Below are 114,171 nucleotides of genomic sequence, written 5' to 3'. Positions count from 1 at the left end.
ATGTACTTGGCGATATCAGCCAGATCGTAGCCGTCGAAAACCTTGGTACCGAGGAAGCTCGGCTTGGTCGGCTTGTAGGCCGCCCAATCGACCTGCTGCGCGTTGTCACGGGCGCGGGCGAGCGGCAGACGCACCTTCTCGGCCTCGCTGCGGGCATGCGCTGCAGCGACCTTGGCGTATTCGGCACGGATATCGGCCACATAGCCGTCACGCGCTTCCGGCGACAGCAGCGAAGAGACGACGCCGACCGCGCGGCTCGCATCCGTCACATAAACCGCCTGGCCCTTTTCGTAGCCCGGATGGATCTTGACCGCAGTGTGGACACGGCTCGTCGTCGCTCCACCGATCAGCAACGGCAGGTCCAGTCCCTGGCGTTCCATCTCAGCAGCAACGTGCACCATCTCATCGAGCGACGGCGTGATCAGGCCGGAAAGACCGATGATATCGACCTTCTCGGCAACGGCGGTCTCGAGAATCTTCGTCGCCGGCACCATGACGCCGAGGTCGATGATCTCGTAGTTGTTGCAGGCGAGCACGACGCCGACGATGTTCTTGCCGATATCGTGGACGTCGCCCTTGACGGTCGCCATCAGGATCTTGCCAGCCGACTTGCGCTCGTCGCCGCCGTTCTGGCGCTTCTCTTCCTCCATGTAGGGAAGAAGCACGGCAACCGCCTGCTTCATCACGCGCGCCGACTTGACGACCTGCGGCAGGAACATCTTGCCCGAGCCGAACAGGTCGCCAACCACGTTCATGCCGGCCATCAGCGGGCCTTCGATGACGTGCAACGGACGCTCGGCCTGCTGGCGGGCTTCCTCGGTGTCGGCGTCGATATACTCGGTAATACCGTTGACCAGCGCATGCTCGAGACGCTTCTCGACGGACCATTCGCGCCAGGAAAGATCCTGCACCCGGCCCTCGCGCGCCGCTCCACCCCGGAACTTCTCGGCCACTTCGAGCAGCCGCTCGGTCGCATCGGCGCGGCGGTTCAGCACCACGTCCTCGCAGGCCTCGCGCAGTTCCGCGTCGATCTGGTCATAGACGGCAAGCTGGCCGGCATTGACGATACCCATGTCCATGCCCGCCTGGATGGCGTGGTAAAGGAACACGGCATGCATCGCCTCGCGCACCGGCTCATTGCCGCGGAACGAGAACGACAGGTTCGAGACCCCACCGGAGATATGCACCAGCGGCATCGTCTTGCGGATCGTCCGCGTTGCCTCGATGAAGTCGACGCCGTAATTGTTGTGCTCCTCGATGCCGGTCGCAACCGCGAAGACGTTCGGATCGAAGATGATGTCCTCGGGCGGGAAGCCCGCCTTTTCTGTCAGCAGCTTGTAGGCTCGCGTGCAGATCTCGACCTTGCGCTCGTAACTGTCGGCCTGCCCGGTCTCATCGAACGCCATGACGACGACAGCCGCGCCATAGGCATGCAGCAGCTTCGCCTGCGCCAGGAAGTTCTCTTCGCCTTCCTTCAGCGAGATCGAGTTGACGATCGGCTTGCCCTGCACCCGCTTCAGGCCGGACTCGATGATCGAGAACTTCGAACTGTCGATCATCACAGGCACGCGGGCGATATCCGGCTCGGCGGCGATCAGGTTCAGGAACTCGACCATCGCCTTTTCGGAATCGATCAGGCCCTCGTCCATGTTGATGTCGATGATCTGTGCGCCGTTTTCCACCTGGTCGCGCGCGACATCGAGCGCCGCTGTGTAATCGGCATTGGTGATCAGCTTGCGGAATTTGGCGGAGCCAGTGACGTTGGTGCGCTCACCGACGTTGACGAAGGGAATGTCCTTGGTCAGTTCGAAGGGCTCGAGACCCGACAGCGACATGAACGGCCGGTGCTCGGGGATCGGGCGCGGCTTGTACTTCGCCACCACCTCGGCAATCGCCTTGATGTGTTCAGGAGTCGAACCGCAGCAGCCGCCAACGATGTTGACGAGGCCCTCGCGGGCAAACTCGTTGATCTGCGCCGCCATCAGTTCCGGCGTCTCGTCATACTGGCCGAATTCGTTCGGCAGGCCGGCATTCGGATAGGCGCAGATGAAGGTGTCGGAAACACCCGACAGTTCCTGCAGGTGCGGACGCATGGCGTTGGCGCCGAGCGCGCAGTTCAGGCCGATCGTGAACGGGTTGGCGTGACGCACCGAGTTCCAGAAGGCGGTCGGCGTCTGGCCGGAGAGCGTGCGGCCGGAAAGATCGGTGATCGTGCCCGAAATCATGACCGGCAGACGAATGCCCTTCGCCTCGAAACGTTCTTCGCAGGCAAAGATCGCGGCCTTCGCGTTCAGCGTATCGAAGATCGTCTCGATCAGGATGATATCGGCGCCGCCATCGATCAGGCCGTCGATCTGCTCCGCATAAGCTGCCCGCAGGTCATCGAAGGTGACGGCGCGGAAGCCCGGATTGTTGACGTCAGGCGAGATCGAGGCCGTGCGGTTCGTCGGGCCGATGGCGCCGGCGACGAAGCGACGCTTGCCGTCCTCGCGCTCGGCGCGGATGCAAGCGCGGCGCACGATCTCGGCGCCTTCCTTGTTCAGCGCGTAAACCTCGCCTTCCATCGCATAATCGGCCTGCGCGATGCGGGTCGACGAGAAGGTGTTGGTCTCGAGAATATCGGCGCCGGCCTTGGCGTATTTGTAATGGATCTCTTCGATCGCATCCGGCTGCGACAGGATCAGAAGGTCGTTGTTGCCCTTCTGATGGCAGGCACAGCCGATGAAGCGATCGCCGCGGAAATGGTCTTCATCGAAGCCCAGACCCTGGATCTGCGTGCCCATGGCGCCATCAAGGACGAGGATGCGTTCGCTGGCGGCTTTCTTGAGCGCAGCAAACACTTCACTACCGTCGCGCTTTGCCCCTTCGGAACCAAACAGAGTATCAAACACGGGCGGACTCCTTGACGTCGTTGCAGACCAAATGGTTCAATCACATAAAGATATCTTTATGTCAATATATCCATCTCATGTGGCGCCTTTGCGGCGCTGGGCAGATGACAGACTCGAGCGGCCCCTATATAGGCGGTTGCGAAGGCTTTGTGCACGAAATCGGAGGAGTATCATGGCACCTGCAAACGGCGACGCCGCGCTCGGAAACTGGACCACCCGCAGCTATCACCGCAACTGGCTTCTTGCACAGGCAAACGGGCTCTTCGATTTCTTCCAGCACGACTCCATCAACCCCAAGGGGGGCTTCGTCGATCTCGATGACACCGGCAAACCGCTCAATGCCGCCGGCCAGGTGCGTCCGATCCATATCGCGTCGCGCGCCGTTCACTGCTTCTCGATCGGCACCCTCCTCGGCCGCCCCGGCGCCGCCGACGTTGTCGATCACGGCATGCAGTACATCTGGAACCATCACCGTGACACCAAGAATGGCGGCTACTTCTGGTCGCTCGATGACAACGGCCCTGTCGATTCAAACAAGCAGGGATACGGCCACGCCTTCGTCCTGCTCGCCGCCTCGTCCGCCAAGACGGTCGGCCATCCGCTGGCCGACGGCATGCTTGCCGACATCACCGAAGTCCTGAACACGAAGTTTTGGGAAACCAAGCACGGCGCCATCGCCGAGGAATTTACCGCCGACTGGCAAGCCCTCGACGGCGGCAACTACCGCGGCCAGAATTCCAACATGCACCTCACCGAAGCGCTGATGGCCGCCTTCGAGGCAACGGGTGACCGCGATTATCTCGCCAAGGCCGAGAGCATCGCCGACCTCATCATCCGCCGCGCGGCCGGTTCCGTCGGCTGGCGCGTCGGCGAACATTTCACCACCGATTGGAGCCTCGACAAGGACTACTACCACCCCAACGAAATGTTCCGTCCCGCAGGCACGACGCCCGGCCACTGGCTGGAATGGGCGCGTCTCCTTCTGCAGCTCTGGGTGCTCGGCGGCAAGAAGCAGGAATGGATGCCGGATGCGGCCAAGAGCCTGTTCTCGCAGTCGATCGCGCTTGGTTGGGACGACGACAAGGGCGGCTTCTTCTATACGCTCGACTGGGACGACAAGCCCGCCAAGCGCAACAAGCTGTGGTGGCCGGCCTGCGAAGGCGCCGGCGCGGCGCACTTCCTCAACGAGCACCTGCCGAGCGACTACCACGAGGAGCACTACCGCCGGATCTGGAACGTCATCGAGCGCTCCTTCATCGATCACAAGAACGGCGGTTGGCATGAGGAACTGACGGAGGATCTCGTTCCCTCGCACAGCCTGTTCCCCGGCAAGGGCGACATCTATCACGCCCTGCAGGCCTGCCTGATCCCCCTCTTCCCGGCAAACGGCAGCCTGACCAAGGTCATCGCCGAAGCCGGCGGCAAGATCTGAGACTACGGGAGCGGCGTCATCAATGGCGCCGCTTTTCTTATGCCTTACGACGACGGTATGCGCGGGTCCTGCACAAGATAGAACTCCGGCACCGGCGTTACGTCGGTGACGAAAAAGCCGAAATTCGTACGCCCCAGGGGATCGACGTAACCATCCTCGAAGCTCAACCGATCATAACTCTCGAAGCGGTTTACAAAACGCGCAAACCGGTCTGACGAAATGAAATCGGGATTGGGATTTGTCTGGCCAAACGACAGACCATCATCAAAGTCGCTCGGCTTGCCCCGGATTTCCTGGAGTTCGAACCCGAAACCGATCCAGGCCAACCCGCTCTGGTTCACGACGGTAACGCGCAGATGAAATGAGCTTTGTTCCGCTGACTGTAGTGGCGACGGCTTTGCCGCCCTGATGACAAGCGTGACCGGCGGAGTTGCCTGATCCATCTCCTCGCTGATTTCGAACGGATCGTCTCGCGTGCCCATGCCTGACACGGACAAGATGCGGAAGCCGCCAAGCTCGTCCGAGAAGGAATAGGCTCCGGCATACCAGCGCCCGTCGTCGGCCGGTCCGGCACTGATGAGTGCCGGTGACAGCAGGACCGCCAGAATTCGCCAACGACGCGTCATCGCTCTCGCTCCTGCCAGCGAGTATCGCAGGCATCGGGGGAATTTCAACAGGCCACCCGCCGGCGCGGTGCCGCGCAAATCCACAACCTGCGACCGATTGGCCCGATGGCCGAAAGCCGTGCATTTATCTGCGCCCGAAAACGACATCGATGATATGGTGACCGCCAATCGTCCCAACGAAACGTGTCAATGCAAAGTAGGAGGGTAAGATGACGACATTGTTCGTGAGGCATCAGGTGTCGGACTACGCAGCCTGGCGCAAGATTTACGACGGGTTCAGGTCCGTCCAGAAGGCGAATGGGGTTCTAGCCGAGGCGGTCTTTCAGGCTGTCGACAATCCCAACGACGTCACCGTCACGCACGAGTTCGCCACGCCGGAAGCGGCACAGGCATTCGGCAAGCTGGAAGAGCTAAGGGCGGCGATGCGCACGGGCGGTGTGTTGGGCGCCCCCACCGTCTGGCTCACCACCAAAGCCTGACAATACGACAGAGCGGCAAAGAGGCTGTGGAAGCTTCGCTGCGGCGGACGACGTGCGCAGCGAAGCTGATAGTTGTCTCGGGCAAGCTCCCCCAGAATGCCCCATCCTGCGGGGAGCACGATGCGATTTGCCATCTCAGGCGAGACGCAGCGCGTCCAGATCCTTCGCCAGCATCAATGCCAGCGCTTCGACGACGAGATTGTGGTCGTCGCGCTGCGGCAATCCCGACACCGTCACGGCCCCGATGCAGCCGGTGCCTTTCACGTTGATCGGGAAGCTGCCGCCGTGCGGCGCGTAGTCGGCATCGGAAAGGCCGTTATCCGCGACCGTCTTGCCCTTCTCCTTGAGATCGACACCGATCGCATAGCTGCTCCTGAAGTAGCGCAGCACCAGATTACGCTTGCGCCGGACCCATTGAACATTGTCGGGCGTCACGCCGGGAAGTGCGGCATAAAAGACGGGCATCGAATGCAGTGTGATGTCGATGGCAATGCCAAGGCTGCGTTCGCTGCCGAGTTCCTGCAGCAGCTTGCCCAGCTGCCAGGCCGTGCCCAGATCGAAAGCGTCGAAGCTCAGCGCCTTTTCCTGCTCCGCGATCCGCTTGAGGTCGTCTTCGCCCGTCACCATGTCTGCTTCCTCTCCTGCAATGCTTTTGACCGAACAATCGCCAGCAGAATGGAAAAGTAAAGCAAAATCGTGATGATACGGATGATGTCAGAACGTCGGCGCCGGGGGAAAATACCTTCAGCTCGCCGCCCGTATCGGTGCAAACTGGCTCATGGCCCCGACAAAGGGCTTGGGTAGCGGTGACGCATAGGAGCCGCGCTTGCTGGTGGACAACCCTAGCGACACCAGCGTCTCGGCCTGCTTGACGGCTGCGGCAACGCCATCGACCACGGGGACGCCATAAATCTCCTGCAGCTCCCGCGCCAGATCGGTCATCCCCGCGCAGCCGAGCACGATCGCCTCCGCGCCATCTTCCGACAGCGCCCGCTCGATCTCCGCGCGAAGTTTGCCGATCGCGCCCGCTGCCTCATCTTCCAGCTCCAGCACCGGGATGTCCGATGCCCTCACCTTCGCCCGGTCGCCCATGCCATAGCGGCGCACGAGGTTGTCGATCAGCACCCGCGAGCGCTCCAGCGTCGTCACCACGGTAAAGCGCTGCGCCAAGAAGCCGGCGGTGGCGACGGCGGATTCGCAAAGCCCGAGCACCGGCACATCGGCGAAACTGCGCGCCGCCTCCAGCCCCGTGTCATCAAAGCAGGCAATAACCGCGGCGTCGTAGGTCCCTGCCCGCTCCTTCAGTTCCGTCAGCAGGCCGGGAATGGCGAGCGCCCCGTCATAATGCCCCTCGATCGACACCGGCCCCATTCTCGAGGTGGCAGCGATGATCTCGGTGCCGGTTGCAGCGACCAGCCGTGCGGCGATAGCCGCCTTCTCGGTCATGCTGGCGGTCGTGTTCGGATTGACGATCAGGATGCGCATGAGATCAGTTTGTCTTTGCCTGGCGCCCGCGCAGCATCATCATGATGCCGAGCGCGACGAGAATGATGGTGAAGGAGAACAGCGTCGTCACCGTACCAAGCGCATAAAGCACCGGCGTCGTCACGTTGGTCGTCATCCCGTAGATCTCGAGCGGCAGCGTGTTGTAGCTGCCTGACGTCATCAGCGTGCGGGCGAACTCGTCATAGGAGAGCGTGAAGCCGAACAGGCCGACGCCGATCAGGCTGGGCGCGATCATCGGCAGCACGACATGCAAGAAGGTCTGCCACGACGTCGCCCCGAGATCGCGCGCCGCCTCTTCATAGGCCGGCGAGAAACGGTTGAACACGGCGAACATGATCAGCACGCCGAAGGGCAGCGTCCATGTCAGATGCGCGCCGAAGGCCGACGAATACCATGCCGGCTTCAGCCCGCCCTGCTGGAACACCACGCCGATGCCGAGGGAGATGATGATGGACGGCACGACGAGGCTGGCGACCGTCGCATAGAACAGCAAGGTGGCGCCACGGAAGCGGCGGCGGAACGCAAGGCCCGCCAGCAGCGACACGACGACGGTGACGACCATGACCATCAGGCCGAGCGAGAAGGAACGGCGGAACGAGGCCCCGAAATCGCCCACCGCCTGCTTCTCGAACAGGTTGAAGAACCAGTGGACGGAAACGCCGTTGAGCGGGAATGTAAGGCCGCCATCGGGCCCCTGGAAGGAGAGGATCAGGATCGCCGACAGCGGGCCGTAGAGGAACAGCACAAACAGGATGAAGAAGGCGGCGAGAACATAGAATTCAAGCGTTCGCTTTTCGTGGTTCATCTCAAAGCTCCTTGCGGATATCGACGACGCGCAGGATGGCCGCGACCATCATCAGGACGACGATCAGAAGCACCACTGCGTTGGCGGCGGCGGCCGGATATTGCAGCAGCGACATCTGGTTCTTCATCATCAGCGCGACCGAGGCGCTCTGCCCGCCGGACATGACCTGCACCGTCGAAAAATCGGCCATGACGAGCGTGACGACGAAGATCGATCCGATGGCGATTCCGGGCTTGGCGAGCGGGATGACGACGTTCCAGAGGATCTGCCAGCCGCTGGCGCCAGCATCGCGCGCCGCCTCGAACAGCGAGCGGTCGATGCGCATCAGCGTGTTGAAGATCGGCGTCACCATGAACAGCGTGTAGAGGTGCACCATGGCAAGCACCACGGCGAAATCGGAATAGAGCAGCCATTCGATCGGCTGCGGGATGATGCCCATCTCGATCAGTGCCGAATTGACCAGTCCATTGCGGCCGAGCACCGGGATCCAGGAGATCATGCGGATGATGTTCGAGGTCATGAACGGCACGGTGCAGACCAGAAACAGGATCATCTGCGTCGACGTGCGGCGGATGTGGAAGGCGAGGAAATAGGCGACCCAGAAACCGATGAAGACGGTGAGCGCCCAGACGATGACGGTGAATTTCAGCGTGTTGAGGTAGGTCTTCCACGTCACCCACGAGCCGAGCGTCTCGGTGTAGTTCATTGTCAGGAAATCGGGATAGAGGCCGGCGAAGTCGTAATCCCAGAAGCTGACCACCGCGATCATCAAAATCGGCAGGATGAAGAAGAAGCCAAGGATCAGGATCAGCGGCGTCGCCTGGAGATAGGAGGCGGCCCACGGCGCCAGCCGAAAGCCCGGGCTGCGCACCCGCTCAGTCGTCTCGTTTGTCTCTGCTGAAGCGATCGTCGCCATCTGCCATCCTCTCGGATTTGCCTTGATATGGAAAGCGGGAGGGATCGGAAGACCCCTCCCCAACCCTCCCCACAAGGGGGAGGGAGTTTTTCTGCCGCCACGTTCCCCGTGAGGAACCGGATCCGTGCCGCAACGCCCACGCTCCCTCCCCCTTGTGGGGAGGGTTTGGGGAGGGGAAAGCGGCACCCGCTACGTCGGGCGATGGCCGCCTTAAGCCGCGATGAACTCGTTCCAGCGGCGAACCATGTAGCGGTCCTCGTCCATGACGGAGTTCCAGCACGCGACATGGCCCATGCGCTCTTCGAACGAGCCGCCGTCGCGAACCGCACCGGCCTTCTCCATGACCTTGCCCTCCGGCGAGAGGATATCGCCCTTGGCGGCCTTGCCTTCGATCCAGTAGCCCCATTCGTCCTCGGTCATGAAGCCCTTGGCGGTGTCCATGCAGGCCGAGTAGTAGCCCTGGCGGTTGAGGTAGCCGCCGACCCAGCCTGATGTGTACCAGTTGATGTATTCATAGGCCGCGTCGAGCTCGGCACCCTTCAGGTGCGAGGCAAGGCCGAGACCGCCGCCCCACGAGCGGTAGCCTTCCTTGAGCGGCTGATACTTGCAGGCGATGCCCTTGGAGCGGACGGCGGCGACAGCCGGCGACCACATGGACTGGATCACGACTTCGCCCGATGCCATCAGGTTGACCGACTCGTCGAACGACTTCCAGAAGGCGCGGAACTGGCCGTCCTGCTTGGCCTTGATCAGGAACTCGATCGTCTTGTCGATCTCTTCCTTGGTCATGTTGCCCTTGTCGGCGTACTTGATGTTGCCGAGCGCTTCCATGATCATCGCGGCATCCATGATGCCGATCGACGGGATGTTGAGGATCGAGGTCTTACCCTTGAACTTCGGGTCCATGATATCGGCCCAGGTCGAGATCTCGCGACCGACGAGGTCGGGGCGGATGCCGAGCGTATCGGCATTGTAGATCGTCGGCATCATGGTGAAGAGCTCGGTCTCGCCCTTTGCGAAGGTCTTGGCGTCCGCGCTCTCGACATAGCCGACCGTGTGCGGCGCCGTGCCCTGCGCAATCACGCTATCCGGCTTCAGCTTGCCGTTCTTGAAGAGCGGAACGACCTTGTCGTAGTACTTCAGCTTCTTCACATCCATCGGCTGGATGACGCCGGTCGGATAGACCTTCTTCAGGATCCAGTATTCGATGTCGGCGATATCGTAGCTGTCAGGCTGCGTGACGGCGCGTTGCGCGGCGGCGTCGGAATCGGTCGCCGTCATCTCGAGCGTGATGCCGAGGTCCTTTTTGCACTGCTCGGCAATCGCGTTGATGTTGGAAACGCCGGTGCCGAACTGGCGAAGCGTGATGTTCGACTGCGCCCAGATCGTCGGGAAGCCGGTGATCAGGCCGGAGCCGGCGGCCGCACCAAGGGCGGCAGCACCCGTCTTCAGCAGGCTGCGGCGGGAAATCCCCGCTGCCGTCTTGGTCGTCTTCTTTTCAGTTGTCATGTCAGTTCCCCTTCTTTTTGGCTGGTGAGGTTCATGCACGGCCGAGGAGGACCGCATCCTCCAGGGCCCAACTCAGAGACACCGCATCGCCGACCGATACGGGTTTGGCGAAGTAATCGCCGTCACTCGCGATGACCGTGAAGTCGTCACTGCCCGCGCCGGCCACGGTGAGTTTCACCGAGGCGCCGCGATATTCGATGTTGGAGACGACGCCGTTGAAACCGAGCGTCTTGTCGGAAGCGGTATCGAGGCGCACCCGATCGGTGCGGATGCCGATATCAACGGGCTCGCCGGCAAGCCTGCCCTCGCCGCGCACCGAAAACGCCTGGCCGCCCGGTGCCTCGAGCGTCAGAACGCCATCGCCGACCGATGCGACACGGCCTGACAGGACATTGTGGTCGCCCATGAAGCGCGCCACGAAGGCGGTCGCCGGCTCCTCGAACACCTTGCGCGGTGTCGCCGCCTGCTCGATCTTGCCGTCGTTCATGATGACGATGATATCGGCAAGCGCCATCGCCTCTTCCTGGCTGTGCGTGACGTGAACGAAGGTGATGCCGAGCGTCTTCTGAAGCTTCTTGAGCTCCGCCCGCATGCGGATCTTCAGGAACGGATCGAGCGCCGACAGCGGCTCGTCGAGCAACAGCGCCTCGGGATCGGTGATCAGCGCGCGGGCGAGAGCGACGCGCTGCTGCTGGCCGCCGGAAAGCTGCGCCGGACGCCTGTTGGCATAGGCCTCCATCTGCATGAGCTTCAGCATATCTAGCGCCTTGGCGCGCCGCTCCTCCTTCTCCACGCCCTTCATCTTCAGGCTGAAGGCGACGTTGTCGATCAGGTCGAGATGCGGAAACAGCGCATAGGACTGGAACATCATCGCCGTGCCGCGCTTGGCCGGCGGAAAATCGGTGACAACGGTATTGCCGAGCCGGATATCGCCCGAGGAGATGCTCTCGTGCCCGGCGATCATCCGAAGCGTCGAGGTCTTGCCGCAGCCCGACGGCCCCAGAAAGCAGCAATAGGAGCCAGCCGGTATCTTCAGGCTGATCGCGTGCACGGCCGTGGTGGCCCCGTACACCTTCGAAACGGATGCAATATCGATCTCTGCCGCTTTCGACATCATGTCTTCCCCTGTTCGAGAAAGACGATGCATCTGCCGTGCCAGTTTCTATTGCGGCGCAACAACCCGTTACAAAAGCTCGAATTTCTGCCGGATCAACAACTGCGCAAAACTTGAGCCGCCCAGCGACGTGCACACGAAATAGGCTTTTGTCCGCAATTAAAGCAAAGGATCGTATACAATTTAGCCGCAACTTTGATCACAAAATCCGGTTAACTTTTCAACCAAAGGCGGATATCATTTGCCGGTCAAAGGGTACCAGATTTCATGAATACCGCTACCAATGCCATCCAAGCGACCGATGATTCAGCCGAATCCGGCGCCCAGCAGATCCGCGATGCCATTCGCGACGCAATCGTGGAACGCCGCCTGACGCCAGGAACGAAGCTGTCGGAAAGCGATGTCGGCAACCTCTTCAATGTCAGCCGGACATTGGCGCGCGCCGCATTGCAGGCGCTATCCTATGAAGGCTTGGTCAGCGTCGAAAAGAACCGCGGCGCCTTCGTTGCCTACCCCTCGCCGGAGGAAGCCCGCCAGATCTTTGCGGCCCGGCGACTGATCGAGCCCGGCATCCTGCGCGAGGCGGCTGCCAAGATAACCCCCTCAGAAATCCAGCATCTGAAGCAGCTCCTGCTCGAAGAGACGCGGCTGATGGGCGAGCGCGGCCAGACCGCGCGGCGCGCCGAAATCAAGGCATCGGGCGATTTTCACCTGACGATCGCAGCCATTTCCGGCAATGCGATCATGCAGAGGTTCATGGATGAACTGGTCGCCAGGTCTTCCCTGGTGATCGCGCTCTACGGACAGTCAACGATTTCAAGCTGCGGCCATTCCGAGCATGGCGACATTGTCGCCGCCATCGAGCGTAACGACTTGGACCAGGCCTGCCATCTCATGGTACATCACATCGCTCACATCGAGGCCGATCTCGACCTGCGCGAGCGAAAGAGCCAGGGACTGAAGGAAGCTTTCGACGTCTAGGGCCCCGACCGCGTTTTCCGCTTGAGGCGATCGCGGCACCGAACAGGTCGCCGCGATGCTTAGAATCAACCGCGCGAGCGACGCTCGGCGGGCGCGCCGGCAACCGCGACGATATCGGGCGTTCCGGTGGCATGAAGGCGTTTACGCACGAGAACGGCCATGACGCGAGCGGCCGTGGAGAAGCTCATCTGGTCGAGCGGTCCCTCGCCTTCCCATGGTTTCGTCAGCCGCTCGGTGACGGCGCCGACGATGTTCATGGGCACGATGTCGTCGCATTCGCGCATCGCTTCGAAGACGCGACTGATGGGAACGACCCGCCCGTCAAATGTCACGATCGGTTCAGTGAGTTCCGTATCCCATTCTTCGAACGCATAAAGCGCATCGCGAAAGAGTTCCTGAAGGGTGAACGGGGCGTGTCCGTTGTGAAGTGGCGGCAAGGCATTCGTCATGTCTGTCTCCTCTTGTAGGGATAGTGCCAATTCCTCCTCATCGGTCGGGATCACCTTGGAGGCAGAACTCTGGCCTCCTTCCGAACCGAATAACACGATCAATGTTATAGTGTAATATCTGCGTGATAAAGCCTTTTATCCGCCCCAGCCTCGCAGCGGCGCCGATAAAGACAGTTATGCCATTGATATTATGGACAATACCAATGGCATATTTCAGATCAACTTAAGGTGCGAAACGCCGCAACTGCCCTTACCGGGCGATCGAGAACGACATGTTGACGGTGATGTTGTAGCTCGTCTCGCCGCCTTGAACCGGCACGGCCGAATCGGCACCCGCCTTCATCATCGCCGCGCGAAACACAGGAACAGGCTGCGGCCGCGGCCCGTCTTCCCTGATCTCGATGACGTTGCCGAGCTTGACGCCGGCAGCCTCGGCGAGCGTTCTCGCCTTTCTCATCGCATCGGCGACGGCATCTTTTCGCGCCGCTTCCATGGCGCTCTCAGGCTTGTCATTGGTAAACTGGATATCCCCGCCCTGGTTGACGCCGAGCGTTACAGACTGGTCGATGATGGCCCCGAGCTTCGAGAGATCGCGAACCCGCACGGTCAGCGAATTGGAAACCTGGTAACCCAGCAGTTCGGGCGGCTGCGGCTGCCCGTCACTGCCCTGCGGAAAACGAAACTGCGGCTGAACCGAGAAACCGGATGTCTGCAGGTCGCGTTCGGCCACGCCGGCCTTTTTCAAGGCATCGAGAACGTCGCTCATCGCCTTGTTGTTTCCGTCAAGCGCCTCGCGAGCGGTCTTTTCCACCTTGACGACGGACAGGTTGAGCACCGCCATATCAGGTGCGATAGACGAGCTGCCTTCACCGGCAACAGAAATAACGGATGGCGGCGAATCGGCGGCCAGCGCAGGCACGCTGGCGGCAGCCGCAATCGGCAAGCCGAGCAGAAGACCGAAGGCAATCGTTTTGTTTTGCAGCAATGGCATGTTTTCACTCCCCGATTGTGATTTACGCCTTCCGTCTTGCCGTTTGATTGTGAAGCTATTGCGGCAGTCCCTTGTGACGATTGAAGAATTGCGTTAGAGCGAAACCGCACCGGCGAACCATTGCGCCGAGCGCACGACGACACCCTCGTCGCGGGCCTGTAGCTCAATGGTTAGAGCCGGCGGCTCATAACCGCTTGGTTGGGGGTTCGAGTCCCTCCGGGCCCACCATTTCCTACTGTGAATTATTGTTTTTCCTCCCATCGCCTAAGACTGAGACCGCTCGTGCCCCTTTGTAACGAAGAAATTCGCGGCGACGAACAACTCATTGCCCTAACGCGGGACCGGCATGATGCCGCGGATTTGATTTTCAACGACTATCGAGGCTCAGTAGCTGCAGGTCCAGTTGTTAGTTGGCCTGAATCCAGCGTCGCAAGCCGGATTCACCGACGTCCGCGGGTTGTACTGATAATCCGGCGGACTGGGATTGGGGTGTGTCGTGCAAGCTATGTTAAGCACAGCTAAACCTGCCATCAATCCGACTGCAACAAATGTTCGAATAGCGCCCATGGAACACTCCTAACCGCGCTCGCTATAAGCGAAAATGCCGCACGAGCCGCGAGATGCAAGGGTATGCACGCCGACTGATCGCTTTTTGTCCGATAGCATCACTTCGTTGCAAGGAAAAACCTCAGGTATGGCCGGTATCCCACCGCTGCGTATCGCGCGGCCGGCAGCATCGTTCGTATCAGGCGGAAAAGGCACCCTTTCGTCGAAAGCGCAGAGATCCTCGCTCAAGCGACCGAAGCTCTTTGTGATGGCGCCTCTGACACTTTGGAGTGTATGCTCATGCTGCATTACCTCCAAAGAATGTGTGGATTGCTGCAATTGGGAAATTTCCGAATCTCCTGCAGCGGTTACGATGTTTGCGGATGATTACTTTGCCTAGTCATCAAGAGGTCACTGCAAAACGAACATTGTCTGTTTTGCGGTGACCTCGCCAGAATCGGATCATTTGCGGCCGATGCCACGCGCTGACGACGGAAACGAAGACGCGTGTGCACCGAGAACGAGGGGATCTCCGATGAGCCTTGCCGCGCTAGGCTTTTTCATCGCGGCCATGCTGCTTGCGGCGCCGGTGGTGTCCCTGTCTTCAGCTCTTGCCCAACCATGCGAACCGCAGACCTTTGAGGAGACCCGCTTCATCGTCTGTACGTGGGAACCGGGAAAGGCCGAGCTGCGATTGTTTTGGAAGAATGGCGAGGATGAGCCCTACCGCTATTTTTCAAATGTTGCCGATGCCGTTCGCGCAGAAGGGCGGACACTGACCTTTGCGGTCAATGCCGGCATGTACCTTTCCGACTTCTCGCCGCTGGGTCTCTACATCGAAAATGGCCATGAGCTGCGACCCGCCAATACGGCACAAATGATGGGCTCCGTCGTGCCGAACTTCTACAAGAAGCCCAACGGCGTGTTCTTTGTTCAGGAGCAAGGTGCTGGGATACTCCCTACCGATGATTATCTGAAGCGTGGGCTCGATGTGCGTTTCGCCACCCAGTCCGGCCCGCTTCTTGTCATCGAGAACAGGTTAAACCCGATCTTTATCCCAGGCTCATCAGACAGAACCCGCCGCAGCGGCGTAGGTGAGTGCGGGGGCACGGTTCGCTTCGCAATCAGCGAAGACGCTGTGAATTTTCATGATTTCGCGCGACTGTTTCGCGACCAGCTGAAATGTACCAATGCCCTGTTTCTCGACGGCGGCGGCGGCGTGGGCATTTACGCTCCTGCATTGGAGCGCAACGACATGTCCCTGCATGGCGGTTTCGGCCCTATCTTGGGCCTCGTGGAGCGATGAGCCTATCCGTGGGATTGCGAGATGCGCTCGTCTGCTTGATGCCGCGGGCGCCCTGCTCTCGTCTCAATTCGAGATCAGATGATTGCCGCGCCGACGCGATTGCTGCAAAGACGTGCCTGATAGCGTCGCCGAAAGGGAAGAGAGACGATGAGCTACGATTTTCACGTTGGCCAGAAGGTCGTTTGTATCGACGATACGTTCAAGCACGTCAGCATCGACCAGGGCATTCGCAAGGGCGAGATCTATACGCTGCGCTGGGTCGGCGAGTACACACATTACATCGACGGCACCTTCTTCGGTGTGAAGCTGGAAGAGCTGCATCGCGGCAACGATGACGGGCCGGAAGGATATGGCGCCGCCGACATGCCGTTTCGCGCCACACGTTTCCGGCCGCTCGTCAAAGACAAGATCTCGTCTCTGCGCAAGCTGCTGAACCCCACGCCTGATGCTCCTGTCGAACCCAAGGTGAAGGTCAAGAAGACGGAAAAGGTCTGAGCGCGGTCGACACAGACCTTGATTGATGGCCGCGTTGCTGTAGACACCACGCTAGGACGCGACTGCCATGAACTTTAGCATGGGGTCGGGCGACGGATTGACGTCAAGTTGCTGCCACGAGATCACGTGACCGTCCTTTGATCATCTCGATCCCCCTCGCCTATCTCAACGAACGACCGACGCTCGCACCATTTGTGTGAGAAAATCGGCTTGCTCCTTCATGATCGCCGCAATTGAATGACGTAGCATTTTGGCGCTATATAGGACGATCGCAAAAATCTCAGAGAGACGCGCCGGTGCTGCAGGAAATCACGAACGAGACCATTGCCGAGAGCGGCTACCGACGGATTCGGGCCGATATCATATTCGGCAGGCTGGCTCCCGGGCAGAAGCTGAAGCTGGAAAGCCTGAAAGAATCCTACGAGACGAGCATCAGCACCCTGCGCGAAATCCTCAACCGTCTGTCTTCGGAAGGCCTCGTCGTTGCCGAAGGTCAGCGCGGTTTCGAGGTTTCTCCGATGTCGGTCGCCGATCTCAAGGAGATCGCGGCACTTCGTCTGCTTCTGGAAACCCATGCGCTCGAGCAATCATTCGCCTATGGCGAGGTCGAATGGGAAGCGCGCCTCGTGTCGGCGCACTACAAGCTGGCCCGCATGGAGAAGGTGATGGCGTCGGGCGACGCCACCAAGGCCGAGGACTGGAAGCGCTATGACTGGGAGTTTCACCAGGCATTGATTTCGGCGTGCGGATCGAAACTCTTGATGGAGACCCACTCCGCCGTCTTCGACAAGTATCTGCGATACCAGATGGTAGCCCTCTCCTATCGCGGCGATGTCGCCGCCAACGAGCATCAGCAACTGCTGGACGCGGCCTTGAAGCGCGATGGCGATACGGCCAAGCGGGTTCTCGCCTTGCATATTCAAGGCGGCGTCGAACACGCCTTGGCAAAGGGCTCGCTTTCGTAGCGCATGACCTGACGCCGGTGACGAAATCATCATATCAAGTGCATCCTGTTGTACATTTTCGGCTCCTCCGTTGTATTGTGGAGCGAACCAGGAGGGGCCATGCTCAAGCGTGTAGTGGAATCGACCGAGACGGTCGGTGACGTCGTTTTCCGGCAGATCCGGCAGGACATCATCTCGGGCGCGTTGCCGCCGGGCGCCAAGATAAAGCTTGAGCAGGCGAAGGAGCGCTATTCCATCAGCGTCTCGTCCCTGCGCGAAATCCTCTGTCGCCTGACGAACGAAAATCTGGTGATTGCGGAAGGCCAGCGCGGCTTCGAGGTCAGCCCGGCCTCACGGAAAGAACTGATCGAGCTTGCCGACCTCAGGATCGTGCTGGAAACGCATGCGATCGGCCTTGCCTTTGCTGCCGGCAATCTCGAGTGGGAAGGCCAGATCGTGGCCGCCCATCACAAGCTCGCGGCAGCGGAAAAGAACCTGCTGGCTGGCGATGCCTCCCGGACCATCGATTGGGTCCGATACGACTGGGAGTTCCACCAGGCCATCGTCTCCGCCTGCAACTCGGCAACGCTGATGACGACGCTATCGTCCGTCTTCGACCGCTTTCTCCGCTATCACATGCTCGCCCAGAGCTTCCGAGGCAAGGCTGTCGTCGACGATCACAAGCTCCTGTTCGAACTCGCCATCAAACGGGATGTTGAAGGCGCAAGAGAGGTCGTGCGGCGACACGTGCAAAGCGGCGTGGAACACGTGCTGAAAAGCGGCCGCATCCCCTGATACCCACCCGGCGCTCGTCCTCCTAGGTAGCGTCTTTCGGTACGCCTTCCGGCCGCATCTGCTTTTTCAGAGCGGCGATCCGGAAGATCGCATTCGGCGCACCATATCCGCGATAGCCGCGGCGCTCGACGATCTCGAAGAAGAAGCCCTCCCCGTAGGTTCCGCTGTAGAGCTGGAAATACTCGCCGTGTTCGTCACGATCGTAGAGGATATTTTCGGCCTTCAATCGCTCCGTGAGCTCCGGATCAAGGCCGAACCGAGCCTCGATATCGTCGTAGTAGTTGGGAGAGATGTGCAGCGGCTTGAAGCCATGCCGCCGAAGGGCCTCTGCGGTGACAAAGATATCATCCGTTGAGAAGGCCAGGTGCTGGATGCCCGATCCGAACTTCTCGGCAATGAAATGCCCGGCCAGGGTTCGGCGGTTCTCGGCACCGTTCATCGTAATCCGCAGTGCGCCAGTCGTGTTCTCGACGACCTGACTACGCACCACGCCGCTCGGATCGATGATATCGACCATCGGCGTCTTGGTCGCCTCGAAGATCGACGTATAGAAAAGCAGCCAAGTGAGCATCTCGTCATAGGCGACCGTCTGGGCAATGTGATCAACGCGGATGAGCCCGGCGGTCCGCGCTTCACCGTCGTCGGCAACCGGCTCGAAATCGATCTCGGAGAAGCGGCCAAGCGCGCTCTTGTCGTCGATCAGATAGATAAGACCGCCGCCGACGCCCCGGATCGCCGGAAGCTCAAGCTCGCCGTCAGCCACGGGCTGGCGAAATGGCTCTGCATCGAGCGCCAGCGCGCGCTCGTAGGCCTTCGCTGCATCGTCGACCACAAGTGCAAGCGCGTAAGCAAATGTTCCATGGACAGCATAGGCAGCGTTGGCAAACCCGGCCTGATCGACGTTGATCAGTATCCGTATCTCGCCCTGCTCGAAGAGCGTGACCTTCTTGGTCTTGTGGACAGCGCTTTTCCGAAAGCCAAGCGCTTCCAGCAGGCCAACCAATCCGACGGCCTCATCCTCATCGGTCGCGAATTCGACGAAGCCGATCCCTTTGACCTTGGCTCGTTCCGGCATGGCAGCGCCGACGGGGCTGCTTTCGCCCAAGCTGCGCCGCACCTGATCGCCGAGGTAGACCAGTGAGCGATGGCCGTCGGCTGCGATGGCGCGGGTGGAACCTCCGCGAAACTGGTCGTTGAAAATCTCCAGCGAGAAGTAGCCATCATATCCGGTTGAGGCGACCGCTTCGGCGAAGGCCGTAACCGGCAGGTCGCCCTCACCAGGCATATTGCGGAAGTGGCGGCTCCAATAAAGCAGATCCATATCGATCAGCGGAGCATCGGCGAGCTGGACGATGAAGATCTTCTCCTTGGGGATCGATCGGATGGAGTTGATGTCGATCTTGCGCGACAGAGAATGAAAGCTGTCGAGAATGAGCCCGACATTCGGGTGGTCCGCGCGCCGCACGATCTCCCAGGCATCCCGGTGATCGTTGATATGGCGACCCCAGGCAAGCGCCTCGTAGCCGACCCTCAGCCCGCGTTTGGCGGCCCGCTCGCCCAGTTCGCGGAAGTCTGCGGCAGCGCGGTCGATGCCGCCAATAGAGGCTGGCGAAACGTTGGAGCAGACGAGCACCAGATCGGTGCCGAGCTCCTGCATCACATCGAACTTGCGCTCGGCGCGATCGAAGGTTCGGCTTCGCAGCGGCTCCGGCATACCCTCGAAATCCCGGAAAGGCTGGAACAGCGTGATCTCGAGCCCCTGGTCCCTCGCCATCTTGCCGACATCGGCCGGGCTGCCATCGAACGCCAGAAAATCGTTCTCGAAAATCTCGACGCCCTTGAATCCGGCACGCGCGATCGCCTCAAGCTTCTCCGGCAGTTCGCCGCTAATGGTTACGGTCGCAATGGAGGTCTTCATGGCCACAGCCCTTCCCCGTTTCAGCGTGATGAGGAGAAGCCGGAGGCACGATTGGGTGCCTCCGCCAAAATCCTCCTGCAGTCATTATGACGAATGTCGTGAATATTTCAATTCGGTTGGTGAAAATTGGATTCTCATATGATTTCGAAAAACTATGTTGATTTATCGGTCCCGGTCTGCCAATTATTAACAACAGTCAATTTGGTGAGGGATGGCTGTCCGGTCGAAGGACCGTCAAACGGAGGAGGAATAAATGTTCAAATCAATGCTGACGCGCCGAAATGCCATGCTTGGCGCTGCCGCGGTCGTCGCCGCTGTCGCCATGGCTCAGCCGGCGAGCGCAATCACGCCCGACGAGATCAAGGCCAAAGGCAAGCTCGTGGTCGGGATCCAGGGCGACAACCCGCCGTGGGGTTTCGTGACCAGCGCAGGCAAGCAGGATGGCCTTGATGCCGACATCGCAACGCTGTTCGGCAAAGAGCTCGGCGTTCCGGTCGAATTCGTCCCGCTTGAAGTGAACAACCGCATTCCGGCGCTGACGACGGGCCGCGTTGACGTTCTCTTCGCAACCATGGCCATGCTTCCGGATCGCGCAAAGGCCGTCCAGTTCAGCAAGCCTTATGTGGCCAACGCGATCGTGCTGATCGGACCGAAGTCGGCCGAGATCAAGACGAACGCCGACATGGCCAAATTCACGGTCGGCGTTGCCAAGGGCGCCGCCCAGGATACGCAGGTCACCAAGAACGCGCCTGCGAACACGACGATCCGCCGCTACGACGGTGATGCCGCCAGCGTGCAGGCACTTGCCTCCGGCCAGGTCGATACGCTCGGTGGCAACATCTTCTACATGGATCGCGTCGAAAAGGCCCGCCCGGGCGAGTTCGAAAACAAGCTCGAGTTCCAGAAACTCTACAACGGCGCCTGCACGCGCCTGGGTGAAAAGGAAATCAACGCGGCGCTCAACACCTTCATCGACAAGATCAAGGCAAACGGCGAGCTGAAGAAGGTCTACGACAAGTGGATGAAGGTTCCGGTTCCTGAGTTCCCCGCGACCCTGGACGGCATTCCGTTCACCGTGAACTGAGCCTTTCTACCCTGACACTACGGACCGCCGAGGTGGGCATCAACGATGCCCGCCAACGCCGACACCATGCCGCCGGACGAGCCTCGGCTTGCGGCGAGGAGCGTGATGATGAGCAAGACAATCTTTGTACTCAACGGCCCGAACCTCAACCTGCTCGGTCAACGCGAGCCGGCGATCTACGGCACCACGACGCTTCATGACATTCGCGAGCGATGCATCGCCAAGGCTCGGTCACTTGGCTTCGACGTCGACTTCCGACAGACGAACTTCGAAGGCGAACTGGTCGAAAGCGTTCATCAGGCGCGCAACGAGGCGTGCGGCATCGTCATCAATCCCGCTGCCTACACCTTCACATCCATTGCGCTGCTGGATGCGCTGAAGACATTCGACCCGCCGAAGATCGAGCTGCATATCTCGAACGTGCATGCCCGCGAGAGCATCTACCACAACTCGCTGATCTCACGCATCGCAACCTCGATCATGATCGGCTTCGGTGCCGACGGATACGAATTGGCGATCCAGGCCATGGCCGGGATGGTCACGCGCGCGGCGCATTGAAGACGAACTTGAGCCGGAGAAATCCGCATGGACTATAAATTGGACTTCACGCCTGTCATCGACGGTCTGCCGACCCTGCTGATGGGCTGTCTCGGCACCTTCCTGCTGGCGATCTCGGGAATGCTGCTCGCGATCATCATCGGCATCGGCGGCGTTGCCCTGCGCGACTCCCACATAAAGTGGATGCGCTGGCTGGTCATCGGATTTGTCGAACTGATCCGCAACACGCCGTTTCTGGTGCAGATCTTTTTCATCTACTTCGCCCTGCCCCTCGCCGGCATCAGGTTGGATCCGACGCCGACGGCAATCATCGCGCTCGGCATCAATGGCGGCGCCTATGCCATCGAGATCATTCGTGGCGGCGTTCAGTCCATCCCGAAGGGACAGATGGAGGCCGGCCTGGCGCTCGGTTTGCATAAGGCGCAGGTCTTCCGGCTGATTATCCTGAAACCGGCATTGCGGGCGATCTACCCCTCGCTGACGAGCCAGTTCGTCCTTCTGACACTCTCGACGAGCATCGCCTCGGCAATTTCTGCCTACGAGCTGACATCGGTTGCCCAGCGCATTGAATCCGACAGCTTCCGAAGCTTCGAAGTCTATTTCACCGTCACGATCTTCTACCTCGTGATCTCCTGGCTGATGATGCGCCTCTTTTCGTTCTTTTCGGCGCGTTACTTCACCTACCCCGTCAAGTAGGGAGCGATTTCCATGGGCAATGAAGAACTCGTTTTCCTGCTGATTGGTTTGAAATGGACGGTCGTCCTGTCGGCAATCGGCTTCGTCTGCGGATGCATCGCCGGCTTGGGCGTAGCACTTGCCCGGACATCGGGTAGCCCGCTGCTGGAGCGCATCACGTCCGGGTACATTGCCGTCTTCCAGGGAACGCCCCTGCTGATGCAGCTGTTCGTGGTCTATTACGGACTTGCGCTGATCGGCCTGAAGCTCGATGCCTGGCTCGCCGTCGCCATCGGCCTCACTCTTCACGCCAGCGCCTATCTCGGCGAGATCTGGCGCGGATCGATCGAGGCAGTCCCGCGAGGACAGACGGAAGCCGCCAAAGCGCTCAGCCTCAAGTACATCTCGCGGATGAAGGATATCATTCTTCCACAGGCGCTCCGCATCTCGCTGCCGGCCACGATCGGCTTCCTGGTTCAGTTGATCAAGGGCACGTCGCTCGCATCGATCGTCGGTTTCACCGAGCTAACGCGCGCCGGCAACATCATCTCCAACCAGATCTTTCAACCCTTGACCGTCTTCGGTGTGGTCGGCGCGCTTTACTTCCTGATGTGCTGCCCGCTGACGATCCTCGGCGCACGCCTTGAACGACGGTTTGCCGCGTCGGCGCGCTAATCGCCTCCGATCCCGCTCGACCCTGACACAAGCACCTGGAGACTACCGATGACCAATGCTGCCCAGTCCCAAGCCGCAGAAACCATTATCACCATGGAACGGGTCGAAAAGTGGTACGGCGCGTTTCAAGCCCTACATGATATCAACCTGTCCGTCCGCAAGGGCGAAAGGATCGTGCTGTGTGGTCCTTCCGGCAGCGGCAAGTCGACCCTGATCCGGTGCATCAACCATCTCGAAGCCTATGAGAAGGGTGAAATCCGCGTCGGTGGCATTCTGCTCGGAAACCAGGCGAAGGCGATCGACGCGGTTCGCCGCGAAGTGGGCATGGTGTTTCAGCAGTTCAACCTGTTTCCGCACCTGACCGTGCTGCAGAACTGCATGCTGGCGCCGATGCGCGCGCTTGGCGTCAGCAAGGCGGAAGCCGAAGAACGCGCACGCACCCTTCTTGACCGCGTCAAGATCCTCGAGCAGGCCGAGAAATATCCGCTGCAACTCTCGGGAGGCCAGCAGCAGCGGGTCGCCATTGCCCGCGCGCTCTGTATGCGGCCGAAGGTGATGCTCTTCGACGAACCGACTTCGGCCCTCGATCCGGAGATGGTCAAGGAAGTGCTCGACACGATGATCGGGCTCGCCGACGAAGGCATGACGATGATCTGCGTGACCCATGAAATGGGCTTCGCCCGTCAGGTCGCCGATCGGGTGATCTTCATGGCGAGCGGTGCGGTGGTCGAGGAAGCGCCGCCATCGGAGTTCTTCACCAATCCCCGGCATGAGCGAACCCGAAAATTCCTCGGCGAAATTCTGCGCAACTGATGACCGCTCAACGTCGCAACGCAGGGAGCCACTGATGAAGCGGTTGAAGATCGCGGTAATGGGCGCCGGGCTGATCGGCAAACGCCACGCACAACATGTCCTGGCGCAACCCGATGCCATCCTAACATCGATCATCGACCCGTCGAGCGACGGACGGGCTTTCGCGAATGAGATCGGCGCGGGCTGGTCCCCGAGCTTCGCAGAGATAGCGCGGGACGATCGCCCCGATGGTGTCATCGTCGCCACGCCGAACCGGCTTCACGTCGAGAATGCGCTGGAAGTCATCGAAGCGCGTATCCCCGTGCTCGTCGAAAAGCCTATCGCGGACGATGTCGATGAAGCGGCAGCACTCGTTGCCGCGGGCGAACGAGCTCGGTTGCCGATCCTGGTTGGTCATCACCGCCGCTACAACCCGATGATCCAGAAGGCCAGAGAGATCCTCGAAAGCGGCAGGCTGGGTCGGATCATCGCGGTACACGGGACCTTCTGGGTCGCAAAGCCTGACGACTATTTCGACGTCGCCTGGCGGCGCGAACCGGGTGCGGGCCCGATCTTCGTCAACCTTATCCACGACGTCGATCTCTTCCGCTATCTCTTTGGCGAGGTCGACGCCGTCCACGCCATGCAGTCGAGCGCGGTCCGAGGCCATGCGGTCGAAGACACGGCCGTCGTCTCGATGCGCTTTGCGAACGGCATCCTGGCGACCCTGAGCGCAAGCGATGCCGTCGCCTCCCCCTGGAGCTGGGAGATGACAACAGGCGAGAACCCTTCCTTTCCTCAGCAGGACCAATTTTGCTACCAGATCGGCGGCACGCACGGTTCGCTGAGCATTCCACATCTTGATCTATGGACGAATGCCACCCGACCGGACTGGCTGGAGCCCCTCGCCCGCGAACGCGTCTCCTTCGTCCCGGACGATCCGCTCAAAGCCCAACTCAGCCACTTCTGCGACGTCATACGGGGCGACGCCGAACCGATCGTCAGCGGACGGGAGGGACTGGCGACCCTCAGGGTCATCGAGGCAATCCGAACCTCTGCTCTTTCCGGGCAGATGGTCGGGCTGGACACCATCACGACACCAAGGGTCCAATAGAATGATTACCGGGACCACCAAACTCATCGCGCACCTCGGCTATCCGACCGAGTCCTTCAAGGCGCCGCTGATCTACAATCCCTATTTCGACGCAAACGGGATCGATGCCGTCGTCGTGCCCATGGGCTGCAAGCCGCAGGACTACCCATCGTTTCTCAAACTGGTCTTTCGCCTCTCCAATATTCACGGCGCCCTCATTACGATGCCGCACAAGATCGCGACGATGAGCCTGCTCGACGAGGCATCGACCAGCGCGAAGGTGGCGGGCTCCTGCAACGCCGTCCGCCTCGATCAAAACGGTCGCCTGATCGGCGACATGTTCGATGGCGAGGGATTTGTGCGCGGCGTTCTGCGCAAGGGACGAGAGGTCGCCGGCACGAGCGTCCTGATCGTCGGTGCCGGTGGCGTCGGTTCGGCGATTGCTGCCTCGTTGGCAAAGGCAGGCGTCCGACGCCTTGCGATCTTCGATCCCGATCAAGCAACCATGACCGGCCTGCGGGATCGCTTGCGGCAATACTACCCGAACGTCGAAATAGCCGTCGGCTCCGCCGATCCGTCCGGTCAGGACATCGTGGTGAATGCGACGCCACTCGGCATGAAAAAGGGCGACCCCTTGCCGATGGACGTCTCCCTCATCGCGCCGTCGACCTTTGTCGGCGAAGTGGTGATGAAGGAAGAGATCACACCCTTCCTTCAGGCCGCCCGCGCAAGGGGCTGTGCATTCCAGGTCGGCACGGACATGCTGTTCGAACAGATACCGGCCTACCTGGAATTCTTCGACTTCCCGACGACGACCGCCGAGAACCTGCGGAAAATCGCGAAACTCACCTGACTAGGCGCCCGTAAGACGATGGACGGCAATTGAGAGACATCATCAACTGCGCCACTGGAAGCGCAGTTGATGAGCGTCCAGAACTAGGCTCCCGCCGAGCCGAAGACGACGTCTTCAAGCCACAAGTTCGAAAACTTCCGTTCCGGATCCATGCCATTGCGGATGCGCGCGAAATCGGCAAGGCGTTCATAGCTGGCGCCGATGTGGCTGCGGGTAAACACCTTGCCCCAGTGCGGCAACGCCTGAAGGGGTGCGAGCACATCTTCGATATGGCGGACCGCCGCGTTGACCGCATCCTGATCGCGAACCCAGGTGAAATGGAACGATACGGTGTCGCGTTGATATTGCGGGCTGAGCCACAGCTGATCGGCGGCGACAGTCCTTATTTCACCTGCCTGGACCAGATGCGCAAACCTGTTGCGGACCGATAGCAGAGCCTCGACCGCGGCGGCACCGTACTCCTTGGGAACGTGATATTCCGATTGTATCTCTTCGCCGCTGCTCGGGAGAAAGCCCATCTTGAAGTGAGGCAGCCTGTCGGACCACCGGCCGTATTCGCCAAGCTGGTCGGTCGCGTTCTGCGCATCCAATCCACTGATCGGATGTCTCTTGACCTGCGCCCGGACCGCGCCATGAATGGCCGTCGGCCAATCGTCGCCTGCCCCGGCCCGCTTCAGCCAGATCGAACCTGCCTGATCCCCCCATTGCGTGAACACGCTCACGCTGTAGGCGGCACCCGTGATTTCATCGAGGTTCTCGACCAGCTTGTCCCAGTCGAGACCGTCATAGACGCACTGCGCGACCTGAAACTCTGGCTGAACATCGAGCGTCACACGCGTGACGATGCCGAGCGCGCCGAGATGCACGACCATTCCGGCAAAATCCGCATCGCCGCGCTTCACCGTCACGAGGCTACCGTCACCTGCCACGAACTCCAGTCCTGAAACCGCCGTCGCCAGATTTCCATTGAGATTACCGGACCCATGGGTCGCGGTGGCGATGGCGCCGGCGATCGAGATGTGAGGCAGCGATGCCAGATTGTGAACGGCGAGACGGTGATCGTGCAGGAAAAGCGCAAGCTCGCCATAGGTGCAGTGACCGCCAACGGAGACCTGCGTTCCGTCTCGTTCGATCACGGGCTTTGTCGGCATTTCGGCCAGCGACATGGCGACTTGCCCATCGGCGATGGCGTTGAACGAGTGTCGCGATCCCAGCGCCTTTATCGTCTGAGAGCGCGCCACGATATCGCAAACGTCCTCGACCGAAGACGGATAGACGCAGTCGCGAAAGCTGTAGTGAAAACTCTCTGCCCAGTTGGCAGCAGGAACCTGTCTCATGAACGATACCTTCTCGAATCCGGCGGATTGAATTTATTTATCCGAAGCGGCGACGAAAGAAGACATATATTGGTCACCAAGGCACGCGCCGATTGTCGCAATCTTACTGGCAGTTGTAACCCGTACACGAACAGCACCCGGCGTATTAAATTTCTTCACCAATCTATGAGACCCATCGGTATCTCGGCTCGATTGAGGAGGATGCGGCAATGGTGGTTGCAAGGGCATTCGGGAAGTCTACCGCGGACACGAAAAAGCGGGAAATGGAGCGCCTGGCAGCCCTTGAGCAGCTGGATCTCCTCGACACGCCCCGAGACGATGGCTTCGATCGCATCGTGCGACTGATCAAGGAGATCTTCACGATCGATATCGGGCTTGTCACCCTCATCGATGCGCACCGCCAATGGTACAAGGCCTGCTCGGGCCTTTCGGCCGATGAGGTTCCGCGCGAAGACACGTTCTGCCGATACGTCGTAGACTACGAAGAACCAGTCATTGTCCAGGACGCCACCAGAGATCCTCGTTTTGCCCAACATCCCGCCGTGACCGGCGACAGCCACATCCGCTTTTATGCGGGCGTTCCGTTGCGCACCAGGGAAGGTCATATCATTGGCACCGTCTGCGCGATCGACCGAAAGCCGAGATCGTTCGGCGCCAAGGACCTCGCGATTCTGCAGGAACTGGCCGGGGCAGCGATGGACCGGATAGAACTGCTGCAGTCGGCGGCAACCGACAGCCTGACTGAAACATTGACGCGCCGCGCTTTCAAGCAGGAGACTGACCAGCTCATTTCGCTGGCCCTGCGCCACCAGCACAATCTCTCCTGCGTCATGCTGGACGTCGACCATTTCAAGAGCGTCAACGACACTTATGGTCATGCAGCAGGCGACGACGTTCTCCGGGCCGTCGCGGCAACCTGCAGGGCAAACCTCAGAGCCGGCGACCTCCTTGGTCGTCTCGGCGGCGAAGAATTCTGCATCGTGCTCCCGCACATCGACCGCGAAGGCGCGATTGCCGTTGCCGAGAAAGTCAGGGCCGCGATTTCGTCTCAGCCCATCCAGGGGGACTTCGGTTCACTGAGCGTCACCGCGAGCTTTGGCGTCTCGTCGCTCTCCATCGTCACCAAGGACATCGACACGCTCCTGGCGCAAGCGGATGCCGCGATGTATCACGCCAAGCACAGCGGCCGAAATCGATGCATTTCATGGGCATCGATCGGCGCAGAGCGTGCCATGGGCTCCCGCCGGCGTGTCCTGAAGGCCGGTGCCATCCTGTTCAATGATCGGCGTTCGACGATCGATTGCACCATCAAGACCCTCGGCATCGATAGCGCAGGCCTGTCGGTTTCCAGCTCGGCGGGCATTCCTCCCGAGTTTGTTCTGGCCATCAAGGGTGAAGGCTTCGAAACGCTGTGCCAGGTGATCGCGCAGGACCGGCAGAGCGTGGAAGTAGCCTTCAAGATCTGAAGGCCCCGCGCGCTGCAAGGCCGTATCAGTGCCCGTCGGGCGGGACGTCTGCCTTCGGGGTCTCCCCGACCAGATTCTTCCGATGGAAGATGAAAAGTCCGGCAAGCACGATCACGGCGGATCCCACCAGGATCTGGCTATCCGGCAGGTCGCCGAAGAACAGATAGCCCAGGACAATCGCCCATATCAGTAGGCTGTACTGCAGTGGTGCCAGAAGCGACGCCGGAGCCAGTTTCAGCGCTCGTGTGATCATCATGTGCGCACTGCCGGCAACGATGCCGAGCGCCAGCATGGCGGCGACATCGACCGCCGTCATCGGACCCCAGTTCCCGATGCTCAGGAACAGGCCGGCGACGAAGGCCGCAATGGTCTGCCAGGTCACCAGTGTCACATCGCTCGTCTGCCGCAGGCGACGGCTGAGTACAAGCGTCAACGCAAAAGACAGGCTGCCGACAAGGCCGAAGATCGATGGCCAGGACAGCATGGCGGACGACGGCCGCAGCGCGATGACAACCCCGATGAAACCGATGACGACGGCGAGCCAGCGGCGCCAGCCGATCGTCTCGCCCAGGAAGAAATGCGAGAACGCCGCCACGTAGATGGGACCGGCCATGTAGAATGTCATGACATCGGCAAGCGGGAGATAGGCAACAGCTGCATAAAAGAGCGCGACATCACCCGTTGCCAGCACCATGCGGAGGATATGCAGAGACGGGCGTTCCAGCTGGACCAGCGCAGCAGGTCCCTGCCGGACAATCATCGGCGCCAGCATGGCGAAGGAGCCGAGCGAGCGCAGCACCAGCACCTGGCCGACGGAAAAGCTCGCAACCAGCCACTTGCCCATCGCATCATTCAACGAGAACAGCACATCGCCAAGGAGCATCAGGAGCACCCCGGCAAGCACGGCATTGCCCACGGCGCTGCTCGCGCGAACGTTCATGGTGCTTCCTTCCAATCAAGCCGTTTTCTCGGCCTTTATCTTCATTTGACCGTAGTTCTAGGCGGCCGACTTTTTCGTCTCAGGCGCGACCCGGCTCGGCCAGAACAATATTGTGACCGCCAATATAAGAACCCGCCTCGAGGTTCACTGCGAGGCGGGTTGCCTGACTACGCAAGCTGTGACTGGATCAGACGGCTATCGAATGCGTCCAGCCGTGTTGATCGTTCGAGGCGCCCTGCTGCAGGCCGACCAGTTGCTTTCGCAACTCGGCGGTCAGCGCACCGGTCTGTCCGTCACCGATCTTGAACTCGCCACCGGCGTGACGCACGAGCCCGATACCGGCCAACACGGCGGCAGTGCCGCAGGCGAACGCTTCCTTGAGCTTGCCGCTGGTAGCATCGGCCTTCCACTCGTCGAACGAGTAGAGGCGCTGCTCGACGCGGATGCCCCGCTCTTCGGCAAGCGCGATCACCGATGCGCGGGTGATGCCCGGCAGAATGGTGCCGCCGAGCGGAGGCGTGACCATCGAGCCGTCCTGCATGACGAAGAATACGTTCATACCGCCGAGTTCTTCGACCCAACGATGCTCGGCCGCGTCAAGAAACACGACCTGGTCGCATTCACGCTTTGCGGCTTCCGACTGAGCAACAAGGCTGGCAGCATAATTTCCGCCGCACTTTGCAGCGCCTGTTCCGCCGCTGGCCGCGCGGGTGAATTCCGTTTCGACCCAGACGGAGACTGCCTTGCTGCCGCCCTTGAAGTAAGAACCGGCAGGGGATGCGATGATGCAGAACACGTATTCCTGCGCCGGCCGCACGCCGAGGAACGCCTCGTTCGCAAACATGAATGGGCGGAGGTAGAGGCTGGCATCACCCGACGGGATCCAGGCCTTGTCAACGCGCACCAGCGCTTCGACCGCCTTGATGAAGAGCTCTTCCGGAACCGGCGGCATTGCCATGCGCAGCGCCGACTGTGCAAACCGCCGCGCATTCTCTTCCGGCCGGAACAGCAGGACGCGCCCATCCGCCGTCTTATAGGCCTTCATGCCTTCGAAGATTTCCTGCGCATAGTGGAGCACCGCGCTCGCCGGATCGATCGACAGCGGCCGCCGCGGCGTCACCTTCGCATCGTGCCAGCCCTTGTCGGGCGTCCAGCGTGCGAGCACCATATGGTCGGTGAAAATCTTGCCGAAGCCGGGCGTCTCAAGGGCTTGAGCTCTATCTGCGTCGGAAACGGGTGAGGTGTGGAAATCGATCTGGATCTCCGGCAGTTCTGGATTCGTAGTCATGGAAACAGCCTTGGACATGGCGCGCTATCCGCGCGTGACTCCGTCAACATAAAGGAAAACAACGAAACGAGCAGTAGCCCTTTCGTGTCCCGGTTTCAAGCAATCGCTCGAACGCGCCGAAGGCCGCCTGAGCGGCTGGTGGAACCGCAGGCAGGGATTGCAGAAATCAGGGCACCATCGCCCTAAATCGCTATCTCGACCCTTCCGGGCGCACTGACCCGGCATATCGGTACAGACAGATGGAGAATGCCTCCTGCCCGCCACGACAGGTTGAGTTGATTGTCGCGGCGAACTCTTTGGCGCTGTCGCCGCGGCCATTGTTTCCATTGTACATTTTTTCCTAATACTCGATCACAGGCACGATGATTTCGGCCACCATTACGTGTGACAACAGACCCCTTTCAACGACGCCGCTAACCCTCGCTTAAAAAGCATCCAAATCGGGCGGCGCCCGAAAGTTCGGGGTGCGAATATTAACTTTAGGTTAACCATAAACATCGTTTACCATCGGTGACGACCTTGAGAGTCGTTGATTCGAAAGTCCTACGCGAGATTTGCGAACGGATGAGAGGAAAGACGATTACTGCGGCCAGACACATGCGTTTGCTGAGAGTGGTATCGCTGACGGCGTTAGCCGGGCTTGCTGCCGGCTGCACCTCCACCGGAGGCGTAAGACAACCAAACATTGCGGAAACCGTGGCAAGCGAAAAAGCGCTTGCCCTGCCACCTCCCGGTGGCCCTTCCATCGTGAGTGTCGTAGAGCGCAAGCATGGCAACGGCACCGAGCAGACGATCTCGCTTTTCACCTCGTCGTCCGTACCCGGCCAGAACTTTCTCAAGGTGCAATTCATCGGCGCAAACGGCGTCAACCAGGGAACCGGCAACGCATCCCACAGGACAATCTCAGGGAGCCAGGTTTCTCGCGAGGCTTTTGCGGCGGCGCCCGGCGTGCCGATGGTGACCTCGCTGACCTTCCTGCAGAACAGTTATGGCCCGTTCGGCTACGCATCCGGCCAAAGCCGGTCAGGCGACACCTGCGTCTACGCCTGGCAACAGATCAGCTCCAGCCGCAACGCGATGACGCAGGCCCGCAACTTCGGGATGATCCAGGTGCGGCTTCGCCTCTGCGACGCGCGCGCAACCGAACGGCAGCTGCTCGGCATCGTCTATGGCTACACCATCGTTGGCTCGTTCGACGGTGAGATCTGGAATCCCTACGGCGCCCCCCGGGGTGCCGATCCGACGATCGGAGGCACCGGCAGTCCGATTTATCCTGATGCGGGCGGTTACCGCGGTGCGCCGATGTCATTTGGATACGAGCCTGCGCCGGAGCCCACTCGCCCAGCCGTCACGCGACGCGCCGCTGCCACAACTCCGCCCCCCGCCGCACTCCCCGCCGCGGTCGGGCCGCGCGTGCCGCTTCCTGACATGCCGGGCGGCGCACCGCAGGCGAGCATAGAGGCGCCGGTCGCACCGGTCGCCACACAGACAGAACAACAGACGGTGACGGCGAGCGGTGTGACCGTGCCGTCGCCGGATTGCATAGGCGACGCGGCCATGACGGCCGCTTGCCGGAGATAGTTTGATTCAACCGGTGCGCCATGCGCCCGATTTGTTGCTTTCGAAGGGACGCCGATGCATAAAGCCCTAAGCATCATCATATGGGCCGTGGTTTCGCTCTGCGTGATCGTACTGATCACCTTGCCGGTCAACCTGCAGACGCAGCTGATCGCGAGCATAACCGTCGTCGCGGTGATGGCGATCATCAAGGGATTGAAGGCTGAAGGCACATGGCGGCTCGTCGCGCTGGCCTTCGGCACTGCCATCGTCTTGCGCTATGTCTATTGGCGCACGACGAACACCCTGCCCCCGGTCAACCAGCCGGAAAACTTCATTCCCGGCCTGCTGCTCTACCTCGCGGAAATGTACAGCGTCGCCATGCTGGCGCTCAGCCTGTTCATCGTCGCGACACCCCTGCCGTCCCGCCCCTCGCGAGCGGCCAGCGAAGATCGTTTTCCGCATGTCGACGTCTTCGTTCCGTCCTATAACGAGGACTCCCATCTGCTCGCCAACACCCTGGCTGCGGCAAAGGCAATGGATTACCCCGCCGAAAAGCTTCACGTCTGGCTTCTCGATGACGGCGGCACGCTCCAGAAGCGCAATTCCAACAAGCTCCTGGAGGCCCAGGCCGCCGTCGCCCGTCACAACGAACTCAAGAAGCTGTGCGAAGATCTCGACGTCAAATATCTGACGCGTGACCGCAACGAGCATGCCAAGGCCGGCAATCTCAACAACGGCATGCAGCACTCCTCCGGTGAGCTCATTGCCGTCTTCGATGCCGACCATGCGCCGGCCCGGGACTTCCTGCTCGAAACGGTCGGCTATTTCGATGACGATCCGAAGCTTTTCCTCGTCCAGACGCCGCACTTCTTCATCAATCCCGACCCGCTGGAACGAAACCTCCGCACGTTCGACAACATGCCGAGCGAGAACGAGATGTTCTACGGGATCATCCAGCGCGGTCTCGACAAGTGGAATGCGGCCTTCTTCTGCGGCTCGGCCGCCGTGCTCAGCCGCCGGGCGCTGGAATCGCAGAACGGCTTCAGCGGCATCAGCATCACCGAGGACTGTGAGACGGCCCTTGCCCTGCATGGCAGCGGCTGGAACAGCATCTATGTTGACAAGCCGCTGATCGCCGGCCTGCAGCCCGCGACCTTCGCCAGCTTCATCGGCCAGCGTAGCCGCTGGGCCCAGGGCATGATGCAGATCCTGCGCTTCCGCTTCCCGCTTCTGAAGCGCGGTCTGACCATCCCGCAGCGCCTCTGCTACATGTCGTCCACGCTCTTCTGGCTCTTCCCGTTCCCGCGCACGATCTTTCTGTTTGCGCCGCTCTTCTATCTCTTCTTCGATCTGGAAATCTTCACGGCCTCCGGCGGCGAGTTCCTGGCCTACACGCTCGCCTACATGCTCGTGAACCTGATGATGCAGAACTACCTGTACGGTTCCTTCCGTTGGCCTTGGATTTCGGAGCTCTACGAGTATGTGCAGACGGTGCATCTCCTGCCTGCTGTCGTCTCGGTCATGCTCAATCCGCGAAAGCCGACCTTCAAGGTGACTGCCAAGGACGAGTCGATCGCCGTCAGCCGTTTGTCGGAAATCAGCCGGCCGTTCTTCGTCATCTTCGCCGTCCAGCTGGTGGCGCTCGCAGTGACGATCTTCCGCATCTATGCCGAACCCTACAAGGCCGACGTTACCCTCGTCGTGGGCGGCTGGAACGTGATCAACCTGATCATGGCCGGCTGTGCGCTCGGCGTCGTCTCCGAGCGCGGCGAACGCGCCTCGTCGCGCCGCGTCCGAGTCAACCGCCGGTGCGAGTTTGGCGTCAACGGCAAGTGGTACACCGCCTCCATCGAGGACGTTTCGGTTCACGGTGCCCGCTTGCACGTCTTCAACAAGATGCTTGATCCGATGGTCATCGGTGCCGAGGGCGAAATCCGCTTCCAGCCCTACAGCGGCGCAGAGATGGAAACGCTGCCGCTGATCGTCCGCAATATCCAGCCGTCGGGCGAAATCCTCGCGGTGGGTTGCCAGTACATTCCCAAGAGCGCGCTCGATCACCGACTGATCGCCGACCTGATGTTTGCCAACTCCAACCAATGGACGCAATTCCAGCAGGGACGTCGCCGCAACCCCGGCCTTATCCGCGGAACGATCTGGTTCCTGGGGCTGTCGCTTTATCAGACGAGCCGCGGGCTGGTCTATTTCTTCCGCAGCATGCGGCCGGAGCGTGACCGGCAACAGCAGCAGCAGGCGGCAAAGGCGAACGGCTGATGAAGAAGGTTCTCTACGCTTCGTTCCTTCTCGTCGGCGCTTCGGCAATCGCCTACGCCCAGACGGCGCCGTTCGACATGTCGGGCGAACGCTCGCAAGGCGGCCAGCAGGTCGTGCCACGGCTGACCCTGCCAGCCACACCAACGACACCCCAGGCTCAGCCTGCACCGCAGACGCCACCTGCGTCACAGCCATCACCGCCTGTAGCAGCGCCGGTACCGCCGCTCTCGCTGCAGCCGGCCGCGACCGCGGAACCGGCAGCACCCGCACCGGTGCAAGCACCGCCTGTTGTCCTTCTGCCTGCGAACCCTATCGTCACGACACCCGCTGCCCCCATCCCAACAGCACCCGCCGCTGCGCCCCCGCCGCCGGCGACAACGCGTCAGGCAGTCACCCAACCCGCCTCCGGCGATATTCGCCGCTATGTCGTACCCTTCGCAAAGTTCGGCCTCGACGGTGAATATGATCGCAAGTCTTGGTCGCTCTATCTGACACCAGAGCAGGCCGCCTCGCCCGCCAAGTTCCATTTTTCCTATCAGAACGCCGTCGTCGTTGCCCCCGAAGCCTCGCAGCTGACAATTCTGATCAACAACAGAATGATCGGCCAGCAGCAGATCGGCTCGTCGGAAGGCGCAACGCAAGTCTCTTTCGACGTCCCCCCGGGGCTGCTGCAGCCCGGCGCCAACCTACTGACATTCGAAGCAAGCCATCGCCACCGCACCGACTGCACCGTTCAATCGACCTACGAGCTCTGGTCCGATATCGATCCCGAACAGACCTTCCTTGAGTTTTCGGGAAAAGACGCGGCCAAAGTCTCCAGCACCGACGCCATCCGCGCGATCGGCGTCGACGGTGCCGGCAAGACGCAATTCAATTTCGTCGTCCCAGCGCTGGAACAGCCGGGCACCACGAAGCCGCTTCTAAGGCTTGCACAGGGGCTCGCCGTTCTGAGCGGTATGCCTAACGAAACATTTTCGTTCTCGGCCGACTCGCTGCCGCCATCCGGCCCTGGCAAGATGGCTGTCATCGTCGGCACGCCGGCGGAACTGCAACCGGTCTTTGCAGCCCCTTCTGCGGCACAAACAGCTCCCCTGGCAGCCTTCGTCAGCGATCCGCGCTCCGGGTCGCCCGTGCTTCTGGTAAGCGGCCCTTCGTGGCCCGCGATTTCCTCGGCGATCGACACGATCGTTTCCACGACGGACCGCGATCCCAACGTCCGGCGCGATACGCTCGCGACGCAGCGTTGGGTAGCGCCCGACGCACCGCTGCTCTTCGGAGACAGCAGGCTTTCCCTCTCGCAGCTCGGCGTGAAGACGACTGAGTTCTCGGGTCGCCGCTTCCGAACGAACTTCAATGTCGCGGTACCGGCGGACTTCTATGCCGATGCCTACGGTGAGGCGATGGTGTTGCTCGACGCCGCCTACACGCAGGATGTGCTGCCCGGCAGCCATGTCGACATCTACGTCAACGGCAATATTGCTTCCACCGTGCCGATCACGTCGACCGGCGGCGGCATCTTCCGCCACCTGCCGATCCGCGTCACGATGCGGCACTTCAAGCCGGGCCTGAATACGCTTTCGCTCGAAGTGATCATGATGACCAAGGAGGACGAGATCTGCGTGCCCGGGACGACGGCAGGAGCCGGCCCCCGTTTCGCACTCTTCGATACCAGCGAATTCCATATGCCGGATTTTGCCCGTGTCGGGCAGCGCCCCAACCTCGGCGCGCTTGCGGGCACCGGCTACCCCTTTGGTCGCAGCGCCGACCCGATCCCGTTGTTCCTGGACCGCGTCGATCCCGATACGCTGTCGGCAACGGCAACCGTCCTCGGCCAGATGGCCGTCGTCGCGGGGCGCCCGCTTCCGGTTGAGCCGGCCGCATCGCCGGCCGCCGTCGGTGCGCGTGACGCGATCTTCGTCGGCTCTATCTCCCAGATGCCTCCCGCCGTCCTTTCGCAGTTGAACATCTCGACAGCCAGCCAGGCATCGTGGCGGACGGCAACGGCCGCGCAGGCCAGCCAACCGGAATCGTCTGTGACCTTCGACGAATGGCGCTCCAAGGTAAGCGGCGGTGTATGGCGCGGACAGATCACATCGTTCCAGGAATGGCTGCGGCGCAACTTCGACATCTCATTGAGCTCGCTGCAGTTCGTCCCCGGTGCCGAAGAGATCTTCACGCCCTCAAACGTCGACAGCTTCATGATCGCGCAGGGGACGAGTGCTGCGGGCGACGCGTCGTGGACGGTCGTCACCGCGCCTTCCTCCAAGGATCTTCGCGAGGGCGCGGAAGCCCTTACCGCGCAGGAGAACTGGCCGCAGATCACTGGCCACATCACCACCTACTCCAGCAAGACCGGCAAGATCGAAACGGTGCCCGTCAGCCGTTTTGACTTCGTGTCCTCGCAACCTTGGTCGATCTCCAACTACCGCCTGATCGCCGCGAACTGGCTCTCGACCAACATTCTCTCCTATGCGGTCTTGTTGGTGGTGCTCGCGCTGCTGATCGGCGTCACGACCTCGGCCATGCTCGCAAGACTCGGCAGGCGCGAATGAGACATTGGCGCAAACTCCTTCTGGCCGGTGGCTTTGCGCTACTTGCGGCGTGCCAACCGGCGGCGGCGCAGCGTGCAGCTGTTCCGTCCGAAGCCTGGAGCGCCTACAAGGCGAAGTTCCTGGATGCCAACGGCCGCATCATCGATAACGGCAACGGCGGCATCAGTCACAGCGAGGGGCAAGGCTACGGACTCCTGCTGGCCTATCTGGCCAACAACCCCGCCGATTTCGAGCAGATCTGGTACTTCACCCGAACCGAATTGCTACTGCGAAACGATGGCCTCGCGGTCTGGAAATGGGACCCCGCCGTCACCCCTCACGTTACCGATACCAACAATGCGTCCGATGGCGATCTGCTGATCGCTTACGCGCTGGCTCTGGCAGGTTCAGCCTGGAACAAGAGCGACTATGTCGAGTCCGCGGCGGCCATCGCTCAAGCCCTGTTGTCGCACGCAATCATAAGCTCCGGCGGCCGTACGATTCTCTTGCCTGGTGTGGATGGCTTCAACGCGCCGGAGAGGAAAGACGGGCCCGTTATCAACCCGTCCTACTGGATCTATGAAGCGCTGCCGGTCATGGAACTGCTGGCCCCTTCCAAGGCGTGGCAGAAGCTGTCTCAGGATGGCCTTTCTCTGCTTCACTCCATGCAGTTCGGACCGCGCAAGCTTCCCGCCGATTGGGTCAGCCTGAACCGGCAGCCACGGCCGGCCGACGGTTTCGATGCCGAGTTCGGCTACAACGCCATCCGCATTCCGCTTTATCTTGCCCGCGCGGGAGTTTCGGACAAGGCACTGCTGCTACGGTTTCGAACAGGAATGACCGCCGACGGCAATACGCCGGCCACGATCGACTTGACGACTGGAAAGCCGAAGCACGAGCTTCCCGATCCCGGTTATCAAATTGTTAACGATGTTGTGGCCTGTGTGACTGACGGAACGAAGCTTCCCGCGTCGTCCCGACAGTTCGCGCCGTTATTCTACTATCCGTCCACCCTGCAACTGCTTGGGTTGGCCTTCGTCGGGGAGAAACATCCGGAGTGTCTGTGAAATCCTCGCTCGTTGCAGTCTCAGTTGCAGTCGTGGTGGCAGGCGTTGTCGCCGCGATCAAGGATCGCGCGGCTCTCCAGGAAGCGCTGGGTCTCGCTGCGTCCAACCGACCGATCCCCCAATTGATGCTCATGGGCCGCATCAGCGGACCCGATGGACCTGCCGAGAAACCTCGGATCGACGTCCAGTCCGTCTCCGACCGCATCCAGGCCGCCGCCCCGGCATCACTGTTGCCGGAAACGCAGACCCCACCCGCGCAGGAAGCCTCTCCGGCTCCTGTTGTCGCTCAGGCGCAGCAACCGGCGCCCACGCCGCAGGCTTCTCAGGCGGCGCAGCAACAGCAGCAAAAGGTCGATGAAAGCGCGCTGCGCTACTTCGCAAGCCGCGACGACAAGGCGCGACTGCAGGCAGAAATATCACGACTGCAGGCGCTCTATCCGAACTGGGTCCCACCGGTGGATCCCCTTGCGATCCCACAGGGCGGAGACAAACAGCTGGAAGCCATGTGGCAGCTCTATTCCGAGGGGCGCTACGCGGAACTGCGAAAGCAGATCGCGGACCGGCAGGCCTCCGGCTGGCAGCCTCCCGCGGATCTGCTTGATCGCCTCGACGTCGCCGAAGCGCGTGCCCGGCTCGTCAACGCCTCGGACCTCAAGCAATACGCCACCGTCGTCCAGGTCGGCGCCGACACACCCAGCTTGCTGACCTGCAGCGATATCGACGTGCTCTGGCGTGTCGCGGAAGCCTTCGTCAAGACCGATCACACCCAGCGGGGGCAGGACGCCTACGCTTACATCCTGAAGAACTGCACCAATCCGCAGGAACGCCTGGCGACGATACAGAAGGCATCGGGCCTGCTCGCCTACGCGCCGATGCAGGAACTGCTGGCGCTCGAACGGCCGGACGGAAACGGCGGCCGCGAGTTCGACAGCATCCGCAACGATCTTGCCCGCCGCTTCATCGCCGCTGGCAATGATGACGCAAACCTCGCGGTTGCGCCCGACTATCTCTCCCAGGTCCAGCGTCTCGCGGAAACGCAGGGGCTCGCATCGGATAGTCTGCTTCTCGGCTGGTATCAGCTCCGCCGCGAAAACTACGCGGAAGCGGATAAATGGTTCCGCGCAGCCCGCGCTAAGGAGGATTCCGCGAGCGCCTCGCAGGGACTGGCGCTGACGCTGGTTGCGGAGAAGAAGTTTCCGGAAGCGGAAGACGTCATGTACAAATGGCGCAATACCTCTGCGGATGCGACAGCCACCTACCTCGCGGCAACTGCCAACCTGATGGCCATGCAGCCGCCTGCCAATATCGGCGAAGACGTCCTCGCACGCGTGGCCGCAGAGACCATCGCGCAGAAATACGTGCCGACGGCCCAGCAGTTCGGCTGGTATGCCCGCTCTCTCAACCAGCCGCAGACCGCTGCACGCTGGTTCGAAACGGCACTGCGCTGGAAGCCGGACGACGAACCATCCGCCTATGGCCTGGCAATCACGCGCGAACAGCTGAACGACCGCAAGGGCGTTGCCGAGGTGCAGCGTCTCTGGGCAGGTCGTTCTGCCCGGATCGCCACCATGGGCGAGACCGCCGCACTCAGGGCAACGGCGGCATCCCCGCTTCCCGCCCCCGGCGCGCTCGTGCCCCAACAACCAGCGGCATCGTCTCCGGCAGCCGGTTCCGCACCTGTCAAAACGCTGGAAACCTCTGCCCCGGCACGCGCTCAAGCGACCATCGATGATCGACGTGCACCGTCAGCACAAGTCGCGACAGCTCCGCGCACCGCGCGCCAGACACGCGGTTGCTCGACAACGATCAACGCGCAGCTCCTCAACCCGACGGATGCGCTGACGCGCGGCTGGTGCCTGATGGACCTCAACCGGCCCATGGAGGCAGTCGAGGCCTTCGAAGCGGCGCTGAACAGTCCGACACGCAAGGTCCGGGAAGATGCCGCCTACGGGCAGAGTCTCGCCTACCTTCGCGCCGGCCTTTCCAACAACGCCGCGGTAGCAGCGACAAGGGCGCCGCAGCCCCGCCAGCGCGCCGCCGAGTTGCAGGTCGCGATATTGGCCGATCGCGCGCTCGCCGCTTTCGACGCCAAGCGCTACCGGGAAACCCTTGTTTACCTCGATCAGCGGGCTCAGTTGCAGCAGGAGCGCACCGACCTGCTGGTCCTGCGCGGGTATTGCTACCTCAAGCTCGAGATGTTCAGCGATGCGGACCGGGTCTTCACCGCTGCGGCCGCCACCGGCGACAAGGGCGGCTATCGAGGCCTGGCGGATCTGAAGGCCGCCACCCAACCCGACACCCCCTGATCGCTCGCGCCGATGGAAAAACGTGAGAAATGGAGCTAGGCGATACACGCCGCTCCAGTATCGGCGTGCCGCTAGCTCCAGCCGTCCAATAGCCGATTGTCGCCCAGATACGCCTTTTGGGGGTTGTCATCCCGGTCCAGACACGCAATGATCCCCTCGGGAAGCATGAAGTGACGGGAACCACACATGCCTAAGACTGGACGAGTAGCAGTATACGGAACGGCCCTTTCGGGGACCTGCATATTCACTGAGGAAGAAGGCGGCGGGAAAATTCGCGGCTGTCCGCGCTTCCTTGCCCTGGTTGCCGGCAAGTCGCGCCTGCGGCTTTCGGATGCCGCGAGCGGCAGGTCCGCATCCATCGAACTGCAGCAGGTCGATAAGCGCGGCAACGCATCATTCCGCTGGCTTTAGACACGCATATGAGGGCTTTCAGGTTCATGGCCGCGCTGCGACCAAGCCTATAAACTGCGACTAGGTCAACGCGCCAGCCAGCCGCCATCCACCGGCAGAACCGTCCCATGAACATAGTCTGATGCATGGGATGCCAGGAAAACGGCGGCACCACCAAGTTCCGAGGGCTTTCCCCATCGCCCGGCTGGAATGCGCGCGAGAATACCGGCGCTTCGTTCGGGATCCTCGCGCAGGGCAGCCGTGTTGTTGGTGACAAAATAGCCCGGCGCGATAGCGTTGACGTTGACCCCCTTGCCGGCCCACTCGCAAGCCAGAAGCCGAGTCAGTCCGGCAAGTCCGCTCTTCGACGCGGTATAGGACGGGATGCGGATACCGCCCTGAAACGAGAGAAGCGACGCGATGTTGATGATCTTGCCGCTGCCGCGCGTGAGCATGTGCCGGGCGGCCGCCTGCGACAGGAAGAACGCCGTCTTCAGGTTGACATCCATCACGGCATCCCAATCGGCTTCGGTAAAGTCGATCGCGTCAGCACGGCGGATGATCCCGGCATTGTTGACCAGGATATCGAGCGCGCCGAACATCGCGATTGTCTCCGCGACGATGGCTTTGACAGGTTCGATCGTGCCGAGATCAGCCTTGATGACATGAAAGCCCGCGCCCGCCGCGCGAACAGCCGACTGCGTCTCCTCCATCGAGGAGCGCCCGACAGCGACGATCGAGGCGCCGGCCGTCGCCAACGCGATCGCAATCGCCTGGCCGATGCCGGTATTGGCTCCCGTGACGACGGCAACGCGGCCGGAAAGATCGAAGAGGGTCATTTGTGGCTCACCTCAGGAATTCGGCCCGATGCGGCGTGAACGTGTCGATCAGCCTGCCCTTTTCCAGCGCCTTGACACCATGAACAAGGTCCGGCGGCACGATGAAGCTTCCGCCCTGCTCCAGCGTTTCCGTCCTGCCGTCGATTGTCACCTCGAAACGTCCCTCGGCAACATAGCTTGCCTGGATATGCGGGTGCGAATGCGGAGCACCGATGGCGCCCTTTTCGAAGACGACGTCGACCATCATCATCTCGGGCAGATAAGTCATGATGCGACGGGTTACGCCTGGCTCGGGGCTGGTCCACCCTGCGGCATTGGCAGAGACGAAAAGATCGCTTGATGGCATGTCGTTTATCCTCACTTCAAATCTTCAATCGCGACGAGATCGACGTCGGTATAGTCGACATTGTCGCCGGCCATCGCCCAGATGAACGTATAGCTGGACGTGCCGGCGCCGGAGTGAATCGACCATCCCGGTGAGAGGATGGCTTCCTCATTCTTGACGATGAGATGCCGCGTCTCGTTCGGCTCGCCCATCAGGTGGATGACGCGCGCGTTCTCCGGCAGGTCGAAATAGAGATAGGCCTCCATTCGCCGGTCGTGAACATGGCAAGGCATCGTGTTCCAGACGGAGCCCTCCGCGAGCGTCGTCATGCCGACGACGAGCTGGCAGGTCCTTGCGCCATCCGGGTGAATGAACTGGAATATGGAGCGCTCGTTGCTGGTGGCCTGCGATCCCACGTCAAGACGCCGGGCATCGTTGATGCCGATATGCTTTGCCGGGTAGCGCGAATGCGCAGGCGCGCTCAACAAATAGAACTTCGCTGGCTGCTCGGAAGAGACCGACTCGAACGTCACGGACGAGCCGAGCCCGGCATAGACCATGTCACGCGTCCCGGCCGAAAACCGCTCGCCGTCGACGGCGACGATGCCGGCACCGCCGATATTCACCGCGATCAGTTCGCGCCGCCCCAGCAGCGTGTCTGTTCCCGCGGGCTTGATCGTTTCCAACGCCAGCGGGCTGGATGTCGGCATGGCGCCACCGACGATCATGCGGTCATAGTTCGTATAATGAAGCTGGATGCGCCCCGGCACGAACAGCGGCGGCAGCAGAAAATTGTCGCGAAGCTCCTGCGTGCCGAAACGAGCGGCGGTTTTCGGATCGATCGCGAAGCGATTGGTGTAATCGGTGTGGCTCATGACACCTCCCATAATTTGTTATTGAACTCATCATACATATCGATGCATGTTAGACAACATATCGCCCGAACGTTTTCCACAAGGCGCCCGAAAGCGCCGACATATATCAGATCAAGTTATTATATTTAAACACTTTTTCTCTTTCCCCTTGAGAGAGAACGCACCTTTGGAATAAAGATGAGATTTGTATATTTATTGACAGAATAGCCCACCATCCATTACCCATATCGAGACAACTGCGCGAGCGGATGCTCTCATAATCAGCAACCAAGAAGGAAGTGACGCCCTGAACACCGTGCCTCCAGCACCCGATCTCAATACGTCCCGACGACAAAAGCTGTCGGAGCGAATTGGCATGTCGCTGCGGCAGGATTTCCTTTCCGGGCAAGTCTCGATCGGCAAGAAGCTGCCGACCGAAACGCAACTCGCCGAAACCTTCGACGTCAGCCGCACCGTCATTCGCGAAGCCGTTGCAGCATTGGTCTCGGACGGGCTGGTGGAAACGCGTCAGGGCGCAGGCATCTTCGTGATAGAGCACCTGCAGCGGGCGGCGGCAGCGCCCCCGCTGATCAAGCAGGACACCTCGAGCAACATCTCTCACGCACTGAACGTGCTGGAAGTGCGCATTGCCCTTGAGATGGAGAGTGCCGCCCTCGCCGCGGCCCGTCGAAGCTCATCGCAGGAAGCGCGGATCCAGGAGAGCTTCTTCGAGTTCGATCGCCTCCTGAAACTTGGCCAGCCGACCGGAACGGCGGACTTTTCGTTCCACCGGTCGATCGCGGAGGCGACGAATAATCCCTTCTACGTCGAGGTTCTGGATGCGCTCGGCACACGCACGATCCCCTGCGACGTCACCTCTCCCCATTCCACCGAAGAGGTGCTTTCCTTCAGCTATCAGGCAGGGCTGCAGAAGGAGCATCTCGCGATCCTGAACGCGATCTCCGCCGGCGACCCGGAGGCGGCGCGCGATGCCATGCGCACCCACCTGTCTTTGAGTCAGGAACGATATCGTGAACGGCTACGCGAGCGGCGTGCGCGCTATCAGAGCGACACGGGCGAGACCTAGGGCGTCAACGGTCGCCCATTTCCGCCTTCTTGCAGCCCTTCGGGAACCAATTCGCGTGCAGCGTCGTTAATGCGAAATCGCCGGACTACGGCTTGGGAGATGGCGCGCAAGGCGCCAGGGCGCAAATGGCACGTCAGACTTACTGGAAAGGATACCTCAAGCTCTCGCTGGTCACCGCCTCGGTGTCGCTGACACCGGCGACCACCGACAGCAACCAGTTGCGCTTCCATGTTCTGAACAGGAAGACGAACAACCGCGTTGAGAGCCGGTATGTGGATAGCGTCACTCATAAGCCGATCTCCGACAAGGACCAGGTCAAAGGATACCCGCGCGGCGAGGACGACTATGTCATTCTCGAAGACGCCGAGATCAACGAAGTCGGCCTGGAAAGCACGCGCACGATCGATATCGACACGTTCGTTCCGCGCGGTTCGATCGACTGGATCTGGCACGACAAGCCGCATTTTCTCGTGCCCGAGGACAAGGTCGGGACGGAAGCGTTCTGCGTGATCCGCGAAGCGATGCAGGCAAATGGCGTCGTCGGCATCGCCCGCCTCGTTCTCTATCGGCGCGAGCGCGCGGTCCTGCTCGAACCACAGGGCAAGGGAATTATCCTCTGGACACTTCACTTCGGCGACGAGGTGCGAGCGCCCATCGCTCCCCTGGCCAGCGAAGAGAAGGTCGACGGCACCGTGCTTTCCCTCATGAACAAGCTCGTCCAAGACAGGACCGAGGACTGGAAGCCTTCGATGGTGCAGGACCCGGTGCAAAAGCGCCTGAAAGCAATGATCCGCGCCAAGCAGAAGTCGCTGGTCAAGACGGCCGCGGGTTCAAAGCGGCCGACCGTGAAACCGACCGGCAACATCGTCAACATGATGGACGCGCTGAAAAAAAGCCTCGCCAAGGAAACAAGCCGGCCAAAGCATTGACCGGCCAAGCTGCTATTTTCGCTTCGCCAGCGGCACTGCCGCCGCGAAGAAATCCGCCCAGGGATCGTGACGCAAGGCATCGAGACGGATCGGCGCATTGTCGATCGTGAAGTAGGCAGGACCAATCTCTTCAGTCAGCTCGTCCCAGCCAAGCGGCATCGATACCGCGGCGCCAGGACGCGCACGCGTCGAATAGGCTGCCACCGCCGTATTGCCACGTCCGTTTCGCAAATAGTCGATGAAGATCTTGCCGTCGCGTTTCGCCTTGGTTGCGGTCGCCAGATATTTGTCCGGCTGATCGCTCGACATTCCGTCAGCCAGCGCCTTGGCAAACGCTTTCACTTCGCCCCAGCCAGCCTTGGGCTTCAATGGTGTCACCACATGGAGACCCTTGCCTCCAGAGGTCTTGACGAAAGCCGCAAGACCCATCGCTTCGATACGGTCTTTAAGCTCCCTCGCCGCCACCATCACCTCCTGCCACGAGACGTCATCGGCAGGGTCGAGATCCATGGTGACCATGTCCGGCTTTTCCCAGCTTCCCGTCGTCGCGCCCCACGGATGCACCTCCAGCACGGCCGATTGTACGAGCGCGATCATGCCGTCGAAGTCGCTGATGCGGAGTAGTTTGTCGCCACCCTTGTCCTTCGGGTCGGCAACCTGCTCGATATGGGGGTTCATCCCCTTCCAGGCGTGTTTCTGGAAGAACCGCTGATGGCCCGCGACGCCGTCGGGGCACCGCAAGAGAGACAGGGGACGATTGACCACGAAGGGCTGGATAAACCGCCAGACCCTGGCATAGTAATCGGCAAGTCCCTGCTTGGTGACACCTTGTTCCGGCCAATAGATGCGGTCTGGATGGGTCAGCGTGACACCTGAATGCGGCAGGTCCACCGTGATCGTCTTTCCTGTTTCCTTCATCACATCCTCGGCGGGTTTGTCCTCGCGCAAACCGCGAAACGCCGCATGGCGCAGGTTTTCGTCGCGTGACCATGCCTGGAATTCGACCTCGGCGACAAGCCGTGGTTCAACATAGACCAGATTGCGCCGCTCTTCCGCCGTCAGCGGCTCGCCGAAGGGACTGTCGTTGCGCTCCAGGGCCGACAGTTGTTCATAGAGCGATTGTGCGACGGTCACGGTGTAACCGGTCCCCACCCTGCCGGCATATTTGAACACCCCGTTCTTGTAGTGCCCCATGGCCAGCGACCCGATGGCATGCTTCATCGCCGTCGACGGCACATAGCCACCAATGACGAACTCCTGCCGTTTCGAGCATTTTGACTTGACCCAATCGCCGCTGCGGCCAGACGTATATTCGCTGTCTCCCAGTTTGGAGATTATGCCCTCCAGCCCGAGCAGGCGGGCGTGCTCCAGCACGAGCCCGCCCTTCTCGGTGAAATGGACACTGAAGCGAAGTCGCGGGTCTGCGTCCGAGAGGATGGTCTCGAGCAGCGCCTTGCGGTCGGTGAGCTTCGACTTTCTGAGATCGTAGCCGTCGAGGTAGAGAAGATCGAACGCATAGAACGCGAAGCGATCCTGTCTCCCCTCGCTAAGGTCGCTCTGGAGTGCTGAAAAATCGGAAGCGCCAGTCTCGCGTTCGACGACGATCTCACCATCGATCACCGCCGAACGGATAGGAAGTCCTTCAAAAACCGTGGCTATTTCCTGGCCGAAACGCTCCGTCCAGTCCAAGCCGGTTCGCGTCAGCAACGCAACCTTGCCGCCTTCGATCCGAACCTGCAGCCGGTATCCATCGAACTTGATCTCGTGGATCCACTCGTCGCCGGCGGGCGGTTTGGGTTTCAGTTTGGCGAGCTGTGGTTCGATGAACACCGGCATCGCCGCCTTCTCGGCACCCTTCGGCCACGCATGACGCACCGGCCGGGTAGATCGCTGAGCCTTGAGCGTTTCAGCCTTGGCATTCCCGCGTGGCCGCGAGTTCCAGGTCGCATCCGGATGCCGCGCCACATCCTCGATCTTTCGACCGGTCTTTGCAGATTCCGGGCGCTGCTTGAGAATGTCACCCTTCTGCCGCGCCTCCTCGTCTTCCGCCTTGATCAGCAGCCAGTTCTCCTGCTTTTCACCCGGCTTCCCGTGCATCCGAACAAGGTGCCAGCGCCCCTTCAGCTTCTCGCCGTCGAGGTCGAATTCCATGTGCCCCTTCTTGTAGGCCTTATGCGCATCGCCATGCGGGCTCCACGTGCCACGATCCCAAACGATCACCGTGCCGCCACCATATTGACCCTTCGGGATAATTCCCTCGAAGTCCCCATAGGCAAGCGGATGATCCTCGACATGCACCGCAAGCCGCTTTTCGTCAGGATTGAGGCTCGGCCCGCGCGTGACGGCCCAGCTTTTCAGCACACCGTCGAGCTCGAGGCGAAAATCATAGTGCAGCCGTGTCGCATCATGTTTCTGAATGACGAAACTCAGCGCATTGCTGCCGGCTGTCCTTGCAGGGCGCTTGTCGCCGCGGGGCTCGGAGGTGACCTTGAAGTTGCGCTTGGCCTGGTAGGTCTCGAGCCCCATCGTCAGCTTGCCTTTGGCTGATCGCTAGCAGCGTTCTTGCGTGCCTTGCCGGCGGCCGGCTTGGCGCTGACCTTTGCACTCTGGCGCAGGGCTTCCATGAGATTGATGACCTTGCCTTCCGGCTTGGGCTGCTTCTGCGGCAGCGGCCGCCCCTCGACCTTCGCCTTGACGAGTTCCGACAACGCCACCTCGTATCGATCCTCGTACTCCTGCGGATTGAAGGCGCCTTTCTTCGTTCCGATGATATGGCCCGCGAGTTCGAGCATTTCCTTGTCGAACTTCATCTCGGGGATGTCCTTGAACACAGTTTCCGCGTTCCGGACTTCATAGTCGTAGTTCAACATCGTCGCGATCACATGGTCGTCTTGCGGCCGGATCAGCACGGTCCGGTTCTTGCGAAAAAGCACCGCCTCCCCGATCGCAGCGACTTTCCGATCGCGCATTGCCCGTGCAATCAAGGCCAGCGCGTCCTCGTCGTCGTCGCTGACAGGCGCAAGATGGTAGGATTTGTCGAAGTAGAGCTTGTTGATCCCGTCAAAGGGAACAAAGCTCTGGACGTTCATCAACTTGTCGCTCTCTGGCGCAAGGCCAGCAAGTTCGTCACCTTCGATGGTGATGTAGTCGCCGCTGTCGAGGCGGTAGCCCTTGACCTGATCCTCGCGCTCAACCGGTTTGCCGGTCTCGCTGTCGACGAATTGTCGCTCCACGCGATGACCGGTCTTGCGGTTGACGATGTTGAAGGAGATACGATCGGAAGAAGAGACGGCGGTGTAAAGTCCCACAGCACAGGTGAGATCCGCGACCTTCAGATGGCCTTTCCAGATTGCCCGTGCTGCCATGGCATCCCTCCACCGTCGCCCCGATGACAGGAGCCAGCCGAATCAACTGATCAGATCGGAAAAAGTTCCGCGAGATCACCATCATGGCGCTGGTTTTGCGGCGAGATGCAAAAAGGCCAGGGCGATAGGCGGAAGCGAAAGATGTGAAGCTACACTCCCCCGGTGTCGCAATTCTGCGACAGTTCCCGGACGACAAGGAGATATCCGTCTGGCAGTACGCTGTTGCAACGAATTGCAATAGCCCGTCCTTTACGTCAGACTGACCTAATATTTGGTGGGAGGAACCAATGCACGAACACTCTGCTCATGCGGAGCATGTCTACACGTGCACACAGCGGGATTCGGCTGCCGCGAGTTCTTCGATCGTTGCATCGTGGCGCCGTTGCATTGCCATGCACCAGCTCGCGCCCGAAGACGCGCGCGAACCACTTCGCCTGACCGAAAGCGAATTCAGGACCGCCAGGGCGGAATCCGAACAACTGATCGTCAACGCCTCCGACGAACTCGACCGACTGTTCACCACCGTCGGCAAGACGGGCTGCTGCCTGCTGCTCACCGACCGCAACGGCATCGCGCTCGAACGGCGCGGCGCAGCAGGCGACGACAAGCACTTCCACGAACTCGGACTGTGGACCGGCTCGATCTGGACCGAAGCGAGCATCGGCACCAACGGCATCGGCACCGCGATCGCGGACGAACGCGCCCTCTCGATTTTCCGCGATCAGCATTTCTTCTCTTCGAACATCAGCCTGAGCTGCACGACGGCACCGATCCGCGACCATCGCGGCCAGCTGGCGGCGGCGCTCGACATCTCGACCTGCCGCGACGACGTCAACGAAATGACACTGGCGATGCTGACCCAGATGGTCAGGGATGCCGCCATGCGCATCGAGATCAATCTCTTCCGCAGCGCCTTTGCCGGAGCACGTTTCCTGATGGTGCCGCAGGGTGGCCCGAACCCTGCTGCGGCCCTTCTCGCTGTCGATCGGCACGATCTGGTCCTGGGTGCCACAAGGGCAGCGCGCCTGGCACTGAAGCTTGATGACCGGCGCATTGCCGCCGGAATTCCCGCAGCCGACGCACTGCACGAGACCCGCCTTTCCGACGACGAGGATCTGATCGACGCCGAGCGCGCGGCTTTGCTTCGCGCCCTTTCGCGCGCTGGCGGCAACGTCTCTCAGGCCGCGGCTGCGCTCGGCATAAGCCGCGCAACGCTTCATCGGAAGATGAAACGCCTCAATCTTCACTGATGCCCGGATGGGCCGCGGCCTGTCGCAGACATGCGACAGTGTGCGGTGCGGTATGGGGCGGCGGGCCTGTTTCTCCGGGCAAGAGACGCGCAGATTTCCTCTCACGGGTTCACGTCCGAACCTGGCTCATCTCAAGGGAGGATGACATGCTGCATCAGAAAATCGTCGAGTCTCCGTTCAAGCTGAAATACGGAAACTTCATCGGTGGCGAATGGCGCGAGCCGATCGAAGGCAAGTACTTCGACAACATCACCCCGGTCACCGGCGGCAAGCTCTGCGAGATCCCCCGCTCCACCGAAAAGGACATCAACGCCGCACTTGATGCCGCCCATGCCGCCAAGGACAAGTGGGGCCGGACATCGGCCGCCGAGCGCTCCAACATCCTGATGAAGATCGCCCAGCGGATGGAAGACAAGCTCGAACTGCTGGCTCAGGCCGAGACCTGGGACAACGGCAAGCCGATCCGCGAAACCATGGCGGCCGATATTCCGCTCGCGATCGATCACTTCCGCTACTTCGCCTCTTGCATACGCGCTCAGGAAGGTTCGATCGGCGAGATCGATCACGACACCGTCGCCTATCACTTCCATGAACCGCTTGGCGTCGTCGGCCAGATCATCCCGTGGAACTTCCCGATCCTCATGGCCGCCTGGAAGCTTGCACCGGCGCTCGCAGCCGGCAACTGCGTCGTCATCAAGCCGGCCGAGCAGACCCCCGCCTCGCTGCTTGTCTGGGCAGAGCTCATCGGCGACCTGCTGCCGCCCGGCGTGCTCAACATCGTCAACGGCTTTGGCCTCGAAGCCGGCAAGCCGCTCGCCACCAGCCCGCGGATCGCCAAGATTGCCTTTACCGGTGAAACGACAACAGGACGGCTGATCATGCAGTATGCCAGCCAGAACCTGATCCCGGTAACGCTGGAACTCGGTGGCAAGTCGCCGAACATCTTCTTCGCCGACGTCATGGCCGAAGACGACGATTTCCTCGACAAGGCACTCGAAGGCTTTGCGATGTTCGCGCTGAACCAGGGCGAAGTCTGCACATGCCCCAGCCGCGCGCTCGTTCAGGAATCGATCTACGAGCGTTTCATGGAAAAGGCCATCAAACGCGTCGAAGCCATCAAGCAGGGCAATCCGCTGGACAGCGCGACGATGATCGGCGCCCAGGCTTCCAATGAACAGCTCGAAAAGATCCTCGCCTACCTCAACATCGGCAAGCAGGAAGGCGCCGAGGTGCTGGCCGGCGGTTCGCGCAACGATCTGGGCGGCGAGCTCGCGGGCGGCTACTACGTCAAGCCGACGATCTTCAAGGGTCACAACAAGATGCGCATCTTCCAGGAGGAAATCTTCGGGCCGGTGGTCTCGGTGACGACCTTCAAGGACGAGAAGGAAGCGCTCGAAATCGCCAACGATACGCTCTACGGCCTTGGCGCCGGCGTATGGAGCCGCGATGCCAACCGTTGCTATCGCTTCGGCCGCGAAATCCAGGCCGGACGCGTCTGGACCAATTGCTACCACGCCTACCCCGCGCATGCGGCCTTCGGCGGCTACAAGCAATCGGGCATCGGCCGCGAGACGCACAAGATGATGCTCGACCATTACCAGCAGACCAAGAACATGCTGGTGAGCTACAGCCCGAAGGCGCTCGGCTTTTTCTGAGAGCCAAGCATCTAGGTCTTAAAACCGTCCCGCTCTCTCATCGGGAGAGCGGGCTACGCCTGGGAGGAGCGAAACATGGAGCAACTGGTCAACGGTGAACCGCGCGTGCTGGCAACGAACGCTGCGATCGACCTGATCGACGAAATCCGGCGCGACCACCCCGACATTCTGTTCCACCAGTCAGGCGGCTGTTGCGACGGCTCGTCGCCCATGTGCTACCCCGCCGACGACTTCATGGTCGGCGACAATGACGTAAAGCTCGGCGAGATCGCCGGCGTTCCCGTTTATATCAGCGCCAGTCAGTTCGAAGCGTGGAAACATACCCAACTCATCATCGATGTGGTCCCCGGCCGCGGCGGCATGTTCTCGCTCGACAACGGCCGTGAGAAGCGCTTTCTCACGCGCTCGCGCATGTTCGGCGGCGATGAGGCCTGCCCCATCCCCGCAACGGTGCGCTCGACGACTTGAAGTCCGATCAGTGCTTGCGCACCTTCCCCGTTGGAATCGCTGACGAGGTCACCGACACCGGATCGCTGGCAGGAAAGGAGTCTTCCAGTCCCTGGTCCAGCTGCTCTTCCATTTCCTCGACATCGCCCGACATCCGAGCGCTCAACAGCGGCTCTGCCGGCTTGTCGGTTGCCTTCGTCTCATCGAACGAAGCGAGTTCGCCCATCAGCGTCTTTGCGCGCTCGATTGCGTTATGGGAGGTCAGCGTTCTGTCGGAATCGTTGCGCAACTGCACCGACACGACTTCACCGCCCTGACCGACGAATTCGACGGTGAAACCCCGCTTTCCACCTTGTTCCGGAATGACTTGCGTACCGACGACATGCATTGGAATTCTCCTTTGGAACATCAGTCTCAAAACGACCGCGCGCCAACAAAGTTCCTGTCGCGCTGTTCCTCTGCACGGGCAAAAAAATAGCCACCGCTGTTGACGGTGGCTGAAGTCATGAAGGTCAAAACCTCCAGAGGGGAACAGTTGCATCATCGGCCGGGAGGACTAGCCGACTGCATGAGCAACTGTCTGTAATATGAAGGTCGCAGCCTCTTGCTTCAACCAACTGATGGCTGAATTGCCGACCACATCGAAATCTAATTTCCACGACCTGCCGGAAACGCGCGATATTCTACCGCCGTACGGCCATCGCCGAGCACCGGTCTCAAATCTGGGGCTGACGCACCGGTCCTGTCGATTCCCGCAGGATAAGCTCGACTGGCCACAGCTCATGGATCTCCAGCGGCGATCGTCCCGAGATGAGCTGTAGAACCAGATCCGCACATCGCGTTCCCGCCGCACGCATCGACGACCGGGTGGCCGAAAGCGAAGGCACCATGTTGTCGGCGGTCAGATAGGGAAAAACGTCGTCATGCGCGATCAGGGAAACATCCCGCCCGACCTGCAGCCCGAGCGAACGCACGGCACGATAAACCCCGAGCGCCGTCATCATCGAGCCGGCAACGAAGGCGGTCGGCGGATTCGGTTGCTCGAGAAACGAGCGGGCAAAGCGAAAACCGAGCTCGTCGGTAAAGTTACCGTTGGCCATCAGCTGCGGATCCGGCTCGATGCCATGGCTCTGGAGAGCACGGCGATAGCCGTTGTCGCGATGCAGCGCATAGGTCGCGCCCTGTCGCCCGTTGATCATGGCGATCCTGCGATGGCCGAGGTCGATCAGATGCGAGGTCGCCCGTCGCACGGCGCCTTCATTGTCGATGTCGAGCCAGGCATGGGGAACGTCGATATCCGACCGACCGTGCACGAGGAACGGCATTCCAAGTTTGTGCAGCAGCGCGATGCGCTCGTCGTTCGGTCGCGGCGAGTGCACGATGATCGCATCGACTCGCTGGCTTTCCACCAGTCGCCGATAGAGCTGCATCTCGTCATTGTGGTCGGGATCGGCCATCGGAATGACCAGAATGTCGGTATCTTCGGTCACAAGCCGTTCGGCCATACCGGCCATGAATTCGGCAAAGTGAAACTCGCCGGCCCGCCCCATCACCACGCCGATGGCGCCTGCCCGCCCCGTTTTCAGCCGAACCGCGTTCACGTTCGGGCGATAGCCGAGCCGCACGGCCTCTTCCGCAACGCGGGCACGAGTGACCTCGCTTACTTCAGGATAGCCGCTCAGGGCACGGCTGACCGTCGTCGGAGACAGTCCCAATTGCTTTGCGAACTCTTTAAGCTTCATGCTCCGACACGTTCTTTCATCACCAGCTTTTTCAAGCATCTATACATCGAAACCGCTGATTTCCTTATGTCTTAACTCACCGCGACTGGAAACAGCCAAATCGATTTCAATTGCAAATATTCCCGAAATGGAGCGTCCGATTAAATCTCCACAGACGGAAATCAACACATCTATTTGTTTTCAATAAACAATGATCGATTTTATGCAGCGCAGCATTCTCGCTAAAACTCGCCGCTTGACACGATATCACCCTTCTGACAATTTTTCGCAACCAAACCGTTTTCAATTTTAGATCGTTTGGTTCTTTTTGGGAGGAAGATTATGAAGTTTCGTCTTACGGCGGCCGTCATCGCGGCCGCACTCATTGGCACGGCATTGCCCTCGCTCGCCGCTAATATCAGCATTTCGGCAAGCTCGACCGGCAAGAACCTCGATCTGCTCCGCAAGCAGCTCGACGAATTCGAGAAGGCAACGGGTAACAAGGTCAGCATCGTGACCATGCCGTCCTCGTCGACCGAGCAGTTTTCGCAGTACCGCCTGTGGCTCGCCGCCGGCAACAAGGACGTCGACGTCTATCAGACGGACGTTATTTGGGCGCCGCAGCTCGCCGAGCAGTTCGTCGACCTGAAGGACGCTGCCAAGGATGTCGTCGGCGACTTTTTCCCGTCGATTATCGCATCGCAGACCGTGAACGGTCGCCTCGTCGCGTTGCCACTCTATACCGACGCTCCGGCGCTGTTCTACCGCAAGGACCTGCTCGACAAGTACGGCAAGCAGCCGCCGAAGACCTGGGATGAAATGGCGGCAACCGCCAAGGAGATCCAGGACAAGGAGCGCGCAGCCGGCCAAAAGGACCTCTGGGGCTACGTCTTCCAGGGCAATGCCTACGAAGGCTTGACCTGCAATGCGCTGGAATGGGTCAAGTCATCAGGCGGTGGCCAGATCATCGAGACGGATGGCTCGATCTCCATCAACAACGAGAAGGCCGCAGCAGCGCTTGATCGTGCCAAGGCCTGGGTCGGCAGCATCTCGCCGAGCGGTGTCCTGGCCTATCAGGAAGAAGAATCCCGCGGCGTCTGGCAGACAGGCAACGCCGTCTTCATGCGCAACTGGCCCTACGCATATGCACTCGGCAACGGTGCCGACAGCGCCGTCAAGGGCAAGTTCGACGTGACGACGCTTCCGGTTGCCAAGGAAGGCGACACGCCATCGTCCACGCTCGGCGGCTGGAACCTCGCCGTTTCCAAGTACTCGCAGAACCCCGACGCCGCGATCGCACTCGCCAAGTTCCTGACCTCCAAGGAGAGCCAGAAGCAGCGCGCGATCGAGCTCTCCAACCTGCCGACGCTTGTTGCGCTCTACGACGACAAGGACGTTGCTGCCGCCCAGCCGTTCATGCCGAACTGGAAGCCGATCTTCCAGAACGCGGTTCCGCGTCCGTCGGCTTCGGCCAAGGTCAAGTACAACGAGGTCTCCTCGAAGTTCTGGACCGCCGTTCACAACACGCTCTCCGGCAGCGGCACTGCCGCAGAAAACCTCGAGCTTCTCGAAGCCGACCTGACCTCGCTCAAGGGCGACAACTGGTGATCGATCGAACAGGTAGCGGCGGGTTCTCCGCCGCTACCGTCCCCGAACGAGCCATCGTCAATCGTCTCAAGAAGCGGGTCGCTGATTCATGAGTGAAGTTGCAGTTTCTCAAAACGTGAGGTCCGGCGCACGCGCCAAGGGCGCCTCGTCGGATTTGCGCTCCGAGCGCGTCCGTTCCGCCTGGATGTTTCTGGCGCCAACCCTGTTCATCCTCGCCGTCGTTGCAGGATGGCCCCTGTTCAGGACCATCTATTTCAGCTTCACCAATGCATCCCTGACGAGCCTCGGCGACGCGCAGTTCGTCGGGTTCAGCAATTACCTGTCCTGGATCACCCTGAAGAGCGGCCGCACGGTCTACAAGGGACTTCTCGCCGACCCCGCCTGGTGGGGCGCCGTATGGAATACGATGAAGTTCACCGTACTGTCCGTGCTGATCGAAACAGCCCTCGGCCTTATCGTCGCCCTGGTCCTCAACGCACAGTTCGTCGGCCGCGGTATCGTGCGCGCCGCCATTCTCATTCCGTGGGCGATCCCCACGATCGTCTCTGCCAAGATGTGGGCCTGGATGCTCAACGACCAGTTCGGCATCCTCAATGATATCCTGCTCGGCGCGGGCTTGATCACGCAGAAGATCGCCTGGACCGCAAATCCCGACACGGCGATGATCGCGGTGCTGATCGTCGACGTCTGGAAGACAACGCCCTTCATGGCGCTGCTCATCCTCGCCGGCCTGCAGATGGTTCCGGCCGATATCTACGAAGCCGCCAAGATCGACGGCATCAACCCGATCAAGGTCTTCTGGCGCCTGACCCTGCCGCTGGTACGACCCGCAATCATGGTCGCCGTGATCTTCCGCATGCTCGACGCCATGCGCATCTTCGACCTGATCTACGTGCTCACGCCGAACAATGCGCAGACCAAGACCATGTCGGTCATGGCGCGCGAAAACCTCTTCGACTTCGACAAGTTCGCCTATGGAGCAACAGCCTCGACGGTGCTCTTCCTGATCATCGCGACGATTACCGTGCTCTACATGTGGCTCGGTCGGGTCAAGCTTGGCGGGAGTGAACGCTGATGCTGCTTACCGCCACGAAGAACACGCTCTTCTACCTGCTCGTCGCCGTCATCGTCATCATCGCGGTATTCCCGTTCTACTATGCGATCCTGACGAGCTTCAAAGCCGGCACAGCCCTTTTCGAGGTCAACTATTGGCCGACCTCGATCTCGCTCACCAACTACACCAACGTCCTGACCACAGGCAGCTTCATCCGCAGCCTCGGCAACTCCCTGCTCGTCGCCCTCCTCGTGGTCGCGGCCTCGCTGCTGCTTGCCGTCACCGCATCCTATGCGCTTGCCCGCGTCAATTTCCGCGGTCGCGCGCTGCTGATGCTGACCATCCTGTCGGTCTCGATGTTCCCGCAGATCGCCGTCCTCGCCGGCCTGTTCGAGCTGATCCGCTGGATCGGCATCTTCAACACGCCCTTCGCGCTGATCTTCTCCTACATGATCTTTACCCTACCCTTCACGGTCTGGGTTCTGACCACCTTCATGCGCGATCTGCCCATTGAAATCGAGGAAGCGGCGATCGTTGACGGCGCCTCTCCGTGGGTCATCATCACCCAGGTTTTCATGCCGCTGATGTGGCCGGCTCTGGTCACGACCGGCCTGCTTGCCTTCATTACGGCCTGGAACGAATTCCTCTTCGCCCTAACATTTACCTCATCGGACGCTCAGCGAACGGTGCCGGTTGCCATCGCCCTGCTTTCGGGCGGCAGCCAGTTCGAAATCCCGTGGGGCAACATCATGGCAGCATCCGTCATCGTTACGGTCCCTGTCGTTGTCCTGGTCCTGATATTCCAGCGGCGCATCATTTCCGGCCTGACAGCCGGCGGCGTCAAAGGTTGAAGAAAGCACGATATGGCACAGATTCGACTCGACAATGTAAGAAAGAGCTTCGGTGCGCTTGAAGTCATTAAGGGCGTCTCGCTCGATATCCGCAAGGGCGAGTTCATGGTCTTCGTCGGCCCGTCCGGCTGCGGCAAGTCCACGCTGCTGCGGCTGATCTCCGGGCTGGAGGACATCACCTCGGGCACGCTGTCCTTCGATGGCGAGGCAGTGAACCGCTACGCGCCGTCGAAGCGCGGCATCGCCATGGTGTTCCAATCCTATGCGCTCTATCCGCATATGACCGTGTTCGAGAACATGGCCTTCGGGATGAAACTGTCAGGACACACGAAGGAAGAATGCAAGGCCCGCGTCGAGCAGGCCGCCGGCATGCTGCAGCTTTCGCCCTATCTCGAACGCCTGCCCCGCCAGCTTTCCGGCGGCCAGCGCCAGCGTGTCGCGATCGGCCGCGCCATCGTCCGCGATCCCAAAGTGTTCCTGTTCGACGAGCCGCTGTCGAACCTCGATGCGGCGTTGCGCGTCGCAACGCGCCTGGAGATCGCCAAGCTTCACCGCAGCATGCACGGCACGACAATGATCTACGTCACCCACGACCAGGTCGAGGCGATGACGCTCGCCGACCGCATCTGCGTGCTGCGGGATGGCGTCGTCGAGCAGGTCGGCACCCCTCTCGAACTCTACGAGACGCCGAATTCCGTATTCGTCGCCGGCTTCATCGGGTCGCCGAAAATGAACTTCCTGACCGGCGAGTTCTCGGCGCCCTACAATGCCCACACCATCGGCGTTCGCGCCGAGCACATGGAGATCGTCCAGCAGGCACCCGCCTGGACAGGCACCGTCATTCATTCCGAAATCCTCGGCTCGGACAGTTTCGTCTACCTCGACATCGGCACTTCGGAGCCGCTGGTCGTTCGCGAGACCGGCGTATCGAGCCATCAACCCGGCCAGAAACTGGGCGTCGCCCCGGTTCAGGGCTCAGTTCACCGTTTCGACCAATCCGGACGCGCGCTCGAAAGGGTTCCCCTGAAGGGCGCGGCCTGACACCACCCAAAACCGCAGGATCTGGCCGCTTCCCATCGGTTCCGGTCCACCATTTGCATGAAGGAGCAATCACTTGGCTATTCGCACCATTGTCTGGGGTGAAAACATCCACGAAACCACCAATGCCATCGTTCGGGGCATCTATCCCGAAGGCATGCACACCACCATCGCCAACGCGCTGAACACCGATCCGGCGATCCAGGCGACGACGGCGACGCTGCAGGAGCCCGAGCACGGCCTGACGGAAGCCCGCCTTGCCGAAACCGACGTCCTCACCTGGTGGGGCCACAAGGACCACGGCGCGGTCTCCGACGTCGTCGTCGAGCGCGTCGCCAAGCGCGTCTGGGAAGGCATGGGCCTGCTCGTCCTGCACTCGGGCCACTTCTCGAAGATCTTCAAGCGCCTGATGGGCACCCCCTGCGCGCTGAAGTGGCGCGAAGCCGGTGAGCGCGAGCGTCTGTGGACGATCAACCCGCGTCACCCGATCGCCGCTGGTCTCGACGAGAACTTCGTTCTCGAAAACGAGGAAATGTACGGCGAGCAGTTCTCCGTGCCGGAACCGCTGGAAACCGTGTTCATCTCCTGGTTCCAGGGTGGCGAAGTCTTCCGTTCGGGCCTCACCTGGCGCCGCGGCGCCGGTAACATTTTCTACTTCCGCCCTGGCCACGAAACCTATCCGACCTATCATGATGCCAACGTCCAGAAGGTCCTCATCAACGGCGTGAAATGGGCCTATAACCCGCAGGGCGATCTGAAGAGCATCACCGATGCCCCGAATGTGCCGGTCGAAAAGGCTCTCGAGCCGATCGTCGAACGCGGCCCACGACTGCATCAGGCCGGCGAAGCCGGTTACCGCTGAGGAGCACAATATGCGACTACTCGTTCTTGGCACTGGCTCGATGGCCAGAAACCAGGTTGCCAACTTCCTCGCCATCGATGGCGTGGAGGTTGTCGGCGCGGTCGATACCGACCCGGCGCGCCTGGCCGAATTTGCCGATCACTTCCACATCGAGAAGCGCTTCCTCACACTTGAGGAAGCAATCGCATGGGGTGACTTCGACGCGGCCACCAACGTCACGCCCGATCGTATCCACCACGCGACCAGCCTTGCGCTGATCGCAGCCGGCAAGCACGTCTTCTGCGAAAAGCCGCTGGCCGAGCATTACGACCACGCGCTGGAGATGACGGAAGCAGCTGAAGCTGCCGGCGTCATCAACATGGTCAACCTCACCTATCGCAACGTCGCGCCTCTGCAGCGCGCCCGCGAGATGGTGTTGGCTGGCGAACTCGGCACCATCAGGCACGTCGAGGCCTCCTACCTGCAAAGCTGGCTGGTCTCGCGCGCCTGGGGCGACTGGCGCACGGAATCGCGCTGGCTGTGGCGCCTGTCGACCGGTCACGGTTCGAACGGCGTGCTCGGCGACGTCGGCATCCACATCCTCGACTTCGCCGCCTATGGCGCAGCGACCGATATCGACCACGTCTTTGCCCGCCTGAAGACCTTCAACAAGGCCCCGGGCGGCCAGATCGGCGAATATCTGCTGGATGCCAACGACAGCTTCACGATGTCGGTCGATTTCACCAATGGTGCGCTCGGCGTCATCCATGCGACCCGTTGGGCGACCGGCCATCTCAACGAGCTGAAGCTCCGCATCTATGGCGAAAAAGGCAGCCTCGAGGTCATCCATCGCCCTGACGGTTCCGAACTGCGCGGCTGCTTTGGCGAGGACATCGAGACCGCCACTTGGCGCGACATCGAGGTTCCGGCCGTGTTGACGAACTACCAGCGTTTCGCGGAAGCCGTCAGAACCGGAAAGCAGGACGACCCCACCTTCCGCCACGCCGCAAACCTGCAGAAGGTCCTCGACCTCGCGATCGTGTCGGAGAAGGAGCGGCGTGAACTCAACCTGCTCGCCGCCGAGGAGCAGGAAAGCAGCGCTCCAGACAAGCGCATCCCACCGCTGACAGTGGTCGTCTGATCGTCACTACCCCACAAAATACCAAAGGCCCGCTCGCGCGGGCCTTTATCTTTACTGCGGAATGTCAGGCGAGCCGATCGGCCAGCAAGCCGATGGAAGCCGCATCGGCGTTTGCAAACGCGAGCCGGAGAAAGCGCTCCTGCCCTTCCCCGAAATAGCTCCCGGGCAGGCAGACCACACCGGCCTCCTTCGCCAGCCGCTCGGCAACAGCCGCCGAAGTCAGCCCTTCAAACGGATGCCGGATGAAAGCGAAGTAGGCGCCGAGCGCGCCGATTTCCCAGCCCGGCAGTTGTGCCATCACCGCTCGCAGGGCATCCGCACGCCGCGCGATCTCCAGGCGGTTGCCGGCGCGCCAGTCAGCAAGGATCGGCATTGCCGCGGCAACAGCGACCTGCGCCGCCCGTGGTGCGCAGATCTGCATGTTATCCATCACCTTGGTGATCTCGGCGATGACGCCGACGCCAGCTGTAATCGCGCCGAGGCGGTGGCCGGGAATGCAGAACGACTTCGAGAAACTGTAGAGCAGAACGAGCGTGTCTTCCCAGCCGGGGATCGTCAGCAACGGATGCGGCGCGCCATATCCCTCCGGTAGAAAATCCCGATAGGTTTCATCGACGATGAGCCATGCGCCGTATTTGCGGCAGAGGGTGAACAGCTCATGCAGCAGTGCCGGCGGATAGATCGCTCCCGTCGGGTTGTTCGGCGTCACGATCGCGAGGACCTTCGCGCCGCCCGCCAAGGCGCGCTCGGCCGACGAAACCTTCGGCAGGAAGCCGTTTTCAGGATCGCATTCCACCAGCAGCCGCTTGATGCCCAGCATCGAAAGCGTTGTCTCCTGGTTGAAATAGAAGGGATTGGTCAGAGCCACCGTGTCGCCCGCCCCGGCAAGCGCAATCGCAGCGGCCATGAAGGCCTGATTGCAGCCTGCCGTGATGTGAACATGCCCGGCAGACACAGGAGCGCCGTAAACCGCCGACATGTTTTGCGCATAGGCCTCGCGCAAGACGCCCTCGCCCTCGATCGGTCCGTAGCCGGTCGTCGTGGGTGACGCCGCTGCTTCACCAAGCAGCCGAAGCATTTCCGGATGTGCGGGATAGCCGGGCACCGCCTGCGAGAGGTCGACCAGCGGCCCCCTGCCGCCCTTGTACTCACGCGCCCAGGCCAGAACCGAAGGGATCGGCGGCGGCGACAGTCGGGAAACGAGCGGATTGGCTTCGGCAGGATGCATGAATGCTCTCTTGTGGATGCTGGATAATGCAGCCAGCAGTCCTGCACAAAATCGCAGGCGACGGCAACACGCATTCGCGCCATGCCCCGGCGCGTTCGGTCAGGAACCGCAGCAGGCCTTGAGCTTGGAGAGCTTCGGCACTTCGATATGCCTGTTGGCGGCAATGGAGATCACGCCGTCGGCCTTGAGCTTCGACATTTGCCGCGACACCGTCTCGATCGTCAGGCCCAGAAAGTCCGCAATATCGGCGCGCGACAGCGGAAGGTCGAACCTGCGGCCCTCTCCCTTGGCCTCAGGGTCGAGGTGCGTGGCGATCAGCAGCAGGAAGCTGGCAACCTTCTCGGCAGCCGTCTTGCGGCCGAGCGTCACCATCCAGTCCCGCGCCTCGTCCAGTTCGCGCAAGGTTTGCGCCATCAACCGGTCGGCGAGCGATGGATTGGTCTTGACCATGCGCTCAAGCGTCGCCTTCGGAATGCGACAGAGATTGACGTCGGACGCAGCCTCCACCGAAACCGCGTTCTCATCGGCATTCAGCCGTCCGAGAAAATCAGGCGCAAACTGCAGGCCCACGATCTGCTGGCGACCGTCCTCGAGGGTTTTCGTCAGCTTCACGACGCCGCGGATCACCGTGGCGTAGGACTCGGCCGGCATCTTCTCGCCAGCCAGCTCTTCACCGGCATCGTAGTTGGTCAACCGCGTATGCGCCGACAGCGACACCAGCTCGCTTTCGCTGAGCGCGCCGCACATGCCCTTATGGCGAACCTCACAACTGAGACAACGTACTGGTATGTTTGAATTATGTATGTCTTTGCGCATCAAATCAGCTCCGCGCAGAGCATAGACTGCGACCATGCCTTGAGAACAGCTTTTTCTTGATCGAGATCAAAGTAGATATGACGGCGCCCGGCTATTCCTTCCCCAAAAGGAATTGCCATGAACGCCGACATCATCGCCCGCTACGCCGCCCCCGTTCCCCGTTACACCAGCTATCCGACAGCGCCGCACTTCCACGAAGGCATCGGTGAGGCCACCTACCGTCAATGGCTCGGCGAGCCCGCGCCCGGTCCCTTGTCCCTCTATTTTCATATCCCGTTCTGCGATCGCCTCTGTTTCTATTGTGGCTGCCATACCAAGCAGGTTCGCCGCTATGAACCGATCGCGGCTTACATGGATGCCTTGAACAAGGAGGTCGCGCTCGTCGCGGCCTGCCTGCCCGACCGTAGAAAGGTGGCAGCCATCCACTTCGGCGGCGGCTCGCCGACGATCGTGAGCCCGGGCGATCTTCAACAGATGCGGGACACTCTGGACCAGTATTTCGATATCCTGCCGGACTGCGAGATCAGCGTCGAAATTGACCCAACACACGTCGATGCCGAACGACTGAATGCATGGAAGTCATTCGGCATGACCCGTGCAAGTGTCGGCGTTCAGGATTTTGCCCCAGTTGTCCAGACCGCGATCAATCGCCCGCAGAGCTACGAGCAGACCAAGGCCGTCGTCGACACGCTGCGCGAACTCGGTGTCGGTTCGATCAATCTCGACATCGTCTACGGACTACCGCACCAGAATTGTCAGATGCTGCTGCAAACCATCGATCTCGCTTTATCCATGTCTCCTGACCGATTGGCGATGTTCGGCTATGCGCATGTGCCCTGGGCAAAGAAGCACCAGCAGATGATCGACACGGCCACGCTTGCGTCGCCGGTCGAGCGCTTTGAAATGGCCAGCATAGGCGCACGAGCGATCCTTGATGCGGGCTACACGCCCGTCGGTATCGATCACTTCGCCAAGCCGGACGACAGCATGGCGCAGAAGCTTTCCAGCGGCGCCCTGAGGCGGAACTTTCAAGGCTACACGACCGATGACGCGCAAACCCTGATCGGCTTCGGGGCATCCTCGATCGGCCGGCTTCAACAGGGCTACGTTCAGAATATTGTCGCAACCGGACAATACTGCCGTGCCGTCTCCGAAGGCGAGCTTCCCGTTGCGCGCGGCATCGCCCTGTCGGCAAACGACCGGGCGGCAGGGGCGGCGATCGAGAGCCTGATGTGCAGCTACGACGTTTCTCTGGCGGAGCTACGCAGCCGCTACGGGCGGGCAGCGGACGATGTCTGCAGCGACGCTGTGCGCGCGCATCTCCTCGACGAAGACGGCTTCACCAGCTTCGACGGTGACACCTTTACGGTCACGCCGGAAGGACGCCCGTTCGTTCGCGTAATTGCCTCGAAATTCGATCGATATCTGACACTTGGGCGCGCCAAACATTCACTGGCCGTTTGATCCAAATCAAGTAACGCGTCCTAAAATCTCCCTATCACTCATCGCGACACCAAATTGCCGCAGCGTCCCCTTTGCCGTTGCCGCGACCACCCACGCAGTTATAGTGATTTCAGAAATTTCTGAAATCACAGACATAACGGAAACCGAACATGAATCTTCCGCCGCTCGTTCAATCCTTTGTTCTGCACTTCGGGGAAATGGGGTCGCGGTGGGGCATCAACCGCACCGTCGGCCAGATATATGCACTGCTCTACGTATCGCCCTCGCCGCTTTGCGCCGAGGAGATTGCGGATGCCCTGGGCATCTCGCGGTCGAATGTCTCGATGAGCCTGAGGGAACTGCAGACGTGGAACCTCGTGCTGCTCAAGCACAAGCCGGACGACCGGCGCGATTTCTTCACCACGCCTGATGACGTGTGGCTGATCCTGCGTACGCTCGCCGAAGAGCGCAAGAAGCGCGAAGTCGATCCAACGCTGTCCGTACTCCGTGAAATCCTGATGCAAAGACCAGCCAGTGACGCCGAGCGACACGCACAGGAGCGCATGGGCGAAATGCACGCCCTCATCGAGCAACTAACGCATTGGTATGAAGACGTAAAACAACTTGAAACAGAGCGGCTTGCAACGTTACTCTCCCTGGGTGCGAAAGTGACGAAGCTGTTGGAGGCCAAGGACCGAGTCGTTTCGCTCGGCCGCAGCCGCCGGCCCAATCCTGCGAATAAGAGTTAGCGCCATGGGGAGTGCTTACTTCAACGCAAGTGAAAAGCAGGCTTCGGGCGGGCCGGGAAAATCCGTGCCGAGGCATCCGGGCCTCAAGAAGGCCGCCGTGATCCAGACGGTTGCGGCACTGTTGTGGATTCCGCAGGCGGCAGCCCTTTCCACCGCCATAGGCCATATTGCAAACGGCGCAGGCGTCCATGACGCTCTCTGGCCAGCCGCCATCATTGCCGTTCTCGGCATCTTGAAAAGCTGTCTCGACGCGGCTGGCGGCCGCCTCGCCTTCCGCGCCGCACGTGCCGAGTTGACGGCGCGGCGTGAGCGCGCGGTTGCCGCGCTCGCACGGCGCTCGCCGATCGACGGTACACGGCAGAGCTCCGGCGAAGCCGCAAGCATCATAGGTGAACAGGCCGAGCTGATCGTCCCTTACCTCTCGCGCTATCTGCCTGCTCGCTTCAAGGCAAGCGCAGTGCCCCTGGTCATACTCGCCTTCGTTTTCCCTCAGTCGTGGATCGCCGCCCTCGTGCTGTTGGTCGCCATGCCGCTTATCCCGGTCTTCATGGCGCTGATCGGCTGGCGCGCGCAGGCAGCGAGCGAGAAACAGCTCGCAGCAACCGGCGGCCTCAACGGCTTTCTGCTCGACCGGCTGCGCGGCCTGGCCACCATCCGTTCGTTGAATGCCGTCGACGTGACCGCGCTGAAGCTGCGAGCGGACGCCGAGTCCTTGAAAGACCGGACCATAGCCGTTCTGAAGATCGCATTCCTGTCGTCGGCGGTTCTCGAACTGTTTGCGGCACTCGGCGTGGCGATGGTCGCAGTCTATGTCGGCTTCTCCTTGCTCGGGCAAATCGGTTTTGGCGGATGGACACATGGCCTCGACCTCACCTCGGGCCTTTTCGTATTGCTGCTTGCACCCGCCTTTTTCGAACCAATGCGCGAGCTTTCGGCCGTGTGGCACGATCGCGCCTCGGGCGAAGCGGCAATCCGGGCACTGGAAAGCCTGGACGGCGACGGCCTGACCTTGGCGGAAACGCCCGACGTCTCGGCCCCATTCGAGACGCGCACCGGCGATATCCGACTGGAAACCGTGAGCTTTCGCTACGGCCCCGATGCTGAGAGGAGCATCGACGACATCGACCTGCACATCAGGGCCGGCGAGCATGTTGCTCTCCTCGGCGCCAGCGGTTCGGGCAAGTCGACCCTGCTCAGCCTGATCGCCGGTCTGGCGCCTTGTGAGGCTGGCCGAGTCCTCATCGACGTCCAGGATACCGGTCCCACCGCCCAGGAGACCATCGCCTGGATAGGCCAGAAGCCGCATATATTTGCCGGCACCATCACGCAGAACGTCTCGCTCGGAAGGCCAGGCGTGTCGCCCCGGCAGGCTGCCGAAGCGCTCGATTTTGCCAAGCTCGGCAAGCTCGCTGCCGCTTATCGGCGTCGGCAGCTGGGCGATGGCGGTGGCGGCCTCTCCGGCGGAGAGGCGTTGCGGCTTGCCATCGCGCGGGCTGCGAGCAAGCCCGATGCGCGCATCCTGCTGGCCGATGAACCGACCGCTCACCTGGACACCGAAACCGCCAACGATGTCATCGAAAGCCTGCTGGCGCTCGCCAAGGGCCGAACGCTCGTCGTCGCAACCCATGACCCGCGCCTGGCCGCGCGCATGGGCCGCACGATCATCATCGATGCCGAGCCTGCGCGGGAGGCCGCCGAATGAACGCCTCGCTTTCCAATCTCAAGCCCATCCTCGCACTGTTCTTCGCAGAGCGGCGGCGCAGCCTGCTTGTGGGTGCGGCCCTTTCCGCCACGACGGTGACCGCCGGCATCGCACTGCTGGGACTATCGGGCTGGTTCATCACAGCGACGGCGATCGCCGGGCTTTCGACCACAACCGCCGTCGTCTTCGATGTCTTCGCCCCATCGGCCGGGATCCGGCTGCTCGCGATCGGGCGTACGGCATCGCGCTACGGCGAGCGCCTGACCACGCACGACGCGACGCTCGGCGTACTGGCAGCACTTCGCGAACGACTGTTCCGTGGCTGGTCCGAGGCCCGCGCAGCGCAGGATCTGGTGCGTCGTCCGGCCCGCCTGCTCTTCCGGCTCACCGGCGACATCGACGCTTTGGATTCGCTTTACCTGCGCGTGCTGGTCCCCGCGGGTGTCGCGATCATCGCAGGCGTGGTGGCCAGTATCGCGCTCGGGCTGATGCATCCGCTTTTCGGATTGCTGGCAGGTCTGCTGCTGCTCACCGCCGGTCTCGGCCTTCCGCTTGCCGCCGGACGTCGGGCCGCGCGCCATGCGCGCCGCCGCGCCTACGGCATCGAGGCGATGCGTGTTCGCACGATCGATCTTGTCGCCGGCCAGACCGATCTGCTCATGGCCGGACGGCTTGATGCGCAGTGCGCCGCCGTTGCCGAGGCTGACCGATATGCCGCCAACGCCGACGAACGGCTCAACCGTATCGATGCCGGCGTCGTCTTCGGCTTCGGCCTGACCTCGACGATACTCCTGAGCGGCTCCCTTCTGGCCGTGGCGGCTCTAGCCGGCGCTGGTTCGATCACCGCCCCGACTGCGGCACTCGGCGTGCTGATCGCCTTTGCCGCCGTCGAGCCGTTTGGAGCGCTTCGCCGCGGCGCGATGGAGCTAGGCCGCACACTCCTTGCCGCCCGTCGCATTGCTCCCCGCCTTTCGACAACCGAGGCAACGCAGCGAAACAACCCGCCTGCCGGAGGACTGGCGTTCAGCATCTCCGCTGCCAGTGCAGGCTATGATACCGAAGCAACCGCGCTCGATACCGTCACGCTGGATTTGAAAGCTGGCGAAAAGCTCGCGCTGATCGGGACAAGTGGAGCTGGAAAATCGACGCGGCTTGCGCTTCTCGCAGCGGAAATGCAGGCCGATCGCGGAACCGTAGCAAGCCTCGAGGCAACGCTCCTGACGCAGCGAACCGAGCTTTTCCGCGACACCCTGCGTGGCAATCTCCAACTCGCCAAGCCCGATGCCGGGGATGACGAACTTCGCGAGGTACTCACCGCGGCCGGCCTGCTTGCCGATGTTTCGGCCCTTCCGCAAGGGTTGGACACACCACTCGGAGAAGGCGGAATCGGGCTTTCTGGCGGCCAATCACGCCGTCTGGCGCTTGCACGTCTGTTCCTGCGCGACACGCCCCTCTGGCTGCTGGACGAACCGACGGAGGGGCTGGATGGCCCGACCGCCCGCGACGTCATGCGTCGACTGGTGGAACGGGTTGGCGACCGCTCGCTGGTCATCGCAACTCACATCCGCCGCGAGGCCGAGATCGCCGACGCGATCGCCCTCGTCGATCATGGGCGCATCACAGAAGTTTCACGCCGTGGAGAGGCGGCGTTCGAAAAGGCTTTGAACCGGCTGAGGCCGGACTGAGCCAAACCGCATGACCGCCTGGCAATCCGGCCCGGCGGAAACTCTTCGTACCCTGTGGGGTCGTGGGAGAAAGATAATGGAACTAGACATAGTCGCGCTATCGCGCTTCCAATTTGCGCTCACTGCGCTCTATCACTTTTTGTTCGTGCCATTGACGCTTGGGCTATCCGTGCTGCTGGCGATCATGGAAACGGTCTACGTCATGACCGGTCGCCAGATCTGGCGACAGATGACGAAGTTCTGGGGCGTATTGTTCGGCATCAACTTTGCCATCGGCGTTGCCACCGGCATCGTCATGGAATTCCAGTTCGGCATGAACTGGAGCTACTACAGCTACTATGTCGGCGACATCTTCGGCGCGCCGCTGGCGATCGAGGGGCTGATGGCCTTCTTCCTCGAGGCGACGTTCGTGGGGCTGTTCTTCTTCGGATGGGACAAGCTCTCGAAGGTCGGTCACCTGGTGGCGACATGGTGCGTAGCACTGGGCTCCAACTTCTCGGCACTCTGGATCCTCATCGCCAACGGCTGGATGCAGAACCCCGTGGGCTCGGCGCTGAACCCACAGACGATGCGCATGGAGGTCACAAGCTTCTTCGACGTGGTCTTTAATCCTGTTGCCCAGGCGAAGTTCGTCCATACCGTTTCGGCCGGCTACGTCTGTGCCTCGATCTTCGTGCTCGGCGTTTCGGCCTGGTACCTCCTGAAGGGACGCCACATCGAGCTCGCCAAGCGGTCGATGACGGTTGCGGCGTCGTTCGGCCTTGCCTCGGCGCTTTCGGTCGTCGTCCTCGGTGACGAGAGCGGCTATCTCGCGACCGAAAACCAGAAGATGAAGCTCGCCGCCATCGAGGCCATGTGGAAGACGGAACCGGCGCCCGCAGCCTTCACCGCCTTCGGCTTCCCGGATCAGGAAGCGCGCGAAACCCACTTTGCCGTCCATATCCCGTGGGTCATGGGTCTGATCGGCACGCGCTCGCTGACGACGGAGATCCCCGGCATCGATAAGCTCGAACAGCAGGCCGAAGCCCGTATCCGCGACGGTATCAAGGCCTACGATGCGCTGATGCAGATCCGCGCAGCCGCAACGCCGGACGCGATCGCGCCTCAGCTCCGCAGCTCCTTCGAGGAACTGGGACATGAGCTTGGCTATGCCCTTCTCCTGAAGCGCTACGTCGATGATCCGCGCCAGGCGACCGACGCACAGATCACGCAGGCCGCGCGCGACACCATCCCGCACGTGCCAACGCTGTTCTGGTCGTTCCGCATCATGGTCGGGCTTGGCATGTTCTTCATCGTCCTGACGGCCACGTTCTTCTGGCTCTCGGCACGCCGGCACCTCGATAAATACCCGCTGCTGCTGACGATTGCCGTCTTCGCCATCCCGCTTCCCTGGATTGCCATCGAAGCAGGCTGGATCGTGGCAGAAATCGGCCGCCAGCCATGGGTGATCGAAGGTGTCCTGCCGACGGCAATGGCGGTGTCGAGCCTCGGTGCAAGCACCGTCCTGCTGACCATCATCGGCTTTGCTGCCCTCTACACGGCGCTGATCGTTGTCGAGATGACCTTGATGATCCGCGCCATTCAGAAGGGACCGGAACCGGACGACGAGCCGGAAGCCGAGCTCATTTCCGAAACCCTCGTTCCCGCTGCGGAGTGATCCACCATGATCCTGCACGAACTCATAGACTACGACATCCTGCGCATGATCTGGTGGCTGCTTCTCGGCGTCCTCCTGATCGCCTTTGCCGCCAGTGATGGCTTCGACCTTGGCGTCGGTACGCTGCTGCCTTTCGTCGCCAAGACGGATACCGAGCGGCGCATCGCCATCAATACGATCGGCCCGGTCTGGGAAGGAAACCAAGTCTGGCTGATCCTCGGCGGCGGCGCCATCTTCGCCGCATGGCCACCCCTCTACGCTGTGTCGTTCTCGGGCTTCTATCTGGCGATGTTCGCGATCCTGCTCGCCCTCATCTTGCGTCCGGTCGGCTTCAAGTACCGCTCCAAGCGCGAGAGCCCACGCTGGCGCAACAACTGGGACTGGGCCTTGTTCATCGGTGGTTTCGTACCGTCGCTGATCTTCGGCGTGGCAGTCGGCAACGTGCTGCAGGGCGTGCCGTTCCGGTTTGATCCGGCCGATATGCGCATCTTCTACGAAGGATCGTTCTTTGCCCTGCTGAACCCCTACGCCCTGCTCTGCGGGCTGTTGTCGGTGGCCATGCTCACCTTGCACGGCGCCGCCTGGCTGATCCTCAAGGCAACGGGTCCGGTTGCCGAACGGGCGAGAAGCTATGGCAGCCTGGCTGCGCTGGTCGTGCTTGCCCTCTTCGCGCTTGGCGGGGTCTTCCTGGCGATTGGGGTGCATGGGTACAGCATCACCAGCGAGATCAACCCGATCGGCCCGTCGAACCCGCTTCTGAAGACGGCCACCCACGACGGCTCGTGGCTCGCCAACTACAGTGCGCACCCGTGGATGCTGATTGCGCCAATCCTCGGCTTCGCCGGCGCGGCGGCAGCCTTCATAGCTCTGCGGGCGAGATGGGAAGTCGTGGCCCTGCTTTTCAGCAAGGTGTCGATCTTCGGCATCATTTCCACCGTCGGCCTCTCGATGTTCCCGTTCATCCTGCCGTCGTCGCTCGATCCGAAGTCGAGCCTGACGGTATGGGATGCATCATCGAGCCACTCGACCCTGTTCACCATGCTCGTGGTCGCGGTGATCTTCCTACCGATCATCTTCGCCTATACCGCCTGGGTCTACAAAGTGCTCTGGGGCAAGGTCGACGAACGAACTGTCAACGACAAGAGCGGCCACGCTTACTGAAGGAGAAAGACGATGTGGTATTTCGCATGGATCCTTGGCTTGCCGCTCGCGGCCGCCTTCGCCGTCCTCAACGCCATGTGGTACGAACTGATGGACGATGAGGCCAAGAAGAAGAAGCAGTAGCACTGCGTTCTTTCCGTCGAGACATCGGATGCGCCCACACAGGGCGCATCCTTTTTTCTGCGTCCGACGAGAATATTCGCCTGTAGTATTCCCTTAGTACCCGCGCATTCTCCGGCTTTGCTACTCTTCCCGCGTTGGTTTCGGGAGGAAACAAATGCCAACTTCTAAAATTCTGATGATCACCGGTGATTTCACCGAGGACTATGAAACGATGGTGCCGTTCCAGACGCTGCTCGCCTGCGGCTATACGGTGCACGCCGTGTGCCCGGGCAAGAATGCCGGGGAAACCGTCGCAACGGCCATTCACGATTTCGAAGGCGACCAGACATACTCCGAAAAGCGCGGTCATAACTTCGCGTTGAATGCCACCTTCTCCAGCATTCGCGCTGAAGACTACGACGCTCTGGTCATCCCAGGCGGTCGCGCCCCGGAATACCTGCGTCTCAATCCTGAAGTCATCAAGGCCGTGCAGCACTTCTTCGAGGCAGGAAAGCCGGTGGCTGCAATCTGCCATGGCGCGCAGTTGCTCGCGGCGGCGGGCGTTCTCAAGGGACGCACCTGCTCGGCCTATCCTGCCTGCCGGCCCGAAGTCGAACTCGCGGGTGGCACCTACGCCGACATCGCGATCAGCGATGCCGTATCCGACGGCAACCTCGTCACGGCACCGGCCTGGCCGGCGCACCCCTCGTGGCTGCGACAGTTCATGGCTGTGCTAGACGCTGCAGCCCTGCTACAAACGAATGCCGCCTGAGGAGCGTGGCGACAGGAGGACGGGATGTGCGAACTGTTCATCAAGGCGGACGCCAGGCTCTGGGAGAGCACGACGCGTTCGCTTCGCATCGATGGCATGGTGACGAGCGTTCGTCTGGAGAATTTCTTCTGGTCAAAGCTTGAGGAAATTGCCCGGCGCGACCGCATGAATGTCACGCAGCTGATCACGCGCCTGCACCACGAGTCGATCGATGCAGGCCACGATCTCGGAAACTTCACTTCGTTTCTCAGAGTATGCTGCGCACGCTATCTCGATCTGCAGCTGACGGGGGATATCCCCACCGATGCCACCCAACCGATCGCCGGCCTCAACGCACCGGCGATCCTCGGTCGCGAACGGCAGAAATATCACTGAACCGGATGGCGCCTAGTAGCTGGCCTGGACGAAAATCCTGGCCAGCGCTTCCACTCCCGCCTGATCATCCGTATCGAAACGCGAGGCGGTCGGGCTATCGAGATCGATGACCCCGAGGATCTTGCCCTCGTGATGGAGCGGTACCACCAGCTCCGACCGCGAGGCCGCGTCGCAGGCGATGTGGCCGGGAAATTCGTGAACGTCTTCGACCAGGATCGAAACGCCCTTTTCGACGGCGGTTCCGCAGACACCGCGACCGACGGCAATGCGCACGCACGCGGTTCGGCCCTGGAATGGTCCGAGTACCAGTTCATCCCGCGATTTCAGAAAGTAGAAGCCTGCCCAGTTCAGATCCGGCATCGCCTCGAACATCAAGGCCGAGGTGTTCGCCGCATTGGCGATCACATCACTTTCTCCATGCAAAAGGCCCTGAAGCTGTTGGCTCAGTTCCCGATAGAACGCAATTTTGTCGCTGTGATCGATCTTTGCCGCCTGGAACATGTCAGTCATCGCTCGTCTTGTTTCGGGATGGCTTCCATATAGTGATCCACGCATCCCTTGCCAATCGGAAGAGCCGCATTCTGGCGCCGCTTCACTTGCGCTAAATTCACCGTGATTACGACCGCAACGACCTTGCCGGACGGCAATCCCACCATATCTATTTCTGGCGCGGTCACGAATTCCGAGGGCCGCTGCAAGCGGCCATGGAGCCTATAACTCCGGCTTGGCCTGGTAGGGCTGGCGACGGCAAAGGAAGTGCCCCTTCGGCGACGCCTGAGTGATTTTAAATGACGTCAAAGCACCGAACCGACAGGCGCGGCAACCATTGTTGCGCCCTGGGCGTGGTGACCGTCAAATATGACCATTCATTTTCAGATCGAGGCAAGGACAATGACACCGGAAGACAGACAGGCGGTTTTCAGCCACCGCCAGATCGCGGCCATCATCAAGGGGATCACACTCGAGGATGGTACGGATGCACCGATCACGGGAAAATCGCTCGGTGAGGCGATCCTCTTCGTCTCGGAGGAGGCCGCAACCAATGCGTCGAGCGCTCATGTGATCTATGGCGCCAACGAGTCGCTGAGCTATACCGACTGCCTGAGCGTCTATCGTGACTACGGAGCAGCACTGCGCCGCGGCACAAACTGACCGAACGACCGAGGACACAGTGACAAAGCGAAGTGCCGGTTTGCTGATCTGCCGCCAGCACGAGGATCGCCGCGAGGTATTGCTCGTTCACCCCGGCGGCCCCTACTGGGCGAAGAAGGACGAGGGATGCTGGTCCATTCCCAAGGGCCTCGTGAACGAGGGTGAGGACGACCTTGCGGCTGCAAGACGTGAGACCAAAGAGGAGATCGGCGTCGATATCGATGGTTCGTTCACCGATCTCGGCTGTTTCAAACAACCGGGCGGTAAGATGGTGATCGCCTGGGCGGTTAGGGCGGACCTCGACGCGTCCTCAATCAGGAGCAACACCTTCTCCATGGAATGGCCGCCTCGCTCGGGAGCCATGCGAGAGTTTCCGGAGGTCGATCGGGCGGCATGGTTTACTCTGCCGGAAGCGGACGTGAAGCTTCTACCCGGCCAGCGCCCTATCCTGCTCGCATTCGCAGAGCGTTTCCCGGCATCATCGGCGGGCGGCTGAGGGCTCAATTTCCCGAGTGGCTTGCGATTGTGCATGGCAGCTATTCCCATTCAGCGCTCGCTTTGCGGAACAGACCGCGCCACGGTGATTCTGGCTCCCCTCAAAATGATTCTGGCCTCATGACAGCTATATCTTCGCCGGTGCGCGGTGTTCTCATTGCGTTTGCCGCCTACGCCGTGTTTGCGTTCAGCGACGCGTCGATCAAGATCCTGCACGGCAGCGTGCCCGCCTACGAGATCGCCTTCATCGGCGCCGTGTTCGGCATCGCGGCACTCCCCTTCATCAAGGCCAAGGGTGATTCCTGGTTCGATGTCGTGAGAACGACGAACCGCCCGCTCTGGCTGCTGCGCTTTGTCTGCGGTGCTGTCGGCGCCATTGCCTCGATCATCACCTTTACCAAGCTGCCGATGGCCGAAGCCTTCTGCCTGCTGTTCCTGCTCCCCTCCTTCGTCACCATCCTGTCGGTCATCTTCCTGAAGGAAGATGTTCGCTGGCAGCGCTGGGCGGCGGTCGCCGTCGGTTTCGCCGGTGTTCTCGTGGTGTTGCGCCCCGGCTTTCGCGAACTGTCGATCGGCCATCTCGCGGCGGCCATCGGTGGGCTGGCTGCGGCCATCTCGATCGTCGTTCTGCGCAAGATGGGCCCGGCCGAAAAACGCCTCTCGCTCTATGGCGCTGCGCTCCTGGGCACGCTGATCGTCAGCGGCGTGCTGATGATCCCACAATTTGCGATGCCCACCCCGTATCAATGGCTCTTTATCGCCAGTTACGGTCTGCTTGGCGCCGCGGGCAACGTCCTGCTGATGACCGCCGCGCGCATCGCGCCCGCAAATCTTGTCGCGCCACCGCAATACAGCCAGATGCTCTGGGCGATCGCCTTCGGCTACCTGATCTTCGACGACGCGATCGATCTGCCGATGGCAGGCGGCATCCTCCTGATCATCTGCTCGGGACTGCTGACGCTGGCTCGCGAGCGCAAGCGCGGAACACCGCTGCCGAGGGCTGTTGTTTCCTCCGACAGCCAGGCCCCCCTTGCCACGTCGATCGACGCTGACGAAGCCCAAAGAAAAACGGCCTGATCGCATCGCGCTTGCTTTCTTGCCTGAAACGAAAACACCCTGCCGCGCGGTAGCGCAGGCAGGGTGTTTCATTTCAAGCGATCTGAGATCGAAACTGGCGACTATCGGCGCCAGACCGGGCAGCCGCGAACATTGCCGAAGCTGATCTCGTCAGCACCGCGACGCGTCCAACCCTGGACGATCACGCGGCGGGGCGTGACATCGACGACGCGGGCACGGCGAAAGCCATAGTCGCGAGCAATATCTTCCGCCATGCGCGGATCGCATCCACGGGGGCGACCGTAGCCTGGCGGCGGCGGTGGCGGACGATAGTAACCGGGAGGTGGTGGCGGGCGGCCATAACCGGGCGGCGGTGGTGGACGACCGTCACCAATATAGATATCCACCTGAGCGGAGGCCGGTGCCACAGCCCCGGCGAATGTGCCGGCGGCAAGCACCAAGGCAAAGCCCGCCTTGGTCAGAAATTGCATCATCGAAATCTCCATGTTCGCGCGACCTGGGCCGCAACGCATTCGATTCATTCTTATTGGTCGGAAGCAGTCTTCCGGATGTGCATGTTCACATGCGATTCGCACAAAGCAGCCCGAAAATGGCGTCGCTAAGGCGAAGCATGGGGACGACCGATCAGCGGCGAAGCAACGGGCACCCGCGAACGTTGGCGAAGGACATCTGCTCCCAACCGCGATAGTTGCGACCGGACACGACGACCCTGCGAGGCGTGATGTTGGTCACCCGAGCATTGCGCAGACCGGCCCAGCGCGCCTTCTGTACGGCCTGCACCGGAGAGCAGCCGTGAACCGGGCGATATTGAATATCGATGACCGACGCGCGCTCCGGAGAGGCAGCGGCTGCCGTCGAAGCCGTGGAGGGAATGGAGGCAAGCGCGACAAGAGCCGCAAAGGTAACCCTGGCAAACAAATAACGCATGGTGGCACTCTCAAATCGGTTTCATCAATCTCCCTTGCGGGATTGTGTTGACCATAACCATCTGAAAATGAACGATCTTCGAACCGGCCATTCACCCCACGTTCAGCCGCTGAAATGCAGCACCACTTCGCGCCGATGTGGCTGATCTCGATGTTCGAACAGATAAATTCCCTGCCAGGTGCCAAGCACCATGCGCCCTGCGGAAACAGGAATACCGATCGAAACCTGGGTCAGCGCTGCCTTGATATGCGCCGGCATATCGTCGGGTCCCTCCATCGTATGGACGATCCAACGCATTGAAGGGTCCGAGGACGGCGGCACAAGACGACGGAAAAATGCGTTGAGGTCCGTGCGAACATCAGGATCGGCATTTTCCTGGATCAGCAGCGAGCAGGAGGTGTGCCGAACGAAAACGGTCAGCAATCCCTCATCCGCGCCAAGCGAGCGAACGAATGACGTCGCCGCGTCGGTGAACTCGTAAAGCCCTTGCCCGCGTGTCGATAGAGCGATCATTTTCTGCGGCATGACAAATACTCCGGCGGACCTTGCGTCCGACCGAAATGGCGCCCGAGGGCGCCTCGTGTCAATCCCGGCACGTCGCCGTCAAAGGCGCAGGAAGGGCGCGAAGCCACCGAAGATCATCCGTTTTCCGTCGAAGATCGCCTTCCATTCATCCCCTTGCAGCCGGGGATCCGCCATGACCTTGGACATGATCTCGTCACGCGCCGCGCGCGATTCGTAAACGATCCACGAGAAGACAACGATCTCGTCTTCCTTGGCCTGCACGGCGCGCGGAAAGGAGGTGAGTTCGCCATAGGGAACATCGTCGGCAAGGCATTCGACATATTCCTTGGCACCATAACCTTTCCAGATCGCCCCTGTGGTCGCCGAGAACGCCTTGTAGGCTTCGATATTCTGCTTCGGCACTGCAACGACGAAACCATCGACATAAGACATGCTCTCACTCCCTTGTTTGTTGCATCGACGATCAAGGACGAACGACCTTGGGCGGATCCGACACCTCCTTTAAGAATAGGCGCCTCGTGAGAGGAGCAAGGTCGCGTGATCTTTCCGTTGGAAAAAGCGAGGATCAGCGTCGTGCCACCTCCCCTTCGTTCATCCTCGACACAGATAGTGCGCAGGAGGACAAGCCAATGCAGAAAATCACCCCATGCCTGTGGTTCGACAACCAGCTCGATGAAGCGATTGCCTTTTACACGGGAATATTCAGAAACGCCGGCGAGGCTCAGGTGAAGCGGGGGCCGGACGGGCGGGCATTTGCCGCGACCTTCGAACTTGAAGGGCAGCGCTTCATGGGATTGAACGGCGGCCCGCAATTCAAGTTCACCGAAGCAATCTCTTTCTTCGTGCGCTGCGGTGATCAGGCCGAGGTCGATTATTACTGGGAGCACCTGCTCGATGGCGGCAAGCCGCAGCAGTGCGGCTGGCTCAAGGATCGCTTCGGCGTATCATGGCAGATCATTCCCGACGCGCTCATGCGCTATCTGAATGATTCCGATGGCGAGAAGGCTATGCGGGTGCAGGCTGCCATGATGCAGATGGTCAAGATCGACATTTCAGCACTGGACGAAGCCTATGCGAGCTGACATTCGCCGCAGCTAGGCATCAGCAGTCTGCATCGTCACCCGGAACGTCCGGAACTCGTCGACGAGGAAATCGACGAGGGCCCGAACAGCCGTGGGCAGACCGCGCGATGCGGTAAATACAAGATAGATGGTGGCCTGCGACATCTGGTAGTCCGGCAGCAGGTGCACGAGGCTTCCATCGCGAATGCCATCAGCACAAATGTGATCCGGAAGCAGCCCCACACCGACCCCCGATTCGATCGCGGCAAGAACAGCATGGACACTCCGGCAACTCATGCGCGGTCTATGCTCATGCCTGTGGAGCCCGCCATCGGGGCCTTTGAACTCCCAGATGTCGGCATCCCTCCACTCCGCCATCGCACCGGTAAAGGAGACCGTCGGCACATCGGCCAGACACTCGATCCCGCCATGCAGCGGCAGTGTCTTCGCGAGTTCCTTGTTCGCCACCAGAATCAGATCCACTTTGCTCAGCACCCGCATCGTCAGCTCTGAATCTGTCTCATCGATCAGCTGCGCACGAATGGCGAGATCCATTCGCTCGTTGATAATATCGACCCGCTGGTCGGTCGCGATCACCTGCAGCTGGATCTTCGGATACATCAAAAGAAACCGCGGCAGCATCGTTCCGAAGGACCCTTCGAGCAGGCCCGTCGGCACACCAATACGGACAACGCCTTGCGGCTCGCCGTTTGCGTCGTTCATGGTCTTGGCGGCGCGCTCGGCTTCGCGAAGCATATTTTCGCAATGGCGATAAAGCGAATGGCCGATATCCGTCACACGAAACCGATGCACTGTTCGTTCGATCAACCGGACGCCAAGCCGCTCTTCCAATGACGAGATATGCCGGCTGAGCTTGGATTTCGGCAGACCCAGAACGCGCCCCGCGGCGGAAAAACCGCCGTGGCGGACGACCGCTGCGAAATAGACGAAATCGTTCATGTCGGGGAAAATCTGTTCTGCGGCAGACACAGTGCGTCTCTTTCAATAATGCAATTCAGGCTCCCGCCGCCCGAATACGCTTCTTGCCCAACAATGCCAAGAACCAAAGCGTCGTTCCAAATTTGGAACATTGCGTTCCAATCGACGCACTTCAATTTGCTGCGGTGCGGTACTATCTCGCGCCTGTAACCACGTCGGCATCGCTCCCCGCGATGTCGTTCAACCGCTCATGAGAGCATTCGCTACAGCTTCAGGATTTCGACGCGGCGCCAACAGCGACGCTCCCGTTGGCGCGCGCCTAAGTCATTGAAATTGTTGCAGAAAAACCACAATTTAATTGAAATAAACTGTTTAAAGTTCGATTTCATTCACTGCTCAATTGATAGATTTACTTTGGGATGAAATGAAAAGTCAGCGGTTCGCTGATCCGCGCGCCGAAAGGCAATTACCGGAACGGCCGCCATCACTTTTGTTTTATCGGCGGCAGTCCCTTCGAAAAGGAAATGGATTTCAAATGAACATACGGATGGTTATGTTGACCTCGGCCGCAGCTCTCGCGGCTGCGTCCTCCCCGGTCTTCGCTGCTGACGCAATCGTAGCAGCCGAGCCGGAACCGGTAGAATACGTCCGCGTCTGCGACGCGTACGGCACGGGCTATTTCTACATCCCCGGCACCGAAACCTGCCTCAAGATCGGCGGTTACCTGCGTTTCGAAGTCTATGGCGGCCCGGATCAGAAGGGTAGCTCCGACTGGAACGCTCGCACTCGCGCCCAGGTACAGTTCACCGCCAAGAGCGACACCGAGTACGGCCCGCTCACCGGCGTGATCGTTCTGCGTAACAACGGCGACAACACCTCGACGGAAACCACTCTGGATTCGGCTTACATCGACGTCGCCGGCATCCGCGCTGGTCTGTTCTACAGCTGGTGGGATGACGATTTGAGCGGCGAAACCGACGTTCTGTCCAGCCACCAGACGCTGCACAACTCGATTCGTTATCAGTACGAAAGCGGCGACTTCTACGCTGGTGTCAGCGTTGATGAGCTGGAAGACGGCTACTACAAGCCCGGCGAAAACGCGAACAACGTTGGCGTTGCTGTTGGTCTTGGCGGCAAGGCTGGCATCTTCTCCTACCAGTTGATCGGTTCCTACGACACCGACAACGAAGAAGGCGCTGTCCGTGGTATCGGCTACGTCGAAGTTGGACCGGGCACCATCGGTCTCGCAGCTGCTTGGGCAAGCGGCCGTAACAGCTACTACGATCAGTCCGAATGGACCGTCGCTGCTGAATACGCCCTCAAGGCAACTGACAAGCTGACGATCACCCCGGCTGCTCAGTACTTCGGCAACTACGTAACCGACACAGACTCGGCTACCCCGACGTCCTTCAAGGGCCTGGGCGACGCTTGGGCAGTTGGCGTAACGGTCGACTACCAGATCGTTGACAACCTCTACGCAAAGGCAACCGTGAACTACACGGATCCGGATGACGCCAACGAAGTAACGTCGGGCTTCTTCCGTCTGCAGCGCGCGTTCTAATCTGAACTTCCGGCGCCCCGGCTTTTGCCGGGGCTCCTCCAGTATTGCGTTTTCTGATCCGATTGACCTCCGATCAGTTACGGGGAATGGTCCGGTTTCCCTGCCGGACCTTCCTTGTCGCCCTCTCTAGGCCGGCAACACTTGGATCGAATCCACGCGCTCCGGATAGAACGCAAAATGCGATTTGATCTCGCTGACGGCAGCGTAGGGATTTTCATAAGTCCAGATTGCATTCTCGGCGCGCGCCCCGCCCAAGGGGATGCTGTAATACGATGCTTCGCCCTTGTAGGGGCAGTAGGTGTGATCGTGCGTTCTCTCAACGAGGCTGAGGTCCACATCCGAGCGCGGTATGTAGATGACCGGCGCGTACGTGGATTCCCTGAGCGTCAGCGTGTTGTGGCTATCTGCAATCACCTGTCCGCCGAGCTTGACGATCACGCGCGACGTATTGCGCGTGATCGTAATAGGATGATCGGGGCCGGGTATTTTCATCGACTGGACTGACATCGGCTACTCCTCTTGTCCCTTAGGGAGGATATAGGGGCAGCTCGAAGAAATTGCAGGAGCTGTCGGCGCTCCCGCAAAGGGTCGATTACCAGCGTTCGAGACCGAGCAACTTCCGCCCCAACGGCGACAACTCGGCTGTCGTCGCATGGTGTCTCTCCCATTCGCGCGGGTCGCCCGGGAAAGCGTCGCGCTTGGGATGATCGAGTTCACGCCACAGGCGAATGCGTTCTTCCCGTTCCGCAACGTTGTCATATTCGGCCGGATGCATCGAGATGTACTGAGCCATGCGCACGCGATTGTCCGAATGGTTCGGGCGCACCCCATGGGCCAGCAGCGAGTTGAAGATCATCAGGTCTCCGGGCTCCATGTCGATATTGACGACCGACAAGCCTGTCATATCAGGATGCATCGGATCGCGATCGTCCGGCTGCGTCTTCACCCACTCCTCGAAATGCTCGAATAGCTCGGGCACGCACTGGAAGCCGCCAACATCGCCGTCCTGTTTCTTCAGGCTGAGCACGCCTTGAACGCCGATCGGCAAGGGGCGGATCGAGGTATCGACGTCCCAATGGATGAAGCCGTTGGGATTGCCCTTGACCTTCTTCGGAGGATTGAGGTTTGCGCGGTCGATCGTTACCCAAAGATCCTCACGATCCCATATGTCGACGAAGGCGCCGTAGACCCGCGGCTGCATGCGATTGTCCCACAAGGCCTGGTGATTATAGATCTCCAGCATCCCGGTGTTGTTCAGCTCCTTCATCTTGTGTTCACGCCGCTGCGGCGCGTACCACGTAGACTGGTCGTTGGGCTCCTTCTCGTCAAAACGCCAGAGCACCTCGGCAAGTCGCTCGACATTCTCCGCAGGCACCGCCTGCCGCACGATCACATAGCCCTTGGTAATCCAATGCTGCCAATCCGTTTCCGACAGCACCCGAAGCGGCATCGTTTTCTGGATGTCCTTCAGCTGCGTCGTGGTCGATGACGTCGGGTGAGCGTCGCGCTTCAATGCCTGTTGCATGTATTCCCTCCATTTCCGCAATCCCTGTCTGATCAGGCGATGGATGAAGCGTAGCCGTCCGCGAGGCAGAATGTTGTGACCATATGGCCGAGTCTGATACTATTCTGCCTTCCTATAGGATTGAGATGCTGGATGAGGCCCTATCTCGAAAAACTGACGCTCGAGCCGGACAGCTCGCTTAGCCGCCTGAACCGGCGGCTGGACGATGCGATCCCCTTCCAGTGGCATCATCATCCCGAATTCGAACTGACCTTGACGCTCAACTCTCGCGGCCAGCGCTTCATTGGCGACCATGTCGGCGAATACGACGATGGCGATCTCGTGCTGGTTGGACCCAACCTGCCCCACACCTGGTTCTCGCGTGAAAAGATCGGGGCCGGCGAACCGCACATCGCGCTCGTCATATGGTTCCATCCCGATTGGGCGCAGCAGATGGTGCACGACTTCATCGAGTTCCGTCCGCTTTCAACCATGCTTGCGCGCGCCAGTCGCGGACTGCAATTCACACCGACGGCGGCCGCGTCGGTGCGCAACATGTTCGAAGGTCTCTTTTCGTGCTCACCGGCTGAACGGCTGCTGACACTGCTGACAGTTCTCAACCGTCTTTCGACCGATGCGTCGCAGCCACTCGCAAGCACGCCTGCCCTGCAGGATGCTCCCGGCGAAAACCGGGACCGCATCGACCGCGTCCTGACGCATATTCACACGAATTACGCTCGGTCGATCAAATTGCCTGAACTGGCCGACATCGCGGCTCTCAGCCTTTCCGGGCTGCACCGGCTATTCCTTAGGCATACGGGAAAGACAATTTCGGACTACGTCACGCATATCAGGATCGGCGATGCCTGCGCCCGTCTGTCGGGCACACCGCAGCCAATCAGCTACATCGCAGATGTGATCGGATACGCCTCTCTGGCGAACTTCAACAGGCAGTTTCGCAGCCTCAAGGGAATGACGCCGCGTGAGTACCGCAACCTCTTCCGCACGCAATGACAGCGCCGGACGGCACTGCCTTGTGGGTAGAAGATCAGTCTGAGGGAAGCCGCTGCCTAGTGCAGGGTTTCAGGCCGCACATCGCCTGCGAGGATCGCGGCCACATCTTCCAGAGCGGCAACCAGAACGTCCGTGAGTTCGTCGCCTTTGCTCTCGATCAGGGCCACCTTGGTCGCCTCATCCTGCAGCTCGAAAAAACGTTCGATCTCGTACGACATTTCATTGTCCCTCTTGTGCCGCTAACATCCGGCGATGGGACAAAGCTAAGCGGTCATGCTTGTGTCGAACTGGATCGGCGCGCGGTCGGCGCTTCCGTATCAGATCGACACAACCAACTTAGCGCATTTGGCGAAAGCTTCCAGAGCGTTAAGCAAAACTTCTGTGATTTCCATAACTTCAGTGGGATGACGTCACCTTTCAACGCTCGGATTGCGCGATCAATTCCGTGAGCCACGTGGTGAATGCCGCCATGGCGGGCATCATCGGGCGCGAGTGCAGCCGCGTCAGCCAGTAGCTGCCCATCGACACGGTGGTCTCAAACGGTTGCGCGATCGCACCCATCGCAAGATGGCGCTCGAACATCTTCGGCGGCGCGAGACCAACGCCCGCCCCCTGCTGAATGGCTTCCATCATCGCCAGCGACGTGTCGAAAACGATGCTGTTCTGCATCGGTCCGGGATTGGACACTCCGGCAGCTTGGAACCACTGCTTCCATTCATCAGGCCGGTAGGAGCGAAGCAGCACCTTGTCGAGCAGATCTGCCGGCTCCCTCAGATCACAGGCGATCTCGGGCGTGCACAGCACCGATAGCGGCGCCTCGAAAAGCCGCGTTGCCTCCGTCGCATGCCACGCACCGCTGCCGAACCGAATGGCAAGGTCGAGCCCTTCGGCCGCCAGATCGACGCGATTGTTGTTGGTGGAAAGCCGGAGGTCGATATAGGGGTAACGGTCCCGAAAAGCGGCAAGTCGCGGCAAGAGCCAACCGACGGCGAAGGTTCCGACCGCGCCCACCGCGAGCACCTCGCGAACATGACCGTCGCGCAGCCGTTCGACTGCCCCGGCCATTCGATCGAAACTGTCGCGCAGCACCGGCAGAAGGCTATCACCCTCGGTCGTGATCATCAGCCCGCGCGGCAATCGCCGAAACAGCGTAACGCCCAACTGCGCCTCGAGACCATTCACCTGATGGCTAACCGCCGCCTGCGTGACGTTGAGTTCGATCGCAGCCTTGGTGAAGCTCAGATGCCTGGCCGAGGCCTCGAAAGCCCGAAATGCGTTCAAGGGAAGATATGGCCGAACCATGGCAATGCCCCAGTTTTTCTAATGGCTAATCCCAATATTGATCCTTTGTCGATGGGTCAAACCGCTGGTAGCTCTTTCGTCGAAACGATAGATGTAAAGGGAATACGATGAAATTCCACGCCGCCATCCTTGCTTTCGCAGCCACCGGACTTCTTGCGTCCGTGGCTCAGGCCAAAACAATTTGTACGGTCGTGGCGGATGCCAAGACAGGCAAAACGATCGTCCAGGAAGGCGACTGCGCCGGCCGGGTGACACCTGCCTCCACCTTCAAGGTCGCGCTCAGCGTCATCGGTTATGACGCCGGCTTTCTCAAGGACGAGCACAACCCGACGCTTCCCTTCCACAAGGGCGATGTCGATTGGGGCGGCGACAACTGGAAGCAGCCGACAGATGCGGTTCGCTGGCTCAAATACTCCGTCGTCTGGTTCTCGCAGCGGATAACCCACGCGCTCGGCGAAAAGGCACTCCACGACTACGCGACCAAGCTGAACTACGGCAATGCCGATTTCTCCGGCGACGCCGGCAAGAACAACGGCCTCGACCGTGCGTGGATCGCCTCGTCGCTGAAGATATCGCCGCTGGAACAGATCGCGTTTCTGAGAAGGCTGGTGAACCGTGACCTTCCGGTCAGCACCCACGCAATGGATATGACGCTGAAGGTGATCGAGACCATGCCCGATCAAGGCGGCTGGACCGTTCAAGGCAAGACCGGAATGGCCTACCCGCGAAACCCGGACTACACCTTCGACGAACAGCATCCCTGGGGCTGGTATGTCGGCTGGGCGAAGAAGGGCGATCGCACTGTCGTCTTCGCTCGCCTGATACAGGATGACAGAAAGCTCCAAGGCACGGCAGGCGTTCGCGCCCGCGATGCGCTTCTCTCCGAGCTGCCGTCCATGCTCTCAGGCGCAGGGAAATAACAGGTGGGTGTCGGCGGAGGCCACGACAGGCTTCCGGCGCGTCGCGATCAGAAATCGGGGAATCCTCGGCTCCGCCACTGCGACTTCGGGATCGCAGAGCCGACGTCATAGGCAAACGACACAACCTTCGTGCCTTCGGCATCGACCTCGCAGCGAAAGCTCACGTCATACCAGCGTGCACTGGCGCGGAAGGCACCGCGCTTGATTTCCAGCACCGTTCCCTGCGACAGCCGAGAGGAGGACGGAAGTAGCTCCGGCCGGTATCCCTGCGGCGAGTGCTTGAGTTGCTCGCCCAGTTCCGTGCTGCAAAGCTGAGCGACGCGCGTGCCACGCGGCAGGCCATCGATCGCCGTCCTGGCCACCGCGCCGCCCGTGTCGTTCTGCGAGTAGAGCTTCTTCGCCTTGGTCAGCGGGTCGGCAGCCGGCTTGGCCGTGGCTGTGGGATCCGGTTTCGCGGCATCAGTGGGCTTGGCCTGCGTGATCTCGGTCGTCACCACCCCTGTCGCTTCGGCGGGAGGTCCGTTGTTCTCCTGGTGCGCATCGGCGACATCGACCTGCGGTAGGTTGATGTCGTCAGGCATGGGCTTGGCTGGCGGCGTGTCTCCGGCATCCGGCTTGCCCGCCGATACGGGATCGTCTGCAGGCTTTTCAGCGTCGGGTGTCGCAGCAGGCTTGCCGGTCTCGGTCGAGGCGTCGCCATCCTCAGCCTTTCTCTCCCCGCTCGCCTTGTCTCCGAATTCAAAGACGGGCCGCAACGGCTGGATCGGCTGCGGCTTGCCTTCCTGGCCCTTAGGCTGCTCGTCGGCCTTCGCCTGTTCGGCGGGATCGGGCTTTGGTGGCTCTTCCGCCTTCTTCTCCTCCGGCTTTGCTTCCGGCGGCTTTTCAGGTGGCTTCTGCTCTGGCGGTTTCTCTTCTGGCGGCTTGGGCGGTTCTGGCGGCTTTTCCTCGGCCGGCTTCGGTGGCGGCTCGGCCTTGGCCTCTTCCTTCGGTGGCTCCGCCTTCTTCTCCTCGGCCTTCTTTTCTTCCGGCTTTTGCTCATCGGCAGGCTTTTGAGCCGCCGGCCGCTGCTCGGGCTTCTTTTCCTCGGGTTTCGGCTCGTCCGGCACCTTCAGCGCCGCCTGCTCTTCGGGCTTTTTCTCCTCCGGCTTCTTCTCCTCGGGGGGCGGCACGAGGTCGACGCTGACGGTTTCCTCTTCCGGCTTCGGAGTTGGGCGAGGTAGTTCCAGGAAGAAAATAGCGCCGACGAAAAGGTGCAACAACACGGAGGCGAAAACGCCCCAGCCGAACACTCCCCAGCGTCTGTCCAGAATCTTCGGCATGCCCACGTACGTTGATCAAAAACCAGCAGTCGATGTGGCCTTTTAAAAAGGCAGCATCAAGCCTTAAAAGCAGAAAAATGGCATGCCGGGCAAATTGCGGCGCAGGCCGGTTTGTTCGGCTATCCGAGCGAGCCTATGATTTCCCGATAGGCCGCTTCAGGAAACGCCTTCAGCGTCCGGGTACGGACATTGCCGCCCATCCCGAGCGAAAGACCGAAGCGGGCGATGACCGCATCATCCGGTGCCTCGCAGATTGCAACGAGATCATGGTCGCCAAGCGTCAGAAAGAAATGCTGGAAAGAGCCGCCCATATCCCCGAGCAGCTTTTTGGCCGCGTCGAGGCGTTTGGCGGAATCGCGAACATTGCGAATGCCCTGATCGGTCCAATTGATAAGAACGATATATGTGGTCATTGCACACCTCCCGACGGAGGGTCTTGGTCCACGCAGGCTAATTGGCGACCTTCGCTCAAGCGCTGCGGTCGGTCCCTTCCCCCGTGGCTGGCATTGTACTCCTCTCGCCAAAGGGAGACAACGAAAGCGGCCGCGCACCAGTCGCCCGAACCAAAGAAAAAGCCGGGCACGAAGCCCGGCTTTTCCTGGTGATACGGTGTCGATCCTAGCTGTCCAGGAACGAGCGCAGCTTGCGGCTGCGGCTCGGATGCTTCAGCTTGCGCAGCGCCTTCGCTTCGATCTGACGGATACGTTCGCGGGTAACCGAGAACTGCTGGCCGACTTCCTCAAGCGTGTGGTCGGTGTTCATGCCGATGCCGAAGCGCATGCGCAGAACGCGCTCTTCGCGCGGCGTCAGCGATGCCAGAACACGGGTCGTCGTTTCGCGCAGGTTCGCCTGGATGGCGGCGTCGATCGGCAGAAGCGCGTTCTTGTCCTCGATGAAATCGCCGAGGTGCGAATCTTCTTCGTCACCAACGGGCGTTTCGAGCGAGATAGGCTCCTTGGCGATCTTCAGGACCTTGCGGACCTTTTCGAGCGGCATGGCGAGCTTTTCGGCCAATTCTTCCGGTGTCGGCTCGCGGCCGATCTCGTGCAGCATCTGGCGCGAGGTACGAACGATCTTGTTGATCGTTTCGATCATGTGCACCGGAATACGGATCGTGCGCGCCTGGTCGGCGATCGAACGGGTGATCGCCTGACGGATCCACCACGTCGCATAGGTCGAGAACTTGTAACCACGGCGGTATTCGAACTTGTCGACCGCCTTCATCAGGCCGATGTTGCCTTCCTGAATGAGGTCGAGGAACTGCAGACCGCGGTTCGTGTACTTCTTGGCGATGGAGATGACGAGGCGAAGGTTCGCTTCGACCATTTCCTTCTTGGCGATACGCGCTTCGCGCTCGCCCTTCTGCACCATTGACACGATGCGGCGGAATTCGGCGATCGAGATGCCGGTTTCCGTTGCAAGGTTCTGGATCTCCTGGCGGATGTCGCGGATCGTCGTGTTTTCGCTCTTGGCGAATTCCTTCCAGCCACGCGCAGCCAGATTGCCGATCGACTTCATCCAGTTCGGATCGAGCTCGGCGCCCTGATACTGCTCGAGGAAGCTATCGCGCTTGACGCCATAGGATTCCGCCAGGCGCAGCAGGCGGCCTTCGTTCTGCATCAGTCGCTTGGAAATGTCGTAGAGCTGCTCGACGAGGGCGTCGACGCGGTTCTGGTTCAGCGACAGAGACTTGACGGCCTTGATGAGCTCATCCTTGAGTTCCTTGTAGCGGCGCTCCTGAGCGGATGACAGCGTGCCGGTAGCGGCCAGGCGCTGCTCGACCTGCTGGTCCTGCAGCTTGCGCAGCTTCTTGTAGGTCTCGGCGATGATGTCGAGGGTTTCCATGACCTGCGGGCGCAGTTCCGCTTCCATGGCGGCCAGCGACAGGTTGGATTCGTCCTCGTCTTCTTCTTCCTCTTCCGGAGGCAGGCCCTCGCCGCCGACATTGGTGATGTCGTCGTCGCCGGAACGGACGCGGCGCGTCTTTTCCTTTTCTTCGGCAGCCTTGCGGTCGGCCTCGATCTTCTCGGGGCTCTGGAACTGCGGTGCAGCCTTGGCTTCCGGACCGGAATAGGTCGTTTCGAGATCGATGATCTCGCGCAGCAGCGTCGTGCCTTCGTTGAGTTCGTCGCGCCAGATGATGATCGCCTGGAAGGTCAGCGGGCTCTCACAGAGACCACCGATCATCGTTTCGCGGCCAGCCTCGATGCGCTTCGCGATGGCGATTTCGCCTTCGCGCGACAGAAGCTCGACGGAGCCCATTTCGCGAAGGTACATGCGAACCGGGTCGTCGGTACGGTCGGTCGGCTCTTTCTTCTTGGCGGTCGCAAGTGCGGTACCGCCGGAAGGAGCAAGCTCACCGCCTTCGTTGTCGTCGTCGGAGCCGGAATCGTCGTCATCGCCGCCGCCGGCGTTGGCTTCTTCGGCTTCCTCGTCCTCGATGACATTGATGCCCATGTCGGACAGCATCGCCATCGTGTCTTCGATCTGCTCGGACGTCACTTCCTCGGACGGCAGGACGGCGTTGAGCTCGTCCATCGTCACATAGCCGCGCTTCTTCGCGGCCTTGATCATTTTCTTGACCGCGTCATCGGAAAGATCGAGAAGAGGGCCGTCGGTGCCGCCGTCGCGTTCGACTTCCGCTTCTTCGTTCTCTTTGACCTTCGTTGCCATTTATGTCGTCGCCTTCCTGACGCTATTCAAATCCGCCGCGGTGAACGGCCGTATTAGGAGCCAGCCCCGCAAGCGGCCGTCTCGAATCACATGCTCTCACCTAACGGGATGAGATTTAATGCCTGATTAACCACGATTGCCGGCGCCGGACGACAGAGCTTTGTTGTTACCAAATGTCCGGCCATGGTTGTGCGATCCGCCCTTGACCCAGTTCACCGCTTTGCAAGTCGAACGGTGATTCCCATAATTTTTGTTCTCGTCAAGCTTTTCCAGAAAAAAAGCCTCAGAAAACTCGGAAAATGCCTTATCCACAGGCTCCGCACCGCTCACGCGATTGCCATCCATAGATAGGATGTCACCAGGAGAAGACAAGAGCATCCGGGATTCTTGCAGGCAACGGCAAAAAGGCTCTTCGTCTCGACTTGGCCAAAGTCAAGTCGGCCAGCGCCCGAGTACCGCAGACCTATCGCGACTGCCCATCGTAAGGCGCGATCTCCAATGTCCCAAGATCAATCGCCGGAATGCAGCGCACATTGATCGACGCCATGGCATCACCATTCGGGAGAACACCTTCGCCGAACGGCGCAATACCGCAATTCCCACAGAACCGATGCTTGATGACATGGCTGTTGAATGTATAGGTCGACAGGTTTTCCTCAGGCGTTGTGAGCTTGAACTTGTCGCGCGCGACGAATGCCAGCAGGCCACCGCGCCGGCGACAGAGCGAGCAGTTGCAGTCGATCACCTGCTTGAAATCCCCCTCGACCTCGAATGCGACATTGCCGCAATGGCAGCTTCCCTCATAGATCATCCTCGTCCCCTCCTCAGGACCAATCCATCACGACCTTACCGGAATTTCCCGACCGCATTGCCTCGAACCCTTCCCGGAAATCGTCGATCCCAATGCGATGGGTAATGACAGGCGCTAGGTCCAGCCCACCCTGGACGAAGGCGATCATCTTGTACCAGGTCTCGAACATCTCGCGTCCATAGATGCCCTTCAGGTTCAGCATCTTGAAGATCACCTTGTTCCAGTCGATCTCGAATCCGGCCGGCGCAATGCCCAGAATGGCGATCTTGCCGCCATTGTTCATCTTGTCGATCATGTCACGGAACGCCGGTGCCGCCCCGGACATTTCAAGCCCGACGTCAAAGCCCTCGGTCATGCCGATCGACTTCATCACGTCGGCAAGGTTCTCCCTGGAGGCGTCGACGACGTGATCGATACCCAGCTTGCGCGCGAGATCCAGCCGATGCGGATTGATATCGGTAATCACGACCTTGCGCGCACCAGACCGCTTGGCAACCATGGCGCCCATGATGCCGATCGGACCCGCGCCGGTCACCAGCACATCCTCACCGACCAGATCGAAGGAAAGCGCCGTATGGACGGCGTTGCCAAAGGGATCGAAGATGGCGGCGACCTCATCGGGAATATCATCCGGGATCGGCACGACATTGGCTTCCGGAATGCAGACGAATTCACCGAAAGAACCCGGGCGATTGACGCCGACACCCAGCGTATTGCGGCAGAGATGTCCGCGCCCGGCACGACAGTTGCGGCATTTGCCGCAGACGATGTGCCCCTCGCCGGACACACGCTCGCCGACATGATACTTGGTGACCGCGGAGCCGATTTCGGCGATGACACCGCAGAACTCGTGGCCAACGACCATCGGCACCGGAATGGTCTTCTGCGCCCACTGGTCCCAATTCCAGATATGGACATCGGTGCCGCAGATCGCGGACTTCTTCACCTTGATCAGCACGTCGTTCGGGCCAACCTCCGGCACCGGCACCTGCTCCATCCAAAGCCCGACCTCCGGCTTTGCCTTGACCAGCGCCTTCATCATGTTCGACATGATCCTACTCTCCCAAACCCTTTAAATGACTCCGAGTTCGCGGCCCGCCTCCGCGAAGGCCGCGATTGCACGCTCGACATCCGCGCGCGAATGCGCCGCCGACATCTGCGTGCGGATACGCGCCTGCCCCTTGGGCACGACAGGAAAGGAGAAGCCGATGACGTAAACGCCCTTCTTCAGCATCAGCGCTGCCATGTCCTGCGCCAGCTTGGCATCGCCAAGCATGACAGGAATGATCGGATGCCCCTCGCCCGCCAGCGTGAAGCCAAGCTTCGTCATCTCCGAGCGGAAAAGCTCGGCATTGGCCGACAGCCGAGCGCGCAGCGCATCGCCACCCTCAATGAGATCGAAGACCTTCAGCGATGCGGCGGCAATGACGGGCGCAAGCGTATTCGAGAACAGATACGGGCGCGAGCGTTGCCGCAGCCATTCGACGACCTCCGCCTTGGCGGACGTATAGCCGCCGGAAGCACCGCCCAGCGCCTTGCCGAGCGTGCCGGTTATGATGTCGATCCGACCTTCGACGCCGCAGTGTTCGGCCGACCCGCGCCCATGCTTGCCGACGAAGCCGACCGCGTGGCTATCGTCCACCATGACCATGGCGCCATATTTCTCGGCGAGGTCGCAAACGCCCTGGAGATTGGCGATGATCCCGTCCATCGAAAACACGCCATCGGTGGCGATGAGCTTGAAGCGGCTGCCCTCGGCCTTCTTCAACTCCTCCTCGAGCGCCGCCATATCATTGTTGACATAGCGGAAGCGCTTGGCCTTGGAGAGGCGCACGCCATCGATGATCGAGGCATGGTTCAATGCATCGGAGATGATCGCATCCTCCTCGCCGAGCAGCGTTTCGAACAGCCCGCCATTGGCATCGAAGCAGGAGGAATAGAGAATCGTGTCTTCCATGCCGAGAAAGGCTGAAATGCGGGCCTCAAGCTGCTTGTGCTCCTCCTGCGTGCCACAGATGAAGCGTACCGAGGCCATACCGTAGCCATAGCGGTCGAGCGCCTGCTTGCCGGCCTCCGCAAGCTCCTCGTTGTTGGCAAGGCCGAGATAGTTGTTGGCGCAGAAATTCAGCACCCGCTCGCCGGAAACGACGGCAATTTCACCGGCCTGTTTCGAGGTGATGACGCGCTCGGACTTGTAAAGTCCGGCGTCCTTCAGCCCGGCAAGTTCCGTACGGAGATGAGAGAGGAATTGTGAGGTCATTGGATGGCCCTTCTCTGTTGTTCCCTATCTCGCCGGACTAGCACATCGGTACGCGATTGTCTTGCGCGCCCCGCGCGAGCGGAACACCTAAAGTCCATCGAATATTCGGCAAATCTCTCGTACGTTCAGCCTTCGATCAGGCCGAATTGTTCCTGGATCGCAAGAATCTTTTCCGGCGTATCGGCACCGCTGCGTTCGAGCTCATCGAAGAAGCGCTCGAAGCCGCCGGGCGTGACGATGCCCATCATGCGTCCCGGCAAATCGCCGATGTTTTTCCAGCGATGCGGGACATGCGGCGGCAGCACGATGGTCGAGCCTTCAGGAGCATCGATCACTTCGTCCCCGCACCAGAAGCGATAGGTACCGACGATCACCCTGAACATTTCGGTCTCGCGGGTGTGCGTGTGCGAGGTTGGCCCGGTGCCCGGTGCTGAAAAAGTCTCCCAGGCGCCGAACGCGCCCGCTGTTTCCTCTGCTGTAGCATGAATGAAAACGCGTCCACCATGCGGGTGGCGAGCAATCCTTTCCTGCCCCGGCAGGGACGCGACCGGCTTCTTGAAAATCGTCATGACATATCCCCCAACGATGAGGCAAAATATCAGAACAAATGAATATACGGTACATGGAGGCGGAGGAGAGCTTCTCCAGCCACGACGGCGATCGCGAAGCCTAGTCGTCGTGGTTCAGGATGACCTCGAGAAACGCGTCGCCATAACGCTCCAGCTTCGACTGACCGACCCCTGAAATGCCGAGCAATTCCTGGTGCGTCCGCGGCCGCTCCGTTGCAAAGGCGATCAGTGTCGTGTCGGGGAAGACGACATAAGGCGGAACCCCCAGCGATCTTGCAATCGATGTGCGCTCGGCTCGCAATGCTTCGAACAGAACGCCGTCGGCGCCCGACAGCACCGACCGCCGTTCGGCCTGGGCCGTCTTCTTGGTCCGGCGTTCGGATGCAGGGCGATCCTTTCGGAAAAACACCTCACGTTCGCGCTTGAATACCGTACGCGCCTCGGGTTCCAGCTTCAGCGCACCGAAAGCATCGTGATCGACGCGGATCAACCCCATAGCCAGAAGCTGACGGAAGACCGATTGCCAGGTTCGCGACGCGATGTCCTTCCCGGCGCCGAAGACCGGCATCGTCGTGTGGCCAAACCGCTCCGTCTTCTCGTTGACGTTGCCGAGCAGCACATCAACCACATGCCCGGTCCCGAAACGCTCGCCGGTGCGGTATATGGCGGCGAGTGCCATGATCGCGGCATCCGTCCCGTCCCAGGTCTCGACCGGCTTCAGGCAAGTGTCGCAGCCGCCGCAATTACCGCCATGCGCCTCTCCGAAGTGCGCGAGAATTGCCTGGCGCCGGCACGATGCCGTTTCGCAGATGGCGAGGAGCGCATTGAGCTTGGCGCGCTCGACACGCTTGATCTCGTCGGCCGCACCGCCCTCATCGATCATCCGCCGCCGCTGGATGACGTCGGCCATGCCGTAGGCCATCCAGACTTCGGACGGCAACCCGTCGCGCCCGGCGCGTCCTGTTTCCTGGTAATAGGCTTCGACGGAGCCCGGCAAATCGAGATGCGCGACATAGCGCACGTTGGGCTTGTCGATCCCCATGCCGAAGGCGACGGTTGCGACGAGGCAGAGTTCGTCCTCTTTGAGAAACGCATCCTGATTGGCATCGCGAAGCGCGCGATCCATGCCGGCATGATAGGGAAGCGCACGAATGCCCTGCCCGTTCAGCCACTCCGCCGTGTCCTCGACCTTGGCGCGCGACAGGCAATAGACGATGCCGCTATTTCCCTTGTGGCCCGAGAGGAAACGCAGCAACTGCTGGCGCGGCTGGTCACGCTCGACGATTTCGTAGGAGATGTTCGGCCGATCGAAGCTGGTGGTAAAGACCTTCGCGTTCGTCAGGCCAAGCCGTTCAGCTATGTCGTCGCGAGTGTGCGGATCGGCGGTCGCCGTCAGCGCAATGCGTGGCACATCAGGATAGTGCTCCGCCAGCCTGCCGAGTTCGCGGTACTCCGGCCGGAAGTCATGCCCCCATTGGGACACACAGTGAGCCTCGTCTATGGCAAACAGCGCGATCTTCGAATTGCCGATCGTATCGCGAAAGCCATCCATCAGAATGCGTTCGGGCGTTACATAGAGAAGATCGAGAGCACCGGCGGAAAGCGCCCGGCGAATCTCGATAAACTCCTCGCGCGACAGGGAGGAGTTCAACGCCGCCGCGCGAATGCCGAGTTGCTTCATCGCCTCCACCTGATCGCGCATCAGCGCGATCAAAGGCGATACGACGATACCGACGCCATCCCGGCAAAGGGCTGGAATTTGAAAACAGAGCGACTTGCCGGCGCCTGTGGGAAAAAGCACGACCGCGTCACCGCCGGCAACGACGTGTTCCACGACCTGCTGCTGCTTGCCGCGAAAGGCCGGATAGCCGTAGACACGGTTGAGAATTCCAAGAGGAGAACGCTCGGCACCGAACAGCGCATCTCCCGCGGAAAATGCGGCCTCTCTCCTGTCCATCAATGGCTCGCCGCCGCTTTCTTGACCCGACCCGACAGCACGCCGAAGCCGTCGACGATCGCCTCCTGGTTCTCAAGGCGAAGCCCTTCGAAATGAACTTCCTGCAACGCGCGCATCAACTGGTCGATGATCTCGCCGTTGCCGGTCTCCGTCGCCTCGGCGATCTCGCGTTCAAGCTCGATCTTCTGCCAACGGAGCGCCTTCGCGCGCTTGTGGAAGGCGAGCGCCTGGCGATATCCCTCGCGCGCATCCTCCATTGCCGCTTCTTCGGTGGCGATCCAGAGGCGCGCATTCCGAATCTGCTGTTCCAGCCCCTGCATCAGGGATGCGAAGCCCTGCTCCTCAAGCCGCTCGACCAGATACTCCCGGGTCAGATGCGGACCGGCGACCGCCGCTGCCGCGCCCAGCATACCGGACCACAGCCGCTGGAGGTCCCGGCTGTCGTAGTCGATGGATGCAATCTCATCATATTCATCCTGCATCAGGGCCGGATGGTTGATGACCGTCAGCGCCAGCACGCTTTCACGCAACGCCGGCACTTCCTGATGCCCGCGCACAAGCCCGGAGCGCGCCAGCCGCTCGGAAATGCCGCCTGACACGCGAGCACCGCGCGGGCCTTCGTTGCCGCGGCCCTTGGACTGACCGCCGCGCTCGAAGCTGCGCCGTTCGTTGCCGCGGTTCTGGTACTGCGGTTGGAAAAAGCTGTTCAGCCGGTCGCGAATGTCCTGTTGGTAATGACGACGCACGTTTTCATCGGCAATCACGGCCACCAGCTGCTTCAGCCGCGCCTCGAGCTCCGCCTTGGCTTCCGGCGTATCGAAGTTTCCGGTGCTGATCTCCCGGCTCCAGATCATTTCGGCCAAGGGCTTGGCCTGGCTCATCACCTTGTCGAAGGGAGCCCGTCCCTCGTTGCGCACGAGATCGTCAGGATCCTTGCCGTCGGGCAGCAGGGCGAAGCGCACAGTCCGACCGGGCTTGATCTGCGGCAGCGCCAGATCCGCGGCGCGGTTGGCCGCGCGGATACCGGCGCCGTCACCGTCAAAGCAGAGCACCGGCTGCGGCGTCATTTTCCAGAGCAGTTCCAGCTGATTTTCGGTGAGTGCCGTGCCAAGCGGCGCAACCGCGTTCTCGACGCCCGCCTGGTGCAGCGCGATGACATCCATATAGCCTTCGACCGCAATGATCGTGCCCTCGCCGTTCGCTCCCTGCGTCGCGCGCCGGGCGCGGGCGAAATTGTAGAGCACGTTGCCCTTGTGGAAGAGTTCAGTCTCGTTCGAGTTCAGATATTTGGCCGGAGCGTCGGGCGACATCGCGCGACCGCCGAAGGCGATGACCTTCTCGCGTGAGGACAGGATCGGGAACATGATGCGATCACGGAACCGGTCATAGGATACCGGTATCTCTGGACCGTGGACGACCAGCCCACAGGCCTCGATCTGCTCCTTCGGCACACCCTTGCCGGCCAGGAATTCCTTGAGTGCGTTCCGGCTGTCCGGCGCAAAACCGAGCCGGAAGGTTTCGATCGTCCGCCCCGTCAGCCCGCGATCGCGCAGGTAGGCGCGCGCCCTCGCGCCATTGGCCGTCTGCAGCTGATCCTGGAAGAACTGTGTGGCAAGCTCCATGACGTCGAGAAGAGAGGTTCTCTCCTTCTCGCGCTTCTCCATCATCGGATCGGCGATCGGCATGGCGACCCCGGCCATGTCAGCAATCTGCTGCACGGCCTCGGGGAAGCTCAGACCCTCGAGTTCCGAGAGAAACCGGAAATGATCGCCCGTCACTCCACAACCGAAGCAGTGATATCGGCCCTTGCGATCCTCGCAATGGAAGCTCGGTGACTTCTCGCCGTGGAACGGGCAGCATGCCCAATAGTCGCCACGCGGCACATTGGTCTTGCGCTTGTCCCAGCTCACACGTCGACCGATCACGTCCGAAATCGGCACGCGGTCGCGTATCTCGTCGAGAAAGGAATTTGAAAAGCGCATCTAAACCTCTTGGCTACCCTCCATATAAGCAAGTTCCCCCCCGCATGCCACGAACTTTGCCGCCAGAAAGGCGCGCTATTCACAGGCTGGGCGCCTCATCACTCTTCAGGGCCGATTTTTGTCCCATCAACAATGCGTTACTGGCCCCTGCGACAGGGGTGCGACATCGTCTTCGGTGGCACCGGCTCGCCATCCTAACCGCCTCGTCACCGCCCGACAAAGGAACTTAGGAATCAATCATAAATCTTTCTAGAACAATGACTTAAAGACGAAACGTAGAATGCCGCCGCCGCCGGAAGGGAGAACCCTGCCACACTTAAGGCAGCCATTTGGGCCAATTATTATTTTTTTGTAATTTGAAACACTTTCCGCACCGCAATAACTTCCAACTCAACAACGCGATCCCCGAGCGAGGCACCATCCCTACCCCCGGCGCCGCCTCGCAAGGGTGCCTTTGCAACTATCCCGCTGGTGAGGGCTTCGCCCTGAGTCGCTGGCCGGAAGCAAAGAGCAAGAAGGCAGGAGCTCCCCCAGCTCCTGCCTTCTTTAATTTTCAGCAAGTCGCAGATTCCCGACGTTTTTGACCTTAGGAAATATTGACAGCTACCTTTGGCCTGTCCAATGAGGATGGACCACTGGAATACCACATGGCCCACATAGTTGACGAATTTTTAGCGAGCGACGCCTTCTTCTCGGCAGTCTTGCGCTGCGCGCATGAAATGCTGACGATTTACAGGGAAAGCCCTCGGATCGCCTCGATATTTGCTTCGCAACAGCGTTGGTTGCTTGCGCATGCCGGCTTTGCACTTCACTACGGCTATCCGGACGAGCCAAGCAGCGCGCTTTACTCCGGCCGCTTCATTACATTTGCCGTCAAGCATGACATTGCGAGCCGCAACACCGCGGCCGCGTTCATCCAGGAGATGCTCGCCTATCGCTTTCTGCGCCCGATAGAAGGCGCGACCGACAAGCGCACGCGGCTGCTGGAACCGACGGAGACGGCGTCAGAACACTTTTTCAAGTGGATCGCCACGCATCTTTATATTCTCGACAATCTGGACGGCGGCGACCGGCTCGGCCAGGTAACGGCCAATCCCGCGACTGTCGCCCGCATCCAGCCGCTCATTGCAAAGGCCATCATCGAGACCGAGGCCGTGCGCGATCCCGGACCGACCTACAACCTGTTCAACTGGGCCACATCGGGCGGACTGGTCATGGACTACCTGATGAGCCTCGTGCCGTCCTTTGATCGCTCGCAGAAGAGGATCGAGATCGGGCCTGTTTCGCTCAAGCTGATCCGCGACGAATTCAGGATATCGAACACGCACCTGAAGCGGCTGCTGGCGCAGGCCGCTGAAATGGGAAGCATGGGCTGGAGCGGACCGTCATACAAGGGAGATGTCTGGCTCTCCGGCGGCTTCGTCCTAGAGTACTGGCGCTATCAGGCGGCAAAGTTCACGGTGATCGATGCAGCCGCCGAAGCCGTGCTGGGGCCCGCCGTCGCATCGACGACGGGCGCAAGACGCATCAGTTAAGCAGTTCCTTGACGGCGCCGGAGGCCTTCGAAAAGTCCATCTGGCCGGCATAGCGCTCCTTCAGAACCGCCATGACCTTGCCCATGTCCTTCGGACCGGCAGCACCCGTCTCTGCTATGATCGCCGCGATGTTTGCGCGCACGTCCGAATCGGAGAGCTGCTTCGGCATGAAATCCTGCACCACCTTGATTTCGGCGCGTTCCTTGGCGGCGAGCTCCGGGCGGGAATTCTCGTCGTAGATCTTCGCCGATTCGTCGCGCTGCTTCACCATCTTGGCGAGGATCTGCAGGATTTCGTCGTCGCTGGCCTCTTCCTTGCCGGCGCCGCGATTGGCGATATCCCGGTCCTTGATCGCCGCCTGTATCAGGCGAACGGTCGAAAGACGCTCGGCATTCTTGGACTTCATCGCATCCTTGAGGGCGGCGGCGAGTTGATCGCGCAACATCATAATCACTCCTGTTTGAATGCCGCTTCATAAACCAGACGAATGCTTGCGATCAAATAAATTGCGAGAAACCCCGCAGAAAGCGAAAGAAAAGCGCCTTTATGTCGGGTACAAAGATTGACCTCAGGAAATAGCGTGGCTATTTACCGCCACCTGCACCAAAATTCGTGATCAGGCCTGAGAGCGTGCGCCTTGCCGCGCGCATATGCTTGCGAACCAAATGGCCGGCCAGCGTTGCCCAAGGACGCGTGGCTGCCGGAAACGGGATGAAGATGACCGCGACAGCACCCTGGACAACCGAAAAGCCCACCGCCCTGCTCGTTCTGGCAGACGGCACAGTGATCGAAGGCAAGGGCATCGGCGCGACCGGCAAGGTCCAGGCCGAAGTCGTCTTCAACACCGCACTGACCGGCTACGAAGAGATCATGACCGACCCCTCCTACCTCGGCCAGATCGTCACCTTCACCTTCCCGCACATCGGCAACATCGGCACCAACGATGAAGACATCGAAGACCTGACGCCGGCAGCACGCCACGGCTCGGTCGGCGTCATCTTCAAGGCCGACATGACCGACCCCTCCAACTACCGCGCCGTCAAGCATCTCGACGCCTGGCTGAAGGCTCGCGGCGTCATCGGCCTCTGCGGCATCGACACCCGTGCACTCACCGCCTGGATCCGTGAGAACGGCGCACCGAACGCGGTCATCGCCCATGACCCGAACGGCGTCTTCGACATCGAAACGCTGAAGGCCGAAGCCAAGGCATGGAGCGGCCTCGAAGGTCTCGACCTCGCGAAGATCGCCTCTTCCGGCCAGTCCTCGCAGTGGTCGCAGACCCCTTGGGTTTGGAACGAAGGCTACGGCGAACTGAAGGCCGAGGACGCGAAGTATCACGTCGTCTGCCTCGACTACGGCGTCAAGCGCAACATCCTGCGCCTGTTTGCCGGCCTCGACTGCAAGGTCACCGTGATGCCGGCAACGACGAGCGCCGAGGACGTGCTCGCCATGCAGCCGGACGGCATCTTCCTGTCGAACGGCCCGGGCGACCCGGCGGCAACCGGCGAGTACGCCGTTCCCGTCATTCAGTCGCTGATCAAGACCGACATTCCGGTCTTCGGCATCTGCCTCGGCCACCAGATGCTGGGCCTCGCGCTCGGCGCCAAGACCGAAAAGATGCATCAGGGCCACCACGGCGCCAACCATCCGGTCAAGGACCACACGACAGGTAAGGTCGAGATCGTCTCGATGAACCACGGCTTCGCGGTCGATACGAAGTCGCTGCCGCAAGGTGTTGAGGAGACTCATGTTTCTCTGTTCGACGGCACCAACTGCGGCCTGCGTGTTTCAGGCAAGCAGATCTTCTCCGTCCAGCACCATCCGGAAGCCTCCCCCGGCCCGCAGGACAGCCATTATCTCTTCCGCCGCTTCATCAACATGGTGCGCGAGAAGAAAGGCGAAGCGGCACTGGCCGAACGCTAAGCCTGACACCCCTGAGAAATACAGAAACCGCTTGCAGCAGACCGTTGCAGGCGGTTTTCTTATGGGGCGTGGAACGCGCACCATGCCGCCGCGTTCCCGGAGAGACGCCGGATGGAAGGGAAAGCGGATGCCGCAACCCGTTAAACTCCACAAGGGAGGCTGCCTGTGCGGAGAGGTCCGCTACAGCGTAGCCGAAGCGCCGCTGCATAGCGGCATCTGCCACTGCCAAACCTGCCGGAGAATTGCCTCGGCGACGACGCTTCCCTATGTGGTCTTTCCCGCCCGCACCTTCGTCTTCGAGAGCGGTACGCCCAGGCGGTTTGCGTCGTCGGCCAATGTGATCAGGACATTTTGCGGATCGTGCGGATCGCCGCTGACCTACCAGAACACGACGGAACCCGACACCATCGACATCATGACGATAAGCCTCGATGACCCTGAGGCTTACCGCCCCCTGGCCCATGTCTGGGTGTCGGAAAAAGTTGGTTGGGATGTCATCGGCGATGACCTGCCGCAATATCAGAAGGGGCGTCCGGTCGACGATCAGACGCCACCGTCCTCTTAGGCGTGGCGGCGCATGAGAAGATAAAAGCGGCCGCAAAGCATAACGGCTGCGGTGAACAGCCCGATCAGGAAGCCGAACCAGATGCCAATTCCTCCGAAGCCAAGCGGAAAAGCAAAGGCCCAGGCAAGGAAGAAGCCGATCGGCCAGTAGGCAACCAGAGCCATGATCATCGGCACGCGGGCATCCTTGAGACCGCGCAGCAGACCGTTGGCGATCACCTGCAGGCCATCGACCAGCTGGAACAATCCGGCAATGACGATCAGCGGCCCGGCATAGGCGAGCACCTGAGGCGCCTGCGCCGAGTGCGTATCCAGAAACCAGCTGGCAAAGAACGTCGGCATGATCGCAAACAACAGGCCGCCGATGGCCGAGATGGTGCAGGCGATTGCGGTCACCGACACCGCGGCCCTGACAAGGGCAATGTGATCCCCCTGCCCGTGCGCGACGCCGACACGAACGGTCGCCGCCTGCGAAAGGCCAAGCGGTATCATGAAGGCGATCGATGCCCACTGCAGCGCAATCCCGTGCGCCGCCAGTTCGATCGTGCCGATCCGCCCCATCAGCAACGATGCCATGGTGAACAGGCTGACCTCGGCAAGAACGGTGACGCTGATCGGCAGTCCGAGACGCACGACCTCCAAGAAGGCCTTCCAGTCCGGCCGCCAGAAGCGCACGAAAAGCTCATAGCGGCGCGTTTCCGGCCGGCTCTGCACATAGGCGAGGATGAAGAAGAAGCCCGCCGTCTGTACGACGACGGAAACGATGGCCGCCCCCCTCAACCCCATCGCCGGCAGGCCGAAATGGCCGAGCACTAGCATGTAGGCAAAGATGGCATTCAGCACCAGCATCGCGATCGTCACGTTCAGGATCACGGCCGCCTTGCCGATCGCGCTCACCAGCGCTCGCACTACATTGTAGAGCAGCCCCGGCAGCACTGCGAACTGGCCGATCACGATATAGCTGTGCGCCAGCGCCGCCACCTCGGGCTTCTGCCCGGCAGCGAGCAGGATCCGCTCGGAATTGAAGAAGGCCGGCAGCATCAGCACCCAGTAGGCGAGAACCACCCAGAGACCCATGCGCAGCGAGCGGCGCACACTGACGACATCACCACGACCATAGGCCTGCGCCACCATCGGAATGACGGCGATCGAAAAACCGGAGCCGAAGACTAGGATGGTGAAGAGGAACTGGCCGGCAAGCACCATCGCGCCCAGATGCTCCGGGCCGAGGCGGCCGACGATCATCACGTCGGTCGTGTTGATGCCGAGCTGAGCAAGTTGCGCACCGATCAGCGGGATCCCGAGCGCCAGCGTGGCGCGGATATGCGCGGACCAACGGTTATCGGTTGTCGGCGCGAGCTTTCGCGCGTCGATCGGGGTATCCATGACCTGTTCCTGTGATTCAATCGCCCACGGCTGCGACAGGCAGCAAGGGCCAACCGTGGTCTAACTGAAAGAAAAGGAAAGAAACACCAGAAAACGTGCAAATGATGAAAAATTCATCATCGCATCAGCAATTCTGATGGTTCATTCCGCGGGTTGTTCCAACATCGATCCCGGCTTGCCGACCCGCACCCTGAGCAGAAAGACCAGTGCCGCAACCAGGATGAAGATGGCAGCCATCAGGTACGGCGCGCCGGCGAAGGTGATCGGCGCGTCCGCCTTGGTGAAATAGCCGAACATCTGCGTGAAGATCAACGGCCCGACAATCGTCGTGATGCTGCTGAGGCTCGTTAGCGCCCCCTGCAGCTCGCCTTGCGCCGATGGCGGCACCTTGCCGGCTGCAATGCTGCGAAGCGGCGGATCGGCGACATTCTCCATGACGGTGAAGACGATGACGGCATAAACCATCCAGCCTTCCCAGGCGAAGGCATAACCGGTCAGGCCCACCACGGAGAAACAGAGGCCGACGACCGCCGTCTTCCATTCTCCGAGAATTGGTACGATCTTCGGCAGCACGACGCCCATGACGAACGCCGCGCCGATGCCGTAAATCCCAAGCGAAAGCCCGATCTGCCCCTCGCTCCAGCCATACCGGTAGGTCGATACGAACGACCACACGGCCGGATAGACCGCATGCGCCAGCCAGAACAGGAACATGACGACACAGATCCAGCCGATCCCGGCATAGTTGCGCATCTGCCTCAGGGCGCCGAGCGGGTTGGCACGCTTCCATTCGAACGCGCGCCGGTTCTTGTCATCCAGCGTTTCCGGCAACAGGAAACAGGCGGCCACGAAATTGGCGAAGGACAAGGCAGCAGCGCCGTAGAACGGCACACGCGGGCCAAACTCACCCAGGAACCCGCCGATCACGGGACCGATCGTAAAGCCGACACCGAACGCGATACCGATCAGGCCGAAATTCTTGGCACGGTTTTCTTCCGTGCTGATGTCGGCGATATAGGCGGAACAGGTGGCAAAACTGCCGCCGCTCAAGCCGGCCAGCATACGGCCGATGAACAGCATCCAGAAGCTGGTGGCGACAGCGCAGATGAGATTGTCGATCGCGAAGGTCAACACTGACAGCAGCAGGATCGGCCGCCGTCCGAAGCGGTCGCTGAGATTGCCGAGAAACGGCGCGAACAGAAACTGCATTCCCGCATAGACGACCAGCAGCCAGCCGCCGTCGAGCGCGGCGTCACTGACGGAGCCGCCTGTCAGCTGCTCCAGATAGACCGGCAGGACGGGCATGATGATCGCGATCCCGATCACATCCAGAAACAGGATCATGAAGACGAGAAACAATCCACGGCGTACAAATTTCGGATCGAGCATGAGACATCTCTACAGCGTTGTTTCTGGAAAGACGATCTCGTCGCCGGAGATGTTACATATCGCAGGCTCAGAAACGAAACAATACGTGAACATTTCAAATGTTTTGATAGGCTCACCAGTTCTGTTGATGGAGAAGCGGAACAAAAGGCGCACCTAGCCCGCCTTGCGCTGTTCCGCCTTCACGAAGTCGACGAAGGCGCGTAGCGTCGAGGGCATGTGCCGGCGGCTGGCATAATAGAGGAATGGGCCAGAAAATTCGGTGACCCAATCCTCGAGGATCGGCACCAGCGCACCAGTCTTGATCGCCGGTGTCAGCAACTCTTCGAAGGTGCGGATGACGCCGAGACCCGATGTCGCCGCACCAACCTCCATTTCGATCACATTCGAGACCACGGGGCCGCGCGGCGTGACAAGAAGTGTTTCACCATCCCTATCGAACTCCCATGGCAAGGGTGCACCGCTCAGGAAACGATGTCGAATGCAGTCGTGATCGATCAGCTCGGCGGGGTGCTGCGGCGTTCCCCGTCGAGCCAGATAGCCGGGCGCGGCCGCCGTGATGTAGCGCTGCCGGCGCGGCCCAATCGGCACGGCGATCATGTCACGCTCCAGCCGCTCGTCATAGCGAATGCCGGCGTCGTAGCCTGCGGCCAGCACATCGATGAACGTATCCTCGCCCACGATCTCCAGCGTAATCCCGGGATAGAGGTTCAGAAACCGGTTGGCCATTTCGGGGAGAAACAAGCGAGCGGCGATCGTCGGCACGTTCAGCCGCAGGGTTCCAGATGGGCTATCTCTGAAACTGTCGAGCTGGCCGAGCGCCGAAGCCACCTCCCCCAACGCTGGCGCCAGACGTTCCAGGAGCCTCTGCCCGGCCTCTGTCGGTGTAACGCTCCGTGTCGTGCGGTTGAGGAGACGCACACCCAGGCGCTCTTCGAGGCGGCGAAGAGACTCGCTCAGGGATGAGGCAGAGACACCGCGTTTGCGAGCCGCCGCGCGAAAGCTGCGCTCCCTTGCAATAGCGGCAAAGGCATCCAGATCACCAAGAGGCAGATCATCCATTGTTCGTTTTTCCGTACAGCCCGTACAAATTTACTCGAGTTATCGCACAAGACTGCGGACGATAAAACAACTGTTAGCAACGGTTCGGCCAAGAAGGAGAATGACATGCAGACTTGCCGTCTGGGAAACACCGGCCCCGAAGTATCCGTCCTAGGGCTCGGCTGCATGGGTATGTCGGGAATGTACGGCCCGGCGGACCGCGCCGAGAGCATCGCCACGATCCACGCGGCCCTAGACGCCGGCATCAACCTCCTCGACACCGGCGACTTCTACGGAATGGGCCACAATGAAATGCTGATCGGCGAAGCCCTGAAGGGCCGCAGCCGTGACGACATCGTGCTTAGCGTCAAGTTCGGGGCGCTGCGCGATCCGGCAGGCGGCTGGAACGGCTACGATTCCCGCCCCGCCGCGATCAAGAACTTCCTTGCCTATACGCTGAAACGCCTCCACGTCGATTATATCGACATCTACCGCCCCGCCCGTCTCGATCCCGCCGTACCGATCGAAGACACCGTCGGCGCAATCGGCGACCTCATCAAGGCGGGGTACATCCGCCACATCGGGCTTTCAGAAGTCGGCGCGGAGACGATCAGGCGCGCCGCAGCCGTTCACCCCATCTGCGACCTGCAGATCGAATACTCCTTGATCTCCCGTGGCCCGGAAGAGCGCATTCTTCCGGCCTGCCGCGAGCTCGGCATCGCCGTCACCGCCTACGGCGTCCTGTCTCGCGGCCTGATCAGTGGGCATTGGCAGAAAGGCCAGGGCTCCAGCGCCGGCGACTTCCGCGGCATGAGCCCGCGCTTTCAGGATGGCAATATCGATCAGAACCTCGCGCTGGTGGAGGAGCTTCGCGAGATCGCCGAGGCAAAGCGCGTTTCAGTGGCGCAGATCGCGATTGCCTGGGTGGCTGCGCAAGGACACGACATCGTGCCGCTCATCGGCGCCCGCCGCCGCGATCGATTGACGGAAGCGCTTGGTTCCCGCGCCGTCACACTAACCGCAAGCGACATGGCAGCAATCGAGAATGCCGTCCCGAAGGACGCGGCCGCCGGCTCGCGTTACCCGACGGCAATGCTCAGGCACATGGATAGCGAAAAGTGATTGGCGACTGACTGGCGATCGGCTTCCTCGCGAGGAAGCCGACGTCGATCAAACCGGCCCGGAAAACGTATCGCAGGCCGACAACTGGCCGCTGTCGAAACCACGCTTGAACCACTTGACGCGCTGCGCCGAAGTGCCGTGGTTGAAGCTTTCCGGAACGACATAGCCCTGGCTTCGTTTCTGCAGCGTATCGTCACCAATCTGCTGGGCCGCGTTCAGCGCCTCTTCCAGGTCACCTGCATCGAGGATGCCCTTCTGGTCAGTGAACTTGCCCCAGATGCCGGCAAAGCAGTCCGCTTGCAACTCGACACGAACCGACATCTTGTTGGCATCGGCCTCGCTCATGCGCTGCCGCGCCTCGTTGAATTTCGGCAGGATGCCAAGCTGGTTCTGCACATGGTGCCCGACCTCATGGGCAACGACATAAGCCTCGGCGAAATCGCCGGACGCGCCGAACTGACGGCTAAGCTGCTGGAAGAAGGCGGTATCGAGATAGACCTTATGGTCGCTGGGGCAATAGAACGGCCCGGTCGCAGCCGATGCAAAACCGCACGCGGACTGCGTCTGTCCCGAGAAAAGAACCAGCCGCGGCTCTTCATAGTCGCGCCCCATGGATTTGAAGATGCCGGTCCACGTATCCTCGGTCTCCGCAAGCACGGTGCGCACGAAGGCCGTCATCTCGTCGTTCGCAGGCGCCTGGCTGCTGCCGCCTGACTGGCTTTGCTCGTAGCCTCCACCGCCCGTCGAGCCGCCATCCATGATCTGTAGCAGATCGATGCCCATCGCCTTGAATATAAGGTAGAGCACGACGAGAAAGATGATCGTGCCGATGCTGAGGCCACCGCCGCGGCGCCCCATTCCGCCACCGGACGGAAAGCTGAAGCCACCACCCTGACCCAACCCGCCCATGGAAGGATCGCCACGCCGATCCTCGATATTGTCGGACTGACGCCGGCCCTTCCACTCCATGACGATCTCCCCGACCAAGCCTTAGAACGTTGTTTGACCAAACTATATATCCCGGCTTCCGGGAAATTCCAGACGATTCGAGCGTAACGATCGCCACGGCGGTCACCAAAAAGGACCTACCGGCAACAGCGCCAACCATTCGACAACGCATGAGCGTGTGGCCGCAAGCACTTGACCCGACTCTGTCTTTTACCTTCTTCTTCGGCGGAGGAGACTGCGGGAGGAAAGACCACATGAAAGCCGTGCGCCTGGAATCAACAGGACAACTACGCCTGCGCGATATCGAAAAGCCGTCTCCCGGAGCGGGCGACCTGCTGGTCAAGGTAGAGGCTTGCGGCATCTGCGGCACGGATCGCCATCTTTTCCTCGGCGAGTTTCCGTCCCATCCGCCGGTGACGCTCGGCCACGAATTTGTCGGCCTCGTCGAGGAAGTCGGCGCAGGCGTCAGCGGCTTCCGAAAAGGCATGCGCATCACCGGCGATCCGAACATTGCTTGCGGCCGCTGCGCGGAATGCCAGCGCGGCCGCGTCAATCTTTGCACGAATCTGCAGGCCATAGGCATCCACCGCGACGGCGGTTTCGCCGAATATGTGATCGTGCCGGAGAAGCAGGCCTTCGAACTGCCTGCGGATCTGCCGCCCTTGCACGGCGCCTTCTGCGAACCGCTTGCCTGCTGCCTGCACGGCGTGGACCTCGCCGAGATCAGGACGGGATCTTCCGTCATTGTCCTTGGCGGCGGCGTAATCGGTCTGCTGGTGGTTCAGCTCGCAAGGCTTGCCGGTGCAACGAGCGTTGTTCTCGTGACGCGCAGCGCAGAAAAACGCCAGCTAGCGGAGGAACTGGGCGCAACGGCAACGGCGGATCCATCGTCCGGCGATATCATCGAACAGCTGATTGCCCGCAACGGTATTCTGCCCGGCGGCGCCGATATCGTCATCGAGTGCGCCGGCATCAGCGAAACCATCGAGCAGGCCCCGGCCCTTGCCCGCCGCGGCGGCACTGTCGTGATTCTCGGTGTCATGCCGCAGGGAACAAAGGTTGCGATCGAACCATTCGACCTGCTCTTTCGCGAGATCAAGCTGGTCAACTCCTTCCTCAATCCCTTCACGCACCGGCGCGCGGCCGAATTGATCGCCACGCAGACCATCAAGGTCGAGCCCCTGATCTCGCGTCGCATCGGCTTCGACGAAGCGGTGGAAGCGATCAGCAATCCGGCTCCGCGTGGCGAGATCCGCGCCCTTGTCGTACCGGCCTTGAAATAGCGACAGGCAAAGCCTTCGATTCCTGTCGATTCCGCAATTTATGGGGTTCCGTTCACGGATACATTTGCCTATAAGCCGCTTCTAGCCTGAAAAGACCATCATATGCGCGACCCGGCCGGTGCCTCCCACCCTGGCCGGCTTTCTGCGCAGCTAGGAAACGGAAAAAAGCCCATGCCGAAGCGCCAAGACATCAAATCGATCCTCATCATCGGCGCAGGACCGATCGTCATTGGCCAGGCATGCGAGTTCGACTATTCCGGCACCCAGGCCTGCAAGGCGCTGAAGGAGGAAGGCTACCGCGTCATCCTCGTCAACTCCAACCCGGCAACGATCATGACCGATCCGGGCCTCGCCGACGCAACCTATGTTGAGCCGATCACCCCTGAAGTCGTCGCCAAGATCATCGCCAAGGAGCGCCCGGACGCGCTGCTGCCGACCATGGGCGGCCAGACCGCGCTCAACACAGCACTTTCCCTGAAGCGCATGGGCGTTCTCGACCGCTACAATGTCGAGATGATCGGCGCCAAGCCGGCCGCCATCGACATGGCCGAAGACCGCGCCCTCTTCCGCGAAGCCATGGATCGCATTGGTCTCGAAACCCCGCGCTCGATGCTCGCCAACGCCACCGACATCAAGGATGCCGACCGCAAGACGCATGAAGCCGAGCGCAACAAGCTGAAGGAAAGCCTCTCGGGTGCTGAACTCGACAAGGCGCTCGACGCGCTGGAAAACCAGTGGAACCTCGGCGAAACCGACCGCAAGCAGCGCTACATCAGCCACGCCATGGCGATTGCCGCCCAGGCGATCGACGTCGTCGGCCTGCCCGCCATCATCCGCCCCTCCTTCACCATGGGCGGCACCGGCGGCGGCATTGCCTATAACCGTTCGGAGTTCTTCGAAATCATCGGCGGCGGCCTCGATGCCTCGCCGACCACCGAAGTTCTGATCGAAGAATCGGTTCTCGGCTGGAAGGAATATGAAATGGAAGTCGTCCGCGACAAGGCGGACAACTGCATCATCATCTGCTCGATCGAAAACATCGACCCGATGGGCGTCCACACGGGCGACTCGATCACCGTCGCGCCGGCCCTGACGCTGACCGACAAGGAATACCAGATGATGCGCAACGCCTCGATCGCGGTTCTTCGCGAGATCGGCGTCGAAACCGGCGGCTCGAACGTCCAGTTCGCCGTCAACCCGAAGGACGGCCGCCTCGTCGTCATCGAAATGAACCCGCGCGTCTCGCGCTCGTCGGCGCTGGCATCGAAGGCCACCGGCTTCCCGATCGCCAAGGTCGCAGCCAAGCTCGCCATCGGCTACACGCTCGACGAACTCGACAACGACATCACCGGCGGCGCAACGCCTGCCTCGTTCGAACCGTCGATCGACTACGTCGTCACCAAGATCCCGCGCTTTGCATTCGAGAAGTTCCCGGGTGCCTCGCCGGTTCTGACCACCGCGATGAAGTCGGTCGGTGAAGTCATGGCCATCGGCCGCACCTTCGCCGAATCGCTGCAGAAGGCGCTGCGCGGCCTCGAAACCGGCCTCACCGGCCTCGACGAGATCGAAATCCCCGGCGTCGAGGAAGGCGAAGGCAGCCAGAATGCCATCCGCGCCGCCATCGGCACGCCGACACCTGATCGCCTGCGCATGGTCGCCCAGGCACTGCGCATGGGCATGAGCCCCGAGGAAGTGCACGAAGGCTGCAAGATCGACCCGTGGTTCATCGCCCAGTTCAAGGCGATCATCGACATGGAAGCCCGCGTTCGCGAGCACGGCCTGCCGACCGATGCCGCAAACCTGCGCACGCTGAAGGCCATGGGCTTCTCCGACGCCCGTCTCGCAACCCTGTCAGGCAAGCGCCCGAAGGAAGTGGCCGAGCTGCGCAATTCGCTGAACGTCCGCCCGGTCTTCAAGCGCATCGACACCTGCGCCGCCGAATTCGCCTCGCCGACCGCCTACATGTATTCGAGCTACGAGACGCCCTTCGTCGGCGCCGCCCGCTCGGAAGCCGAAATCTCCGACCGCAAGAAGGTCGTCATCCTCGGCGGCGGTCCGAACCGTATCGGCCAGGGCATCGAGTTCGATTATTGCTGCTGCCATGCCGCGTTCGCTCTGCGCGACGCCGGCTATGAAGCCATCATGATCAACTGCAACCCGGAAACGGTCTCCACCGACTACGACACCTCCGATCGCCTCTACTTCGAGCCGCTGACAGCCGAAGACGTGATCGAAATCCTGCGCGCTGAGCAGGAAAAGGGCGAAGTCGTCGGCGTCATCGTGCAGTTCGGCGGCCAGACCCCGCTGAAACTCGCCGAAGCGCTTGAGAAGAACGGCATCCCGATCCTCGGCACCGCGCCCGACATGATCGACCTCGCCGAAGACCGCGACCGCTTCCAGAAGCTCCTCATCAAGCTCGACCTGACACAGCCGAACAACGGCATCGCCTACTCGGTCGAACAGGCGCGGACCGTTGCCAGCGAGATCGGCTTCCCGCTGGTGGTTCGCCCGTCCTACGTTCTGGGTGGCCGCGCCATGCAGATCATCCACAACGAGAGCATGCTGCAGACCTACCTGCTCGACACCGTTCCGGAACTGGTGCCTGAAGACATCAAGCAGCGCTACCCGAACGACAAGACCGGCCAGATCAACACCCTGCTCGGCAAGAACCCGCTGCTCTTCGACAGCTACCTGTCGAACGCCATCGAAGTCGACGTCGACTGCCTCTCGGACGGCAAGGACGCCTTCATCGCCGGCATCATGGAGCACATCGAGGAAGCCGGCATTCACTCCGGTGACTCGGCCTGCTCGCTTCCCCCGCGTACGCTGTCCGCCGAAATGATCGACGAACTCGAGCGCCAGGCGAAGTCGATGGCCAAGGCTCTCAACGTGGTCGGCCTGATGAACGTGCAGTTCGCCATCAAGGACGGCACCGTCTACGTGCTCGAAGTGAACCCACGCGCCTCGCGTACCGTTCCCTTCGTCGCCAAGACCATCGGCGCCCCGATCGCCAAGATCGCCGCCCGCGCCATGGCCGGCGAAAAGCTCGATCCGCTGTTTGCCGCCTACGGAGAGAAGCCGGACCCGCGCAACCTGAAGCACATCGCCGTCAAGGAAGCCGTCTTCCCGTTTGCCCGTTTCCCCGGCGTCGACACGCTGCTCGGTCCGGAAATGCGTTCGACCGGCGAAGTCATCGGTCTCGACACCGATTTCGCGCTGGCCTTCGCCAAGTCGCAGCTCGGCGCCAGCGTCGAATTGCCGCGTGACGGAACGGTCTTCGTATCGGTACGCGACGACGACAAGCCGCGCGTCCTGCCCGCGATCCGCATGCTGGTCGAACAGGGCTTCAAGGTTCTGGCCACCGGCGGCACCGCCCGCTTCCTCGCCGAAAACGGCATCGAGGCCGTGAAGATCAACAAGGTGCTCGAGGGCCGTCCGCACATCGAGGACGCGATCCGCAACCGTCAGGTCCAGCTGGTCATCAACACGACGGACTCGAACAAGGCGATCTCCGACTCCAAGTCGCTGCGCCGCGCGACGCTGATGCAGAAGGTGCCTTATTACACCACCATGGCCGGCGCCGAAGCAGCCGCCCAGGCGATCAAGGCGCTGAAGGCCGGCAACCTCGAGGTTCGCCCGCTGCAGAGCTACTTCGCCTAAGATATCAAGGCCGGTCGTGATCCTTCACGGCCGGCTTTTCCTCCGCACGACGGCCAGCGTGACAACACGCTGAAGTGTCGCAAAACGCGACAATCCACCTGAGATTTCAAACCCTTCTCGATCATGTTACGATATCCCCACACGTGAGGGGCATCGATGGGCAAGAATATCGTCATTCTGTTCGATGGCACGTCGAACGAAATCTCCGCTGACCGCACCAATATTCTGAGGCTATTCGGCGTTCTCGATCGCAGCGACAAACAGATTGTCTATTACGATCCCGGCGTCGGCACCTTCGGCGCCGCCAATGCCTGGTCCAACGCCTACCGCAAGACGGTCGAGCTCTGGGGCCTGGCGACCGGATGGGGCCTCGACCAGAACGTCAAGGAGGCCTACCGCTTCCTCGTCGATAATTACGAGCCCGGCGAACCGGGGGACGATCAGGAATATCGGGACCGCGACAACATCTACATCTTCGGTTTCAGCCGCGGCGCCTATACGGCACGGGTGCTGGCAGGCTTCGTCCATTCGCTCGGCCTGATGAGCAAGTACCACGTCAACCTGATCGACTACGCCTACAACACCTACAAGGGCATCTCCGAAAGCGAGCAGCAGCAGGGTGGAGCGGATGCCGCCGATGTCGATTGGGATGCGCCCTCTGCCTTCAAGACCATGCGCCTCTACGAGCGCACGCTGAAGACCGACCGCCCGCCGATCAAGCTGCTCGGTCTCTTCGACACCGTGTCCTCGGTCATCGTCTGGGGCAAATGGCGCCCGCAGCTGCTGACGCTTCCCTTCACCGATCGCAATCCGAGCGTCGAAGTGGTGCGCCAGGCGCTCGCCATCGACGAGCGGCGAACCATGTTCAATCCGCTGCCATGGCGGCAGGGACAGGACTACTGGGGCGGCCCCTTCAAGCCGCCGGCCCCACCCCCGCAGAATGTGAAGGAAGTCTGGTTCTCAGGCGTCCATGGCGATATCGGTGGCGGCTATCCGGAAACGGAGAGCGCCGCGATCAAGATACCGCTCGCCTGGATGATCGCCGAGACCCGAAGCACCGGCCTCACCTACAACGAGGATGCGGTCAACGAACTCGTCCGCGGCGACAACCCGACGAAGAGCTATGTCCGGCCTGCCCCAACGGCGCCGCTGCACGACTCCATGAACTGGGCATGGAGACTGCTCGAATATGTGCCGAGGCGTGTGCCGATCACCTCTTGGCGCAAGCGCGGCGACACGACGCGCATCTACCTGCCGCTGGCCGACCGCCGCTTTATCCCCGACGGCGCCTCGTTGCACCAATCCGTCATCGACCGATTGTCGTCAACGACAGCACCGCCCTACGCCCCGCCGAACCTGCCGCTACGCTTCGAGACGGAGCCCTGGAGCAACAACGACCCGCCACCATCAGAAGATTCCGAGGTCGTTCCGATCACTCCGGCCGCTTGAAATAGGCCTCAAGCCGGTAGCCATCAGGATCGATGATGAAGGCCGCATAGTAGAACTGGCTGTAATCCGGCCGCACGCCCGGCGCACCATTGTCGGTTCCGCCATTGGCAAGTCCGGCCGCGTAAAACGCATCGACGGACTCCTCGCTCGGTGCCACGAAGCAGAAATGCAGCCCCGATTCCATATCAGGCACGACAGGCCGCGCTACCTCGCCGACCCAGAGCCCCACCCGATCGGCGCCATAGCCGCTGACATTGCCGAAGTTCGTCAACCGCTCATAGCCAAGCGGCGCCAGCGCGGCATCGTAGAACGCCTGCGACTTCTCAAGGCTCTTCACACCAATCGACACATGATCGAACATAAACGGTCTCCAGATTGTTTTGCCGGCAACGCTACAACATTCGCGCCGAAGCGCCATGGCAATTCGCAAACCAAGCGATCGTCAGGCCGCCATCGCGGCCATCAGCTCCCGCACCCGCATCATATCCGCCCGAAACAGCGCCATCTCCTCCGCCCTCAGCCGCTCGTCTGGAATGCGCAGCAGATAGGACGGATGGACGGTGACGAACAGTGTTCGCTCTTTCCCCATCCTGATCGGCTGCCCCCTGATATCGGACAGCTTGTGCTTCGTATCCGTCAGCGCCGTAAGCGCCGTCGCGCCCATGGCGACGATCAGCTTCGGCTTGACGAGTTCGATCTCCAGATTGAGCCACCAGCGGCAATGCGTGACCTCGCCCATGTTCGGCCGCTGGTGGATGCGGCGCTTGCCGCGCGGCTCGTATTTGAAGTGCTTCACCGCATTGGTCACATAGACCGACTGCCGGTCGATCCCCGCCTCGCCGGCCACCTGATCGAACACCTTGCCCGCCGGCCCCACGAACGGCCGCCCGGCGAGATCCTCCTGATCTCCAGGCTGCTCGCCGACGAACATCACGTTCGCATTCTCAGGCCCCTCGCCGAACACAGTCTGCGTCGCCTTCTCATGCAGCGGACAGCGTGCGCAGACGACAGCCTCCTCACGTAGCGATGCCAGCGTGCCCACGGGCGCCCTTGGTGCTGCGGGCACGCGGCGCGCGGCTTCCTGCAGCCGGTCGTGAAACGGCAGCGGCTCGCTCGCCTGGCGTTTCGCCATCGCGAGAACCTTGCTTTCCGCATCGGCGATCATGCCGGGAATGAGATCGGCCTCGGGCAGGTTCTTCCAGTATTTCTTCGGCATCTCCGCCTGCATCGCCTTCACCTTCAAGCGCGCCGGATTGAAGATGTTGGCATAATAGGTCCGCCACAGCTGGTCGGCCGGATCGGTGAGATCGGGCTTCTCGCAAGGGTCATGGCTGACGGTCAGCTTCTCCCCGTCCCAGGCAGCCGACCCTTTCGGCGTCGCGATCACCCAGTCCATGTCGTTGAACCGCTTCTGGAAGAACGGCGCCTTGCGGGCGACGATGTGATGATCCGGCTCGAACCAGGCGAGAAACTTCCGCCGCCCGTTGAGCGAAATCCCCGACCCCACCTCCTTGAACCGCACGAAGGCCGTCATCTTGTGCGCGTCGCGGCGCACGCTCTTGTCCATCGCCCGCGCCCGCGCAGCGTCCTCATCCGAGGCGACATCAAGCAATGACCGATCACTCTGCAGCCGCCAAAGCAGCCGGTAGAGCAGATAAAACCGCATCGGATCGCTATGGCAGATCACCGCCTCCGCAAGCCCGATGAAGGCAGGCGGCACCGTCAGCGGCTTGGAAGCATCGAGCGCCGGCAGCTTCGGCGAGGTTTCGGGCGCGGCAAACAGATCCGTCTCGCGATATCGCTCCCGCCAGTCAATCTCCTCGGGCACGACACCCGAGGCAGCCAGCCGCCGCGCCGCGTCGCGCCACTCGGCCAATTCCCCCCGGCCCTCCAGCAACACGGTAATCATCACAGCAACGACAGTTGTTCCGGCTTCGGCTCGAACATCGCCCTCAGATCCGGCCGATCGATCAGCCGGCGTGGCGACCAGCCCTCGGCCGAGATGAACGCCTGCACCTTCTTGATCGACACGCCAAGCCGCGTCAGATCCTCGATTCGGAGCCGTCTAAAACGGCGCGCCGAGAGGATCGATTTCACCGTCTTCGTCCCCAGCCCCGGTACGCGGAGCAAGGTCTCGCGCGGCGCCCTGTTGATATCGACGGGGAAATCGTTGCGGTTGCCGAGCGCCCAGGCAAGCTTCGGATCGAGATTGAGATCGAGCATGCCGCCCTCCTGCGAGGATGTGATCTCGTCGATCCCGAAGCCATAGAAGCGATAGAGCCAATCCGCCTGATAAAGCCGGTGCTCGCGCATCAGCGGCGGCTTGATCAGCGGCAGGTTCTTCGACGAGTCGGGAATGGGGCTGAAGGCCGAGTAGTAGACGCGCCGCAGCCCATAGCTGCCATAAAGCTGCGCGCTGGTTCCGAGAATGGTCGCGTCATTGGCGCCGTCGGCGCCGACGATCATCTGCGTGCTCTGCCCGCCCGGCACGAAGCGCTTGCGCCGCTTGGTTTGCAGCGTCGGCTCGGAGGCGGCCTCGATC

106 protein-coding genes and 1 tRNA gene (2 of these 107 cut by a window edge) are annotated in these 114,171 nt (G+C 61.0%); 56 read left to right on the top strand and 51 right to left on the bottom strand.

The window, feature by feature from the left end:
- On the bottom strand, positions 1-2,891 hold the 5' portion of the coding sequence (gene metH, locus A6U87_RS22540) for a methionine synthase (RefSeq protein WP_065693548.1). It extends 883 nt beyond the left edge of the window; 2,891 of the gene's 3,774 nt are visible here — the first part of the coding sequence; the start codon lies at positions 2,889-2,891; the stop codon falls past the left edge of the window.
- Positions 2,892-3,063: 172 nt separating this feature from the next.
- Between metH and A6U87_RS22535 the strand changes: the two genes are divergently transcribed.
- Entirely contained in the window at positions 3,064-4,323 is a 1,260-nt protein-coding gene (locus A6U87_RS22535; protein ID WP_065693547.1) for an AGE family epimerase/isomerase, read from the top strand.
- Positions 4,324-4,367: 44 nt separating this feature from the next.
- Here the strand turns inward: A6U87_RS22535 and A6U87_RS22530 are convergent, their stop codons facing one another.
- Positions 4,368-4,949, bottom strand: coding sequence for a hypothetical protein (locus tag A6U87_RS22530; protein ID WP_065693546.1), 582 nt, complete (start codon positions 4,947-4,949; stop codon positions 4,368-4,370).
- A 209-nt stretch (positions 4,950-5,158) separates the two neighbouring features.
- On the opposite strand from A6U87_RS22530, the gene A6U87_RS22525 reads away from it, so the two are divergent.
- On the top strand, positions 5,159-5,428 hold the full coding sequence (locus tag A6U87_RS22525; protein ID WP_065693545.1) for an antibiotic biosynthesis monooxygenase: 270 nt from the start codon (positions 5,159-5,161) through the stop codon (positions 5,426-5,428).
- 135 nt (positions 5,429-5,563) lie between these two features.
- On the opposite strand, the gene A6U87_RS22520 is transcribed toward A6U87_RS22525, so the two are convergent.
- The 6 genes from A6U87_RS22520 to A6U87_RS22495 form a co-directional block, all read right to left on the bottom strand.
- A complete protein-coding gene (locus A6U87_RS22520; RefSeq protein ID WP_198928753.1) occupies positions 5,564-6,052 on the bottom strand; it encodes a heme-degrading domain-containing protein in 489 nt (162 codons plus the stop codon).
- A gap of 120 nt (positions 6,053-6,172) precedes the next feature.
- On the bottom strand, positions 6,173-6,913 hold the full coding sequence (locus tag A6U87_RS22515) for an aspartate/glutamate racemase family protein (protein ID WP_065693543.1): 741 nt from the start codon (positions 6,911-6,913) through the stop codon (positions 6,173-6,175).
- Positions 6,914-6,917: 4 nt separating this feature from the next.
- A complete protein-coding gene (locus tag A6U87_RS22510; protein ID WP_065693542.1) occupies positions 6,918-7,739 on the bottom strand; it encodes an ABC transporter permease in 822 nt (273 codons plus the stop codon).
- A gap of 1 nt (position 7,740) precedes the next feature.
- Positions 7,741-8,655: an ABC transporter permease gene (locus A6U87_RS22505; RefSeq protein ID WP_065693541.1), complete on the bottom strand. Its 915-nt coding sequence runs from the start codon at positions 8,653-8,655 to the stop codon at positions 7,741-7,743.
- 210 nt (positions 8,656-8,865) lie between these two features.
- Entirely contained in the window at positions 8,866-10,164 is a 1,299-nt protein-coding gene (locus A6U87_RS22500) for a PotD/PotF family extracellular solute-binding protein (protein ID WP_065693540.1), read from the bottom strand.
- A 31-nt stretch (positions 10,165-10,195) separates the two neighbouring features.
- A complete protein-coding gene (locus A6U87_RS22495) occupies positions 10,196-11,278 on the bottom strand; it encodes an ABC transporter ATP-binding protein (RefSeq protein WP_065693539.1) in 1,083 nt (360 codons plus the stop codon).
- Positions 11,279-11,545: 267 nt separating this feature from the next.
- Between A6U87_RS22495 and A6U87_RS22490 the strand changes: the two genes are divergently transcribed.
- The gene (locus A6U87_RS22490; RefSeq protein WP_065693538.1) at positions 11,546-12,259 is read left to right on the top strand and encodes a GntR family transcriptional regulator; all 714 of its coding nucleotides are present in this window, start codon (positions 11,546-11,548) and stop codon (positions 12,257-12,259) included.
- A 65-nt stretch (positions 12,260-12,324) separates the two neighbouring features.
- On the opposite strand, the gene A6U87_RS22485 is transcribed toward A6U87_RS22490, so the two are convergent.
- Together A6U87_RS22485 and A6U87_RS22480 are read right to left on the bottom strand one after the other, a co-directional pair.
- Entirely contained in the window at positions 12,325-12,708 is a 384-nt protein-coding gene (locus A6U87_RS22485) for a hypothetical protein (RefSeq protein ID WP_065693537.1), read from the bottom strand.
- Between the two features lie 250 nt (positions 12,709-12,958).
- Complete coding sequence (locus tag A6U87_RS22480; protein ID WP_065693536.1) at positions 12,959-13,699, bottom strand: SIMPL domain-containing protein; 741 nt, start codon at positions 13,697-13,699, stop codon at positions 12,959-12,961.
- A 152-nt stretch (positions 13,700-13,851) separates the two neighbouring features.
- Between A6U87_RS22480 and A6U87_RS22475 the strand changes: the two genes are divergently transcribed.
- The 5 genes from A6U87_RS22475 (at position 13,852) to A6U87_RS22450 (ending at position 17,785) form a co-directional block, all read left to right on the top strand.
- Positions 13,852-13,927 (top strand) — tRNA-Ile (locus tag A6U87_RS22475).
- An 853-nt stretch (positions 13,928-14,780) separates the two neighbouring features.
- A complete protein-coding gene (locus A6U87_RS22465) occupies positions 14,781-15,551 on the top strand; it encodes a phosphodiester glycosidase family protein (RefSeq protein ID WP_065693534.1) in 771 nt (256 codons plus the stop codon).
- Between the two features lie 147 nt (positions 15,552-15,698).
- Complete coding sequence (locus tag A6U87_RS22460) at positions 15,699-16,046, top strand: CAP-Gly domain protein (protein WP_065693533.1); 348 nt, start codon at positions 15,699-15,701, stop codon at positions 16,044-16,046.
- 296 nt (positions 16,047-16,342) lie between these two features.
- Positions 16,343-17,011: a GntR family transcriptional regulator gene (locus A6U87_RS22455; protein ID WP_065693532.1), complete on the top strand. Its 669-nt coding sequence runs from the start codon at positions 16,343-16,345 to the stop codon at positions 17,009-17,011.
- Between the two features lie 99 nt (positions 17,012-17,110).
- A complete protein-coding gene (locus A6U87_RS22450; RefSeq protein WP_065693531.1) occupies positions 17,111-17,785 on the top strand; it encodes a GntR family transcriptional regulator in 675 nt (224 codons plus the stop codon).
- Positions 17,786-17,807: 22 nt separating this feature from the next.
- On the opposite strand, the gene A6U87_RS22445 is transcribed toward A6U87_RS22450, so the two are convergent.
- Positions 17,808-19,703, bottom strand: coding sequence for a bifunctional sugar phosphate isomerase/epimerase/4-hydroxyphenylpyruvate dioxygenase family protein (locus A6U87_RS22445; protein WP_065693530.1), 1,896 nt, complete (start codon positions 19,701-19,703; stop codon positions 17,808-17,810).
- Between the two features lie 253 nt (positions 19,704-19,956).
- Here A6U87_RS22445 and A6U87_RS22440 point away from each other — a divergent pair, with 253 nt between their 5' ends.
- From A6U87_RS22440 to A6U87_RS22410, 7 genes are all read left to right on the top strand, one after another.
- Positions 19,957-20,787, top strand: coding sequence for a transporter substrate-binding domain-containing protein (locus A6U87_RS22440; RefSeq protein ID WP_065693529.1), 831 nt, complete (start codon positions 19,957-19,959; stop codon positions 20,785-20,787).
- Positions 20,788-20,895: 108 nt separating this feature from the next.
- Positions 20,896-21,345 (top strand): type II 3-dehydroquinate dehydratase, encoded by a 450-nt coding sequence (locus tag A6U87_RS22435; RefSeq protein WP_065693781.1) that lies wholly within the window; start codon positions 20,896-20,898, stop codon positions 21,343-21,345.
- A 27-nt stretch (positions 21,346-21,372) separates the two neighbouring features.
- Positions 21,373-22,041: an amino acid ABC transporter permease gene (locus A6U87_RS22430; RefSeq protein WP_065693528.1), complete on the top strand. Its 669-nt coding sequence runs from the start codon at positions 21,373-21,375 to the stop codon at positions 22,039-22,041.
- A gap of 12 nt (positions 22,042-22,053) precedes the next feature.
- Positions 22,054-22,695, top strand: a complete 642-nt coding sequence (locus A6U87_RS22425; protein ID WP_065693527.1) for an amino acid ABC transporter permease — start codon at positions 22,054-22,056, stop codon at positions 22,693-22,695.
- Positions 22,696-22,743: 48 nt separating this feature from the next.
- A complete protein-coding gene (locus tag A6U87_RS22420) occupies positions 22,744-23,508 on the top strand; it encodes an amino acid ABC transporter ATP-binding protein (protein ID WP_065693526.1) in 765 nt (254 codons plus the stop codon).
- 34 nt (positions 23,509-23,542) lie between these two features.
- Positions 23,543-24,601 (top strand): Gfo/Idh/MocA family protein, encoded by a 1,059-nt coding sequence (locus tag A6U87_RS22415; protein WP_065693525.1) that lies wholly within the window; start codon positions 23,543-23,545, stop codon positions 24,599-24,601.
- A gap of 1 nt (position 24,602) precedes the next feature.
- Positions 24,603-25,433 carry a shikimate dehydrogenase gene (locus tag A6U87_RS22410; RefSeq protein ID WP_065693524.1) on the top strand — a complete coding sequence of 277 codons (831 nt, stop codon included), beginning with the start codon at positions 24,603-24,605 and terminating at the stop codon, positions 25,431-25,433.
- An 83-nt stretch (positions 25,434-25,516) separates the two neighbouring features.
- Here A6U87_RS22410 and A6U87_RS22405 read toward each other — a convergent pair whose 3' ends face one another.
- Complete coding sequence (locus A6U87_RS22405; RefSeq protein ID WP_065693523.1) at positions 25,517-26,770, bottom strand: D-arabinono-1,4-lactone oxidase; 1,254 nt, start codon at positions 26,768-26,770, stop codon at positions 25,517-25,519.
- A 209-nt stretch (positions 26,771-26,979) separates the two neighbouring features.
- On the opposite strand from A6U87_RS22405, the gene A6U87_RS22400 reads away from it, so the two are divergent.
- Entirely contained in the window at positions 26,980-28,236 is a 1,257-nt protein-coding gene (locus A6U87_RS22400; protein ID WP_065693522.1) for a sensor domain-containing diguanylate cyclase, read from the top strand.
- A gap of 25 nt (positions 28,237-28,261) precedes the next feature.
- On the opposite strand, the gene A6U87_RS22395 is transcribed toward A6U87_RS22400, so the two are convergent.
- Positions 28,262-29,176: a DMT family transporter gene (locus A6U87_RS22395; RefSeq protein WP_065693521.1), complete on the bottom strand. Its 915-nt coding sequence runs from the start codon at positions 29,174-29,176 to the stop codon at positions 28,262-28,264.
- A gap of 187 nt (positions 29,177-29,363) precedes the next feature.
- Entirely contained in the window at positions 29,364-30,464 is a 1,101-nt protein-coding gene (locus tag A6U87_RS22390) for a branched-chain amino acid aminotransferase (RefSeq protein ID WP_065693780.1), read from the bottom strand.
- Between the two features lie 597 nt (positions 30,465-31,061).
- Here A6U87_RS22390 and bcsN point away from each other — a divergent pair.
- The 6 genes from bcsN to A6U87_RS22360 all read left to right on the top strand — a co-directional run bounded on the left by bcsN (position 31,062) and on the right by A6U87_RS22360 (position 40,610).
- Complete coding sequence (gene bcsN, locus A6U87_RS22385; RefSeq protein ID WP_065693520.1) at positions 31,062-32,045, top strand: cellulose biosynthesis protein BcsN; 984 nt, start codon at positions 31,062-31,064, stop codon at positions 32,043-32,045.
- 54 nt (positions 32,046-32,099) lie between these two features.
- Positions 32,100-34,295 carry a UDP-forming cellulose synthase catalytic subunit gene (gene bcsA / locus A6U87_RS22380; RefSeq protein WP_065693519.1) on the top strand — a complete coding sequence of 732 codons (2,196 nt, stop codon included), beginning with the start codon at positions 32,100-32,102 and terminating at the stop codon, positions 34,293-34,295.
- Positions 34,295-36,847: a cellulose biosynthesis cyclic di-GMP-binding regulatory protein BcsB gene (locus A6U87_RS22375; protein ID WP_065693518.1), complete on the top strand. Its 2,553-nt coding sequence runs from the start codon at positions 34,295-34,297 to the stop codon at positions 36,845-36,847. Before bcsA ends, A6U87_RS22375 begins: the two co-directional genes overlap by 1 nt.
- Positions 36,844-37,893, top strand: coding sequence for a glycosyl hydrolase family 8 (locus A6U87_RS22370; protein ID WP_065693517.1), 1,050 nt, complete (start codon positions 36,844-36,846; stop codon positions 37,891-37,893). Before A6U87_RS22375 ends, A6U87_RS22370 begins: the two co-directional genes overlap by 4 nt.
- On the top strand, positions 37,890-40,199 hold the full coding sequence (locus tag A6U87_RS22365) for a cellulose synthase (RefSeq protein ID WP_065693516.1): 2,310 nt from the start codon (positions 37,890-37,892) through the stop codon (positions 40,197-40,199). Before A6U87_RS22370 ends, A6U87_RS22365 begins: the two co-directional genes overlap by 4 nt.
- Before the next feature lie 186 nt (positions 40,200-40,385).
- On the top strand, positions 40,386-40,610 hold the full coding sequence (locus tag A6U87_RS22360; RefSeq protein WP_065693515.1) for a hypothetical protein: 225 nt from the start codon (positions 40,386-40,388) through the stop codon (positions 40,608-40,610).
- A 65-nt stretch (positions 40,611-40,675) separates the two neighbouring features.
- On the opposite strand, the gene kduD is transcribed toward A6U87_RS22360, so the two are convergent.
- The 3 genes from kduD to kduI are packed head-to-tail and all read right to left on the bottom strand — an operon-like array spanning position 40,676 to position 42,628.
- Positions 40,676-41,428: a 2-dehydro-3-deoxy-D-gluconate 5-dehydrogenase KduD gene (kduD, locus tag A6U87_RS22355; protein ID WP_065693514.1), complete on the bottom strand. Its 753-nt coding sequence runs from the start codon at positions 41,426-41,428 to the stop codon at positions 40,676-40,678.
- Positions 41,429-41,435: 7 nt separating this feature from the next.
- Positions 41,436-41,774 carry a cupin domain-containing protein gene (locus tag A6U87_RS22350; protein ID WP_065693513.1) on the bottom strand — a complete coding sequence of 113 codons (339 nt, stop codon included), beginning with the start codon at positions 41,772-41,774 and terminating at the stop codon, positions 41,436-41,438.
- Positions 41,775-41,785: 11 nt separating this feature from the next.
- Entirely contained in the window at positions 41,786-42,628 is an 843-nt protein-coding gene (gene kduI, locus A6U87_RS22345) for a 5-dehydro-4-deoxy-D-glucuronate isomerase (protein WP_141684031.1), read from the bottom strand.
- Positions 42,629-42,914: 286 nt separating this feature from the next.
- On the opposite strand from kduI, the gene A6U87_RS22340 reads away from it, so the two are divergent.
- Together A6U87_RS22340 and A6U87_RS22335 are read left to right on the top strand one after the other, a co-directional pair.
- The gene (locus tag A6U87_RS22340) at positions 42,915-43,694 is read left to right on the top strand and encodes a FadR/GntR family transcriptional regulator (RefSeq protein WP_083199645.1); all 780 of its coding nucleotides are present in this window, start codon (positions 42,915-42,917) and stop codon (positions 43,692-43,694) included.
- A gap of 125 nt (positions 43,695-43,819) precedes the next feature.
- A complete protein-coding gene (locus A6U87_RS22335; protein ID WP_065693510.1) occupies positions 43,820-44,623 on the top strand; it encodes a Ku protein in 804 nt (267 codons plus the stop codon).
- A gap of 12 nt (positions 44,624-44,635) precedes the next feature.
- On the opposite strand, the gene ligD is transcribed toward A6U87_RS22335, so the two are convergent.
- Entirely contained in the window at positions 44,636-47,149 is a 2,514-nt protein-coding gene (gene ligD / locus A6U87_RS22330) for a DNA ligase D (RefSeq protein WP_065693509.1), read from the bottom strand.
- A gap of 2 nt (positions 47,150-47,151) precedes the next feature.
- Entirely contained in the window at positions 47,152-47,988 is an 837-nt protein-coding gene (locus A6U87_RS22325) for a Ku protein (protein WP_065693508.1), read from the bottom strand.
- A gap of 287 nt (positions 47,989-48,275) precedes the next feature.
- On the opposite strand from A6U87_RS22325, the gene A6U87_RS22320 reads away from it, so the two are divergent.
- From A6U87_RS22320 to A6U87_RS22310, 3 genes are all read left to right on the top strand, one after another.
- A complete protein-coding gene (locus tag A6U87_RS22320) occupies positions 48,276-49,238 on the top strand; it encodes a helix-turn-helix domain-containing protein (protein WP_065693507.1) in 963 nt (320 codons plus the stop codon).
- Between the two features lie 146 nt (positions 49,239-49,384).
- Positions 49,385-50,893: an aldehyde dehydrogenase gene (adh, locus tag A6U87_RS22315; protein WP_065693506.1), complete on the top strand. Its 1,509-nt coding sequence runs from the start codon at positions 49,385-49,387 to the stop codon at positions 50,891-50,893.
- Positions 50,894-50,968: 75 nt separating this feature from the next.
- A complete protein-coding gene (locus A6U87_RS22310; RefSeq protein ID WP_065693505.1) occupies positions 50,969-51,361 on the top strand; it encodes a DUF779 domain-containing protein in 393 nt (130 codons plus the stop codon).
- Positions 51,362-51,368: 7 nt separating this feature from the next.
- On the opposite strand, the gene A6U87_RS22305 is transcribed toward A6U87_RS22310, so the two are convergent.
- Entirely contained in the window at positions 51,369-51,728 is a 360-nt protein-coding gene (locus A6U87_RS22305) for a hypothetical protein (protein WP_065693504.1), read from the bottom strand.
- Between the two features lie 328 nt (positions 51,729-52,056).
- Entirely contained in the window at positions 52,057-53,082 is a 1,026-nt protein-coding gene (locus A6U87_RS22300; protein WP_065693503.1) for a substrate-binding domain-containing protein, read from the bottom strand.
- 321 nt (positions 53,083-53,403) lie between these two features.
- On the opposite strand from A6U87_RS22300, the gene A6U87_RS22295 reads away from it, so the two are divergent.
- The 6 genes from A6U87_RS22295 (at position 53,404) to A6U87_RS22270 (ending at position 59,594) form a co-directional block, all read left to right on the top strand.
- Positions 53,404-54,669: an ABC transporter substrate-binding protein gene (locus A6U87_RS22295; RefSeq protein WP_065693502.1), complete on the top strand. Its 1,266-nt coding sequence runs from the start codon at positions 53,404-53,406 to the stop codon at positions 54,667-54,669.
- A gap of 88 nt (positions 54,670-54,757) precedes the next feature.
- Entirely contained in the window at positions 54,758-55,744 is a 987-nt protein-coding gene (locus tag A6U87_RS22290) for a carbohydrate ABC transporter permease (protein WP_065693501.1), read from the top strand.
- Positions 55,744-56,574: a carbohydrate ABC transporter permease gene (locus A6U87_RS22285; protein WP_065693500.1), complete on the top strand. Its 831-nt coding sequence runs from the start codon at positions 55,744-55,746 to the stop codon at positions 56,572-56,574. The genes A6U87_RS22290 and A6U87_RS22285 overlap by 1 nt, the downstream gene beginning before the upstream one ends.
- Before the next feature lie 12 nt (positions 56,575-56,586).
- Positions 56,587-57,615, top strand: coding sequence for an ABC transporter ATP-binding protein (locus A6U87_RS22280; protein ID WP_065693499.1), 1,029 nt, complete (start codon positions 56,587-56,589; stop codon positions 57,613-57,615).
- Positions 57,616-57,688: 73 nt separating this feature from the next.
- Positions 57,689-58,474, top strand: coding sequence for a trehalose utilization protein ThuA (locus tag A6U87_RS22275; protein ID WP_016554600.1), 786 nt, complete (start codon positions 57,689-57,691; stop codon positions 58,472-58,474).
- Between the two features lie 10 nt (positions 58,475-58,484).
- Complete coding sequence (locus A6U87_RS22270; protein WP_065693498.1) at positions 58,485-59,594, top strand: Gfo/Idh/MocA family protein; 1,110 nt, start codon at positions 58,485-58,487, stop codon at positions 59,592-59,594.
- Positions 59,595-59,658: 64 nt separating this feature from the next.
- Here A6U87_RS22270 and A6U87_RS22265 read toward each other — a convergent pair whose 3' ends face one another.
- Both A6U87_RS22265 and A6U87_RS22260 read right to left on the bottom strand, forming a co-directional pair.
- On the bottom strand, positions 59,659-60,822 hold the full coding sequence (locus tag A6U87_RS22265; protein ID WP_065693497.1) for an aminotransferase: 1,164 nt from the start codon (positions 60,820-60,822) through the stop codon (positions 59,659-59,661).
- A 99-nt stretch (positions 60,823-60,921) separates the two neighbouring features.
- Positions 60,922-61,569 carry a Crp/Fnr family transcriptional regulator gene (locus tag A6U87_RS22260; protein WP_083199643.1) on the bottom strand — a complete coding sequence of 216 codons (648 nt, stop codon included), beginning with the start codon at positions 61,567-61,569 and terminating at the stop codon, positions 60,922-60,924.
- A 186-nt stretch (positions 61,570-61,755) separates the two neighbouring features.
- On the opposite strand from A6U87_RS22260, the gene hemN reads away from it, so the two are divergent.
- The 9 genes from hemN (at position 61,756) to A6U87_RS22215 (ending at position 71,284) form a co-directional block, all read left to right on the top strand.
- Positions 61,756-63,102 (top strand): oxygen-independent coproporphyrinogen III oxidase, encoded by a 1,347-nt coding sequence (hemN, locus tag A6U87_RS22255; RefSeq protein WP_065693496.1) that lies wholly within the window; start codon positions 61,756-61,758, stop codon positions 63,100-63,102.
- A gap of 149 nt (positions 63,103-63,251) precedes the next feature.
- The gene (locus A6U87_RS22250; RefSeq protein ID WP_065693495.1) at positions 63,252-63,830 is read left to right on the top strand and encodes a GbsR/MarR family transcriptional regulator; all 579 of its coding nucleotides are present in this window, start codon (positions 63,252-63,254) and stop codon (positions 63,828-63,830) included.
- 4 nt (positions 63,831-63,834) lie between these two features.
- Positions 63,835-65,532, top strand: a complete 1,698-nt coding sequence (gene cydD, locus A6U87_RS22245) for a thiol reductant ABC exporter subunit CydD (protein WP_065693494.1) — start codon at positions 63,835-63,837, stop codon at positions 65,530-65,532.
- Positions 65,529-67,217 (top strand): amino acid ABC transporter ATP-binding/permease protein, encoded by a 1,689-nt coding sequence (locus A6U87_RS22240; protein ID WP_065693493.1) that lies wholly within the window; start codon positions 65,529-65,531, stop codon positions 67,215-67,217. Before cydD ends, A6U87_RS22240 begins: the two co-directional genes overlap by 4 nt.
- Positions 67,218-67,293: 76 nt before the next feature.
- Positions 67,294-68,874 (top strand): cytochrome ubiquinol oxidase subunit I, encoded by a 1,581-nt coding sequence (locus A6U87_RS22235; RefSeq protein WP_065693492.1) that lies wholly within the window; start codon positions 67,294-67,296, stop codon positions 68,872-68,874.
- 6 nt (positions 68,875-68,880) lie between these two features.
- Positions 68,881-70,035, top strand: a complete 1,155-nt coding sequence (gene cydB / locus A6U87_RS22230) for a cytochrome d ubiquinol oxidase subunit II (protein WP_065693491.1) — start codon at positions 68,881-68,883, stop codon at positions 70,033-70,035.
- Positions 70,036-70,047: 12 nt separating this feature from the next.
- Entirely contained in the window at positions 70,048-70,158 is a 111-nt protein-coding gene (gene cydX, locus A6U87_RS22225; protein ID WP_018857158.1) for a cytochrome bd-I oxidase subunit CydX, read from the top strand.
- Positions 70,159-70,312: 154 nt separating this feature from the next.
- Positions 70,313-70,909, top strand: a complete 597-nt coding sequence (locus A6U87_RS22220; RefSeq protein WP_065693490.1) for a DJ-1/PfpI family protein — start codon at positions 70,313-70,315, stop codon at positions 70,907-70,909.
- 24 nt (positions 70,910-70,933) lie between these two features.
- The gene (locus A6U87_RS22215) at positions 70,934-71,284 is read left to right on the top strand and encodes a ribbon-helix-helix domain-containing protein (protein ID WP_065693489.1); all 351 of its coding nucleotides are present in this window, start codon (positions 70,934-70,936) and stop codon (positions 71,282-71,284) included.
- Positions 71,285-71,296: 12 nt separating this feature from the next.
- Here A6U87_RS22215 and A6U87_RS22210 read toward each other — a convergent pair whose 3' ends face one another.
- A complete protein-coding gene (locus A6U87_RS22210) occupies positions 71,297-71,785 on the bottom strand; it encodes a GAF domain-containing protein (protein ID WP_065693778.1) in 489 nt (162 codons plus the stop codon).
- A gap of 357 nt (positions 71,786-72,142) precedes the next feature.
- On the opposite strand from A6U87_RS22210, the gene A6U87_RS22205 reads away from it, so the two are divergent.
- From A6U87_RS22205 to A6U87_RS22195, 3 genes are all read left to right on the top strand, one after another.
- Positions 72,143-72,436: a hypothetical protein gene (locus A6U87_RS22205; RefSeq protein ID WP_244499557.1), complete on the top strand. Its 294-nt coding sequence runs from the start codon at positions 72,143-72,145 to the stop codon at positions 72,434-72,436.
- Between the two features lie 19 nt (positions 72,437-72,455).
- On the top strand, positions 72,456-72,932 hold the full coding sequence (locus A6U87_RS22200) for an NUDIX domain-containing protein (RefSeq protein WP_065693488.1): 477 nt from the start codon (positions 72,456-72,458) through the stop codon (positions 72,930-72,932).
- A 119-nt stretch (positions 72,933-73,051) separates the two neighbouring features.
- On the top strand, positions 73,052-74,008 hold the full coding sequence (locus A6U87_RS22195) for a DMT family transporter (RefSeq protein ID WP_065693487.1): 957 nt from the start codon (positions 73,052-73,054) through the stop codon (positions 74,006-74,008).
- Positions 74,009-74,109: 101 nt separating this feature from the next.
- Here the strand turns inward: A6U87_RS22195 and A6U87_RS22190 are convergent, their stop codons facing one another.
- The 4 genes from A6U87_RS22190 to A6U87_RS22175 form a co-directional block, all read right to left on the bottom strand.
- Complete coding sequence (locus A6U87_RS22190; protein WP_065693776.1) at positions 74,110-74,481, bottom strand: hypothetical protein; 372 nt, start codon at positions 74,479-74,481, stop codon at positions 74,110-74,112.
- A 151-nt stretch (positions 74,482-74,632) separates the two neighbouring features.
- Positions 74,633-74,935 (bottom strand): hypothetical protein, encoded by a 303-nt coding sequence (locus A6U87_RS22185; RefSeq protein WP_065693486.1) that lies wholly within the window; start codon positions 74,933-74,935, stop codon positions 74,633-74,635.
- Positions 74,936-75,037: 102 nt separating this feature from the next.
- A complete protein-coding gene (locus A6U87_RS22180) occupies positions 75,038-75,460 on the bottom strand; it encodes a secondary thiamine-phosphate synthase enzyme YjbQ (RefSeq protein WP_065693485.1) in 423 nt (140 codons plus the stop codon).
- A 78-nt stretch (positions 75,461-75,538) separates the two neighbouring features.
- A complete protein-coding gene (locus tag A6U87_RS22175; protein WP_065693484.1) occupies positions 75,539-75,892 on the bottom strand; it encodes a DUF1428 domain-containing protein in 354 nt (117 codons plus the stop codon).
- A gap of 197 nt (positions 75,893-76,089) precedes the next feature.
- On the opposite strand from A6U87_RS22175, the gene A6U87_RS22170 reads away from it, so the two are divergent.
- Positions 76,090-76,542: a VOC family protein gene (locus A6U87_RS22170; protein ID WP_065693483.1), complete on the top strand. Its 453-nt coding sequence runs from the start codon at positions 76,090-76,092 to the stop codon at positions 76,540-76,542.
- A gap of 12 nt (positions 76,543-76,554) precedes the next feature.
- Here the strand turns inward: A6U87_RS22170 and A6U87_RS22165 are convergent, their stop codons facing one another.
- Positions 76,555-77,511 (bottom strand): LysR substrate-binding domain-containing protein, encoded by a 957-nt coding sequence (locus tag A6U87_RS22165; protein WP_141684030.1) that lies wholly within the window; start codon positions 77,509-77,511, stop codon positions 76,555-76,557.
- A gap of 484 nt (positions 77,512-77,995) precedes the next feature.
- Between A6U87_RS22165 and A6U87_RS22160 the strand changes: the two genes are divergently transcribed.
- Entirely contained in the window at positions 77,996-79,021 is a 1,026-nt protein-coding gene (locus A6U87_RS22160; RefSeq protein ID WP_065693482.1) for a porin, read from the top strand.
- Positions 79,022-79,147: 126 nt separating this feature from the next.
- On the opposite strand, the gene A6U87_RS22155 is transcribed toward A6U87_RS22160, so the two are convergent.
- Together A6U87_RS22155 and A6U87_RS22150 are read right to left on the bottom strand one after the other, a co-directional pair.
- Entirely contained in the window at positions 79,148-79,528 is a 381-nt protein-coding gene (locus tag A6U87_RS22155; RefSeq protein WP_065693481.1) for a DUF427 domain-containing protein, read from the bottom strand.
- A gap of 85 nt (positions 79,529-79,613) precedes the next feature.
- Positions 79,614-80,546 carry a phytanoyl-CoA dioxygenase family protein gene (locus A6U87_RS22150; protein WP_065693480.1) on the bottom strand — a complete coding sequence of 311 codons (933 nt, stop codon included), beginning with the start codon at positions 80,544-80,546 and terminating at the stop codon, positions 79,614-79,616.
- A 132-nt stretch (positions 80,547-80,678) separates the two neighbouring features.
- On the opposite strand from A6U87_RS22150, the gene A6U87_RS22145 reads away from it, so the two are divergent.
- Positions 80,679-81,539, top strand: a complete 861-nt coding sequence (locus A6U87_RS22145) for an AraC family transcriptional regulator (protein ID WP_065693479.1) — start codon at positions 80,679-80,681, stop codon at positions 81,537-81,539.
- 56 nt (positions 81,540-81,595) lie between these two features.
- On the opposite strand, the gene A6U87_RS30225 is transcribed toward A6U87_RS22145, so the two are convergent.
- Both A6U87_RS30225 and A6U87_RS22140 read right to left on the bottom strand, forming a co-directional pair.
- Positions 81,596-81,757, bottom strand: a complete 162-nt coding sequence (locus tag A6U87_RS30225; RefSeq protein WP_198928745.1) for a hypothetical protein — start codon at positions 81,755-81,757, stop codon at positions 81,596-81,598.
- 199 nt (positions 81,758-81,956) lie between these two features.
- Positions 81,957-82,841: a LysR family transcriptional regulator gene (locus A6U87_RS22140; RefSeq protein WP_065693478.1), complete on the bottom strand. Its 885-nt coding sequence runs from the start codon at positions 82,839-82,841 to the stop codon at positions 81,957-81,959.
- A gap of 107 nt (positions 82,842-82,948) precedes the next feature.
- Here A6U87_RS22140 and blaOXA point away from each other — a divergent pair, with 107 nt between their 5' ends.
- A complete protein-coding gene (gene blaOXA, locus A6U87_RS22135) occupies positions 82,949-83,761 on the top strand; it encodes a class D beta-lactamase (RefSeq protein ID WP_065693477.1) in 813 nt (270 codons plus the stop codon).
- 47 nt (positions 83,762-83,808) lie between these two features.
- Here the strand turns inward: blaOXA and A6U87_RS22130 are convergent, their stop codons facing one another.
- The 10 genes from A6U87_RS22130 to dnaG all read right to left on the bottom strand — a co-directional run bounded on the left by A6U87_RS22130 (position 83,809) and on the right by dnaG (position 95,332).
- On the bottom strand, positions 83,809-85,080 hold the full coding sequence (locus A6U87_RS22130) for a DUF930 domain-containing protein (protein WP_065693476.1): 1,272 nt from the start codon (positions 85,078-85,080) through the stop codon (positions 83,809-83,811).
- 119 nt (positions 85,081-85,199) lie between these two features.
- Positions 85,200-85,493 (bottom strand): GYD domain-containing protein, encoded by a 294-nt coding sequence (locus tag A6U87_RS22125; protein ID WP_065693475.1) that lies wholly within the window; start codon positions 85,491-85,493, stop codon positions 85,200-85,202.
- 205 nt (positions 85,494-85,698) lie between these two features.
- The gene (rpoD, locus tag A6U87_RS22120) at positions 85,699-87,753 is read right to left on the bottom strand and encodes an RNA polymerase sigma factor RpoD (protein ID WP_065693474.1); all 2,055 of its coding nucleotides are present in this window, start codon (positions 87,751-87,753) and stop codon (positions 85,699-85,701) included.
- A gap of 126 nt (positions 87,754-87,879) precedes the next feature.
- Positions 87,880-88,131 carry a hypothetical protein gene (locus tag A6U87_RS22115; RefSeq protein WP_141684029.1) on the bottom strand — a complete coding sequence of 84 codons (252 nt, stop codon included), beginning with the start codon at positions 88,129-88,131 and terminating at the stop codon, positions 87,880-87,882.
- An 85-nt stretch (positions 88,132-88,216) separates the two neighbouring features.
- Entirely contained in the window at positions 88,217-88,564 is a 348-nt protein-coding gene (locus A6U87_RS22110) for a GFA family protein (protein ID WP_065693472.1), read from the bottom strand.
- 13 nt (positions 88,565-88,577) lie between these two features.
- On the bottom strand, positions 88,578-89,615 hold the full coding sequence (gene tdh / locus A6U87_RS22105; RefSeq protein WP_065693471.1) for an L-threonine 3-dehydrogenase: 1,038 nt from the start codon (positions 89,613-89,615) through the stop codon (positions 88,578-88,580).
- 21 nt (positions 89,616-89,636) lie between these two features.
- The gene (locus A6U87_RS22100) at positions 89,637-90,824 is read right to left on the bottom strand and encodes a glycine C-acetyltransferase (protein WP_065693470.1); all 1,188 of its coding nucleotides are present in this window, start codon (positions 90,822-90,824) and stop codon (positions 89,637-89,639) included.
- A gap of 125 nt (positions 90,825-90,949) precedes the next feature.
- Positions 90,950-91,393 (bottom strand): cupin domain-containing protein, encoded by a 444-nt coding sequence (locus A6U87_RS22095; protein ID WP_065693469.1) that lies wholly within the window; start codon positions 91,391-91,393, stop codon positions 90,950-90,952.
- A gap of 100 nt (positions 91,394-91,493) precedes the next feature.
- Positions 91,494-93,350: a DNA helicase RecQ gene (gene recQ / locus A6U87_RS22090; protein WP_065693468.1), complete on the bottom strand. Its 1,857-nt coding sequence runs from the start codon at positions 93,348-93,350 to the stop codon at positions 91,494-91,496.
- Positions 93,350-95,332, bottom strand: coding sequence for a DNA primase (gene dnaG / locus A6U87_RS22085; RefSeq protein WP_065693467.1), 1,983 nt, complete (start codon positions 95,330-95,332; stop codon positions 93,350-93,352). The genes recQ and dnaG overlap by 1 nt, the downstream gene beginning before the upstream one ends.
- Positions 95,333-95,979: 647 nt before the next feature.
- Between dnaG and A6U87_RS22080 the strand changes: the two genes are divergently transcribed.
- Entirely contained in the window at positions 95,980-96,867 is an 888-nt protein-coding gene (locus A6U87_RS22080) for a hypothetical protein (RefSeq protein WP_065693466.1), read from the top strand.
- Here the strand turns inward: A6U87_RS22080 and A6U87_RS22075 are convergent.
- Positions 96,860-97,312, bottom strand: coding sequence for a GatB/YqeY domain-containing protein (locus tag A6U87_RS22075; RefSeq protein ID WP_065693774.1), 453 nt, complete (start codon positions 97,310-97,312; stop codon positions 96,860-96,862). The genes A6U87_RS22080 and A6U87_RS22075 overlap by 8 nt on opposite strands.
- Positions 97,313-97,584: 272 nt before the next feature.
- Between A6U87_RS22075 and carA the strand changes: the two genes are divergently transcribed.
- Positions 97,585-98,790: a glutamine-hydrolyzing carbamoyl-phosphate synthase small subunit gene (carA, locus tag A6U87_RS22070; protein WP_065693773.1), complete on the top strand. Its 1,206-nt coding sequence runs from the start codon at positions 97,585-97,587 to the stop codon at positions 98,788-98,790.
- Positions 98,791-98,917: 127 nt separating this feature from the next.
- The gene (locus A6U87_RS22065) at positions 98,918-99,355 is read left to right on the top strand and encodes a GFA family protein (RefSeq protein ID WP_065693465.1); all 438 of its coding nucleotides are present in this window, start codon (positions 98,918-98,920) and stop codon (positions 99,353-99,355) included.
- Here the strand turns inward: A6U87_RS22065 and A6U87_RS22060 are convergent.
- From A6U87_RS22060 to A6U87_RS22050, 3 genes are all read right to left on the bottom strand, one after another.
- The gene (locus A6U87_RS22060; RefSeq protein ID WP_065693464.1) at positions 99,352-100,740 is read right to left on the bottom strand and encodes an MATE family efflux transporter; all 1,389 of its coding nucleotides are present in this window, start codon (positions 100,738-100,740) and stop codon (positions 99,352-99,354) included. The two genes, A6U87_RS22065 and A6U87_RS22060, sit on opposite strands and share 4 nt — an antisense overlap.
- A 141-nt stretch (positions 100,741-100,881) precedes the next feature.
- The gene (locus A6U87_RS22055) at positions 100,882-102,129 is read right to left on the bottom strand and encodes a TCR/Tet family MFS transporter (protein ID WP_065693463.1); all 1,248 of its coding nucleotides are present in this window, start codon (positions 102,127-102,129) and stop codon (positions 100,882-100,884) included.
- Between the two features lie 153 nt (positions 102,130-102,282).
- Positions 102,283-103,188: a LysR family transcriptional regulator gene (locus A6U87_RS22050; RefSeq protein WP_065693462.1), complete on the bottom strand. Its 906-nt coding sequence runs from the start codon at positions 103,186-103,188 to the stop codon at positions 102,283-102,285.
- Between the two features lie 105 nt (positions 103,189-103,293).
- Between A6U87_RS22050 and A6U87_RS22045 the strand changes: the two genes are divergently transcribed.
- A complete protein-coding gene (locus tag A6U87_RS22045; RefSeq protein WP_065693461.1) occupies positions 103,294-104,289 on the top strand; it encodes an aldo/keto reductase in 996 nt (331 codons plus the stop codon).
- A 48-nt stretch (positions 104,290-104,337) separates the two neighbouring features.
- Here the strand turns inward: A6U87_RS22045 and A6U87_RS22040 are convergent, their stop codons facing one another.
- Positions 104,338-105,258, bottom strand: a complete 921-nt coding sequence (locus tag A6U87_RS22040) for a neutral zinc metallopeptidase (RefSeq protein WP_065693460.1) — start codon at positions 105,256-105,258, stop codon at positions 104,338-104,340.
- Positions 105,259-105,491: 233 nt separating this feature from the next.
- Between A6U87_RS22040 and A6U87_RS22035 the strand changes: the two genes are divergently transcribed.
- The 3 genes from A6U87_RS22035 (at position 105,492) to A6U87_RS22025 (ending at position 111,629) form a co-directional block, all read left to right on the top strand.
- On the top strand, positions 105,492-106,520 hold the full coding sequence (locus A6U87_RS22035; RefSeq protein WP_065693459.1) for a zinc-dependent alcohol dehydrogenase family protein: 1,029 nt from the start codon (positions 105,492-105,494) through the stop codon (positions 106,518-106,520).
- A gap of 171 nt (positions 106,521-106,691) precedes the next feature.
- Positions 106,692-110,180 (top strand): carbamoyl-phosphate synthase large subunit, encoded by a 3,489-nt coding sequence (carB, locus tag A6U87_RS22030; protein ID WP_065693458.1) that lies wholly within the window; start codon positions 106,692-106,694, stop codon positions 110,178-110,180.
- Positions 110,181-110,336: 156 nt separating this feature from the next.
- Positions 110,337-111,629, top strand: a complete 1,293-nt coding sequence (locus A6U87_RS22025; protein ID WP_065693457.1) for a DUF2235 domain-containing protein — start codon at positions 110,337-110,339, stop codon at positions 111,627-111,629.
- On the opposite strand, the gene A6U87_RS22020 is transcribed toward A6U87_RS22025, so the two are convergent.
- The 3 genes from A6U87_RS22020 to A6U87_RS22010 form a co-directional block, all read right to left on the bottom strand.
- Complete coding sequence (locus A6U87_RS22020; protein WP_065693456.1) at positions 111,613-111,990, bottom strand: VOC family protein; 378 nt, start codon at positions 111,988-111,990, stop codon at positions 111,613-111,615. The two genes, A6U87_RS22025 and A6U87_RS22020, sit on opposite strands and share 17 nt — an antisense overlap.
- A gap of 81 nt (positions 111,991-112,071) precedes the next feature.
- A complete protein-coding gene (locus A6U87_RS22015) occupies positions 112,072-113,538 on the bottom strand; it encodes a UdgX family uracil-DNA binding protein (RefSeq protein WP_065693455.1) in 1,467 nt (488 codons plus the stop codon).
- Positions 113,538-114,171: the 3' portion of a putative DNA modification/repair radical SAM protein gene (locus A6U87_RS22010; RefSeq protein WP_065693454.1), read on the bottom strand. The gene runs 599 nt beyond the window's last position; 634 of the gene's 1,233 nt are visible here — the last part of the coding sequence; its start codon lies off the right edge, out of view; its stop codon occupies positions 113,538-113,540. Before A6U87_RS22010 ends, A6U87_RS22015 begins: the two co-directional genes overlap by 1 nt.

This window comes from Rhizobium sp. AC44/96 (assembly GCF_001692185.1).
GTDB lineage: Bacteria > Pseudomonadota > Alphaproteobacteria > Rhizobiales > Rhizobiaceae > Rhizobium.
Note: the sequence above shows the minus strand (reverse complement) of the source record. Positions and strands in the feature narration are given on the sequence as shown.

Bases quoted from the DNA above. Each gene is read 5' to 3' on its own strand.
- A6U87_RS22535 (WP_065693547.1), top strand. From the start codon at position 3,064: ATGGCACCTGCAAACGGCGACGCCGCGCTCGGAAACTGGACCACCCGC.
- A6U87_RS22530 (WP_065693546.1), bottom strand. From the start codon at position 4,949: ATGACGCGTCGTTGGCGAATTCTGGCGGTCCTGCTGTCACCGGCACTC.
- A6U87_RS22525 (WP_065693545.1), top strand. From the start codon at position 5,159: ATGACGACATTGTTCGTGAGGCATCAGGTGTCGGACTACGCAGCCTGG.
- A6U87_RS22515 (WP_065693543.1), bottom strand. From the start codon at position 6,913: ATGCGCATCCTGATCGTCAATCCGAACACGACCGCCAGCATGACCGAG.
- A6U87_RS22510 (WP_065693542.1), bottom strand. From the start codon at position 7,739: ATGAACCACGAAAAGCGAACGCTTGAATTCTATGTTCTCGCCGCCTTC.
- A6U87_RS22505 (WP_065693541.1), bottom strand. From the start codon at position 8,655: ATGGCGACGATCGCTTCAGCAGAGACAAACGAGACGACTGAGCGGGTG.
- A6U87_RS22500 (WP_065693540.1), bottom strand. From the start codon at position 10,164: ATGACAACTGAAAAGAAGACGACCAAGACGGCAGCGGGGATTTCCCGC.
- A6U87_RS22495 (WP_065693539.1), bottom strand. From the start codon at position 11,278: ATGTCGAAAGCGGCAGAGATCGATATTGCATCCGTTTCGAAGGTGTAC.
- A6U87_RS22490 (WP_065693538.1), top strand. From the start codon at position 11,546: ATGAATACCGCTACCAATGCCATCCAAGCGACCGATGATTCAGCCGAA.
- A6U87_RS22485 (WP_065693537.1), bottom strand. From the start codon at position 12,708: ATGACGAATGCCTTGCCGCCACTTCACAACGGACACGCCCCGTTCACC.
- A6U87_RS22480 (WP_065693536.1), bottom strand. From the start codon at position 13,699: ATGCCATTGCTGCAAAACAAAACGATTGCCTTCGGTCTTCTGCTCGGC.
- A6U87_RS22465 (WP_065693534.1), top strand. From the start codon at position 14,781: ATGAGCCTTGCCGCGCTAGGCTTTTTCATCGCGGCCATGCTGCTTGCG.
- A6U87_RS22460 (WP_065693533.1), top strand. From the start codon at position 15,699: ATGAGCTACGATTTTCACGTTGGCCAGAAGGTCGTTTGTATCGACGAT.
- A6U87_RS22450 (WP_065693531.1), top strand. From the start codon at position 17,111: ATGCTCAAGCGTGTAGTGGAATCGACCGAGACGGTCGGTGACGTCGTT.
- A6U87_RS22445 (WP_065693530.1), bottom strand. From the start codon at position 19,703: ATGAAGACCTCCATTGCGACCGTAACCATTAGCGGCGAACTGCCGGAG.
- A6U87_RS22440 (WP_065693529.1), top strand. From the start codon at position 19,957: ATGTTCAAATCAATGCTGACGCGCCGAAATGCCATGCTTGGCGCTGCC.
- A6U87_RS22435 (WP_065693781.1), top strand. From the start codon at position 20,896: ATGAGCAAGACAATCTTTGTACTCAACGGCCCGAACCTCAACCTGCTC.
- A6U87_RS22430 (WP_065693528.1), top strand. From the start codon at position 21,373: ATGGACTATAAATTGGACTTCACGCCTGTCATCGACGGTCTGCCGACC.
- A6U87_RS22425 (WP_065693527.1), top strand. From the start codon at position 22,054: ATGGGCAATGAAGAACTCGTTTTCCTGCTGATTGGTTTGAAATGGACG.
- A6U87_RS22420 (WP_065693526.1), top strand. From the start codon at position 22,744: ATGACCAATGCTGCCCAGTCCCAAGCCGCAGAAACCATTATCACCATG.
- A6U87_RS22415 (WP_065693525.1), top strand. From the start codon at position 23,543: ATGAAGCGGTTGAAGATCGCGGTAATGGGCGCCGGGCTGATCGGCAAA.
- A6U87_RS22410 (WP_065693524.1), top strand. From the start codon at position 24,603: ATGATTACCGGGACCACCAAACTCATCGCGCACCTCGGCTATCCGACC.
- A6U87_RS22405 (WP_065693523.1), bottom strand. From the start codon at position 26,770: ATGAGACAGGTTCCTGCTGCCAACTGGGCAGAGAGTTTTCACTACAGC.
- A6U87_RS22400 (WP_065693522.1), top strand. From the start codon at position 26,980: ATGGTGGTTGCAAGGGCATTCGGGAAGTCTACCGCGGACACGAAAAAG.
- A6U87_RS22395 (WP_065693521.1), bottom strand. From the start codon at position 29,176: ATGAACGTTCGCGCGAGCAGCGCCGTGGGCAATGCCGTGCTTGCCGGG.
- A6U87_RS22390 (WP_065693780.1), bottom strand. From the start codon at position 30,464: ATGACTACGAATCCAGAACTGCCGGAGATCCAGATCGATTTCCACACC.
- bcsN (WP_065693520.1), top strand. From the start codon at position 31,062: ATGCGTTTGCTGAGAGTGGTATCGCTGACGGCGTTAGCCGGGCTTGCT.
- bcsA (WP_065693519.1), top strand. From the start codon at position 32,100: ATGCATAAAGCCCTAAGCATCATCATATGGGCCGTGGTTTCGCTCTGC.
- A6U87_RS22375 (WP_065693518.1), top strand. From the start codon at position 34,295: ATGAAGAAGGTTCTCTACGCTTCGTTCCTTCTCGTCGGCGCTTCGGCA.
- A6U87_RS22370 (WP_065693517.1), top strand. From the start codon at position 36,844: ATGAGACATTGGCGCAAACTCCTTCTGGCCGGTGGCTTTGCGCTACTT.
- A6U87_RS22360 (WP_065693515.1), top strand. From the start codon at position 40,386: ATGCCTAAGACTGGACGAGTAGCAGTATACGGAACGGCCCTTTCGGGG.
- kduD (WP_065693514.1), bottom strand. From the start codon at position 41,428: ATGACCCTCTTCGATCTTTCCGGCCGCGTTGCCGTCGTCACGGGAGCC.
- A6U87_RS22350 (WP_065693513.1), bottom strand. From the start codon at position 41,774: ATGCCATCAAGCGATCTTTTCGTCTCTGCCAATGCCGCAGGGTGGACC.
- kduI (WP_141684031.1), bottom strand. From the start codon at position 42,628: ATGAGCCACACCGATTACACCAATCGCTTCGCGATCGATCCGAAAACC.
- A6U87_RS22335 (WP_065693510.1), top strand. From the start codon at position 43,820: ATGGCACGTCAGACTTACTGGAAAGGATACCTCAAGCTCTCGCTGGTC.
- ligD (WP_065693509.1), bottom strand. From the start codon at position 47,149: ATGGGGCTCGAGACCTACCAGGCCAAGCGCAACTTCAAGGTCACCTCC.
- A6U87_RS22325 (WP_065693508.1), bottom strand. From the start codon at position 47,988: ATGGCAGCACGGGCAATCTGGAAAGGCCATCTGAAGGTCGCGGATCTC.
- A6U87_RS22320 (WP_065693507.1), top strand. From the start codon at position 48,276: ATGCACGAACACTCTGCTCATGCGGAGCATGTCTACACGTGCACACAG.
- adh (WP_065693506.1), top strand. From the start codon at position 49,385: ATGCTGCATCAGAAAATCGTCGAGTCTCCGTTCAAGCTGAAATACGGA.
- A6U87_RS22310 (WP_065693505.1), top strand. From the start codon at position 50,969: ATGGAGCAACTGGTCAACGGTGAACCGCGCGTGCTGGCAACGAACGCT.
- A6U87_RS22305 (WP_065693504.1), bottom strand. From the start codon at position 51,728: ATGCATGTCGTCGGTACGCAAGTCATTCCGGAACAAGGTGGAAAGCGG.
- A6U87_RS22300 (WP_065693503.1), bottom strand. From the start codon at position 53,082: ATGAAGCTTAAAGAGTTCGCAAAGCAATTGGGACTGTCTCCGACGACG.
- A6U87_RS22295 (WP_065693502.1), top strand. From the start codon at position 53,404: ATGAAGTTTCGTCTTACGGCGGCCGTCATCGCGGCCGCACTCATTGGC.
- A6U87_RS22290 (WP_065693501.1), top strand. From the start codon at position 54,758: ATGAGTGAAGTTGCAGTTTCTCAAAACGTGAGGTCCGGCGCACGCGCC.
- A6U87_RS22285 (WP_065693500.1), top strand. From the start codon at position 55,744: ATGCTGCTTACCGCCACGAAGAACACGCTCTTCTACCTGCTCGTCGCC.
- A6U87_RS22280 (WP_065693499.1), top strand. From the start codon at position 56,587: ATGGCACAGATTCGACTCGACAATGTAAGAAAGAGCTTCGGTGCGCTT.
- A6U87_RS22270 (WP_065693498.1), top strand. From the start codon at position 58,485: ATGCGACTACTCGTTCTTGGCACTGGCTCGATGGCCAGAAACCAGGTT.
- A6U87_RS22265 (WP_065693497.1), bottom strand. From the start codon at position 60,822: ATGCATCCTGCCGAAGCCAATCCGCTCGTTTCCCGACTGTCGCCGCCG.
- A6U87_RS22260 (WP_083199643.1), bottom strand. From the start codon at position 61,569: ATGTGCGGCGCGCTCAGCGAAAGCGAGCTGGTGTCGCTGTCGGCGCAT.
- hemN (WP_065693496.1), top strand. From the start codon at position 61,756: ATGAACGCCGACATCATCGCCCGCTACGCCGCCCCCGTTCCCCGTTAC.
- A6U87_RS22250 (WP_065693495.1), top strand. From the start codon at position 63,252: ATGAATCTTCCGCCGCTCGTTCAATCCTTTGTTCTGCACTTCGGGGAA.
- cydD (WP_065693494.1), top strand. From the start codon at position 63,835: ATGGGGAGTGCTTACTTCAACGCAAGTGAAAAGCAGGCTTCGGGCGGG.
- A6U87_RS22240 (WP_065693493.1), top strand. From the start codon at position 65,529: ATGAACGCCTCGCTTTCCAATCTCAAGCCCATCCTCGCACTGTTCTTC.
- A6U87_RS22235 (WP_065693492.1), top strand. From the start codon at position 67,294: ATGGAACTAGACATAGTCGCGCTATCGCGCTTCCAATTTGCGCTCACT.
- cydB (WP_065693491.1), top strand. From the start codon at position 68,881: ATGATCCTGCACGAACTCATAGACTACGACATCCTGCGCATGATCTGG.
- cydX (WP_018857158.1), top strand. From the start codon at position 70,048: ATGTGGTATTTCGCATGGATCCTTGGCTTGCCGCTCGCGGCCGCCTTC.
- A6U87_RS22220 (WP_065693490.1), top strand. From the start codon at position 70,313: ATGCCAACTTCTAAAATTCTGATGATCACCGGTGATTTCACCGAGGAC.
- A6U87_RS22215 (WP_065693489.1), top strand. From the start codon at position 70,934: ATGTGCGAACTGTTCATCAAGGCGGACGCCAGGCTCTGGGAGAGCACG.
- A6U87_RS22210 (WP_065693778.1), bottom strand. From the start codon at position 71,785: ATGTTCCAGGCGGCAAAGATCGATCACAGCGACAAAATTGCGTTCTAT.
- A6U87_RS22205 (WP_244499557.1), top strand. From the start codon at position 72,143: ATGACCATTCATTTTCAGATCGAGGCAAGGACAATGACACCGGAAGAC.
- A6U87_RS22195 (WP_065693487.1), top strand. From the start codon at position 73,052: ATGACAGCTATATCTTCGCCGGTGCGCGGTGTTCTCATTGCGTTTGCC.
- A6U87_RS22190 (WP_065693776.1), bottom strand. From the start codon at position 74,481: ATGATGCAATTTCTGACCAAGGCGGGCTTTGCCTTGGTGCTTGCCGCC.
- A6U87_RS22185 (WP_065693486.1), bottom strand. From the start codon at position 74,935: ATGCGTTATTTGTTTGCCAGGGTTACCTTTGCGGCTCTTGTCGCGCTT.
- A6U87_RS22180 (WP_065693485.1), bottom strand. From the start codon at position 75,460: ATGCCGCAGAAAATGATCGCTCTATCGACACGCGGGCAAGGGCTTTAC.
- A6U87_RS22175 (WP_065693484.1), bottom strand. From the start codon at position 75,892: ATGTCTTATGTCGATGGTTTCGTCGTTGCAGTGCCGAAGCAGAATATC.
- A6U87_RS22170 (WP_065693483.1), top strand. From the start codon at position 76,090: ATGCAGAAAATCACCCCATGCCTGTGGTTCGACAACCAGCTCGATGAA.
- A6U87_RS22160 (WP_065693482.1), top strand. From the start codon at position 77,996: ATGAACATACGGATGGTTATGTTGACCTCGGCCGCAGCTCTCGCGGCT.
- A6U87_RS22155 (WP_065693481.1), bottom strand. From the start codon at position 79,528: ATGTCAGTCCAGTCGATGAAAATACCCGGCCCCGATCATCCTATTACG.
- A6U87_RS22150 (WP_065693480.1), bottom strand. From the start codon at position 80,546: ATGCAACAGGCATTGAAGCGCGACGCTCACCCGACGTCATCGACCACG.
- A6U87_RS22145 (WP_065693479.1), top strand. From the start codon at position 80,679: ATGAGGCCCTATCTCGAAAAACTGACGCTCGAGCCGGACAGCTCGCTT.
- A6U87_RS30225 (WP_198928745.1), bottom strand. From the start codon at position 81,757: ATGTCGTACGAGATCGAACGTTTTTTCGAGCTGCAGGATGAGGCGACC.
- A6U87_RS22140 (WP_065693478.1), bottom strand. From the start codon at position 82,841: ATGGTTCGGCCATATCTTCCCTTGAACGCATTTCGGGCTTTCGAGGCC.
- blaOXA (WP_065693477.1), top strand. From the start codon at position 82,949: ATGAAATTCCACGCCGCCATCCTTGCTTTCGCAGCCACCGGACTTCTT.
- A6U87_RS22130 (WP_065693476.1), bottom strand. From the start codon at position 85,080: ATGCCGAAGATTCTGGACAGACGCTGGGGAGTGTTCGGCTGGGGCGTT.
- A6U87_RS22125 (WP_065693475.1), bottom strand. From the start codon at position 85,493: ATGACCACATATATCGTTCTTATCAATTGGACCGATCAGGGCATTCGC.
- rpoD (WP_065693474.1), bottom strand. From the start codon at position 87,753: ATGGCAACGAAGGTCAAAGAGAACGAAGAAGCGGAAGTCGAACGCGAC.
- A6U87_RS22115 (WP_141684029.1), bottom strand. From the start codon at position 88,131: ATGCTCTTGTCTTCTCCTGGTGACATCCTATCTATGGATGGCAATCGC.
- A6U87_RS22110 (WP_065693472.1), bottom strand. From the start codon at position 88,564: ATGATCTATGAGGGAAGCTGCCATTGCGGCAATGTCGCATTCGAGGTC.
- tdh (WP_065693471.1), bottom strand. From the start codon at position 89,615: ATGTCGAACATGATGAAGGCGCTGGTCAAGGCAAAGCCGGAGGTCGGG.
- A6U87_RS22100 (WP_065693470.1), bottom strand. From the start codon at position 90,824: ATGACCTCACAATTCCTCTCTCATCTCCGTACGGAACTTGCCGGGCTG.
- A6U87_RS22095 (WP_065693469.1), bottom strand. From the start codon at position 91,393: ATGACGATTTTCAAGAAGCCGGTCGCGTCCCTGCCGGGGCAGGAAAGG.
- recQ (WP_065693468.1), bottom strand. From the start codon at position 93,350: ATGGACAGGAGAGAGGCCGCATTTTCCGCGGGAGATGCGCTGTTCGGT.
- dnaG (WP_065693467.1), bottom strand. From the start codon at position 95,332: ATGCGCTTTTCAAATTCCTTTCTCGACGAGATACGCGACCGCGTGCCG.
- A6U87_RS22080 (WP_065693466.1), top strand. From the start codon at position 95,980: ATGGCCCACATAGTTGACGAATTTTTAGCGAGCGACGCCTTCTTCTCG.
- A6U87_RS22075 (WP_065693774.1), bottom strand. From the start codon at position 97,312: ATGTTGCGCGATCAACTCGCCGCCGCCCTCAAGGATGCGATGAAGTCC.
- carA (WP_065693773.1), top strand. From the start codon at position 97,585: ATGACCGCGACAGCACCCTGGACAACCGAAAAGCCCACCGCCCTGCTC.
- A6U87_RS22065 (WP_065693465.1), top strand. From the start codon at position 98,918: ATGCCGCAACCCGTTAAACTCCACAAGGGAGGCTGCCTGTGCGGAGAG.
- A6U87_RS22060 (WP_065693464.1), bottom strand. From the start codon at position 100,740: ATGGATACCCCGATCGACGCGCGAAAGCTCGCGCCGACAACCGATAAC.
- A6U87_RS22055 (WP_065693463.1), bottom strand. From the start codon at position 102,129: ATGCTCGATCCGAAATTTGTACGCCGTGGATTGTTTCTCGTCTTCATG.
- A6U87_RS22050 (WP_065693462.1), bottom strand. From the start codon at position 103,188: ATGGATGATCTGCCTCTTGGTGATCTGGATGCCTTTGCCGCTATTGCA.
- A6U87_RS22045 (WP_065693461.1), top strand. From the start codon at position 103,294: ATGCAGACTTGCCGTCTGGGAAACACCGGCCCCGAAGTATCCGTCCTA.
- A6U87_RS22040 (WP_065693460.1), bottom strand. From the start codon at position 105,258: ATGGAGTGGAAGGGCCGGCGTCAGTCCGACAATATCGAGGATCGGCGT.
- A6U87_RS22035 (WP_065693459.1), top strand. From the start codon at position 105,492: ATGAAAGCCGTGCGCCTGGAATCAACAGGACAACTACGCCTGCGCGAT.
- carB (WP_065693458.1), top strand. From the start codon at position 106,692: ATGCCGAAGCGCCAAGACATCAAATCGATCCTCATCATCGGCGCAGGA.
- A6U87_RS22025 (WP_065693457.1), top strand. From the start codon at position 110,337: ATGGGCAAGAATATCGTCATTCTGTTCGATGGCACGTCGAACGAAATC.
- A6U87_RS22020 (WP_065693456.1), bottom strand. From the start codon at position 111,990: ATGTTCGATCATGTGTCGATTGGTGTGAAGAGCCTTGAGAAGTCGCAG.
- A6U87_RS22015 (WP_065693455.1), bottom strand. From the start codon at position 113,538: ATGATTACCGTGTTGCTGGAGGGCCGGGGGGAATTGGCCGAGTGGCGC.